At 68.3% G+C, this 115,343-nt stretch carries 90 protein-coding genes, 1 other RNA gene and 7 pseudogenes (2 of these 98 running past the window's edge); 42 read left to right on the forward strand and 56 right to left on the reverse strand.

The annotated features are described in order from the left end of the window. Positions 1-2,095, forward strand: the 3' portion of a protein-coding gene (locus tag ACQ86G_RS16855; protein WP_431052006.1) for an Orn/Lys/Arg decarboxylase N-terminal domain-containing protein. The gene continues 185 nt to the left of window position 1, outside the view; 2,095 of the gene's 2,280 nt are visible here — the last part of the coding sequence; its start codon lies beyond the left edge, outside the window; the stop codon is at positions 2,093-2,095. Between the two features lie 164 nt (positions 2,096-2,259). On the opposite strand, the gene fabI is transcribed toward ACQ86G_RS16855, so the two are convergent. Next, entirely contained in the window at positions 2,260-3,042 is a 783-nt protein-coding gene (fabI, locus tag ACQ86G_RS16860) for an enoyl-ACP reductase FabI (protein WP_431256416.1), read from the reverse strand. Between the two features lie 221 nt (positions 3,043-3,263). Between fabI and rimP the strand changes: the two genes are divergently transcribed. The 6 genes from rimP (at position 3,264) to typA (ending at position 11,848) form a co-directional block, all read left to right on the forward strand. Further along, on the forward strand, positions 3,264-3,956 hold the full coding sequence (rimP, locus tag ACQ86G_RS16865; protein ID WP_431256417.1) for a ribosome maturation factor RimP: 693 nt from the start codon (positions 3,264-3,266) through the stop codon (positions 3,954-3,956). After that, complete coding sequence (nusA, locus tag ACQ86G_RS16870) at positions 3,953-5,431, forward strand: transcription termination factor NusA (protein ID WP_431256418.1); 1,479 nt, start codon at positions 3,953-3,955, stop codon at positions 5,429-5,431. Before rimP ends, nusA begins: the two co-directional genes overlap by 4 nt. An 80-nt stretch (positions 5,432-5,511) precedes the next feature. Continuing rightward, on the forward strand, positions 5,512-8,475 hold the full coding sequence (gene infB, locus ACQ86G_RS16875; RefSeq protein ID WP_431256419.1) for a translation initiation factor IF-2: 2,964 nt from the start codon (positions 5,512-5,514) through the stop codon (positions 8,473-8,475). Between the two features lie 75 nt (positions 8,476-8,550). Then, on the forward strand, positions 8,551-8,931 hold the full coding sequence (rbfA, locus tag ACQ86G_RS16880) for a 30S ribosome-binding factor RbfA (protein ID WP_331616714.1): 381 nt from the start codon (positions 8,551-8,553) through the stop codon (positions 8,929-8,931). Between the two features lie 105 nt (positions 8,932-9,036). Next, positions 9,037-9,939: a tRNA pseudouridine(55) synthase TruB gene (truB, locus tag ACQ86G_RS16885; protein WP_431261427.1), complete on the forward strand. Its 903-nt coding sequence runs from the start codon at positions 9,037-9,039 to the stop codon at positions 9,937-9,939. A gap of 85 nt (positions 9,940-10,024) precedes the next feature. Further along, positions 10,025-11,848: a translational GTPase TypA gene (gene typA / locus ACQ86G_RS16890; RefSeq protein ID WP_431052016.1), complete on the forward strand. Its 1,824-nt coding sequence runs from the start codon at positions 10,025-10,027 to the stop codon at positions 11,846-11,848. Positions 11,849-12,103: 255 nt separating this feature from the next. Here the strand turns inward: typA and xdp1 are convergent, their stop codons facing one another. From xdp1 to ACQ86G_RS16905, 3 genes are all read right to left on the reverse strand, one after another. Then, the gene (gene xdp1 / locus ACQ86G_RS16895) at positions 12,104-12,937 is read right to left on the reverse strand and encodes an exosortase-dependent surface protein XDP1 (protein WP_431256420.1); all 834 of its coding nucleotides are present in this window, start codon (positions 12,935-12,937) and stop codon (positions 12,104-12,106) included. A gap of 190 nt (positions 12,938-13,127) precedes the next feature. Beyond that, positions 13,128-15,950, reverse strand: a complete 2,823-nt coding sequence (prsT, locus tag ACQ86G_RS16900; RefSeq protein WP_431256421.1) for an XrtA/PEP-CTERM system TPR-repeat protein PrsT — start codon at positions 15,948-15,950, stop codon at positions 13,128-13,130. A 121-nt stretch (positions 15,951-16,071) separates the two neighbouring features. Beyond that, complete coding sequence (locus tag ACQ86G_RS16905; RefSeq protein ID WP_297528740.1) at positions 16,072-16,566, reverse strand: YajQ family cyclic di-GMP-binding protein; 495 nt, start codon at positions 16,564-16,566, stop codon at positions 16,072-16,074. A gap of 136 nt (positions 16,567-16,702) precedes the next feature. Here ACQ86G_RS16905 and murB point away from each other — a divergent pair. Next, positions 16,703-17,728: pseudogene (murB, locus tag ACQ86G_RS16910) on the forward strand (UDP-N-acetylmuramate dehydrogenase); the annotation flags it as partial. Here the strand turns inward: murB and ACQ86G_RS16915 are convergent. From ACQ86G_RS16915 to ACQ86G_RS16940, 6 genes and pseudogenes are all read right to left on the reverse strand, one after another. After that, positions 17,729-18,061, reverse strand: coding sequence for a hypothetical protein (locus ACQ86G_RS16915; protein ID WP_431256422.1), 333 nt, complete (start codon positions 18,059-18,061; stop codon positions 17,729-17,731). It abuts the pseudogene before it with no gap. A gap of 129 nt (positions 18,062-18,190) precedes the next feature. Next, complete coding sequence (locus ACQ86G_RS16920; RefSeq protein WP_431256423.1) at positions 18,191-19,030, reverse strand: hypothetical protein; 840 nt, start codon at positions 19,028-19,030, stop codon at positions 18,191-18,193. Next, a complete protein-coding gene (locus ACQ86G_RS16925; RefSeq protein WP_431256424.1) occupies positions 19,027-20,475 on the reverse strand; it encodes an AAA family ATPase in 1,449 nt (482 codons plus the stop codon). Before ACQ86G_RS16925 ends, ACQ86G_RS16920 begins: the two co-directional genes overlap by 4 nt. Before the next feature lie 24 nt (positions 20,476-20,499). Next, positions 20,500-21,144, reverse strand: a complete 645-nt coding sequence (locus tag ACQ86G_RS16930) for an ATP-binding response regulator (RefSeq protein WP_431261428.1) — start codon at positions 21,142-21,144, stop codon at positions 20,500-20,502. After that, positions 21,119-22,459, reverse strand: a pseudogene (locus ACQ86G_RS16935) (histidine kinase dimerization/phospho-acceptor domain-containing protein); the annotation flags it as partial. The pseudogene ACQ86G_RS16935 and the gene ACQ86G_RS16930, both read right to left, overlap by 26 nt. A 2-nt stretch (positions 22,460-22,461) precedes the next feature. Further along, positions 22,462-22,995 (reverse strand): hypothetical protein, encoded by a 534-nt coding sequence (locus ACQ86G_RS16940; protein WP_431256425.1) that lies wholly within the window; start codon positions 22,993-22,995, stop codon positions 22,462-22,464. A 294-nt stretch (positions 22,996-23,289) separates the two neighbouring features. Between ACQ86G_RS16940 and ACQ86G_RS16945 the strand changes: the two genes are divergently transcribed. Continuing rightward, a complete protein-coding gene (locus ACQ86G_RS16945) occupies positions 23,290-24,963 on the forward strand; it encodes a long-chain fatty acid--CoA ligase (protein WP_431256426.1) in 1,674 nt (557 codons plus the stop codon). Here ACQ86G_RS16945 and ACQ86G_RS16950 read toward each other — a convergent pair whose 3' ends face one another. The 3 genes from ACQ86G_RS16950 to ACQ86G_RS16960 are packed head-to-tail and all read right to left on the reverse strand — an operon-like array spanning position 24,964 to position 28,561. Continuing rightward, positions 24,964-25,812 carry a DUF924 family protein gene (locus ACQ86G_RS16950; protein ID WP_431256427.1) on the reverse strand — a complete coding sequence of 283 codons (849 nt, stop codon included), beginning with the start codon at positions 25,810-25,812 and terminating at the stop codon, positions 24,964-24,966. Further along, positions 25,809-27,947 (reverse strand): prolyl oligopeptidase family serine peptidase, encoded by a 2,139-nt coding sequence (locus tag ACQ86G_RS16955; protein WP_431256428.1) that lies wholly within the window; start codon positions 27,945-27,947, stop codon positions 25,809-25,811. The genes ACQ86G_RS16950 and ACQ86G_RS16955 overlap by 4 nt, the downstream gene beginning before the upstream one ends. A 53-nt stretch (positions 27,948-28,000) precedes the next feature. Continuing rightward, positions 28,001-28,561 (reverse strand): YaeQ family protein, encoded by a 561-nt coding sequence (locus tag ACQ86G_RS16960; RefSeq protein ID WP_431256429.1) that lies wholly within the window; start codon positions 28,559-28,561, stop codon positions 28,001-28,003. 198 nt (positions 28,562-28,759) lie between these two features. Here ACQ86G_RS16960 and ACQ86G_RS16965 point away from each other — a divergent pair, with 198 nt between their 5' ends. The 5 genes from ACQ86G_RS16965 (at position 28,760) to ACQ86G_RS16985 (ending at position 33,381) form a co-directional block, all read left to right on the forward strand. Continuing rightward, entirely contained in the window at positions 28,760-29,443 is a 684-nt protein-coding gene (locus ACQ86G_RS16965) for a hypothetical protein (RefSeq protein WP_431256430.1), read from the forward strand. A 19-nt stretch (positions 29,444-29,462) separates the two neighbouring features. Further along, positions 29,463-31,526, forward strand: coding sequence for a M3 family metallopeptidase (locus tag ACQ86G_RS16970; RefSeq protein WP_431256431.1), 2,064 nt, complete (start codon positions 29,463-29,465; stop codon positions 31,524-31,526). Between the two features lie 205 nt (positions 31,527-31,731). Then, positions 31,732-32,007, forward strand: a complete 276-nt coding sequence (locus tag ACQ86G_RS16975; RefSeq protein WP_431256432.1) for a hypothetical protein — start codon at positions 31,732-31,734, stop codon at positions 32,005-32,007. 169 nt (positions 32,008-32,176) lie between these two features. Further along, entirely contained in the window at positions 32,177-33,007 is an 831-nt protein-coding gene (locus ACQ86G_RS16980) for an SDR family oxidoreductase (RefSeq protein ID WP_431256433.1), read from the forward strand. A 56-nt stretch (positions 33,008-33,063) separates the two neighbouring features. Beyond that, a complete protein-coding gene (locus ACQ86G_RS16985; protein WP_431256434.1) occupies positions 33,064-33,381 on the forward strand; it encodes a hypothetical protein in 318 nt (105 codons plus the stop codon). A gap of 2 nt (positions 33,382-33,383) precedes the next feature. Here ACQ86G_RS16985 and rsgA read toward each other — a convergent pair whose 3' ends face one another. Together rsgA and ACQ86G_RS16995 are read right to left on the reverse strand one after the other, a co-directional pair. Then, positions 33,384-34,289, reverse strand: a complete 906-nt coding sequence (gene rsgA, locus ACQ86G_RS16990) for a ribosome small subunit-dependent GTPase A (RefSeq protein WP_431256435.1) — start codon at positions 34,287-34,289, stop codon at positions 33,384-33,386. After that, entirely contained in the window at positions 34,286-35,596 is a 1,311-nt protein-coding gene (locus ACQ86G_RS16995; protein ID WP_431261429.1) for a M48 family metallopeptidase, read from the reverse strand. The genes rsgA and ACQ86G_RS16995 overlap by 4 nt, the downstream gene beginning before the upstream one ends. Before the next feature lie 109 nt (positions 35,597-35,705). On the opposite strand from ACQ86G_RS16995, the gene orn reads away from it, so the two are divergent. The 3 genes from orn to ACQ86G_RS17010 all read left to right on the forward strand — a co-directional run bounded on the left by orn (position 35,706) and on the right by ACQ86G_RS17010 (position 40,805). Beyond that, positions 35,706-36,308: an oligoribonuclease gene (gene orn / locus ACQ86G_RS17000; protein ID WP_431256436.1), complete on the forward strand. Its 603-nt coding sequence runs from the start codon at positions 35,706-35,708 to the stop codon at positions 36,306-36,308. A gap of 83 nt (positions 36,309-36,391) precedes the next feature. Further along, complete coding sequence (locus ACQ86G_RS17005) at positions 36,392-38,458, forward strand: chorismate-binding protein (RefSeq protein WP_431256437.1); 2,067 nt, start codon at positions 36,392-36,394, stop codon at positions 38,456-38,458. Beyond that, entirely contained in the window at positions 38,400-40,805 is a 2,406-nt protein-coding gene (locus ACQ86G_RS17010) for a hypothetical protein (RefSeq protein ID WP_431256438.1), read from the forward strand. The genes ACQ86G_RS17005 and ACQ86G_RS17010 overlap by 59 nt, the downstream gene beginning before the upstream one ends. A 27-nt stretch (positions 40,806-40,832) precedes the next feature. Here ACQ86G_RS17010 and ACQ86G_RS17015 read toward each other — a convergent pair whose 3' ends face one another. Then, a complete protein-coding gene (locus tag ACQ86G_RS17015; RefSeq protein ID WP_431256439.1) occupies positions 40,833-42,371 on the reverse strand; it encodes an FAD-binding protein in 1,539 nt (512 codons plus the stop codon). 600 nt (positions 42,372-42,971) lie between these two features. Here ACQ86G_RS17015 and ACQ86G_RS17020 point away from each other — a divergent pair. The 7 genes from ACQ86G_RS17020 to ACQ86G_RS17050 all read left to right on the forward strand — a co-directional run bounded on the left by ACQ86G_RS17020 (position 42,972) and on the right by ACQ86G_RS17050 (position 52,034). Further along, entirely contained in the window at positions 42,972-44,933 is a 1,962-nt protein-coding gene (locus tag ACQ86G_RS17020; protein ID WP_431256440.1) for a DEAD/DEAH box helicase, read from the forward strand. A gap of 34 nt (positions 44,934-44,967) precedes the next feature. Continuing rightward, positions 44,968-45,729 (forward strand): DUF1294 domain-containing protein, encoded by a 762-nt coding sequence (locus ACQ86G_RS17025; RefSeq protein WP_431256441.1) that lies wholly within the window; start codon positions 44,968-44,970, stop codon positions 45,727-45,729. Further along, positions 45,729-46,247 carry a GNAT family N-acetyltransferase gene (locus ACQ86G_RS17030; protein WP_431052061.1) on the forward strand — a complete coding sequence of 173 codons (519 nt, stop codon included), beginning with the start codon at positions 45,729-45,731 and terminating at the stop codon, positions 46,245-46,247. Before ACQ86G_RS17025 ends, ACQ86G_RS17030 begins: the two co-directional genes overlap by 1 nt. A gap of 43 nt (positions 46,248-46,290) precedes the next feature. Then, positions 46,291-47,871 (forward strand): hypothetical protein, encoded by a 1,581-nt coding sequence (locus ACQ86G_RS17035; protein ID WP_431256442.1) that lies wholly within the window; start codon positions 46,291-46,293, stop codon positions 47,869-47,871. After that, positions 47,868-48,581 (forward strand): hypothetical protein, encoded by a 714-nt coding sequence (locus ACQ86G_RS17040; protein WP_431052065.1) that lies wholly within the window; start codon positions 47,868-47,870, stop codon positions 48,579-48,581. The genes ACQ86G_RS17035 and ACQ86G_RS17040 overlap by 4 nt, the downstream gene beginning before the upstream one ends. Beyond that, complete coding sequence (locus tag ACQ86G_RS17045) at positions 48,581-51,400, forward strand: ATP-binding protein (protein WP_431256443.1); 2,820 nt, start codon at positions 48,581-48,583, stop codon at positions 51,398-51,400. Before ACQ86G_RS17040 ends, ACQ86G_RS17045 begins: the two co-directional genes overlap by 1 nt. A 412-nt stretch (positions 51,401-51,812) precedes the next feature. Beyond that, the gene (locus ACQ86G_RS17050; protein ID WP_431256444.1) at positions 51,813-52,034 is read left to right on the forward strand and encodes a helix-turn-helix domain-containing protein; all 222 of its coding nucleotides are present in this window, start codon (positions 51,813-51,815) and stop codon (positions 52,032-52,034) included. A gap of 64 nt (positions 52,035-52,098) precedes the next feature. On the opposite strand, the gene ACQ86G_RS17055 is transcribed toward ACQ86G_RS17050, so the two are convergent. The 8 genes from ACQ86G_RS17055 to ACQ86G_RS17090 all read right to left on the reverse strand — a co-directional run bounded on the left by ACQ86G_RS17055 (position 52,099) and on the right by ACQ86G_RS17090 (position 59,591). Next, positions 52,099-52,869 (reverse strand): ABC transporter ATP-binding protein, encoded by a 771-nt coding sequence (locus ACQ86G_RS17055; RefSeq protein WP_431256445.1) that lies wholly within the window; start codon positions 52,867-52,869, stop codon positions 52,099-52,101. Further along, the gene (locus tag ACQ86G_RS17060) at positions 52,869-54,005 is read right to left on the reverse strand and encodes a succinylglutamate desuccinylase (protein WP_431256446.1); all 1,137 of its coding nucleotides are present in this window, start codon (positions 54,003-54,005) and stop codon (positions 52,869-52,871) included. Before ACQ86G_RS17060 ends, ACQ86G_RS17055 begins: the two co-directional genes overlap by 1 nt. A gap of 82 nt (positions 54,006-54,087) precedes the next feature. After that, complete coding sequence (locus ACQ86G_RS17065; RefSeq protein WP_431256447.1) at positions 54,088-54,774, reverse strand: ABC transporter permease; 687 nt, start codon at positions 54,772-54,774, stop codon at positions 54,088-54,090. Positions 54,775-54,786: 12 nt separating this feature from the next. Further along, on the reverse strand, positions 54,787-55,479 hold the full coding sequence (locus ACQ86G_RS17070) for an ABC transporter permease (RefSeq protein WP_431256448.1): 693 nt from the start codon (positions 55,477-55,479) through the stop codon (positions 54,787-54,789). A gap of 66 nt (positions 55,480-55,545) precedes the next feature. Next, complete coding sequence (locus tag ACQ86G_RS17075) at positions 55,546-56,262, reverse strand: transporter substrate-binding domain-containing protein (RefSeq protein WP_431256449.1); 717 nt, start codon at positions 56,260-56,262, stop codon at positions 55,546-55,548. Next, entirely contained in the window at positions 56,263-57,498 is a 1,236-nt protein-coding gene (locus ACQ86G_RS17080) for an alpha/beta fold hydrolase (RefSeq protein ID WP_431256450.1), read from the reverse strand. Continuing rightward, positions 57,495-58,292, reverse strand: coding sequence for a sulfurtransferase (locus ACQ86G_RS17085; RefSeq protein ID WP_431256451.1), 798 nt, complete (start codon positions 58,290-58,292; stop codon positions 57,495-57,497). Before ACQ86G_RS17085 ends, ACQ86G_RS17080 begins: the two co-directional genes overlap by 4 nt. 186 nt (positions 58,293-58,478) lie before the next feature. Beyond that, entirely contained in the window at positions 58,479-59,591 is a 1,113-nt protein-coding gene (locus ACQ86G_RS17090) for a peptidylprolyl isomerase (RefSeq protein WP_431256452.1), read from the reverse strand. 59 nt (positions 59,592-59,650) lie between these two features. On the opposite strand from ACQ86G_RS17090, the gene dnaE reads away from it, so the two are divergent. After that, positions 59,651-63,214, forward strand: a complete 3,564-nt coding sequence (gene dnaE / locus ACQ86G_RS17095; RefSeq protein WP_431256453.1) for a DNA polymerase III subunit alpha — start codon at positions 59,651-59,653, stop codon at positions 63,212-63,214. 85 nt (positions 63,215-63,299) lie between these two features. After that, positions 63,300-64,598 (forward strand): patatin-like phospholipase family protein, encoded by a 1,299-nt coding sequence (locus ACQ86G_RS17100; protein WP_431256454.1) that lies wholly within the window; start codon positions 63,300-63,302, stop codon positions 64,596-64,598. A gap of 7 nt (positions 64,599-64,605) precedes the next feature. On the opposite strand, the gene ACQ86G_RS17105 is transcribed toward ACQ86G_RS17100, so the two are convergent. The 9 genes from ACQ86G_RS17105 to glf form a co-directional block, all read right to left on the reverse strand. Beyond that, positions 64,606-65,139, reverse strand: a complete 534-nt coding sequence (locus ACQ86G_RS17105) for a hypothetical protein (protein WP_431256455.1) — start codon at positions 65,137-65,139, stop codon at positions 64,606-64,608. A 35-nt stretch (positions 65,140-65,174) separates the two neighbouring features. Further along, positions 65,175-65,786, reverse strand: coding sequence for a hypothetical protein (locus tag ACQ86G_RS17110; protein ID WP_431256456.1), 612 nt, complete (start codon positions 65,784-65,786; stop codon positions 65,175-65,177). After that, positions 65,783-69,373: a patatin-like phospholipase family protein gene (locus ACQ86G_RS17115; protein WP_431256457.1), complete on the reverse strand. Its 3,591-nt coding sequence runs from the start codon at positions 69,371-69,373 to the stop codon at positions 65,783-65,785. The genes ACQ86G_RS17110 and ACQ86G_RS17115 overlap by 4 nt, the downstream gene beginning before the upstream one ends. Positions 69,374-69,393: 20 nt before the next feature. Continuing rightward, the gene (locus ACQ86G_RS17120; RefSeq protein WP_431256458.1) at positions 69,394-70,731 is read right to left on the reverse strand and encodes an ATP-binding protein; all 1,338 of its coding nucleotides are present in this window, start codon (positions 70,729-70,731) and stop codon (positions 69,394-69,396) included. Beyond that, complete coding sequence (locus ACQ86G_RS17125; protein ID WP_431256459.1) at positions 70,728-71,432, reverse strand: response regulator; 705 nt, start codon at positions 71,430-71,432, stop codon at positions 70,728-70,730. The genes ACQ86G_RS17120 and ACQ86G_RS17125 overlap by 4 nt, the downstream gene beginning before the upstream one ends. A 193-nt stretch (positions 71,433-71,625) precedes the next feature. Further along, positions 71,626-72,549, reverse strand: a complete 924-nt coding sequence (locus ACQ86G_RS17130) for an intradiol ring-cleavage dioxygenase (protein WP_431256460.1) — start codon at positions 72,547-72,549, stop codon at positions 71,626-71,628. A gap of 211 nt (positions 72,550-72,760) precedes the next feature. Then, positions 72,761-74,659, reverse strand: coding sequence for an ATP-binding cassette domain-containing protein (locus tag ACQ86G_RS17135; protein ID WP_431256461.1), 1,899 nt, complete (start codon positions 74,657-74,659; stop codon positions 72,761-72,763). Between the two features lie 9 nt (positions 74,660-74,668). Continuing rightward, positions 74,669-75,529, reverse strand: a complete 861-nt coding sequence (locus ACQ86G_RS17140; protein WP_431256462.1) for a DUF707 domain-containing protein — start codon at positions 75,527-75,529, stop codon at positions 74,669-74,671. After that, on the reverse strand, positions 75,526-76,632 hold the full coding sequence (gene glf / locus ACQ86G_RS17145) for a UDP-galactopyranose mutase (RefSeq protein WP_431256463.1): 1,107 nt from the start codon (positions 76,630-76,632) through the stop codon (positions 75,526-75,528). Before glf ends, ACQ86G_RS17140 begins: the two co-directional genes overlap by 4 nt. 197 nt (positions 76,633-76,829) lie before the next feature. Here glf and ACQ86G_RS17150 point away from each other — a divergent pair, with 197 nt between their 5' ends. Further along, positions 76,830-77,963 (forward strand): glycosyltransferase, encoded by a 1,134-nt coding sequence (locus ACQ86G_RS17150; protein ID WP_431256464.1) that lies wholly within the window; start codon positions 76,830-76,832, stop codon positions 77,961-77,963. An 84-nt stretch (positions 77,964-78,047) separates the two neighbouring features. Here the strand turns inward: ACQ86G_RS17150 and ACQ86G_RS17155 are convergent, their stop codons facing one another. From ACQ86G_RS17155 to gyrA, 11 genes and pseudogenes are all read right to left on the reverse strand, one after another. Next, entirely contained in the window at positions 78,048-79,166 is a 1,119-nt protein-coding gene (locus tag ACQ86G_RS17155) for a glycosyltransferase family 2 protein (protein WP_431256465.1), read from the reverse strand. A gap of 13 nt (positions 79,167-79,179) precedes the next feature. Further along, positions 79,180-79,893: a glycosyltransferase gene (locus ACQ86G_RS17160; protein ID WP_431261430.1), complete on the reverse strand. Its 714-nt coding sequence runs from the start codon at positions 79,891-79,893 to the stop codon at positions 79,180-79,182. 93 nt (positions 79,894-79,986) lie between these two features. Beyond that, positions 79,987-81,432 (reverse strand): lipopolysaccharide assembly protein LapB, encoded by a 1,446-nt coding sequence (gene lapB, locus ACQ86G_RS17165; protein ID WP_431256466.1) that lies wholly within the window; start codon positions 81,430-81,432, stop codon positions 79,987-79,989. Between the two features lie 181 nt (positions 81,433-81,613). Then, a pseudogene (locus tag ACQ86G_RS17170) lies at positions 81,614-81,930 on the reverse strand (integration host factor subunit beta). Positions 81,931-82,104: 174 nt separating this feature from the next. After that, positions 82,105-83,790: a 30S ribosomal protein S1 gene (rpsA, locus tag ACQ86G_RS17175; protein WP_431261431.1), complete on the reverse strand. Its 1,686-nt coding sequence runs from the start codon at positions 83,788-83,790 to the stop codon at positions 82,105-82,107. Positions 83,791-84,012: 222 nt separating this feature from the next. After that, positions 84,013-86,034, reverse strand: a complete 2,022-nt coding sequence (locus tag ACQ86G_RS17180) for a bifunctional 3-phosphoshikimate 1-carboxyvinyltransferase/cytidylate kinase (RefSeq protein WP_431261432.1) — start codon at positions 86,032-86,034, stop codon at positions 84,013-84,015. 177 nt (positions 86,035-86,211) lie between these two features. Continuing rightward, positions 86,212-87,021 (reverse strand): annotated as a pseudogene (locus ACQ86G_RS17185) (prephenate dehydrogenase); the annotation flags it as partial. Between the two features lie 33 nt (positions 87,022-87,054). Further along, a pseudogene (gene pheA / locus ACQ86G_RS17190) lies at positions 87,055-88,223 on the reverse strand (prephenate dehydratase). Further along, entirely contained in the window at positions 88,216-89,343 is a 1,128-nt protein-coding gene (gene serC, locus ACQ86G_RS17195; RefSeq protein WP_431256467.1) for a 3-phosphoserine/phosphohydroxythreonine transaminase, read from the reverse strand. Before serC ends, pheA begins: the two are co-directional and overlap by 8 nt. Positions 89,344-89,494: 151 nt before the next feature. Next, entirely contained in the window at positions 89,495-90,118 is a 624-nt protein-coding gene (locus ACQ86G_RS17200; RefSeq protein WP_431256468.1) for a DUF2059 domain-containing protein, read from the reverse strand. 5 nt (positions 90,119-90,123) lie between these two features. Then, entirely contained in the window at positions 90,124-92,811 is a 2,688-nt protein-coding gene (gene gyrA, locus ACQ86G_RS17205) for a DNA gyrase subunit A (RefSeq protein ID WP_431261433.1), read from the reverse strand. Positions 92,812-93,070: 259 nt separating this feature from the next. On the opposite strand from gyrA, the gene ompA reads away from it, so the two are divergent. The 4 genes and pseudogenes from ompA (at position 93,071) to ssrA (ending at position 95,764) form a co-directional block, all read left to right on the forward strand. Continuing rightward, on the forward strand, positions 93,071-93,721 hold the full coding sequence (ompA, locus tag ACQ86G_RS17210) for an outer membrane protein OmpA (protein ID WP_431256469.1): 651 nt from the start codon (positions 93,071-93,073) through the stop codon (positions 93,719-93,721). A 174-nt stretch (positions 93,722-93,895) separates the two neighbouring features. Further along, positions 93,896-94,597: a bifunctional 2-polyprenyl-6-hydroxyphenol methylase/3-demethylubiquinol 3-O-methyltransferase UbiG gene (gene ubiG, locus ACQ86G_RS17215; protein WP_431256470.1), complete on the forward strand. Its 702-nt coding sequence runs from the start codon at positions 93,896-93,898 to the stop codon at positions 94,595-94,597. Then, positions 94,594-95,303: pseudogene (gene gph / locus ACQ86G_RS17220) on the forward strand (phosphoglycolate phosphatase). Before ubiG ends, gph begins: the two are co-directional and overlap by 4 nt. Before the next feature lie 87 nt (positions 95,304-95,390). Further along, positions 95,391-95,764: a transfer-messenger RNA gene (gene ssrA / locus ACQ86G_RS17225) on the forward strand. Between the two features lie 565 nt (positions 95,765-96,329). On the opposite strand, the gene ACQ86G_RS17230 is transcribed toward ssrA, so the two are convergent. From ACQ86G_RS17230 to ACQ86G_RS17240, 3 genes are read right to left on the reverse strand one after another with little or no spacing between them, the layout of a single operon-like run. Beyond that, positions 96,330-96,998: a hypothetical protein gene (locus tag ACQ86G_RS17230; protein ID WP_431256471.1), complete on the reverse strand. Its 669-nt coding sequence runs from the start codon at positions 96,996-96,998 to the stop codon at positions 96,330-96,332. A gap of 23 nt (positions 96,999-97,021) precedes the next feature. Next, on the reverse strand, positions 97,022-97,627 hold the full coding sequence (locus ACQ86G_RS17235) for a hypothetical protein (protein WP_431256472.1): 606 nt from the start codon (positions 97,625-97,627) through the stop codon (positions 97,022-97,024). Then, positions 97,624-98,145: a hypothetical protein gene (locus ACQ86G_RS17240; RefSeq protein WP_431256473.1), complete on the reverse strand. Its 522-nt coding sequence runs from the start codon at positions 98,143-98,145 to the stop codon at positions 97,624-97,626. The genes ACQ86G_RS17235 and ACQ86G_RS17240 overlap by 4 nt, the downstream gene beginning before the upstream one ends. Positions 98,146-98,872: 727 nt before the next feature. Here ACQ86G_RS17240 and ACQ86G_RS17245 point away from each other — a divergent pair. Together ACQ86G_RS17245 and ACQ86G_RS17250 are read left to right on the forward strand one after the other, a co-directional pair. Beyond that, the gene (locus tag ACQ86G_RS17245; RefSeq protein ID WP_431261434.1) at positions 98,873-99,265 is read left to right on the forward strand and encodes a terminase large subunit domain-containing protein; all 393 of its coding nucleotides are present in this window, start codon (positions 98,873-98,875) and stop codon (positions 99,263-99,265) included. Continuing rightward, positions 99,266-99,454 (forward strand): annotated as a pseudogene (locus ACQ86G_RS17250) (phage portal protein); the annotation flags it as partial. Between the two features lie 196 nt (positions 99,455-99,650). On the opposite strand, the gene ACQ86G_RS17255 reads toward ACQ86G_RS17250, so the two are convergent. Then, positions 99,651-100,358 carry a DarT1-associated NADAR antitoxin family protein gene (locus ACQ86G_RS17255; RefSeq protein WP_431256474.1) on the reverse strand — a complete coding sequence of 236 codons (708 nt, stop codon included), beginning with the start codon at positions 100,356-100,358 and terminating at the stop codon, positions 99,651-99,653. Positions 100,359-100,360: 2 nt separating this feature from the next. After that, a complete protein-coding gene (locus tag ACQ86G_RS17260; protein ID WP_431256475.1) occupies positions 100,361-100,996 on the reverse strand; it encodes a DarT ssDNA thymidine ADP-ribosyltransferase family protein in 636 nt (211 codons plus the stop codon). Between the two features lie 485 nt (positions 100,997-101,481). On the opposite strand from ACQ86G_RS17260, the gene ACQ86G_RS17265 reads away from it, so the two are divergent. Then, complete coding sequence (locus ACQ86G_RS17265; protein WP_431256476.1) at positions 101,482-102,366, forward strand: PIG-L deacetylase family protein; 885 nt, start codon at positions 101,482-101,484, stop codon at positions 102,364-102,366. Positions 102,367-102,457: 91 nt separating this feature from the next. After that, the gene (locus ACQ86G_RS17270) at positions 102,458-102,868 is read left to right on the forward strand and encodes a hypothetical protein (RefSeq protein ID WP_431256477.1); all 411 of its coding nucleotides are present in this window, start codon (positions 102,458-102,460) and stop codon (positions 102,866-102,868) included. 9 nt (positions 102,869-102,877) lie between these two features. On the opposite strand, the gene ACQ86G_RS17275 is transcribed toward ACQ86G_RS17270, so the two are convergent. Further along, positions 102,878-105,406 carry an excinuclease ABC subunit A gene (locus ACQ86G_RS17275; protein WP_431261435.1) on the reverse strand — a complete coding sequence of 843 codons (2,529 nt, stop codon included), beginning with the start codon at positions 105,404-105,406 and terminating at the stop codon, positions 102,878-102,880. Between the two features lie 296 nt (positions 105,407-105,702). On the opposite strand from ACQ86G_RS17275, the gene ACQ86G_RS17280 reads away from it, so the two are divergent. From ACQ86G_RS17280 to ACQ86G_RS17290, 3 genes are all read left to right on the forward strand, one after another. Further along, positions 105,703-106,218 carry a pyridoxamine 5'-phosphate oxidase family protein gene (locus ACQ86G_RS17280; RefSeq protein WP_431256478.1) on the forward strand — a complete coding sequence of 172 codons (516 nt, stop codon included), beginning with the start codon at positions 105,703-105,705 and terminating at the stop codon, positions 106,216-106,218. An 80-nt stretch (positions 106,219-106,298) separates the two neighbouring features. Continuing rightward, positions 106,299-106,619 (forward strand): plasmid stabilization protein, encoded by a 321-nt coding sequence (locus ACQ86G_RS17285; protein WP_431256479.1) that lies wholly within the window; start codon positions 106,299-106,301, stop codon positions 106,617-106,619. Positions 106,620-106,765: 146 nt separating this feature from the next. Continuing rightward, positions 106,766-107,074: a hypothetical protein gene (locus ACQ86G_RS17290; RefSeq protein ID WP_431256480.1), complete on the forward strand. Its 309-nt coding sequence runs from the start codon at positions 106,766-106,768 to the stop codon at positions 107,072-107,074. 126 nt (positions 107,075-107,200) lie between these two features. Here the strand turns inward: ACQ86G_RS17290 and ACQ86G_RS17295 are convergent, their stop codons facing one another. Then, complete coding sequence (locus ACQ86G_RS17295) at positions 107,201-107,455, reverse strand: hypothetical protein (protein ID WP_431256481.1); 255 nt, start codon at positions 107,453-107,455, stop codon at positions 107,201-107,203. A gap of 198 nt (positions 107,456-107,653) precedes the next feature. Further along, positions 107,654-107,983, reverse strand: coding sequence for a DUF4148 domain-containing protein (locus ACQ86G_RS17300; protein WP_431256482.1), 330 nt, complete (start codon positions 107,981-107,983; stop codon positions 107,654-107,656). Between the two features lie 176 nt (positions 107,984-108,159). On the opposite strand from ACQ86G_RS17300, the gene ACQ86G_RS17305 reads away from it, so the two are divergent. Then, the gene (locus ACQ86G_RS17305) at positions 108,160-108,672 is read left to right on the forward strand and encodes a GNAT family N-acetyltransferase (protein ID WP_431256483.1); all 513 of its coding nucleotides are present in this window, start codon (positions 108,160-108,162) and stop codon (positions 108,670-108,672) included. Positions 108,673-108,753: 81 nt separating this feature from the next. Here ACQ86G_RS17305 and ACQ86G_RS17310 read toward each other — a convergent pair whose 3' ends face one another. Both ACQ86G_RS17310 and ACQ86G_RS17315 read right to left on the reverse strand, forming a co-directional pair. Next, positions 108,754-109,131, reverse strand: a complete 378-nt coding sequence (locus tag ACQ86G_RS17310) for a VOC family protein (RefSeq protein ID WP_431256484.1) — start codon at positions 109,129-109,131, stop codon at positions 108,754-108,756. Positions 109,132-109,166: 35 nt separating this feature from the next. Next, positions 109,167-109,970 (reverse strand): AraC family transcriptional regulator, encoded by an 804-nt coding sequence (locus tag ACQ86G_RS17315; RefSeq protein WP_431256485.1) that lies wholly within the window; start codon positions 109,968-109,970, stop codon positions 109,167-109,169. A gap of 101 nt (positions 109,971-110,071) precedes the next feature. On the opposite strand from ACQ86G_RS17315, the gene ACQ86G_RS17320 reads away from it, so the two are divergent. Next, a complete protein-coding gene (locus ACQ86G_RS17320; RefSeq protein WP_431256486.1) occupies positions 110,072-111,334 on the forward strand; it encodes an MFS transporter in 1,263 nt (420 codons plus the stop codon). Positions 111,335-111,396: 62 nt separating this feature from the next. Here ACQ86G_RS17320 and ACQ86G_RS17325 read toward each other — a convergent pair whose 3' ends face one another. Both ACQ86G_RS17325 and ACQ86G_RS17330 read right to left on the reverse strand, forming a co-directional pair. Beyond that, positions 111,397-112,392, reverse strand: coding sequence for a Bug family tripartite tricarboxylate transporter substrate binding protein (locus tag ACQ86G_RS17325; protein ID WP_431256487.1), 996 nt, complete (start codon positions 112,390-112,392; stop codon positions 111,397-111,399). 57 nt (positions 112,393-112,449) lie between these two features. Further along, positions 112,450-113,592: an L-talarate/galactarate dehydratase gene (locus ACQ86G_RS17330; protein WP_431256488.1), complete on the reverse strand. Its 1,143-nt coding sequence runs from the start codon at positions 113,590-113,592 to the stop codon at positions 112,450-112,452. Between the two features lie 230 nt (positions 113,593-113,822). On the opposite strand from ACQ86G_RS17330, the gene ACQ86G_RS17335 reads away from it, so the two are divergent. Together ACQ86G_RS17335 and ACQ86G_RS17340 are read left to right on the forward strand one after the other, a co-directional pair. Then, positions 113,823-114,833: a LacI family DNA-binding transcriptional regulator gene (locus ACQ86G_RS17335; RefSeq protein ID WP_431256489.1), complete on the forward strand. Its 1,011-nt coding sequence runs from the start codon at positions 113,823-113,825 to the stop codon at positions 114,831-114,833. A 218-nt stretch (positions 114,834-115,051) separates the two neighbouring features. Continuing rightward, positions 115,052-115,343 carry the 5' portion of a TonB-dependent receptor gene (locus ACQ86G_RS17340; protein WP_431256490.1) on the forward strand. 1,886 nt of this gene lie beyond the right edge of the window, so the window shows 292 of its 2,178 coding nt (coding positions 1-292); its start codon is at positions 115,052-115,054; the stop codon falls past the right edge of the window.

A 115,343-nucleotide genomic window follows, 5' to 3' on the forward strand; every position in this document is an offset into this window, starting at 1 on the left:
CATCCTGTCGATCGACGACGAGGAGTTCTCCGGCAACGGCGACGGCGCGGAGCTGGACCCGGCGGTCCTGAACCTGCGCAAGTTCATCCAGGAGATCCGCTTCAAGAACGCGGACATCCCCATCTACGTCTACGGCGAGACGCGCACCTCGCAGCATCTGCCCAATGACGTGCTGCGCGAGCTGCACGGCTTCATCCACATGTTCGAGGACACGCCCGAGTTCGTGGCGCGTCACATCATCCGCGAGTCGAGGAGCTACCTCGACGGCCTGGCGCCGCCGTTCTTCAAGGCGCTGATGGCCTATGCGCAGGACGGTTCCTACTCGTGGCACTGCCCGGGGCACTCCGGCGGCGTGGCCTTCCTGAAGAGCCCGGTGGGCCAGATGTTCCACCAGTTCTTCGGCGAGAACATGCTGCGCGCCGACGTCTGCAACGCGGTCGAGGAACTGGGCCAGCTGCTGGACCACACCGGCCCGGTCGCCGAGAGCGAGAAGAACGCCGCCCGCATCTTCAATGCGGACCACTGCTTCTTCGTCACCAACGGCACGTCGACGTCCAACAAGATGGTCTGGCACCACACGGTGGCGCCGGGCGACATCGTGGTCGTGGACCGCAACTGCCACAAGTCCATCCTGCACAGCATCATCATGACCGGCGCGGTGCCGGTCTTCATGACGCCCACGCGCAACCACTACGGCATCATCGGCCCGATCCCGGAGAGCGAGTTCTCGCCCGAGACCATCCGCAAGAAGATCGCCAAGAACCCGCTGCTCAAGGGCGTGGACGCGAAGAAGGCCAAGCCGCGGATCATGACGCTGACGCAGAGCACCTACGACGGCGTGCTCTACAACACCGAGACCATCAAGTCCAAGCTGGACGGCTGGATCGACACGCTGCACTTCGACGAGGCGTGGCTGCCGCACGCGGCCTTCCACAACTTCTACGGCTCGTACCACGCGATGGGCAAGCACCGTCCGCGTCCGAAGACCGCGATGGTCTACGCCACGCAGTCGACCCACAAGCTGCTGGCCGGCATCTCGCAGGCCTCGCAGGTGCTGGTGCAGGACTCGCAGAACGTCAAGCTGGACAAGCACCTGTTCAACGAGGCGTACCTGATGCACACCTCGACCAGCCCGCAGTACTCGATCATCGCCAGCTGCGACGTCGCGGCCGCGATGATGGAGCCCCCGGGCGGCACCGCTCTGGTGGAAGAGTCCATCAGCGAGGCGCTGGACTTCCGCCGCGCGATGCGCAAGGTCGAGAAGGACTACGGCAAGGACTGGTGGTTCAAGGTCTGGGGTCCGGACAAGCTCGCCACCGACGGCATCGGCAAGGCCGCCGACTGGATGTTGAAGGCCAACGAGAAGTGGCACGGCTTCGGCCCGATCGAGGCCGGCTTCAACATGCTGGATCCGATCAAGTCCACGGTCATCACGCCGGGGCTGGACATGAGCGGCAAGTTCGCCAAGACCGGCATCCCGGCCAGCATCGTCACCAAGTTCCTGGCCGAGCACGGCGTGGTGGTCGAGAAGACGGGTCTGTACTCGTTCTTCATCATGTTCACCATCGGCATCACCAAGGGCCGCTGGAACACGCTGCTGACCGCATTGCAGCAGTTCAAGGACGACTACGACCGCAACGCGCCGATCTGGCGCATCCTGCCGGACTTCGTCGCGGCCTTCCCGCGCTATGAGCGCATGGGCCTGCGCGACCTGAGCCAGAGCGTGCACGAGGCCTATGCCTCGGGCGACATCGCGCGCCTGACGACCGAGGTCTACCTGTCGGAGCTGGAGCCGGCGATGAAGCCGTCGGACGCGTATGCGCACATCGCGCATCGCAAGACGGAGCGCGTCGAGATCGACAAGCTGGAAGGCCGCGTCACGACCGCGCTGCTGACGCCGTATCCCCCGGGCATCCCGCTGCTGATCCCGGGCGAGCGCTTCAACAAGCGCATCGTCGACTACCTGAAGTTCACCAGAGACTTCAACGCCAAGTTCCCGGGCTTCGCCACCGACGTCCACGGCCTCGTGGCGGAGAAGGGCGACGACGGCATCACGCGCTACTACGTGGACTGCGTGATCGACACGAAGAAGTAACCAGCGCCCCACAAACGCCAACAGGCCCCGAGGGGCCTGTTGTCGCTCGTGATCCTCGGTTGGAGCCGGCGGAAGCCGGGCCGGGGTCGACGATTTGTGGAGCCTGCGAGACGTATGAGGAGACCCCGGCGCGGCTTTCGCCGGTGACCGGAGTCATCCGACGGTCACTCCGTCCCGGCCATCGCGCCGTGGCTGAAGCCGCCGTCGACGTAGACGATTTCCGAGCTGATGCCGCCTGCAAGATCAGACAGCAGGAAGGCGGCGGTGTTGCCGACGTCCTCGATCGTGACGTTGCGCTTGATGGCGGCGCTGTCCGCGAACTGCTTGAGCAGCTTGCCGAAGTCCTTGATGCCGGAGGCGGCCAGCGTCTTGATCGGGCCGGCGGAGATGCCGTTCACCCGGATGCCCTTGCTGCCCAGGCCATAAGCGAGGTAGCGCACGCTGGCTTCCAGCGACGCCTTGGCCAAGCCCATCGTGTTGTAGTTGGGAACGAAGCGGTCCGCCCCCAGATAGGACAGGGTCAGCAGCGCGGCACCGGCGCGCAGGCGCGGCTGTGCGGCCTTGGCCATGGCCGGGAAGCTGTAGGCGGAGATGTCGTGCGCGATGCGGAAGTTCTCGCGCGTCATGCCGTCCAGGAATTCGCCGGCGATCGCTTCGCGCGGCGCGAAGCCGATCGAATGCACGAAACCGTCGAATTCCGGCCAATGCTGACCGAGGTCCTCGAACAGGCGATCGATCTGGGCGTCGTCGCTCACGTCGCAATCGAACACCAGTTTGGAATCGAACTCGGCGGCGAATTCGGTGATGCGATCCTTGAAGCGCTCGCCCTGGTAGCTGAAGGCCAGTTCAGCGCCTTCGCGGTGGCAGGCCTTGGCGATGCCGTAGGCGATCGAGCGGTTGGACAGCACGCCCGTGATCAGCAGTCGCTTGCCAGCGAGAAATCCCATGTCTGCTCCTGGTATTCATAGATTCGAGGGAGGCCGGGATTCTCGCACGTCACGCTGTGACGGATGACGCAGCCTTGTCGGCACGCTGTTTGCATAGTACACTTCTAGCTTCGCTGAAAAAGTGAACGGTGGGCGGATTCATCCAGCCCATTTTTTTGGCTGTTCCTAAACTGTTCCCGAACTCTTCCCAAGCGCCTGTTACAGGGCCAATACTTTCGTCGATGAATTTGAGCTGGCAAGCCGTTGTTGAAAAAACCGTGACCGGACTCGGTTACGAGGTGGTGGGCTGCGAACGCAGCGCCGGGGGCTTGCTGCGCGTGTACATCGACAAGCCGCTGGTGAATGGCCAGGAACCGGAGACACCGGTCAACGTCGAGGATTGTGAGCGCGTCACGCGCCAGTTGCGCTATGTGATGGAAGTCGAGGAAGTCGACTACACGCGCCTGGAAGTGTCGACCCCCGGTCTCGACCGTCCGCTGAACAATGCTGGCGACTACGCCCGGTTCAACGGTCACGAAGTGGAAATCACATTGCGCGAGGCTTTCCAAGGTCGCAAGAAGTACCGGGGTGTCCTGGTTGCGGCCGAAGGCGTGGCGCAGGACGACTGGAACGCGCTGGCGCAGAACACCGCCTGGCGCGTGATCTTCATGGACGGCAAGACCGAGCAGGTGCTGGACTTCGCGCTGGACGAAGTGCGCTCGGCCAAGCTGGTGCCGGAGATCGTTTTCAAGGGTCGCGCGTCGAAATCGACGGGTGACGCTGCCGCGGATGCCGCGGCGAAAAAGAACACGGGCTTGGCGCCCGGATCGGAATCGGCTGACGGAGCGGCTGCGAAGCCCAAGGCGTCGAAGAAGAAGAGCAATGCCAAGTCCCGGCAGACGGATGACAAGGTTGACGGAGGTCTCGATCAATGAACCGCGAACTGTTGATGCTGGTGGACGCCATCTCGCGCGAGAAGAGCGTGGAGCGCGATGTGGTGTTCGGCGCCGTTGAGGCGGCACTGGCCTCGGCCACCAAGAAGTTGTATGGCGGCGAGGTCGATATCCGCGTGGCCATCGATCGCGACACCGGCGAATATGAGACCTTCCGCCGTTGGCACGTCGTGCCCAACGAGGCCGGCCTGCAGAATGCCGACTCTGAAATCCTGTTGTTCGAAGCGCAGGAACAGATCGCCGACATCGAGGTGGACGACCACATCGAGGAAGGCGTCGAGTCCGTGCCGATCGGCCGGATCGGTGCCCAGGCGGCCAAGCAGGTCATCCTGCAGAAGATCCGCGATGCCGAGCGCGAACAGCTGCTGAACGACTTCATGTCGCGCGGCGAGCGCATCTTCGTCGGCACGGTCAAGCGCCTGGACAAGGGCGACATCATTGCCGAGTCGGGCCGCGTCGAGGGCCGCCTCAAGCGCAACGAGATGATCCCGAAGGAGAACCTGCGCACCGGCGACCGCGTCCGCGCGGTGATCCTGGGCATCGACCCGACGCAGCGCGGTCCGCAGATCATGCTGTCGCGTTCCTCCGGCGAGTTCATGAAGGAACTCTTCGCGCAGGAAGTGCCGGAGATCGAGCAGGGCCTGCTCGAGATCAAGAACGCCGCCCGCGATGCCGGCAGCCGCGCCAAGATCGCCGTCGTCTCGTACGACAAGCGCGTCGACCCGATCGGCACCTGCGTCGGCGTGCGCGGTTCGCGCGTCAACGGCGTGACCAACGAGCTGGCCGGCGAGCGCGTGGACATCGTGCTGTGGTCGGAGGATCCGGCGCAGTTCGTCATCGGCGCGCTGGCGCCGGCGAACGTGCAGTCGATCGTCGTGGACGAGGAGCGTCACGCGATGGACGTCGTCGTCGACGAGGAGAACCTCGCGATCGCGATCGGCCGCGGTGGCCAGAACGTGCGCCTGGCCTCGGAGCTGACCGGCTGGAAGATCAACATCATGACCGCCGAGGAATCCGCCGCCAAGCAGGCCGAGGAATCCGACGGCGTGCGCAAGCTGTTCGTCGAGAAGCTGGACGTGGATGAGGAAGTCGCCGACATCCTGATCGCCGAAGGCTTCGCCTCGCTGGAAGAAGTCGCCTACGTCCCGATGCAGGAGATGCTCGAGATCGAGTCCTTCGACGAGGAGACCGTGAACGAGCTGCGCACCCGTGCCAAGGACGCCCTGCTGACGATGGAAATCGCCCGCGAGGAAAAGGTCGAGGAGGTCTCCCAGGACCTGCGCGACCTGGACGGCGTCACCCCCGAGCTGATCGCCAAGCTGGCGGCCGGCGACATCCATACCCGTGACGACCTGGCAGACCTGGCCGTTGACGAATTGGTCGAGATTTCGTCCCTGGACGAGGCAGCGGCACGCGCTTTGATCATGAAGGCGCGCGAGCACTGGTTCAACGCATAACGCCCGAGCAGACACGCTCTGAAGCGATTTCAAGCGAAACCAGACCGCTCCGCCCCACACAAGATTTAAGGATTTCAACAATGGCCGTGACCACCGTCGCCCAGCTGGCCGCAGAGCTCAACAGGCCTGCGACCACGTTGCTGGAGCAGCTCCAAGCTGCGGGCGTCAAGAAGGCGTCCGCCGAGGACACCTTGAACGAAAGCGACAAGGAACGTCTGCTGGATCACCTGCGCACCGCGCACGGGACCGCTGGCGGCGCCGAGCGCAAGAAGATCACGCTGACCCGCAAGTCCACCAGCGAGATCAAGCAGGCCGATGCCTCGGGCAAGGCTCGCACGATCCAGGTCGAGGTGCGCAAGAAGCGCGTCTTCGTCAAGCGCGAGGATGGTGTCGATGACGCCACCGCCGCCGCTGCCGAGGAAGCCGAACTGAAGCGCCGCGAGGAAGAGGCCCAGGCGCAAGCCGAGGCCCTGCGTCAGCAGGAAGAGGAACTCGCCCGCAAGGTGCGCGAGCGTGAGGACGCCGAGCGCGCCGCCCGCGAAGCGGAAGAGAAGCGTCGCGAGGAAGAGCGCGCCGCGCGTGAAGCGGCTGAAGCCGCCGCCGCCGAAGCCGCGGCCAAGGCCGCCGCCGAAGCGGAAGCGCGCAAGATCGCCGACGCCGCCAAGTCCAAGGCCGAGAAGGCTGCGGACAAGGCCGCCGAGAAGGCCGCGGCCGCTGCTGCGCCCGCGCCGGCCCCGGTGGTCGCCGCGCCTGCCCCAGCCCCGGCCCCGGTCGAACCCGCCAAGCCCGTGCTGCGCGTGGTGAAGGCCGCGGACGTCGCCGCCGACGAGAAGGCTCGCCAGGGCGAGCTGGAGCGTCGCCGCAAGGCGGCCGAGGCCGAGGCTGCCGCCATCCGCGCGATGATGAACGCGCCCAAGAAGGTGCTGGTCGCGAAGAAGGAAGAACCCAAGCCCGAGGCCACGCCGGCCGCCGGCATCAAGGGCACCATCCACAAGAAGCCGGGCGGCGCTCCGGGTGCCGCAGGCACCACGGCTGCCGCAGGCGCGAAGCCGGGCGACAAGAAGTCGGTCAAGTCCGAGAAGCTGTCCTCCAGCTGGGCTGACGACGCCAAGAAGCGTGGCGTCGCCGGCAAGCCGGGTGGCGGCCGTACCGACGGTCCGGCACGTCCTGGCGGCGGCACGAGCTGGCGCGCGCCGGGCCGTGGCGGTGCCGGTGGCCGCCGTGGCGGCCGCGACGATCGCAGCGCCTCGCCCTCGAATTTCCAGGCTCCGAACGAGCCGGTGGCCCAGGAAGTGCACGTTCCCGAAACCATCTCGGTCGCCGATCTGGCGCACAAGATGTCGGTGAAGGCCTCCGAGGTCATCAAGCAGCTGATGAAGCTGGGTCAGATGGTCACCATCAACCAGCAGCTGGACCAAGAAACGGCCATGATCCTGGTCGAGGAAATGGGCCACAAGGCGTTCGCCGCCAAGCTGGACGATCCGGACGCGTTCCTGGAAGAAGAGGGCGCCGCCGCCGAAGGCCAGCACGAGCTGCTGCCCCGCGCGCCGGTCGTCACCGTCATGGGTCACGTCGACCACGGCAAGACCTCGCTGCTGGACAGCATCCGCCGCGCCCGCGTGGCGGCGGGCGAAGCCGGCGGCATCACGCAGCACATCGGCGCTTATCACGTCGACACGCCGCGCGGCATGATCACCTTCCTCGACACCCCGGGTCACGAGGCCTTCACGGCCATGCGTGCCCGCGGCGCCCAGGCGACGGACATCGTCATCCTGGTCGTGGCCGCTGATGACGGCGTGATGCCGCAGACCAAGGAAGCGATCCACCACGCCAAGGCTGCGGGCGTGCCGATCGTGGTCGCGATGAACAAGATCGACAAGCCCGACGCCAACGCCGAGCGCGTGAAGAGCGAGCTGGTCGCCGAGCAGGTCGTGCCGGAAGAGTTCGGCGGTGAATCGCCGTTCGTCCCGGTGTCGGCCAAGACCGGCCAGGGCATCGACGATCTGCTGGAACAGGTGCTGCTGCAGGCCGAAGTGCTGGAACTCAAGGCCGCGAAGGATTCGATGGCCAAGGGTCTGGTCATCGAAGCCAAGCTGGACAAGGGCCGCGGCCCGGTCGCGACGGTGCTGGTGCAGTCCGGTACCCTCAAGCGCGGTGACGTGGTGCTGGCCGGATCGACCTACGGTCGTGTCCGCGCCATGCTGGACGAAGACGGCAAGAACGCCACCGAAGCCGGCCCGTCGATCCCGGTCGAGATCCAGGGTCTGACGGAAGTGCCGCGCGCCGGTGACGAGTTCATGGTGTTGAGCGACGAACGCCGCGCCCGTGAAATCGCGACCTTCCGCGCCGGCAAGTACCGTGACGTCAAGCTGGCCCGCCAGCAGGCCTCGAAGCTGGAGAACATGTTCGCGGAAATGACCGCCGGCGACGTGCAGACGCTGCCGCTGATCATCAAGGCCGACGTGCAAGGCTCGCAGGAAGCCCTGGCTTCCTCGCTGCTCAAGCTGTCGACCGAGGAGGTCAAGGTCCAGATCGTGCACGCCGCGGTGGGCGCGATCAGCGAGTCCGACATCAACCTGGCGATCGCCTCCAAGGCCGTCGTGATCGGCTTCAACGTGCGTGCCGATGCCGGCGCGCGCAAGGTGGCCGAGCACAACGACGTCGACCTGCGCTACTACAACATCATCTACGACGCCGTGGATGAGGTGAAGGCGGCAATGGCCGGCATGCTGGCTCCGGAGCAGCGCGAGGAGATCATCGGTACCGCCGAGATCCGCACCGTGTTCGTGGCGACCAAGATCGGCACCATCGCCGGTTCGATGATCACCAGCGGTCACGTGACGCGCAACGCGCGCTTCCGCCTGCTGCGCGACAACGTCGTGGTCTACACCGGCGAGATCGAGTCGCTCAAGCGCCTGAAGGACGACGTCAAGGAAGTCCGCGAAGGCTTCGAGTGCGGTATCAAGCTGAAGAACTACAGCGACATCAAGGAAGGCGACCAGCTGGAAGTCTTCGAAATCAAGGAAGTGGCGCGCACGCTGTAAACCAGCCTGCCGTCGCTCCACGCCCGGCGGGTCGTACCGCCGGGCTTTGTTGTTTGAGAGAGTGAGGAAAGAGCCATGCGTCACAAGCGATCTATCCCCAACCGCGGTCTGCGCGTGGCGGACCAGATCCAGCGCGACCTGGCCGAGCTGATCCGGGACCTCAAGGACCCGCGCGTCGGCATGGTGACGATCAATGCGGTGGAGGTCACGCCCGACTACGCGCATGCGAAGGTCTACTTCTCGCTGCTGGTCGGCGATCCGGAAGCGACCGGCGCGGCGCTGAACGAGGCGGCGGGATTCCTGCGCAACGGCCTGTTCAAGCGGCTGCAGATCCACACCGTGCCGAGCCTGCATTTCCATTTCGACCGCACGATCGAGCGCGCCGCCGAGATGAGCGCGCTGATCAACAAAGCGAACCTGTCCCGAGCCAAGGACGACGAGACCACCGAGGACTGAGGTCCTCCGAGCCAGAAAGACGGCGTCCCGAGAGGGCCGCCGCGTAGTGATGAGCGCAGTAGCCCCCGCCCCAAGATCGTGAAGCGCGCCGTGCACGGCGTGTTGATGCTGGACAAGCCCATCGGCCTGACCAGCAACGACGCATTGCAGAAGGTCAAGCGCCTGCTGCGCGCCGAGAAGGCCGGCCACACCGGCACGCTGGATCCGCTGGCGACCGGGCTGCTGCCGCTGACCTTCGGCGCGGCGACCAAGTTCAGCCAGGTCTCGCTGGAGGCTGACAAGGGCTACCGCGCGACGCTGCGCCTGGGCATCACGACCACGACCGGCGACGGTGAAGGCGAGATCGTCGAGCAGCGCGACGAGGTCGCGAAGTCGCTGGACCTGGAGGCGATCCGCGCGGCCTGCGAAGGCTTCCGCGGCGCGATCTCGCAGCTGCCGCCGATGTACTCGGCGCTGAAGCATCAGGGCCGCGCGCTGTACGAGCTCGCCCGCGAAGGCGTGACCGTCGAGCGCCAGCCGCGCAATGTGACGATTCATGCACTGGACATCGTCGAGTGGCACCCTTCGGAGCTGCTGCTGGTGATCGACGTGCGTTGCACCAAGGGCACCTACATCCGCACGCTGGGCGAGGACATCGGCGCCAAGCTCGGCTGCGGCGCGCACCTGGCCGGCCTGCGCCGGACGGCGAGCGGTCCGGTCTCGATCGAGCGGGCGGTGACGCTGGAGCAGATCGAGGCGCTGGACGAAGACGCCCGCCTGTCGCTGCTGACCGCGCCGGACAGCCTGCTGGGCGAATGGCCCGAGGTCGAGTTGAGCAACGACGAGGCCGGTCGCTTCCTGTCCGGCATGCGCCGGCGCGTGACGCTGACCGACATGCCGCAGGTGCGTGTCTACGGCCAGGCGCCGCGTGCCTTCCTGGGCAGCGCCCACGTGGCCGGCGGCGAGCTGATCGCCGACCGGCTGCTGAGCCCGACCGAAATCGCTTCCATGCTGATGCAGGCCGCCTGAGCCCGCATCGCCTAAAAGATCCGAGACATCCCGAGTTCCCCGACTTCCTCCGAATCCAGAGAAAGCCCCTAGCGAAAGCCGCCCCATGAGCAAGCAAATCCGCAACATCGCCATCATCGCCCACGTCGACCATGGCAAGACCACCATGGTGGACCAGCTCCTTCGCCAGAGCGGCACCTTCGCCGAGCACGAGAAGGTCGTCGACACCGTGATGGACAACAACGCCATCGAACGTGAGCGCGGCATCACCATCCTGGCCAAGAACTGCGCGGTCAGCTGGGAAGGCACGCACATCAACATCGTCGACACCCCGGGACACGCGGACTTCGGCGGTGAAGTCGAGCGCGCGCTGTCGATGGTCGACGGCGTGGTGCTGCTGATCGACGCGCAGGAAGGCCCGATGCCGCAGACGCGCTTCGTGACCAAGAAGGCGCTGGCGCTGGGCCTGAAGCCCATCGTCGTCGTCAACAAGGTCGACAAGCCGGGCGCCAAGCCGGATGCCGTCATCAACGCCGCGTTCGACCTGTTCGACAAGCTGGGCGCCACCGACGAGCAGCTGGACTTCCCCGTCGTGTACGCGTCGGGCATCAACGGCTGGTCGTCGCTGGAAGAAGGCGCGCCGGGCGAGAAGTGGGGCGAGGACATGTCCGCCCTGTTCAACACCGTGCTCAAGCACGTGCCGTCGCAGAAGGGCGATCCGGATGCGCCGCTGCAGCTGCAGATCTCCGCGCTGGACTTCTCGACCTTCGTCGGTCGCATCGGCGTCGGCCGCATCAGCCAGGGCACGCTGAAGCCCTCGCAGGACGTGCTGGTCATGGAAGGTCCGGACGGCAAGTCCGTCAAGGGCCGCATCAACCAGGTGCTGACCTTCCAGGGTCTGGACCGCGTGCAGGCCACGGAAGCCGGCCCCGGCGACATCGTGCTGATCAACGGCATCGAGGAGATCGGCATCGGCGTGACCGTCACCAGCCCGAGCAGCCCGGCCCCGCTGCCGATGCTCAAGGTCGACGAGCCGACGCTGACGATGAACTTCTGCGTCAACACCTCGCCGCTGGCCGGCCGCGAAGGCAAGTTCGTCACCAGCCGCCAGATCTGGGACCGCCTGCAGAAGGAACTGCAAGCCAACGTCGCGCTGCGCGTGAGCGAGACCGACGAGGACGGCATCTTCGAAGTGATGGGCCGCGGCGAACTGCACCTGACCATCCTGCTGGAAAACATGCGCCGTGAAGGCTACGAGCTGGCCGTGTCGAAGCCGCGCGTGGTGTTCCAGACCATCAACGGCGAGAAGTGCGAGCCGATCGAGCTGGTCACCGCCGACGTGGAAGAAACCCACCAGGGCGGCGTCATGCAAGCCCTGGGCGAGCGCAAGGGCGAGCTGGTGAACATGGAGCCGGACGGCCGCGGTCGCGTGCGCCTCGAGTACCGCATCCCGGCCCGCGGCCTGATCGGCTTCTCGAACGAGTTCCTGAACCTGACGCGCGGCTCGGGCCTGATCTCCAACATCTTCGACGGCTACGAGCCCCACAAGGGCGACATCGCCGGTCGCAAGAACGGCGTGCTGATCTCCATGGACGCCGGTGAAATCTTCACCTACGCCCTGGGCAAGCTGGACGACCGCGGCCGCATGTTCGTGAAGCCGAACGACCCGGTCTACGAAGGCATGATCGTCGGCATCCACAACCGCGACAACGACCTGATCGTCAACGCGACCCGCACCAAGCAGCTGACCAACTTCCGCGTCAGCGGCAAGGAAGACGCCATCAAGGTGACGCCGCCGATCGACCTGACGCTGGAATACGGCGTCGAGTTCATCGAGGACGACGAGCTGGTCGAGATCACGCCGAAGTCGGTGCGGCTGCGTAAGCGCCACCTGTCGGAAAACGAGCGCAAGCGCGCGCTGCGGAGCTGATCGGCGGGCGCCTGGGCTGCGAAGTCCGGGCGTCGGTCGCCGAGGCATGAGGCCCCAGCGGCAAGCGCTGAAACCTCACGCCTCGCCGCCCCCAACCAGCACCGTCCTTCCAAGGTTTTGCGACCGAGGACCTCGTGAAATGAATACGCCCGGTGCATCACTGCATCGGGCGTTTTCTTTTGGCCACGGAGGGCCAGGTTGTGCTTCGGCAAAAGAAAAGCGACCCGTAGGTCGCTTTCCGCGGAGCAGGGAGGCTCAGCTTTGGGATTGCTTGCGGCGACGCACGCCGATCAGGCCAAGCAGGGCGACGGAGGCCAGGGCCAGGGAGGCCGGCTCCGGCACGTTGCCGTTGTTGGTGCCGCCGCCGGAGGCCTTGTTGCCCGAGACGGAGAACAGCTTGACGAAATCGTAGCCCGCGTAGCTGCTGCCGATACCGCGCGTCAGGCCGGTGGTCGAGCCGTCGGCGCCCGTCGGGCTGCCGCCCAGCTGCGAGTTGTAGGCGGTGATGATCCACCAGCTCGAGGTCAGGCTGGTGTTCAGGTTGACCGAGGAGTTGGCGTTGTTGCCGACGTCCGCGTAGCTGTTGACCAGCGACCAGCCGTTGGCCGACTTCAGGTTCGCGGCGGTCTTGCCGGCGATCGTCGAGGCAACGTCCACACCAGTGGTGCTGCCGGTGTAGGCCAGCACGGTGATGTCGCTGTCGTACTGCCACCAGCCCAGCTTGACCTGGGTCAGGTTCACGGCGGAGTCGAACTTCAGCAGGATCAGGTCCTGGTAGCCGTAGTTGTCCAGCGCATGGTTGGGCGACTGCGCGTCACCGCTCGGCGCCGTGACGCCGAAACCGCTGCCGCCGTAGTACGCCAGCGTGCTCTGGGCGAAGCCGTTGGTGCTCGAATAGGCGCCGCCGGAGGTGTTGATCGCCGCCGAGTAGGCCGAGTAGCTGACGTTGGGCGCCGCATCGCCGGTCTCGCTGCAGTTGCTGACGCAGCTGCCCGCGGTCCAGGTGGAAAGCGCATGCGCGCTGAACGGCAGCAGCGACGCGAGCGCCACGGCAGCCATCCCGATCAGGCGTTGTTGAACTCTTTGCATGGTTTCCCCTCGGTGCCCCGACGTGATCGGAGTTGTCAGATTCGTTGGACCTTCAGTTAGCAAGGCCTGGGCCAAGGTCCTGAATGTCTTGCGGCACAAGCACTTGTCGTTGAATGTGTCCGCCTCTGGAACAGGACTGTAAGTTCTTCCGACAGGCGCTGGAACCCCTCACCAGAGGGGCTTTCGGCGCTCAGCGCAGCGTCTGGCTCAAGGCCTGCGCCTCCTTGTGACTTTCGAACGCCGTGCTGCGCAGCGCCGCGTCCAGCTCCTCCCGCGCCTCGGTCTTGCGCCCGGCCTTGGCCAGCGCGGCGGCGAGGTGATAGCGGATGTCCGGACTGTTGGGCTCGCGCAGGCGCGCGTCGCGCAGCAGCTGCAGCGCGCGGTCGCCGTTGCCGGCCAGGTGGTAGGCCCATCCGGCCGTGTCGATGACGGACGGGTTGCGCGGGTCCAGCGCCAGGGCCTTCTCGGCCACCGTCGCCGCAGCCGCCGCCTCGCCCTGGCGGATCATCGTGTTCGCGAGGTTGTTCAGCGCTTCGACGTCATTGGGCCGGAGCTTGAGCGCCGCGTCGTAACTGCGGCGGGCCGCGGGGAATGCCCCGGCGCGCGCCTGGGCGTCGCCGAGCGCCTTCCAGGCCGCGAGGTCGGCCGGATGCGTCTTCAGCCAGCGTTCCGCCAGATCCTGGGCTGCCTTGCCGGCAGCATCCTGCCGGCTCAGGGCGCGCATCAGGGCCAGCAGGCTGCCGCTGGTGGGCTGGACCTCATGGGCCTTGCGCAGCGCCTCCAGTGCCTGGGCGGGCTGCTTGCGGGCCTGGGCCACGTCCGCCAGCAGCGAGTAGCCCAGCGCCGCCTGGGGGCGGAGCTGGACGACCTGCTTCGCCTGCTTCTCGGCCAGCGCCAGGTTCCCTTGTTGCATCGCCACCGTCGAGGACAGCGCCAGTGCGCCGACATGCTGCGGCGCGGCCTGGAGCGCCTTGTCCAGGCTGTAGGCGGCGCCGACCAGGTCGCGTGCGTCCAGTTGGAGTCCGGCGATCTGCGCCAGCGGATCCGCGCCGAATCCGGAGCGCCGCGCCGCGTTGGTCAAGGTCGCCGTGGCGCCCTTGACGTCGCGGTTGGCGAGCTGCGCGCGGGCGTAGGTGATCAGCGTCTGCGGATCGTCGGGCGCCTTGCCGAGCAGCTTGCGGGCCGCTTCGAGCGCCGGTGCCGGCTGCTCCTGTTTCAGCAGCCAGGCGACCAGCGCCTGGTCGGCCCGCGTGTTGCGCGAGGTGCTCACGTCGGTGGCCTTGGACAGCCAGCGCTGCACCTCGGCCGTCTGGCCGCGGGCTTCGCTCAGCAGCGCCATCTCGTAGAGCGCGTCGGCGTTCTTCTCGTCGGCCTTCAGCAGCGCGGCGAGACGCGCCTGGGCCGCATCGAACTGGCGTTCGGTGATGTCGACCCGCGCCAGTCCGAGTTGCGCCTCGACCAGGCTGGGGTCGAGCTGGGCGGCCTTCTGGTAGGCCTCGCGCGCGCCGGCCGCATTGTTGGCCGCGCGGCGCGCCACGCCGAGCTGGATCCACGCGGTCGGGTTGTTGGGGTCCTGCTTGACCAGCTTGTCCGCGATGACGACGGCCTTGGCGGTCTGCCCGCCGCGCAGGTAGAGCGAGACCAGCGCCATGCCCGCATAGACCTGGCGCGGATCGCGCTGGAAGGCCTTCTCCAGCTCGCCGACGGCGTCGCCGGACTGGCCGCCGCGCAGCAGCGACAGGCCGAGCGCCGTGCGGAACTCCGGCGCGTCCCGGGACTTCAGCGCCTCCTGCATCAGCGTGGCGGCGCGCGCATGGCGGCCTTGCGCCATCTGCAGCGTGGCCATCATCACCAGCGCCTGGCCGTCGCCGGGGAAGGCCTTGAGGTAGGACTCCAGCACCTCGCCGGCGCGATCGAGGTTGGGCTCCGCCACATAGACCTGCGCCAGCAGCTTGGACAGCGGGCTGTTGGGGGTCTGGCGCTGCGCGTACTCGAGGTAGGGCTTGGCCTTCTCCATCTCGCCCAGGCCGTAGTGGGCCAGGCCGTTGAGCATCAACGCCTGGGGGCGGAAACGGATGAACTCGATCGGCACCGGGTCCAGCTCGGCGGTGACGGCCTTCAGCGCGGCCTTGGCCGCGGCGGCGTCATGGCGGCGCTCGGCGAGCACCGCGCTGAGATAGAGGGCGCGCGGCTCGCTGGGCGCGAGCTTCAAGGCGGACTGGACCTGTGCCAACGCGTCGGCATCGCGGTTCAGGTCGATGAGCAGGCCGCCGCGCGCCAGCTGCGCTTCGAGGTGGCGAGGATCGGCCGCGATCGCGCGCTCATATCCCTTGAGCGCGTCGTCGAGCTTGCCCTGGACGTGCGGCACGGTGGCGCGCTGGTAGAGCGCCTCGCCGTTGCCCGGCGCCAGGCGCAGCGCCTGCTCGGCCGCGGCGGTGGCCTGGTCGAACTGTCGTGCGCGCAGGCGCAGCGGCACCTCGGCCAGCCAGATGTCGGCGTTGTCGGGCGGAATGGCGCGCGCCAGGTCGATCTGGGCCTGCGCCCGCGACGGATCGCCGAGGTCCGAGGCCGCCGCCGCGCGCACCAGCAGCAGCGGCTTGCGGATGTTGTCGGGCAGGCCGTCGGGCACCAGCGCCGGTTGCTTGAACACCTCCGCCTGCTTGCCCTGCGCGACCAGGGCCTGCGCCAGCGGCACGGCCACTTCGGCGCGGTTGATGCCTTGCGACAGCGCCTCGTTGAATTCGATCTCGGCGGCGGCGGCCTCGCTGCGCATCAGCAGCGCCTTGCCCAGCAGCACGTGCACCGTGAGCATCCGGGCATCCTGCTGCAGCGCGTTCTTGAGCTGGATGACGGCGCCGTCGATGTCCTGGCGCTCGAAGCGCTTGAGCGCGTCCTCGTAGTAGCGCGCGGCCTTGACGCTGTCCGCCTGCGCGGTCGAGGCGCCCATCGCCAGCAGCGCCAGCAGTGCCGCAGCGGCGGGACGTCGCCAGCCGGTCCTGCGAAGAGTGCTCATCTCGTCCCCCGGGGATGTTGTTCTGTGGCGCGGCGGATGCCGTCGCGGCGCGCAGGCGGGCAGGGCGCCCGCGTGGCGGGGCGTGGACCGGCGTCGCAGGGACGCCCGTCCGCGCCGAGGATCACTTGCGGTAGTTGTCGAAGCTCAGCGGCAGGTCGGGCAGCGCCTTGCGCAGCGCGGCCTGCGCGCCTTGCAGGTCGTCCAGCGACTTGCCGGTGATGCGCACGATGTCGCCTTCGATCTGGGCCTGCACCTTGAGCTTGCTCTCCTTGATCGCGGCGACGACCTTCTTGGCCTCGGGCGCTTCCAGGCCGTTCTTGATCTTGTAGACCTGCTTGACGCGGTCGCCGCCGAGCTTCTCGATCTTGTCCTGCTTGTCGACGAAGCCGAGCACGACGCCCTGCTTGGTCAGCTTCGAATAGAGCACGGCCTCGATCTGCTCGAGCTGGAACTCGGCGTCGCCGGTGGCGTGGACTTCCTTTTCCTTGTCCTTCCACTCGATGGCGGCGCTGGTGCCCTTGAAGTCGAAGCGGGTGGCGATTTCCTTGGCGCTGGCGTCCACGCTGTTGCGGACCTTCACCATGTCGGGTTCGAGGACGGTGTCAAAGCTGGGCATGTGTACGGCTCTTTCAGAGGGGCGGGCGACGGCCGATTGTCGGGCGCCGGTCACCGGAGGGATCCTTGGGGATATGGGCGAGAATTCTAGCCATGCAGTCCCCCGCCATCCCCCCTCGACCGAGCGACGCGAGGGCGTCGTGATCGAGCACGACGTCAACCTCAAGCCGTACAACACCTTCGGCCTGCCTGCGACGGCGCGCCGGCTGGTGCGCATCCGCGAGGAACTGGACGTCCGCCGCGTCGTCGACCATCCGGAACTGGGCCGCGCGCCGAAGTTCGTCCTGGGCGGCGGGTCGAATCTCGTCCTGACGAAGGACGTCGATGCGGTCGTGCTGAAGATGGAGATCCAGGGCCTGAGCGTCGAGGAGCGCGACGACTGCTGGATCGTCGAGGCCGGCGCCGGCGTGCCGTGGCACGACGTGGTGGCGTTCTCGCTGGCGCAGGGCGTGCCGGGGCTGGAGAACATGGCGCTGATCCCCGGGACCGTCGGGGCCGCGCCGGTGCAGAACATCGGCGCGTACGGCATCGAGCTGAAGGACCGGCTGGAGAACGTGGACGTCGTCGACCTGACGACCGGCCGCCGCGTCACGCTGCCCGCGGAGGTCTGCCGCTTCGGCTATCGCGACAGCGTGTTCAAGCAGGGCGGGTACGGTGGCCTGGCGGGCAAGAGCGTGATCACCAAGGTGCGGCTGCGCTGCCCGAAGCCGTGGCAGCCGCAGCTGGGCTACCTGGACCTCGAGCGCAAGATGGCCGAGACCGGCATCGCCACGCCCGACGCGCGCCAGGTGTTCGAGTGGGTCTGCGAGATCCGCCGCGCCAAGCTGCCGGACCCGGCGCGGATCGGGAATGCGGGCAGCTTCTTCAAGAATCCGGTGGTCAGCGCGGAGCAGTGCCGCGACATCATCGCGCGCGATCCGCACATCGTGCATTACCCGATGGCCGATGGCAGCTTCAAGCTGGCCGCGGGCTGGTTGATCGATGCCTGCGGGTGGAAGGGCAAGAGCGTCGGTGGCGCGGCCGTCTACGAGAAGCAGGCGCTGGTGCTGGTGAACCGCGGCGAGGCCCGTGGCGCCGAGGTCGTCACGCTGGCGCGCGCGATCCAGGAAAGCGTTTATGGCCGCTTCGGCATCCGGTTGGAACCGGAGCCGGTGGTCGTCTGATCAGATCCAGTGGAAGCCTTTGGCCATGACGGCGACGAGGCTGAGCGCGACGGTGATGAGCGCGCCGAACAGCAACCGGAAATCGTGGGTGCGGATCGCCGTGATCTCGGCGCGCATTTCCTTTCGGAACTCGCGGAACTCGCTCTTCAACTCGCTGAACTCGTTCTTCAATCCATGCACGTTGGTCTCCAGGACCGCCACCCTGACGGCAAGGCTCCGATCGTGGGTTGATGCCGACGCGCGGTCAATGGCTTCGACAGGTGGGGATGGCTGATGTATCGACGTCATGCGAGGCTCTCCGGCAACGCCTGGCCCCATGAACTCATTCGACATGAGACTGCTCATTTGGCGGCGTCAGATAGGACGAAAGGAATGCGTCCACTGTCGGATGAATCGGCGCTGACCGCCAGTCGGAACGCCGCCCTCCGAAGAGGGGTTGAAGGGGGCTGACCTTTGGGGGGATCAGGGGAGCAAGCCCCAGGCGCGCAGGAAGTGCCGCGTCATGGCCGCGAACGGCTGGTCGCCGTCGGCGCGGCGGCGGATGCCGGCAAGGACCTTGGCCGCGTTCGGAGACGTCGGGTCCATCTCCTGGAACGCGAGCGCCAGGGTGCGCAGCAGGTCGTAGTGATTCCAACGCAGGCGCAACAGCTCCGTGCGGTTGAGGCCGAGCACTTCCTCTGCCGCTTTCGCGGCCGCCTTGGCTTTCGCCGAGCGTCCACGCGGGAGGAGCCAGACTTCGTGCGTCTCCTCGATCGCGTTCCAGGACAGCAGCTTCTCGGGATCGACGAGGTAGGGATCGGGCAGGTGCGGCTGCTCGCCGGCGAAGAAACGCTTCAGCGACGCGTCTGTCGCACTCGCGGGATCGAGGCAGAAGGTCGCCGCGAGCGCCGCCGCCTTCGCCGCGTCGGCCGGCGGCGCGGCAGGCATGCGCGGCGGCTTCAAGCGCGTGCCGGTGACCGGGAAGGCGTTGCCCTTGTAGACCTGGTTGCAGACCTGGCAGCTGAAGGTGTAGTTGTCGACGCAGTACGCGAGCCACCAGTACAGGTCCTTGGGACGGAAATGCTCGACGTCGCCATGCGCGACGACGGCCGTGTCGGCCTCGCAGTACGCGCATTTGCCGGCCGAGTCGAGCTTCAACGCGGTCTTGGCGGTCGACCAGATCTGGCGCGCCTTGGGCTTGAAGTCGACCGTGCCGCCGTCCTCGTAGAAGTAGCCCTCGAGCTTGAGCAGCCGCTGCTGCAGCTTCGCGCCGGTGAACGCGCCCAGGGTCGCGGCGTCCCGGCCGCGTCGCAGGCGGATCACTTCGAACGCTCCACCCGCTTCACCGCCGCCCTCAGCTTCTCCGGCGACAGCGCTGGAGTCGGCGCGGCCTTCGTTGTGGGCGTCTTCTTCGCGACCGGCGCTGTCGTCTTCCTGGACGCCGGCTTCGTGGGCGCAGGCTTCGCCACCGACTTCGCCGCCTGCTTCGCGATCGTCGCCTTGAGTTCCTTCAACAGCGCGGTCTGCTGCCGCGCGTAATCGGGGACGGCATCCCACTCGGGCGCAACGCGCAGGACCTCGGCACTGCGCTGCAGTTGAGCGCGTTCGCGCGAGGTCAGCGCCTTGCCTTGCGTCTTCGTCTTCGTGTGCAGCTTGCGCGCGGTGTTGCGCGCGGCCTCCACCGCGACCGAGTCCATCGACTCGAGCCCGAACATCGGACTCATCAGCAACTGGTGCAGCATCATGAGCCGCGGCTCGCCGACGAAGGGCACCAGCACCGGCCGCTGCTTCGGACCGTCGCGGCGGATGACGAAGAGCTCGCCTTCGCCGCTCTGCTGCGCGGTCAATGCGGAGTGCGTCGTCGCGATGAACTGGAAGTGCGGCAGCAACGCCGACAGGAAGTCCACCAGCTGCCGCCGCCAGACGGGATGCAGGTGCAGGTCGAGTTCGTCGATCAGCAGCACGCCGCGCGTGGCCAGCGGATCCTTCCGATCGGGGAAGGCTTCGGTGATGCGGAAGAGCAGGTCGCCGCACCAGGCCGCCATGTTCTGGTAGCCGTCGGACAGCTGGTTCAGCGGCACTTCGCCATCGACCGTCTTGAACATCAGCTGGCCTGATGCCTTGTCGATGCGCGAGAAGTTCATGCCGCGCATCAACTGGTTGAGCGCCGAGCGGATCGGCGCCAAGGCCGCGTCGCCGCGCCGGTAGTCGATGTCCATGGCCCAGCGCTGCAGCGACACCAGCGGCGCGTCCGGCGAGAACATCGACGCCAGCGCGCGCGCCCGCGACGACCGCGCCGAATCGTCCAGCGGGCCGCTGGCGCGCTTGCCGCTGTCGGGCGGGCGGCGCGAGACCCCGTAGCCCAGGACGAAGTAGTTGCGGTCGGCATGGCGGATCGCCGCATCCAACGCCTCCAGCGTCTGCGCGTTGCGTTCGAAGATCTCCCGCAGACCATCGCCGCGATGCAGCTCCAGCGCGATCTCGCGCGGCTCGCCCTTCGCGGTCACGAGCGTGCCGGCGATCCGGCATTGCCGCATGCCGTTGCGGATCCACGTGTCCGTGTCGCCGAGCAGCTCCGGCAAGGCCTCGCTGCCCGCCAGCAGCAGGCCGATCGCGCGCAGCACGGTGCTCTTGCCGCAGCCGTTCTCGCCGAGCAGCAGGGTCCAGCGCCGGTTCGTGCCGGCCGGCGCGTCCGGGCCGGCGCCGAAGTCGATCGCCAGCGACGACATCGAACGCACGTTGGTGAGTGCGATCCGGGACAGGTACATGGGTGGGGCTTTCCTCAGGCGGCCTCAGGCGGCCTCAGGCCGCGCGGGCGAGGGCGCCAGCGCCTGCAGGCAGACACGCAGCGTCTCCAGCTCGACCGGCTTGGCGAGGAAGGCGCTGATGCCGGCCGCATCGGCCTTCTGGCGCGACTCCTCGAACGCATCCGCCGAGAACGCGATGATCGGCAGCCGGCCGCGCGGCGCCGGCATCTCGCGCATCAGCCGCGTCGCCTCGAAGCCGTCCATCTGCGGCGTGTGCAGGTCCATCAGCACGAGGTCGAAGGGCTGCTGGCGCAACGCGTGCAGCGCCTGCAGACCGTTCTCGCACAGCGTCGGGACATGGCCGAGCCGCTCCAGCATCGCCTCGATGACGATGCGGTTGGTCGGGTTGTCCTCGCTCACCAGCACGCGCAGGCCGGTCACGGGTGCGGCGGCGGCAGCGGCCGCGTTCGCCGCGTGGGCACCGTGCGAGGCGTCCGCGATGTCCGACGGGCCGGGCAGGCCGGGCAGACCCGGCACCAGACGTCCCGGCGGCAGGTCCGCGCCCGCGCGCAGCGGCAGCGCGAGCGTGAAGCGCGCACCCTGGCCGACCGCGCTCTGCACGTGGATGTCGCCGCCCATCGCGCGCGCCAGCCGAGCGCGAGATCTCCAACCCCAGTCCCGCGCCGCCATGACGCCGCGAGGTGCTGGCGTCGCCCTGGCTGAAACGCTGGAACAGCCGCGCCTGCGTCTGCGCGTCGATGCCGGGACCGGTGTCGCTGACCTCGACCATCAGCAGGTCCTCGCCCAACGCACCGACGCCGCGCCGCATCTGGCAGCCGATGTGACCGCGGTCGCAGAACTTCAGCGCGTTGCTGAGCAGGTTCAGCAGGATCTGTCTGAGCCGCGTCGGATCGGCCTGCACCCACCCGGGCACGTCGTCGTCGACGCCGAAGTGCAGCGCCAGCCCCTTGGCCGCGGCCTGCGGTCGGCTCAGCGCCTCGAGTTCCTTCATCAGCGCGCCCGGCTGCAGCGGTTCCGGCGCGATCGACAGTCCGCCGGCCTCCATGCGCGTCACGTCCAGGATGTCGCCCAGCACCGCCAGCAGATGGCGCGCGCAGTCGTTGGCCGCCTTCAGCTGTTCCTGCTGCGCGGTCGTCAGCGGCGCCTCCCGGATCAGGCCCAGCATGCCGAGCAGCCCCTGCAGCGGCGTGCGCAGCTCATGGCTCATGTTGGCCAGGAAGACCGTCTTGGCGCGGTTGGCCGCGTCGGCCTCGCGCTGTGCGTCGATGAGCCGCGCGGCCAGCGCCTTCTGCTTGTCGCCGTAGCGCTCCAGGCCGCGGAACTGGCGATAGATGACGGCGGCGAACAGCAGGGCCATGGCCGACAGCGCCGCCGTCAGCCCCAGGCTGATGCGGCTCTGGTTGCGCACGATCTCGTTGCGCTGGGTCACGTCCTCCGCGACATGATGCGTCGAGGTCAGCGACAGGTCGCGGATCGGATCGGCCAGCGGGTCGAGCCGGTCGATGACCTCGGCGATCCGCTCCGGATGCTCGCGGATCAATGCGCCGTTGAGCGGCAGCGCATCGGCCCAGCGGACGAAGTCCTGCGTGCGCGCCAGCGTGCGCTGGTAGTCGGGATGGTGCGCCAGCACGAGGGCGGCGTGCTCGCTCTCCACCAGGTTCAGCCGGCTGACGAAGATCTCGTAGCGCTGCGCGACCTGGTCGGGATCGACGGCCACGCTCGGGCCGGCGGCCTGTTCGAGCGACAGGCGCAGCTTCAGGTACTCGGTCTCGAACTGGAACAGGCTCCAGACGAGGTAGTCGTCCTGGTAGCGGCGCGTCCCGTTGAGCGCCTCGTACTGGCGCGCCTGCAGCCAGGCGACGCACGCCAGCGCCAGCACCAGCAGCAGGCCCATCGCGGAGACGGCGATGCGCCAGCGGCGCTGTTTGGCGCTGACCTTCGTGTCGACCTTGGCGCTGTCGGCGCGGGCGGCGTCGCGCGTCATGGTCAACGCAGCTCCAGGTGGGTGAGCTGCCACGCCGAGCGCCCGTAGAAGATGCTGTTGCGGAGTTCGGGCGCGCGGTCGAACGGATAGATCAGGAACAACGGGCCCTTGTCGCGCACGGCCATCGGCTTGTCGTCGATCAGCCGCGCGACGATGACGTCGTAACGCGCGCTGTCGTCGACGGGGATGTGCACGCGGTAGTCGTTGAGCGCACGTGCCTCGATCGCGCGCCCCTGCGCGCCAGCGGCGGCAAGCACGTCGCGTAGCAGCGGGCCGGTGAACTTGCGCGGGCCCGGGTACCAGGGGGTCTGCGTGCTGAAGCTCACCTGCGGCAGCTTCTCGAGCATGGCCATGTCGAAGGCCGCACGACCATCGCGGTTGGCGTTGCGCAGCGCACCACCGACGGTCAGCACGACCGGGCCGGCCGGCTGGTCCAGCGGCTGCTCGGCGGGAACGGCCCCCGCCGTCGAGGCGGCGGTGAGGCCCAGGACACAGGTCAACAGCCCCAGCAGGGCGGAACGGCGCGCGATCGGCATGGACGGAACACGGCCCCGCCGCACATCGACGCAGCCGGATCGGGAGCGGATGCCGTACGGGGCATTGGTGAAAGCCCGCATGCTACGCGTGGGGGTGGAGCGGAGCATCTTCGGGCGCACCCCAATGCCAGGGACGAGTCTGGTTTACACCACACCGCATCGCACACGATCGGTAACAGGTCTTGTCGCTGGCGGGACAAGGGGCGCGGCGCGACCGACTGAAGATCGGTCCAAACCATAGACAGGAGACAGATCGATGACGCGCGTGGTCACCCCCGTCCCGAGAACGCCGATGTGCAGTACAGCCATTGGCCGGCCCGGCTGCCGCGGCGGCTGGCGATCCCGCGGACCTCGCTGTGGTTCAACCTCGAGGTCGCCGCGAGCCGGTATCCGGACAAGGCCGCGACGCAGTTCCTGGGCGCCACGCTCAGCTTCCGCGAGATGCGCCGCCAGGCCGAGGCGTTGGCCGGCTGGCTGCGCGCGCAGGGCGTGGGCAAGGGCGACCGCGTCGCGCTGTTCCTGCAGAACTGCCCGCAGTACCTGATCGCGTTCTATGCGATCAACCGTGCGGACGCGGTCGTGGTGCCGGTCAATCCGATGAACCGCGAGGACGAGTTCGGCCATTACCTGACCGACCCCGAGACCAAGGTCGTGATCTGCAGCGGTGAACTCGCCGGCATCGTCGCCCGCGCGTCGGAGAAGCTGCCCGCGTCGCAGCGCCCGCGCGCATTGCTGGTGACGCAGTATTGGCAGATGCTGCCGCCCGCCGGCCCCGATCCCGCTTGCGATGCGCCCGAAGCGATGCGTGCCTGGCTGACCGCCGTGCACGAGCTCCCGCATGGCGCGACCGACTGGCGCGAAGCGATCTCAGCTGGCCATGTGCCGGGCCCGCACACCGCGGGACCCGACGATCTGGCGATGCTGCCCTACACGTCCGGCACGACCGGACTGCCCAAGGGCTGCGTGCACACGAACGCGACGCTGATGTCCAACAGCTGCGGCGGCTGCCAGTGGGGCTACGCGAGCGCGGAGTCGGTGGGGCTGGCCGTGGTGCCCATGTTCCACATCACCGGGACGCTGTACGGCGTGCTGGGGCCGGTGTTCATCGGCATGACGCTGGTGATCATGCCGCGCTGGGACCGCGAGCTCTGCGGACGTCTCATCTCGCGGTACCAGGTCACGCACTGGACCTGCATCCCGACGATGATCATCGACCTGTTCGCAAGCCCGAACTACAAGTCCTTCGACCTGCGCAGCCTGCGCTACCTGAGCGGCGGCGGCGCGGCGATGCCCAAGGCGGTGGCGGAGCGCTTGCAGGGCGAGTTCGGCCTGACCTTCGCCGAGGGCTACGGCCTGACCGAGACCGCCGCGCCCAGCCACGGCAATCCGCCCGAGCGCGCGAAGCTGCAGTGCCTGGGCATCCCGATCTTCGGCGTCGATTCACGCGTCGTCGATCCGACGACGCTGGAGGAAATGCCGGTCGGCGAGGTGGGCGAGATCATCACCCACGGCCCGATGGTGTTCCAGGGCTACTGGCGGCAGCCGGAGGCGACCGACGCGGCCTTCGTCGAGCTCGACGGCAAGCGCTTCTTCCGCACCGGGGACCTCGGGCGCATGGACGAGGAGGGCTACTTCTTCATCACCGACCGGCTCAAGCGGATGATCAACGCCAGCGGCTACAAGGTCTGGCCGTCGGAGGTGGAGATGCTGCTGTACCGCCATCCCGCCGTGCAGGAAGCCTGCATCATCGCGGCCAAGGACGCGTACCGCGGCGAGACGGTGAAGGCGGTCGTCGTGCTGCGCGCCGAGGCCAGGGGCCAGACCACCGACAAGGACATCATCGACTGGGCCCATGAACACATGGCGGCCTACAAGGCGCCGCGCATCGTCGAGTTCGTCGATGCGCTGCCCAAGTCGGGCTCGGGCAAGGTCATGTGGCGGTTGCTGCAGGAGAAGGAGTCGACGTAGTCAGAACCGCGAACCCGGCTGCTTCAGGAACGCCAATTCCTCCGGCGTGCTCTCGCGGCCGAGGATCTCGTTGCGATGCGGGAATCGTCCGAAGCGGACGATGACCTCACGGTGCTTGTGCGCGTAGTCGAGCGCATCCTTCAATCGCGGGTCTTCGGCAGCCAGCGCCTCGAAGGCCGCAACGCTGCGGTCCTGCATCGCGAGGTCCTCGGCGTGCTCCAGCGGCATCGCGACGAACCAGCGCTCCAGCACGCCGAGCTCCTGCGCGCGCGGCTGCAACGCCAAGGACGCCTCCAGCGCCAGCGCATCGCCCGCGAAGGACGTCGGCGTGTCGCGGTGGACATTGCGCGTGAACTGGTCCAGCACCAGGATCCGCGCCAGCGCGCCCCAGGCCGTCGAGTCCCAGTCGCGCAGCCCGCCTTGCAAGGCCTGGTCGATGACGGGCCCGAAGCGCTCGCGCAGCGCCGCGTCGAAGGCGGCGTCCTTCTTGAACCACTTCATCTGCACCTGGCCGTCCTGCTCGCTGCCGGGCAGGCCGAACCACTCGTTGAGCACGCGCTGCGCCGGCGCCGGCGTCAGCAGCCGCTGCCAGCGCGGATGCCGCAGCAGCCAGTGCCGCACGTAGCTGCAGCCTGGCACCAGCTGCAGCGGGAACTCCGCCAGCCAACGTGCGGCGGCCTCCACCAGCGCGGCGGCGAGGCCTTGCCCCGTCAACTGCGCCGGCACGCCGGTGTGGGTGATGATCAGCTGTTCACCGTGCCGCTCGTAGTCGAGGCGGCATTGCAGTCCGGGTTGCGGCTGCGCAAGGAAGCATCGGGCGTCAGGATGATGCTGGATGACGAAATTCAAGATGCGTCTCCACGAGAGGCCTCCCTGCCGAGCTGTCGCCACAAGTAGGCGAACTCGAGGGCTTGCAACAGCGCCCGCTGCTGGTTGTCCGCAGCGCCGCCGTGGCCGCCCTCGATGTTTTCGTAATAGAAGCAGGTCTGGCCCAACGCCAGCATGCGAGCCGCCATTTTCCTCGCATGGCCGGGATGCACGCGGTCGTCGCGCGTCGAGGTGGCGAACAGCGCCCTCGGATACGTGACGCCGGGCTTGAGCTGCTGGTACGGGCTGTACGCGGCGATGTGCGCCCAGTCGTCGGGCTCGTCCGGATCGCCGTACTCGGCCATCCAGGACGCCCCCGCCAGCAGCAGGTGATAACGCTTCATGTCGAGCAGCGGCACCTGGCACACGACCGCGCCGAAGAGCTCCGGCCGCTGCACCATGCAGGCGCCGACCAGCAGCCCGCCGTTGCTGCCGCCCATGATCCCAAGCCGTCCGGGCCGCGTCAGGCCGTGGGCGATCAGGTCCTCGGCCACGGCGATGAAATCGTCGAAGCTGCGCTGCTTGTGCTCGAGCGTCGCCGCCTGGTGCCAGCGCGGGCCGTACTCGCCGCCGCCGCGGATGTTGGCGACGACCAGCTGCCCGCCGCGTGCCAGCCACGCGCGACCGTTGCCGCCGGAGTACCAGGGCTGCAGCGAGACCTCGAAGCCGCCGTAGCCGTAGAGCAGCGTGGGCGTGTCCTTCTGCGCCTGCGCGTTGCGGCCGCGTCTGCCGATGACGAAGTAGGGCACCGTCTCGCCATCGGCGCTGGTGGCGAAGCGCTGCTCGACCGCCATGCCGTGGGCATCGAACTGCGCACCGCGCTGCTTGAGCGTCTCGCGCGTGTCGACGCCGGCCTGCGCCAGGCACACGACGTCCGGCGTCAGAAAATCGCAGTAATGCAGCAGGTAGCGGTCGCCGAGCGTGTCCTCGAGCAGCTCCGGGTCATGCAGGCTCTGCACGCTCAGCGTGCCGGGGAAGGGCGCCTTGACCTGGCGCAGCGTCGGCGGCCGGTGCGACAGGTCCCACTCTTCGAGCCGGCTCGCGACGTGCTCGCTGACGTTGATCAGCAGATGGTGGCGCGTCAGCGTGTAGTCCTCGAGCGAGCGTCCCGCCGTCGGCGAGAACATCACCCGGATGTGCTTGTCATGGCGCTCGTTCTTCCAGAACGAGGCTTCCTCCATCAGCAGCAGCGAACCCGATGGATAGGTCGGTCCGTGCGGGATCGCCCAGTCGGTGCGCGGACGCAGCAGCATCCACGGACCTTCCAGGTGGACGCTCATGTCGCTGGGCAGGTCGATGGGGACGAAGGCGCCGTCCTTCCAGAGGAAGCGCGATTCGTTGTAGAAGTCCAGCGCGCGGCTGAACACGACGCGCTCGAAGCCCGGCGTGCGGTCGACCGACGCGGAGACGGAGACGTCGGCCTTCTCGCCCTCGAAGATCACCGGCGCCGCCTCCAGCGGCGTGCCGCGCGCCCAGCGCCGGACCTGCCGCGGGTAGCCCGACTCGGTCAGCGAGTCCGGCCCGAAGTCGCTGCCGACCAGCAGCGTGTCGGCGTCCAGCCATTCGACATCGCTCTTGGCCTCGGGCACGAAGAGGCCGCCATCGGCCGGGGCGATGAAGCGCAGCGTCTCCAGGTCGAATTCGCGCAGCTCGTGCGCATCGGCACCGCCGTCGGACAGCGACACCAGGCAGCGGCGGTATTCGGGGGCCAACGCCGTGGCACCGTGGAAGACCCAGCTGCGGCCCTCGTCGCGGCCCAGCGCATCCAGGTCCAGCACCAGGCGCCACGGAGGCTCCGCCAGCTGGTATTCCTCCAGCGTGCAGCGCCGCCACAGGCCGCGCGGATGGGCCTCGTCCTGCCAGAGGTTGTAGAACCAGTCGCCGCGCCGCGCGACATGGGGGATGCGGTCGCGGGCATTGAGGATCTGCAGCAGTTCCTCGCGCACCGGCTCGAACTCGGGCTCGGCCTTCAGCGCGGCGAGGGTGCCCTCGTTGCGCTCGCGCACCCACTGCAAGGCGCGTTCACCCTCGTCACCCTCGAGCGCTTCGAGCCACAGGAACGGGTCGTCCTGGGCGGCGGTCGAGTCGGTGGTCGCGGACGGCACGGATTGAGGCACTGCGGTCTCCTGATTCAAGGGCGGGCAAACCCGCCCCTACCTTACCTCAGTCGTCAGGCCTCGCGATCCTTCAGCAGCTGCGGCGTGATCTCCACCGCGCCCTTCTCGGTGCTGACGTACGCTGTCCCGTCCTGGATGCTGACCTGCCACTGCATGCCGCGCTCGGCCAGCGCGGCCAGGGCCTGGGCCTGTTCCGCCGGGATCTGCCACACCGCCAGCTTGGGCGTGCGCTGCAGCTTGTTCTGGATGCCGGCCCACCACACCGGCGTGCTGGACGCGTAGCCGATGACGGTGACGCGGTCGGCTCTGCCGTGGGCCTGGCGCAACCGGCGTTCGTCGGGCTGGCCCAGTTCGATCCAGTGCACGACCTGGCCGGTCAGGTCGAGCTGCCACAGCGGCGGCTCATCCACGTCGGACAGGCCCTTGCTGAATTCCAGCTTGCCATGCAGATCGTCGGACGGCACGTTCAGCGCGTAGGCGAGGATGCGCAGCATCATCCGCTCGTCGGTCTCCGACGGATGGCGGGCGACGGTCAGGGAGTGCTCGCCGTAGACATGGCGGTCCATGTCGGAGAGCTGCAGCTGGGCTTTGTGGATGGTGGCCTTGAGCGCCATGGTGGGTTGCCGCCTGGGGGCGGTCGTGTTCGGGGTGGACGGCCTGCCGTGCGGGCTGCACGCGGGCCGGAAACGATCTGAAGCGGCGCATTATCCGGGTCGTGGCATCATGCCGACCCGCAGAGCGGACCGGTCGCGAGCCGGACGGTCCGTACCGACGAGACAGCGCCCACCCGGCGCAATGACTTGAGAGACGACATGAACACTCTTCGCACCTCCCTCGCCGTCGCGGCACTGCTGGCCTGCGGTCTGGCCTCCGCCCAGACGAGCGGCCAGACGGGCGCCCCCGCCAAGCCCGCCGCCAAGCCGGCCACGTCGACGCCCGCCGCCGCGGCCCCCGCCACCAAGGGCGGCAAGGGCAAGCTGATGACGCGCGACGAACTGCGCACCTGCATGACCGCCAACCAGAAGAACGAGGAGACCGCCGCCGAGCTCGACAAGCAGAAGGCCGTGGTCCTGAAGGAGCGGGATGAGCTGAAGGCCTCCAAGGCGGAGTCCGACAAGTTCGAGTCCGACATGCAGGCGCAGGGCACGGCCCTGAAGGCCGAGATCGACGGCGTCAAGGCCTTCGGTGCCGAGATCGAAGCCGGCGCGTCCAAGATGGAGAAGGCCGACCTGAAGGCCAAGCAGGAGGAGTACCAGACGCGCGCCAACGCCCTGCAGCCGAAGATCGACGCCTACAACAAGGCGCGCAACGACCGCGTCGAAGTCAACAAGGCCTTCAACGCCCGCGTGGATGCGCACCAGAAGATCGCCGACGATTTCAACGAGGCCGTCGAGGACCTGAACGACAAGCGCAACGACTGGAAGTTCAAGTGCGCCAGCCGCTCGTACGACGAGGCCGACGAGATCGCGATCAAGAAGGAACAGAACAAGAAGTGATGAGGAAGGGGCAGACCCGATGAGCACGACCCTGCTGTCCAACCCGCTGCTGTCCGCCTGGACCGGCCCGTACGGGCTGCCCCCGTTCGACGCGATCCGCGCCGAACACGTCGAACCCGCCTTCGAGGCCGCGCTCGCCGCGCACCGCGCCGAGCTCGACGCGATCGCGGCGAATCCGGCCGCGCCGGACTTCGACAACACGCTGGCCGCGCTCGATCGCGCGGGCCGCGCGCTGGTCGCGCTGGAACACCTGTTCTCGACGCTCAGCGCCTCCGCCAGCTCGCCCGAGCTGCAGGCCGTGCAACGTCGCATGGCCGGGCCGCTGGCGGCGCATACCAACGCGATCTACCTGAACGCCGCGCTGTTCGAGCGCGTCGAGCGGCTGCATGAGCGGCGCGCGTCGTTGGGCCTGCCGCCCGAGTCGCTGCGACTGCTCGAGCGCGTGCACCTGGATTTCGTGCGCGCCGGCGCCCGCCTGCAGGGCGACGCCCGCGCGCGCTACGCCGCCAACATGGAGCGTCAGGCCGAGCTCAACACCCGCTTTGCGCAGAACGTGCTCGCGGACGAAAGCGGCTACCAGCTCGTGCTGCGCGGTGAAGCCGAGCTGGCCGGCCTGCCGGACTTCGTCCGCGCCGCCGCGCGCCAGGCTGCGCTGGACCGGGGACAGGCGGAGGAGGGCGTGCACGTCGTGACGCTGTCGCGCTCGCTGATCGTGCCCTTCCTGACCTTCAGCGAACGACGCGACCTGCGCGAGCAGGCGTGGCGGGCCTGGGTCGGCCGCGGCGAGATCGCCGGCGAGACCGACAACCGCGACCTGGTGCGCGAGCTCCTCGCATTGCGCCATGAGCAGGCCGCGCTGCACGGCCATCGCAGCTTCGCCGACTACGCGCTCGCCGACACGATGGCCGGCCGGCAGTCGGCCGTGCAGGGCCTGCTGGACCGGGTCTGGGAGCCCGCCAAGGCGGCCGCGGCGCGTGAGCGCGCGATGCTCGACGAGGTGCGCGCCCAGCTCGGCCACGACCTGACGATCGAGGCCTGGGACTGGCGCTGGTATGCGGAGAAGGTCCGCCAGCAGCGCTTCCAGCTCGACGAGGCGGAGGTCAAGCCCTACTTCCCGCTGGACGCGATGGTGCAGGCGATGTTCGACTGCGCCTCGCGGCTCTACGGCCTGCGCTTCGTCGCGCAGCCGCAGGTCGCCGGCTACTACCCCGACGTGAAGGTCTACGAGGTGCAGCGGCCCGACGGCTCGCTGCGCGGGATCTTCGTCCAGGACAACTTCGCGCGTCCGACCAAGCGCAGCGGCGCCTGGATGAACGCGCTGCGCTGGCAGGCCCGCAACGGCATCGACGCGCTGCCGATCATCCTGAACAACAACAACTTCGCCAAGGGCGCGCCGGGCGAACCGACGCTGCTGTCCTTCGACGACGTGCGCACCCTGTTCCACGAATTCGGCCACGGGCTGCACGGCCTGCTCTCGGACGTCGAGTTCGAGCGTCTGTCCGGCACGCAGGTGCTGCGCGACTTCGTCGAGCTGCCCTCGCAGCTGATGGAGCACTGGATGGCCGAGCCCGAGGTGCTCAAGCGGCATGCGCGGCACTACAAGACCGGCGAGCCGCTGCCCGACACGCTGCTGGACCGCCTGAAGGCGGCCGCGACCTTCAACCAGGGCTACGAGACGGTGCGCTACTGCGCGTCGGCGCTGGTGGACCTGGCGCTGCACGCGCAGGAGCAAGCCGACGTGCCGGATCCGGTCGCGTTCGAACGCGAGGCGCTGGAGCGGCTGGGACTGCCCCCGGCGATCGGCCTGAACCACCGGCTGACCCACTTCCAGCATCTGTTCTCGGGCAGCTATTACGCGTCCGGCTACTACGTCTACCTGTGGGCGGAAGTGCTGGACTGCGACGCCTTCGAGGCCTTCGTCGAGGCGGGTGATCCGTTCGATGCGGCGACCGCGCAATCGGTGCTGGCCAACATCCTGTCGGTCGGCAACAGCCGCGAGCCGGGCGCGACCTATCGGGCCTTCCGCGGTCGCGATGCGAGCGTGGCCCCCATGCTCAAGGGGCGCGGGCTCATTCCCGCCTGATCCGTCTCCGCATCCGTCGGAGGAGGGGCCCCGCAAGGGGCCCCTAGTTCTTGGGGTAAACCCTTTTGAAGGGGGCATTCATCGCCTCCAGCCGCAGTTCATCGCCGGCAGGCACGGGTTGGTCGCAGCCTGCTTCCGCTGGGGGTTAACCCTTGGAATCATTCGTCCCGTGCCGCAAGAACAACCCGCGGCCCCGGAGAACGAGATGAACACCATTCGCTGCTACGACCGATTCACGAACGTCAAGCGCGTCGCCGCGCTGATCGGCGTCGCGACCGGCATCGTCGCCGGCCTGCTGCTGGCGCTGCCCAGCCGCGCCGAAGAGCCGCAGCGACTGCCCACGGTGGTCATCAACGGCAAGTCCGCCCAGACCCTGGCCGCGCTGCGCGCCGCCGGCGACGTGCAGACCTTGCCGACGGTGGTCGTCACGTCCCGCCGCGCGGACCGCACGCTCGATGGCGAACAGGTGGCGGCGCGATGAGCGAACACGACGCGCTGTCCGGCATCCGTCTCTCCTGGCCGGCGCCGCTTCACGCGGCGATGCCAGGGGTGGCGCGGGGGGTGACGGAGGGAGGGGATGCGGGCGCGGAGCGCGCCGCCGCTTCAGCCTCGCGTCAGCCGGTTTCCCCGGTGCTCCCTATGATGGGGGGATGGACTCTGCCCACGCCGCCCTCGATTCCGTCGCTGCCGACGTGACTGCCTTGCCCGAGGTCGTCCCGCTCGCCGCGGCGACGCCCTCCAAGCTCCGCTTCGCCGCCGTGACCGGTGCCGGTTCGGGCATCGGCCGCGCCGCCGCGCAGGCGTTGATGCAGGCCGGCTGGCAGGTCGCGCTGCTCGGCCGACGCGACGAGATGCTGCGCGAGACCGCCGCGTTCGCGCCGGAACGCGCGCTCGTGCTGCCCACGGACGTCGCCGACGAGGCGCAGGTCGCCGCCGCCTTCGACGCGATCGAGCGCCGCTGGGGCCGGCTCGACTTCCTGTTCAACAACGCCGGGCGCGGCGCGCCCGCGTCGGACATCGACGAGCTCAGCATCGAGACCTGGCGCGCCGTCGTCGACATCAACCTGACCGGCAGTTTCCTGTGCGCCCGAGCGGCCTTCGGACTGATGAAGCGGCAGTCGCCGCGCGGCGGGCGCATCGTCAACAACGGCTCGATCTCGGCGCACGCGCCGCGGCCGGGGTCGATCGCCTACACGGCGACCAAACACGCCATCACCGGGCTGACGAAGACGCTGGCGCTGGACGGGCGCAAGCACGACATCGCCGCCGGCCAGCTCGACATCGGCAATGCCGAGACCGACCTGACCGAGCGCTTCGTGCACGGCGTGCCGCAGGCGCACGGCGGCACGATGGTCGAGCCGCGGATGGACGTCGCCCATGCCGCCAGCGCGCTGCTCTACATGGCGGAATTGCCGCTGTCGGCCAACGTGCCGTTCCTGACGGTCATGGCCACCAAGATGCCCTACATTGGACGAGGCTGAACCCCGGGGGGATGGCTGCACTTGAAACCGCGAGATCGCCCCGATCTGAAGGACCGATGAACGTTCTCTCCACGCTTATTTCGATCGCTGCCCGTCTCGTGCTGGCGGCGGCTTCCATCGTGCTGTTCCTGGTCGTGCTGGCCGCCGGGCTGGTGATCTTCGGCGTCGTGCTGCTGTGGAGCCTGATCCGCGGCCGCAAGCCGACGCTGCACACGGCCACGTTCCGCCGCGCGGCGGAGTTCCGCTCGCAGGCGTTCCGGCCGGGCGCGATGCACGGCATGAACGGCAGCCGGGCGCCGCGAGGTGAAGTGATCGACGCCGAAGTCCGCGAAGTCCGCGAAGTCCCCAACGCGGACCCACGCCTGGAACGCTGAGGTCAGTACTTCGGCGGGGCGCTGAGCTCGTCCCAGAGCTCGTCATAGATGCGGTAGCGCGACGGGCTGATCTTGCCCGCCTCGACCGCGGCCAGCACCGCGCAGCCCGGCTCGTGCCGGTGGCTGCAGTTGTGGAAGCGGCACTCGCCCAGATACGGCTGGAAATCGGCCATGTAGCTCGCCAGGTCCGGCGCGGCGATCTGCCGCAGGCCGAATTCCTGGAAGCCCGGCGAGTCGATCAACGCGTTCTGGCGCTCTGCATCCATCCAGTACCACTGCGTCGTGGTCGTCGTGTGGCGCCCTGAGTTCAGCGCCACCGAGATCTCGCCCACCTGCGCCTTCGCGTCCGGCACCAGCAGGTTGATCAGGGTGCTCTTGCCGGTGCCGCTGGGCCCCAGCACCAGCGTCGCCTGGCCGTGCAGCATCGGCCGCAGCACGTCGCTGGCCTCGTCGGGACGGCCCTTGAAGCTGAGCTCCAGCACGTTCTGTCCCATCGCCTTGTACGGCGCGAGGCGCTCGCGCGCCGCGTCCGCGCCGGGCAGGTCGGTCTTGTTCAGCACGATGTCGGCGGTGATGCCCGCGCTGCGCGCCGCGATCAGCGCGCGCGTCAGCTGCGACTCGGAGAACTGCGGATCCACCGCCACCAGGATCAGCAGCCGGTCCAGGTTGGCGGCGAAGCTCTTGGTCTTCCACTCGTCCTGGCGGAACAGCAGGTTGCGGCGCGGCTCGACCTTCTCGATCACGCCCTCGTGATCGCTGCTGCGCAACCAGCGCACGCGGTCGCCGACGACGCAATCGCTCTTCTTGCCGCGGGTCAGGCAGTGGATGCGCTGGCCCTCGCTGTCCTCGATGACGTAGTGGCGGCCATGTCCGCGCACCACCAGCCCGGTCTGGATGTCCTTGCTCATGCCGCGTGCCCTGCGGGAGAGGGCCGTGCCGAGGGCCTCGCGAGCGACGCGATCGCCGCCAGCCGTTCGCTGGCCGGCGGATGCGAGTAGTAGAAGCGCGCGAACACCGGGTCCGGCGTCAGCGTGCCGGCGTTGTCCTCATGCAGCTTCAGCAGCGCGCTGGACAGGTCGTCGCCGCTGGCCTGCGCGCAGGCGTAGGCGTCGGCCTCGAACTCGTGCCTGCGCGACCACAGCGAGGTCAGCGGCGTCAGGAAGAAGGTGAACGGCGGCAGCGCCAGCATGATCAGCAGCAGGGCCAGCGCGTCGTTGGGCGCCTCCAGGCTGGGGCGCACCCCCAGGCCGAGGTAGAAGCCCGCCTGCGCGCTCAGCCAGCCCAGCAGCGCGAAGCCGGCCAGGCTCAGCGCGAACATCAGCACCATGCGTTGCAGCACATGGCGGCGCTTGAAGTGGCCCAGTTCGTGCGCAAGCACGGCCTCGACCTCGGGCGGGTTCAGGCGTTCCAGCAACGTGTCGAAGAAGACCACGCGCTTGGCGGCGCCCAGGCCGGTGAAGTAGGCGTTGCCGTGCGCCGAGCGCCGGCTGCCGTCCATCACGAACAGGCCCTTGGCCGCGAAGCCGCAGCGCTGCATCAGCGTCTGGACGCGCTCGCGCAGCACGGCGTCCTCCAGCGGCTGGAACTTGTTGAACAGCGGGGCGATGACGGTGGGATAGATCACCAGCATCAGCAGGGTGAAGCCCATCCACGCGCCCCAGGCCCACAGCCACCAGAGACCGCCGGCCTGGGCCATCAGCCACAGGATCAGCGCCGCGATCGGCAGGCCCAGCAGCGCACCGACCGCCAGTCCCTTCGCGCCGTCGACGAGGAACAGCTTCAGCGTCGTGCGGTTGAAGCCGAAGCGCTCCTCGAGCCGGAAGATGTTGTAGATCGACCAGGGCAGGTCCAGCGCGCCGGACAGCACCGAGAACGCGGTCAGCAGCCCGAGCTGGTAGCCCATGTCGCCGAGCGCCGGGCGCCACGACAGGGCCCACTGGTTGAGCAGGTCCAGCCCGCCCAGCAGCGTCCATCCGATCAGCAGCGCGGTGTCCCAGGCCAGGTGCAGCGTGCCGAAGCGGCCGCGGGCGACGGTGTAGTCCGCCGCCTTCTGGTGCGCCGACAGCGGCACCGTCCCGACGAACGCGGCCGGCACCGCGCCGCGATGCCGCGCCACATGCCGCATCTGGCGCGAGGACAGCCACAGCTTGACCAGGAAGGACAGCATCACGGCGGCGACGAAGGCCGCGGTCAGCACCAGCGGGGAGTGGCTCAGCGCCGAAGGCGCCGGAGCGGCGGCGAGCGCCGCGGGAGAGATCTGCATGGACGCAAGTGTAGAGGGGCCCGACTCGGCGACAATCGCGCCCAACCTGAAGGACAACCCCATGACCACCGACACCACTGCCGCCTCCGCCGCTGGCGCCGGCGCCAATCCCGTGCTGCCGCTGAACGACCAGAACCTGATCTGGATCGACCTCGAGATGACCGGCCTGTATCCGGACAAGGACCGCATCATCGAGATCGCCGTCGTCGTCACCGACGCCCAGCTGACGGTGCGCGTCGAAGGCCCGGTCTTCGCCGTCCACCAGTCCGACGCGATGCTCGACGGCATGGACGCCTGGAACAAGGGCACGCACGGCAAGAGCGGCCTGATCGACCGCGTCAAGGCGTCGACCGTCAGCGAAGCCGACGCCGAGCAGCAGGTCATCGATTTCCTGAAGGCCTACATCCCCGCGGGCAAGTCGCCGATGTGCGGCAACTCGATCTGCCAGGACCGCCGCTTCCTGGCCAACTACATGCCCAAGCTGGAAGACTTCTTCCACTACCGCAACCTGGACGTGTCGACGCTCAAGGAACTGGCGCGCCGCTGGAAGCCCGCCGCGATGGAAGGCTTCAAGAAGGCCCAGAAGCACACCGCGATGGCCGACATCCACGAGTCCATCGACGAGCTGCTCCATTACCGCGAGCACTTCCTGAAGCTGGATTGAATCGGGCATCCGGTTCGCCGCCCCGATTGCCGTCCCCCTCCCGCAGTTGACGAGGAGCGCGCCACCGCGCGACTGAGACACCGATGGACACGCCGCGCCGCCCGCAGGACCTGTGGGCGGCCTTCGACTTTCCGCGCCATCCGCTGGCGCGCGAGGACGGTGAACGCCTGCGTGGCGCCTTCTTCGCGCCGCCGGCGGAGCGCCTGATCGCGCGCGATCCCGATCGCCTGCGCGCCGTGCTGCGCCTGGCGCATGCCGCGGCCCGCTCGGGGGCGTGGGTGCTGGGCGGCCTGCGCTACGAGGCGGCGGCCGCGCTCGATCCCGTGCTGCGCACGCGGCCGGCGGGCGAGGCGCCGCTGGCGGAATTCCACGTCTGGCACGAGACGCCCGAGGCGTGGCCGGAGGACCTCGCCGCGCAGGGCGCCGGTCGTGCGCATCCGATGACGGCGTGGTCGGACACCCAGGAAGAGGACGACGAGCAGGCGCAGGTCGAGCGCATCCGCGCGTACATCCGCGACGGCGACTGCTACCAGGTCAACCTCACGACCCGCCTGAGCGCCGGGGCGCTCGACGGCTTCGACGAGGTGGCCCATTTCTTCGCGATGCATGCGTCGCAGCCGGGCGGGTTCTCGATGTTCCTGCGGACCGGGCGCGGACGCGAGGGCCGGGAGGGGCGTGAGGGCCGTGACGATGGGGACGTCGGCCCCGGCGACCTCGGCGACGGCGGTGCCGTGGCCAGCGTCTCGCCGGAACTCTTCTTCGACTGGCGCCCGCTGCCCGAGACGCCGCAGGCCAGCCACACCTGGCTGCTGTCGGCGCAGCCGATGAAGGGCACGGCGCCGCGCGGTCGCGATCGCGCCGGCGACGAGGCCGCGCAGGCCTACCTGCGCACCAGCGCCAAGGAGCGCGCCGAGAACCTCATGATCGTCGACCTGCTGCGCAACGACCTGTCGCGCGTGGCGGTAGCGGGCTCGGTGCGCGTGCCGCGGCTGTTCGAGCTGCACGCGCTGCCGACCGTCTGGCAGATGACCTCGACGATCAGCGCGGTCACGCGCGCCGGGCTTGCGCTGGACGAGGTCATGACGGCGCTGTTCCCCTGCGGGTCCATCACGGGCGCGCCGAAGAAGCGGGCGATGGAGATCATCGGCGAACTCGAACCCGGCCCGCGCGGCTGGTATTGCGGCGCACTCGGCCTGCTGCAGCCGGGCGGGGCGGTGACCTTCAACGTGCCGATCCGCACCGTCGAGCAGACGGTGCGTGCGCTGCGCTGCGGCGTGGGCAGCGGCATCACGCTGGACTCGCAGCCGCGCGACGAGATCGACGAGTGGCGCGCCAAGGCCCGTTTCCTGACGCGCGCGCAGGCGCCGATCGAGGCCCTGGAAACGATGCGGCTCGAGGGCGGCGAATTCGCCCGCGTCGGCCGTCACCTGGTGCGCATGCAGCGCACGGCGCGGCACTTCGGGCTGTCGTGGTCGGCGGATGCGGCGAAGGCCTGCCTCGTCGACATCGCGCGGCGCCATCCGCGCGGGGCGTGGCGCGTCCGACTGACGCTCATGCGCGACGGCACGTTCAATCACACGGTGCAGGCCTTGCCGGCACCGGCGACGCCTGCCATGCCGGCCACGGCGGCGACCACGGTGGCGACCACGGTGGCGACGGCGGCGTCGACCGACGCGGCATCGCCGGACATGTCCGGGCCGCTGACGGTGGCGCTGGCGCGGACCCCGATCGACACGCGCGGTCCGGCGGCGGAATTCATCCAGCACAAGACGACGCGTCGCGAGGTGTACCAGGCCTTCCTGGACGCCAAGCCGGCCGATTGCTTCGACGTGCTGCTGTTCAACCGGGACGGCGAGCTCACCGAGGGCTGCCTGACCAACCTCGCGCTGCAGCGGGTGCCGGACGGGCCGTGGCTGACGCCGCGCGCCGCGGCCGGCCTGCTGCCCGGCACGCTGCGCGAGGAACTGCTGGAACAGGGCCGGCTGCGCGAGGCGCGGCTGACCCTGGACGATCTGAGGCGGGCGCATGCGCTCGCCATCTTCAACGGTGTCCGCGGCTGGCGTGAAGTGCGGCTGCGGCACGAGGACTCCCATGACGACGACTTCCCAACGACGCCGCCCGGCGGCGCGCAAGACCCGAGCGGCCGATGAAGCGGCCGTGCCGGCCGCGGCCGATGCCGTGGTGATCGAAGCCGCGGCCAAACCCGCGGCTGAACCCGCGGCTGACCCCACGGTCGACACCGCGGTCGCCATCGCGCCCGATGCCACTCCCGCTCCCGGCGCGGTGGCAGATGCTGCGCCTATGCCAACGGAGGTGGCACCGAAGCCTGCGCGCAAGCGGACCGCCCGCGCGAAGGCGCCGGCAGTCGAGACGGTCGAGGTGACAGACGACGTCGGCGCGCATGAAGCGCCGATCGTTGCCGTGGTGCCCGCGACCGAAGCGGTGGCCGATGTCGATGCGCCGACGCCGGCGCTGAAGCGGCCGGCGCGCAAGCGCGGTGCCGCATCCAAGGCCGTGGCGGCCGAAGCGACCGTCGTCGCCGAAGAGGCCCCCGTCGTCGGCGCTGAGATCGCGGCGCCTGCGGCGGAGGTCGTGACGGTCGGTGACGACGCCGTCGCCGAGTCCGCGCCGGCCCGCAAGGGGCGGCGCAAGCCCCAGCCCGAGCCGGTCGCGGAGGAGGCGCCGGCCGAGCCGCCGCGCTTCACCCTCGGTGCGCGCGAGGACGATGGCGTGTTCGGCGACTACGAATTGCGCGACGGCGAGACCGGCGGCACGTTCCACCTTCGCCTGCTGGGCCGCAACACCTGGCGCTGCGATTGCGCGGGCTATCGGGAGCAGGGCGCCTGCGAACACGGCGACCAGCTGCTGTCGCTGTTCGATGATGGTCAGCAGGCGGCGCTGGACGCCGGCTGGCCGGCGCGCGAGGCGGAAGTCTGGCTGGTGCCGGGCGACGAGCGCGAACTGCAGTGGGTGTGCGGTCGCGAGGTGCCGCGGCACTTGCGCGAGCAGGCGGGCCTGGACGATCAATCGCGCCGCCGTGCCGAGGGCGGCCACGCCTGGCTGCAGCAGGTGCTGAGCGACGCCCGCGCGCTGGGCGTGGTGCTGCGCGTCGACGCACCGGTGTGGCCGCAACTGGCCTGCGGACGCGATGCGCAGGCGCGCGTGCAACGCCTGGAGGCGCTGATGTCGGACGGGGCCGCGATGCGCGCGTTGCTGCGCGACGAACTCCCCATCCACGCCTGGGAGGCCGCGCTGTTTGCCGTCTGTGCCGGTCGCGCGTTGGTCTCCGACGATCTCGGCCTGGGTCAGCGGGGCGCGGCGATCGCCGCGATCCAGCTGTGGGCCACGCTTTTCGGCGTGAAGCCCGCCGTCGTCATCGCGCCGGAGTCCGCGCACGCCGCCTGGCAGCGCGACCTGAAGCGCTGGCTGGGCGACGACGCCAAGTCGGTGACGGTGGCGGCCACGCCGCCCGCGAAGCCCCAGGCCGCGCTGCTGGTCGTCGACGGCATCGAATGGATGGACGCGGATCGTCTGGCCGCACTGCGTGCGCTGCCGGCCGCCCAGTTGCTGCTGATCGCGCACCAGGAGCCGCTCGCGGACGCGCGCCTGGGCGAATGGGTCGACTGGCTCGACGACATGCGCCGGGGCCCGTTGTCCGACCTGCGGGTGCTGCCGGACGACGCCGGCAAGAAGGTCAAGCGCGACGCGCTGGAGCCCGTGCTGCTGTCGCGCCGCAAGCGCGAGCTGGAGGATCGCCTGCCCGCCGCGCTGCTGACGCCGGTGTGGCTGGATGGCGCGGGATCGACCGGTGCCAGCCTGCCCGCCGCGCCGCTGAAGCAGCTCCGCCACCTGGTCGAGCGCTGGACCGCGCTGCGTTTCCTGTCGAGCGCCGAGCAGCAGCAGTTGCTGGAAGCGCTCACGCTGCTGCCACCGGCCTCGCGCCAGGCGCTGGCTGCGAAGGCGGAGGCGGTGCTCGCCTTGCGTCGCGAATGGATCCAGGTCGCGGCCGTTCCGGCCGCCGCGCGCCTGCTGATCTGCGCTCGTTCGGAGACGCTGCTCGACAGCCTGTCGATGTCGCCCCAGTTGCGCCGCCTGCCGCCGCAGCGGCTGCGTGCCGGCGACACGACCGAGGCGCGCGACGCGGCGCTCTCGGCCTGGCGCGGCGCCGAAGCCGGCGTGCTGCTGGTCAGCGACGACGCGCTCGGCAGTCTGGAGGAGGGCGCGCTCGCCGGCGACCGCGTCGCGATCGTCCATGCGGATCTGCCGTGGCAGCCCGCCGTGCTGTCGCACCGGGTCGAGTCGACCTGCGGTGAGGACGCCTGCGGCGTGCCGTCGGCCCTGCTGCTGATCGAGGACTCCCTGGATGCCGCGGTGCTGCGTGCGCAGCGCGACGGTCTGGCCTTCCCCGACTGGCTGGATGCCGCGCCCGCCTGGCTGGACGGTCATCAGCTCGACGCGCTGATGAGCGTCCTGCCCAGGTTGCTGGAAGGCCTCTGACGCCGACGCGGAGACCCGTCTCCGCGTCTACACCAGCGGGGTCCCGTTGGGGCTCCTGAACACGTTGTCCGGATCGACGCTGGCCTTGAGGCGCTTCAGGCGGTCCACGTTGGAACCGAAGTACGCGGTCGGCGAGGGCTTGTTCTCCAGGCTCGGGTAGTTCACGTAAGTGCCACCGGTGCTCCAGGGCCTCATGGTGTCACGCAGACCGGTGGCCCAGAGGGCATCGGCGTTCAAGGTGGCTTCCGGGGTGCCCACGGGATTCTCGGTGAGGTACTGCGCACTGAAACGCGCCGCACGGTGCGGGAAGGCCGTCGCGTCCGGCGCGACGCGCGCGATGGCCCCGCCCATCAGGTCGAGCAGGACCATCCCGGGCCGCCCGGCGCGCGAGCGGGCCAGCAACGCGTCGCCGAGTGCCTGGATGCCGGCACTCGGCAAGGCATGGAGGAAGTAGTCGGAACTCGCCGTCATGGACACGCGCGGCAGCATGCCGCCGACAACCTGTGTCGGCAGGTGGCAGGCGGTGTTGCTCAGTCCGGCGCAGCCGGACAGCAGCAGCGAGGCCGCGGTCGTGTTGTCGATGAACTGCGACTGGGGCGTGCTGCCCGTCGCCGCGAGCAGGGCGTTCCACTGCGGTCGCAGCGTGTCGGCGTCCTGCATCGCAACGGCGAGGACCGTGACTTGCAATCCGCCCGCGCGATCGCTGGCGATGGCCAGTTGCGACCAGCCCCAGTCGGGCAGCGTGTCCGGCCAGGCCTGCCACGCCGCCAGCACCGCCGCCAGATCCGTCGTCTTGAAGGCAGCAGCGGCGGCGCTGACGGCGCTCATCGGTTGCGTCACGAAGCGCAGCTCGGTCACGATGCCGAACTGTCCGCCGCCGCCGCCCCGCAGTCCCCAGAACAGGTCCTGGTTCTGCGTGTCGTCGCAGACGCGCGTCTGCCCGTCGGCGGTGATCACGCTGGCACGGACCAGCGCGTCGCAGGTCAAGCCGAGCTGGCGGTCGAAGAAGCCGATGCCGCCGCCCAACGTGATGCCGGTGATGCCCACCGTGATGCAGCTGCCGGAGGCCAGGATCCGCCCCGCATCGAAGGCGGTCCGGTAGACGTCGGCCAGCTTGGCGCCGGCACCGGCGACGAGGATGTCGCCCTCCATGCGGACGCCGTCCATCAGGCCGGTGTCGATCAGCAGCCCGTCCGTCGTCGAGGCGCCGATATAACTGTGGGCGCCGCTGCGCAGGGCGAATGTCATCTTCCTGGCCTTGACGAAGGCCAACGAGGCACCGACATCCGCCGCCCCTTCGCAGCGGGCGAGGGCGCGTGGGAACAGGCCGTCAAACCGTGCGTTGGCAGGCAGGCGCAGGGCGGGGAAATCGGCGTCGCCGAACTTCAGCAGGCGACCGCTCATCTGCGCCGCCAGCGTGGCGAGGTCCTGGTCCGTGACCTCGGGGCCTGGCGAGGGAGCGGGGGATACCGGCGTGCCGGCTTCGCCGCCGCCGCCGCCACATCCCGCCAGCCAGCCACCGCTCAGCGCGCTCGCGCTGCCGACGAGGAATCGTCGTCGATCCATGCCTGTCTCCCTGTGGAATGTCGTTGGATCGAAAAATCCAATCTGATACCAGTTTAGGTCCAAAGTAGGACCGATTTCAGTCCCCCCATTGAGGCGAATCGGCAGCGGCGGTGATCGCCAAGTGACGACTGCAGTGGCCCTCCAGGTGAGGGGCAACGATGTGCTAGGTGAAAACCCCGAACGCTGTTATAGTCGTGGGCTTCACCGCTTCTGGCGGTGCTTCGTACGTCTCCTCTGACCTCTTGCAGACCGCTGCGCCGGGCATCCGACTGGACTCCCACGCAGGCTCCGGCTCTCCGCCGAAGCTGTTTCCCGCCACGGGGAGCGCGCACTGCATGCCCTCGGGTTCGGTCGGCGGCGATGCCGTCGCTTTGACTGTTCCCCGGCGCCTCACCAGGCCCTTCATGCCGACCACGGCGGTTGCTCTGCAATCGCGCCGCGCATGTGTCTTTCTTTCCTGGTGATCGACGCGAGCTTTCTCCCAGCGACATCACGGTTCAGCCGCGATCACATCGATCTTGCGCGGCGACCAGGCGCTCCGGCGCGGACTCCGTTTCGACGGCGTCAGCCCGGCTGCGTCCCATTGGATTGCAAAGACACATGAGTTTCGACCACGACAAGAACGCCGCCGACACCCTGGACACGAACGAGGCGCTGGACAGCGGCCTCGAGCAGGGGATCGAAGCCGGCGAACTCGGCGCCGACGCCGAGACGACCGGCACGCCGTTCTCGGCCCTGGGCCTGCACGACGCGCTGCTGCGCGCCGTCAAGGACTCCGGCTACGAGAACACCACCGAAGTGCAGGCGCAGGCGATCCCGCCGGCGCTCGACGGCAAGGACCTGATGGTCTCGTCGCGCACCGGTTCGGGCAAGACCGCCTCGTTCATCCTGCCGGCCCTGCAGCAGGTGCTGAACGCCCGCGCCGAACGCGCCGCCACCAACAACAAGACCCGCACCGTCGGCCCGCGCGTGCTGGTGCTGGCCCCCACCCGCGAACTGGCGATGCAGGTCGCCAAGTCCGCCATGACCTACGGCCGCCACATCCAGGGCCTGCGCGTCGCCACCGTGCTGGGCGGCATGCCCTACGCGCAGCAGCTGCGCGCGCTGAGCGGCCCGCTGGACGTCCTGATCGCCACCCCGGGCCGCCTGCTGGACCACATCAACAGCGGCCGCTGCAAGCTGGACAACGTGACGATGTTCGTCCTGGACGAAGCCGACCGCATGCTGGACATGGGCTTCATCGACGACATCAACTTCGTCGCCGAGCAGATCCCGGCCGAGCGCCAGACGCTGATGTACAGCGCGACCTTCGCCGGCAACACCGGCCGCCTGGCCTCGCAGCTGATGAAGGACCCGCAGCGCATCGACGTCTCGGGCCACACCGAGACGCACGCCAACATCGAGCAGCGCCTGCACTGGGCCGACAACGGCCAGCACAAGCGCAAGCTGCTCGAGCACATCCTGGGCCTGCGCGACGTCGACCAGGCCGTGGTGTTCACCAGCACCCAGCAGGACACCGAGTGGCTGGCCGAACAGCTGGAGGCCATCGGCCACCGCGTCGCCGCGCTGCACGGCGGCATGCCGCAGGGCAAGCGCACCCGCACGCTGATGGCGCTGCGCCGTCGCGACCTGCGCGTGCTGGTCGCCACCGACGTGGCCGCCCGCGGCATCGACGTGCCGACGATCTCGCACGTCATCAACTTCGGCCTGCCGATGAAGGCCGAGGACTACGTCCACCGCATCGGCCGCACTGGCCGTGCCGGCCGCTCCGGCCTGGCGGTGACGCTGGCCGAGCGCGGCGACATCTCGATGATCAAGCGCATCCAGCAGTTCACGACGCAGGCGATCCCCGTGTCGCGCATCGAAGGCCTGGAGCCGCGCAACGAAGAGCCGAAGATCTACCCGTCGCGCCCCGGTTTCGGCGGCGATCGCGGCGGTGACCGCGGCGGCTACGGCGGCAATCGCGGCGGCGGCTACGGTGGCAACCGTGGCGGCTTCGGCGGCAACCGTCCGCAAGGCGGCGGCTACCGCGGCAACGACAACCGCTTCGACAACAACGCCCGCTTCGAGCGTCCGGAAGGCCAGGGCCGTCCCCCGTTCGGCGAGCGTCGTGAAGGCGGTCAGGGCGGCTTCGGCGGCGGCCAGGGCGGCCAGCGCTTCGAGCACCGCAACGAGCGTCCGCAAGGCGATCGTCCGTTCGGCGACCGCCCGCAAGGCGACCGTCCGCGCTTCGGTGACCGTCCGCAAGGCGGCTTCGGCGGCGCACCGCGCAGCTACGGCGATCGTCCGCAGCGCGACTTCAACGCGCCGCGCGACGGTGGCCATGGCGGCAACGGCGGTGGTTTCGACCAGCGTCGTCCGGATCCGCGTTTCGACCGTTCGGCCGAGAACAACGACCGCTACGCACCGCGCGCCGAGCGTCCCGCCTTCAACAAGGGCGACGACAACCGCTTCGAAGGCCGTCCGGCGAAGCCGGCATTCGGCAAGGGTCCGCGTCCGCAAGGCGACGACCGCGGCGACCGCGGCGGTTTCGTGCCGCGCAAGGGCCCGCGCAAGTTCTGAGCCTCGCGGCTCGGTGGCTGAGGGACGCTGAGGGATGCGCGTCGAGGGTCGGATCGTGCAGTGGGACGACGCGAAGGGCTACGGCTTCATCGCGCCGTCCGACGGCGGGCCGAAACGCTTCGCCCACATCAGCGCCTTCGGCCCGCGCGCCCGCCGACCTTTCGTCGGCGAGCGCGTCGACTACGAGGCCGGCACTGATGCGCAGGGCAAGGCCCGCGCGCTGAAGGTCCGCAGCCTCGAACCCAAGCCGGCGCCCGCCGGCCCCGCGCCCCGACGCGGTCCGTCCGGTGCTGCCGGCACGGACCGCGACGGTGCGCGTGCCAAGCCCGCGCCGTCTGCGAAGTCCGCGCGCGGCGCTTCGCCTTCCTCCTCCTCCCCCAAGACCTCCGCCGACACCGGTGCCTCGTTGTGGCTGGTGCCGGGTTTTGCCTCGCTGGTGCTGTTGACGCATCTCGCGTGGCCCTTGCCGCGCGGCTTGTGGGGCGTCTACGTCGCGATGAGTTTTGCGACTTTCATCGTCTACGCGCTCGACAAGCGCGCGGCGCGGCTGGGCCACTGGCGCGTCAAGGAATCGACGCTGCATGGGCTCGCGCTGCTGTGCGGCTGGCCCGGCGCGTTGCTGGCACAGCACTTGCTGCGGCACAAGAGCGCCAAGCCGACCTTCCGGCGGGTGTTCTGGTTGAGCGTCGCGCTCAACATCCTGGCCTTCGTCTGTCTTTTTACGCCGCTGCTGACGCCGTTCGTCTCGGGAGTCTCCGACCACTGGAACGCGCGATCGGCCGGCTCATCCGTCTGATGCTGCAGTTGAAAGTGATTGGCACCGAGGACGTCCCGCACGTGCTCGCGTTGCAGGCCCAGTGCTACGGGCCCGAGTTCCTGGAAAGCGCCGAGGCCTTCGTGGCCAAGCTGGACGCGGCGCGTCATCTCCACTGTTCCTACCTGGCCGTCGAGGCCGGCGAGCCGCTGGCCTATGTCGTCAGCCTGCCCGTCGACGACGGGCAGCTGCCGGCACTGGACGCGCCCTCGATCGCGCCGGCACGCGCACCGCGCACGCTGTACCTGCACGACCTCGCGGTCTCGCCGGCGGGTCGTGCGAAACGTCTGGGCCACAAGCTGGTGCAGCAGGTGGTGCATCGTGCCCAGGACATGGGCCTGACGCAGGTCGCGCTGGTGGCCGTGCAAGGCTCGCGGGCGTACTGGGAACGCCACGGTTTCTCCGATGCCGAGGCGCCTTTGAGCGACGCGCTGATCGAGAAACTCGCCAGCTTCGGCTCCGGGGCAACCCTGATGCGCAGGTCCCTGACACCCGTGTGACGGCGGGCCGGGAAGGGGTCTTCGAGGGGCGATAATCCCGTTCATGACAGTGACCCCGGGAGGCGTGGACGACGTGCTGCGCGACGATCTCCCCGAACCCTCTTTCGAAGACCATTTCCGCGAAGGTCAGCTCCCGCAGGACTCGCTCCTGTGGTGGCAGCTGGAACGCAACGAGGCCCTGCTGGGCGCGCAGCGCGCCCTGTTCCACGGCCCGGCCACCCTGGTGCGGCTGCGCGTGTGGGTGTTCATCGAGCTGATGAGCCTGCCGCATTCGCGGCTCTCGCGCGACGATCTCAACCGCCACTTCCACGTGCTGCGCGACGAGGCGCTGGAGCTCGTGCTCAAGCGCCTGCGCGACGCGCAGCTGCTGGCGTGGGACGCCTCCAACCAGCAGTACGGCGTGACGCCGCTCGCGCAGCAGCTGATGGCGATGGTCTCGCCGCTGACGCAGGGGCAGGTCGCGGACGAGGACGGCGATCTCGCCGGCCTGCTGGCCAACGTGGCCGGCGCGCAGCAGCTCGGCACGCTGGAGCCCGCACAGCTGCAGCATCTGCTGGCGCAGCTCTCGCGGCTGTACAACGAGTTCGCCGACGCGATCGCGTCCGGCTCCGAATTCCACCTGCGCCGCGCGCGCATGCGCTTCGAGCGCGCGCTCAAGCTGGTCGAACGCGCCAGCGAGGCGCTGTCCGCGATCATCCGCCAGGCGGAGGACGACGGGAACGCGCGGCTGGAGCGGCTCGCGCGCGAGCTCGGCCTGGCGCAGGCGCGGCTGCTCGCGATGGCGAGCCAGTTCAACCGCGCGCTGCAGCAGGCCGACCGCCAGCGCGTCACGCTGGGCTCCACCGGCATCACGACGACCGACGTGCGGCGCTGGCTGCAGGAAGTCCCGTTCCTGGAGAACCTCGCGCTGGGCGCCTTGTCGCGGCCGGTGCATCCGGTCTTCGTCGCCCAGCACGAGCTGCTGGACGGCTGCGAGGCCGAGTTCGAACGCGACCGCCCGGTCCCGCCGACGCCCGAGCCGCTGCCCAGCGGCCTGGCCGCGCCGGAGGGCGAGCTCGCCGTGATGAGCCTGCCGCCCGAGATGAACCAGCTGCAGGCGCTGCTGGGGCGGTGGACCGGCGACAGCGTGCAGACGAATGACCTGCGCCCGGCGGTGCTGGGCGGCAGCTACGCGCGTGCGGCCTACCGCGCGCAGCTGCTGCCGCTGCTCGGCGACGTGCAGGCGCAGCATCTGGCCGGCGCGACCGGCGACATGGCGCGCCAGCCGTGGCGCGTGCGCTGGTCCGCGCAGCAGGGCGATATCGACGACGAGTACGTCCGCTGGATGAGCCAGGGCGTGCTGCATTCGACCGAGGTCGAGCCGCCCGTCGAGCCCGAACCCGAACCCAAGTGGCGGCCGCCCGAGCCGCCCGCGCCCAAGCGCGGTCGTCGCAAGGCCGCCGCTGCCACCGCTGAGGCATCCGCCGATGCGCCTGCGCAAGCCCTGACCCCCGACGCCGCGGCAGATGCCGCCGTGGCGACTCCTGATATCCCCGCATCGATCGCCGACGCGACGCCGTCCCCGGACGCGCCGAACGCCGCGGACATCGATGCCGACACGCCTCCCCAGGCTTCCCAGGCATGAGCACTCAACTCGACGACGCCGCCCAACTGGCGGCTCAACTGCTGGCGCGCCGCTGGCTGCCGCGCAACCAGCCGCTGGTGCGCCGCGCGCTGATCGACCAGGAGCTCTGGCGCGCCGTCAACGAACGCGTGGCCGCCGTCGGCCTGCGCGTCGTGGACAACGTCTACGCCGACCACATCACGCTGGCGATGCTGCGTCCGGCCGAGGTCGCCGTCTTCGGCGAGACCGGCCTGGCCTCCAACAACAACCTCGACCTGCCGCGCGACGGCGTCGCGCTGCTGGTGGTCGTGTGGTCCTTGATCGTGCTGCCCAAGCGCCAGCGCCAGCTCGCGCGCGCCGAGGAAGCCGCCGAAGGGCAGGGCGAGATGTTCTCCAAGGACAAGCCGCTGCCCAGCGCCGCGAGCAGCGCGCCCACGCTGTCCTACCGCAGCCTGCTGGCCGACTTCGGCAACCAGCTGGGCAAGAAGATGCGGCTGGACTCCAACCTCAAGCTGCTCGAGCGCCAGGGCTTCATCACCCGCAAGGGCGAGGACATCTGCGAAGGTCCGCTGCTGGACCTGCTGCTCGACTACGACACGCTGGCCCCGCGCATCCTGGACGGGGCGCTGGCCGACGTGCTGGCGCGCAGCACCGACGGCGAAGCCGGCCCGATGCTCACCGCCATCCTGGCCGCCCGCCATAACGAAGAATCCGATCTGAGCGACGCCTGATGTTTCACCTGCAATCCCTGGAACTGCTGCACTGGGACTACTGCCGCCGCGTCTCGATGCCGCTGGACGGCAACATCATCACCATCGCCGGGCCCAACGGCTCGGGCAAGACGACGCTGCTCGACGCGATGCGCACGCTGCTGGGCCTGGAGTGCTCCGGCGGCCGGACCTACAAGACCTACGCCCGGCACGCCAACGCCGAGCACGCGTGGCTGCGCGCGCTGGTGGACAACCGCCCGCGCAACCGCCAGAACAGCAGCCGGCCGTTCGCGAGCTCGCTGCTGTATTCGGACCAGGTGACGCTGGCCTGCCGCATCTCGCGCCAGGGCGGCGACTGGGTGCGCCGCTACACGCTGGTCGACGGCGTGCAGGAGATCGAGGAGCTCGACACCAAGACCGACAAGGACTGGCTGGGCATCGAGGCCTGGAAGAAGCGCCTGGAGGCCGCCGGCCTGACGCGCGCGATCGGTCGCGTGCTCGCGCTGGAGCAGGGCCAGACGGACCGCCTCTGCGAGCTGTCGTCCAAGGAACTGCTGCGCCTGGTGTTCGAGGTCTTCGGCGACCAGGAAGTGCTGGATCGCTACGAGCTGGCGCGCAATCACCAGCAGCAGTTGCTGAAGGAAGTCGACCAGTCGACGCATGAGCTGTCGCACGCGCAGGCGCAGCTGTCGGACCTGGCCAACCGCGTCAACAGCTACCAGCAGTACCAGCTGCGGCTGAAGGAGCGCGAGCGGCTCGCGACCGAGGTCGTGCCGGTGCTGCAGTGGAGCGAGCAGCGCCAGCGCACCGCGCAGCAGCTGCGCGAGCTGCATCGCCAGCGGCTCTTCGCCCGCTCCGACGAGCGCGGCATCAGCGACAAGCGCGCGCATCTGCTGGCGCTGTTCAAGGCGCAGGAAGCGGCCAAGGACAAGCTGGCCGACCTGGAGACGCAGCGCAAGGAAGCGCGCCAGGCCTTCGAGGCCGCGCGCGACGGCGAACGCCCGATGGAACAGCTCGCCAAGCGCGAGGAGGACCTGAAGGCGCTGGCCGCCGTCGAGACCGACGGCGCCGCGCTGACCGCGAAGCTGGAGGAGCTCGGCACGCGCCAGCACCAGCTGCGCGAGAGCTTCACGCGCCAGAACGACCAGCAGCGCAAGGCGCAGGCGGCGATGGACGAACTGACCGGTCAGCGGCTGCCGCCGCCGCCGGTCGAGGTCACGCGCTTCCGCAAGGCGCTGGACGAGGCCGGCATCGCTCACCACGTGCTGGCCGACGCGATCGACATCGCCGACGACCAGTGGCGCGCCGCCGCCGAAGGTTTCCTGCGGCCGTCGCGCTGGGTGGTGGTCCTCGCGCATTCGAGCGACGAAGGCCAGGCCTACCGCCTCGCCTCGCGCGAGCGCTACCGGCACTACGTCGTTGCCGACGGCGAGTTCGCGCCGACGGTGTGCCCGAAGGACAGCCTGATGTCGGTGCTCAAGTTCAACGCGAAGGCGCCGGGCTGGTTGCTGCGTCAGCTGGCGTCGATCCGGTGCGTCGCCGACACCGACAAGGGCGCGCAGTCCGGCGGCGAATGGATCACGCCGGAGGCCTACTACCGCGACGGCCGCGGCGGCCGCAGCCTGTGGGTCGAGCCGCGCGAGTACCAGTTCGGCGACTCCGCGCTGGACACGCGCCGGGCCTCGCTGGACAAGGAACTGACGCGATACGACCTGGAGCTGTCCAAGCTCGCCAAGGAGCAGCTCGAGATCGAGCGCCAGCTCAAGGACGCGCAGCGCGCGGCCCAGGGCCACAAGGCGGCGCAGGAACTCGTGGAGCGCTCCGAGGAATTCGCCGAGGCGCGCGCCCGCCTGCCGGGCCTGCGGCAGTCGCGGATCGAGGCGGCGACGCGCATGGGCGCGCTCGACCAGGAGCATGACCGCACGGTGGCCGCGTCGACGCGCACCGAGCGCGACTACGAAGGCGCGCAGGCCAGCCTGAAGGCGAGCGAGGACAACGTCTCGCGCTCCGAGCGCGACTGGGCGACGCGGCGCGCCGACCTGATCGCGACGGCGAAGGCCTCGCACGAGGCCCGGGCGAAGTTCCCTGCGATCTGGCTGCACCCGATGCGGCTGAACGCGCTGCGCGACGAATTCGAGAACGCCAAGCAGGCGGAGATCGCCTCGCGCCACGTGCAGCAGGAGCTGGACACCGGCGTGTGGGAGACCGACGTCGCCGTGCAGGAACGGCATGCGCGCATGCAGATGGCGGTGCTGGAGCAGACCACGCAGCTGGACGACCGCCGCGCGAGCAACGAGATGGCGCGCATCGCCGCGTTCAACGCGCGTGAGCGCTACATCGACGTGTTGCGCGCGACCGTCCGGCGCTACAAGAAGAACGTGCAGGAGCTGGGTGAGCTGGCCGGCGTGCATGCGCAGGCCGAGCTGCCGCACCTGGACAACGACGACACGGTGCTGGCGCAGGCGGGCCTGCACGTGAAGTTCAACTTCGACGGCAAGGGCGAAGTCGGCATGAACGACGGCGAGGCCTCGGGCGGGCAGCAGGTGCTCAAGAGCCTGATCCTGCTGGTGGGGCTGATGAAGGACGACGACGCGCCCGGCGGCTTCGTCTTCATCGACGAGCCCTTCGCGCATCTGGACGTGCGCAACATCCAGCTGGTCGGCCACTTCCTGAAGAGCACGCGGGCGCAGTACCTGCTGACGACGCCGATCACGCACAACGTCGAGGTCTTCGAGCCGTCCGAGATCACGCTGGTCACCAGCAAGAAGCCCCGCGGCGAGCGCTGGGCGCCGCCGATCGCGGTGCTGGCGCGCCGGCCGGAGAAGTCGGTCTACGACTGATCCTCGACGGCCCTCGGCCACGCTGGACCCCGGAAAGCCGCGCTCATGCGCGGCTTTTCTCATTGCGCAACGTGAGGCTGTGACACCCCCATCGGAGGGGCGCCTTCAGGGCGAGGCGCGATCGGGCAAGGACTGGCACTCAGGGCCCGTGTGATCGCGATGCGAGGGGTGGCGGATGACGAGCGCCGTTTATCTGATCGAAGGCTTTCAACGCTGGATGCGCAAGCAGGCGTTGGACAGACAGCGACTTGTGTCGCGCTGTGGCTGAAATGGAACGCGGGCTCATCGATGCAAACCTCGGTAGAGAAAAAGGAAGTCCGCCATCGTTGAGCGTGTCCTTGCGACAGGCCGCCTGTGGCACGCCGAGGGGTTGATCAGCGATGAACGTCGTCGGTCCTGCGAGATCGTCTGCATGCCAGCGCCCATGCCGCTGGAGCCGGAGGAAGTGCGCGCCATCCGCGAGCGGGACCAGTTGGAGCTGGCGGTCTTTGCGGACCTGATCAACACGACGCCGAAGCAACTGCGTCGCTGGGAGCAGGGCTTCGGTCGCCCGCAGGGGCCCGCCTTGCGCCTGCTGCATCTGGTGCGAGAACGAGGCGTCCACGCCATCTTCCTGCCGGCGGAGCTTCAATGAGTCCGTCGGAATGAACAAAAGCCCGGGCATGCCCGGGCTTTCTCGCCGAATGAGAGTGTGAGGCCTACTTCAACCCGCCGCTCAGGAACGCCTTCAGGCGCTCGCTCTGCGGCTTGGCCAGCACCTCGCGCGGGTTGCCTTGCTCTTCCACGCGGCCCTGGTGCAGGAACATCGTGTGCGACGACACCTCGCGCGCGAAGCCCATCTCGTGGGTCACGACGATCATCGTGCGGCCTTCCGCCGCCAGGTCGCGCATCACCTTCAGCACCTCGCCGACCAGCTCCGGATCCAGCGCGGACGTCGGTTCGTCGAAGAGCATCACCTCCGGTTCCACCGCCAGCGCGCGCGCGATCGCCACGCGCTGCTGCTCGCCGCCTGACAGCTGCGCCGGATAGACGTCCTTGCGGTGCGACACGCCGACGCGCGCCAGCAGCGCCTCGGCCTTCTCGATGGCCTGCGCGCGGGGCTGCTTCAGCACGTGGATGGGCGCCTCGATGACGTTTTCCAGCACCGTGCGGTGACCCCACAGGTTGAAGTTCTGGAACACCATCGCCAGCCGCGCGCGCCAGCGCTGCAGTTGCGCCGCGTCGGCGGACTTCAGGCTGCCGTCGCGGTCGCGGACAAGCTTGAGCTCCTCGGTGCCCAGTTTCAGCGTGCCCTCGAAGGGCTGTTCCAGCAGGTTCAGGCAGCGCAGGAAGGTGCTCTTGCCCGAGCCGCTCGATCCGATCAGCGTGATCACGTCGCCCGGCTTCGCGGCCAGGGACACGCCCTTGAGCACTTCGCGCTCGCCGTAGCGTTTGTGGAGGTTGTCGACAACAAGACTGGCCGCGGACATCAACGGGCTCCCAGGAGTTTTCCGGTGCGGGTCGCTTCGCGCCCCGCGACTTTCGCGACCCGTGCGCCGGCGGTGACCAGGCGCAGCGTGTCGCGTGCAAACAGCAGCCCGTCGGTGGGGCTCTTCAGGTCGGTCACCGATCCGCTGATCGGATCGATCACCTGGGCGATCACGTCGCCTTCGCGCACCGTCTCGCCGACCTCGCGCAGGAAGGTCAGCACGCCGCCCACCGGCGAGGGGACCGGGATCGATCCCGCCAGCGGGCGCGCATCGCCGACCGGCGCGGGCACCGGCGGCGTCGCGCCATCCGGGGCGTCGGACGCGATCACGCCGCGGTGGATCAGGAAGTCCACGATCGCCTGCGCATCCTTGGCCGCCAGGTCGTGGTGCACGTCCTGCTGGCCGCGCAGTTCGACCGTCACCGACAGGCAGGCCTGCGGGATCGGGAAGCGGTCGCCGAAGTGCTTCGCCCATTTCCACCAGACCTGCGAGCAGGCCTCGTCGAAGGGGTTGTCGCCGGAGTCCGTCGCCAGCAGCGTCACGCCGGCGCCGAGGTAGGCCGCCAGCGGCTCGCATTGCGGCCAGCACGGCGTCTCGGTGTAGAGGTGCATCATGGCCTGGGCGTCGCAGTGCAGGTCCAGCACCACGTCCGCGTCGCAGGCCATCAGCATCAGCGTCTTGCGCAGCGCCTTGAGCTCGGTGTCGGCGGGCGACGCCTGCACCTCGGTCTTCAGCGCGGCGCGCAGCACCGCGACGTTGCGCGCGGGATCGTCACCCAGTTGGGACTCGGCGTGACGCGCGGCCGCCTCGATGTGCTCCGGATAGTGGCGGTTGAAGTTCTCGCCCGACAGACCTTCGAAACGGCCCAGGTGCGATTGCAGCCACCACTGCGAGAGACCGATCGGATTGGCCATCGGCACGAGGATCACCTCGCCGCGCAGGCGGCCCGCTGCCTCCAGCGCGTCGAAGTGGCGGCGCAGGTGCCAGGCGGTGAGCATGCCCGGCAGCTCGTCGGCGTGCAGCGAGGCCTGGATGTAGACCTTCTGGCCCTGGCCGGGTTGGCCGTAGTGCAGCGAGACCAGCTCGCGCTGCGTGCCCGGGGTGGGGCTCGGGAGCGGATGTTGTCGGAGTTGCATGGGAGTGGGTTCCGTTCGGCGCGGTCTCGGGACGAGCTCGAGCGCCGGATCAATGGCGGGTGGGGGCGGCATCACCGTGGCATCACCGCGGCATCAGCGGCTTGAGCCAGCGCTTCTCCGCCTGGTGGAAGAGACCGACCAGCACCAGCGTCATCGTGAAGTAGAAGATCGCGGCGGTGATGAAGGCCTCGAACGGGATGTAGTAGGTGGCGTTGACGTCGCGCGCGACGCCGGTGACGTCCATGATCGTCACCAGGCTGGCCAGCGCGGTGCCGTGCAGCATGAAGATGACTTCGTTGCTGTAGGCCGGCAGCGCGCGGCGCAGCGCGTGCGGCACGACGATGCGGCGCAGCATCACCCAGCGGCTCATGCCCAGCGCCTTCGCGGCCTCGACCTCGCCGTGCGGCAGCGAGCGGATCGAGCCGGCGACGATCTCCGTCGTGTACGCGGCGGTGTTCAGCACGAAGGTCAGGCAGGCGCAGAACCACGCCGAACTGAACAGCGGCCACAGCGCGCTCTGCTGCATCCAGTCGAACTGGCCCAGCCCGTAGTAGATGAGGAAGAGCTGCACCAGCATCGGCGTGCCGCGGAACACGTAGGTGTAGGCCCAGACCGTGCGCGACAGCCACTTGACCGGCAGCGTGCGCAGCACGCCGAGCGGGATGGCCAGGGCCAGTCCGATGAGCAGCGAGATCGACAGCAGCTCGAAGGTGATGAGCGCGCCCTCGAAGTAGCGCGGTAGATTCTCGACGATGGCGTCCAGGTTCATGGGGGATCGTGATTACAGCGAGTGGCGACGCACACCGATGGACAGGCGCTTCTGCAACTGGTCGAAGACCAGTTCGGACACGGACGTGAAGAGCAGGTAGATCAGCGCCACGGCGAGGTAGAACACGAAGGGCTCGCGCGTGCCGGCGGCGGCCTGCGAGCCGCGCATCATGAGGTCGTGCAGCCCGATGACCGAGACGATGGCCGTGCTCTTGATCAGCACCAGCCAGTTGTTGGACAGCCCCGGCAGCGCGTGCCGGAACATCTGCGGGAGCGTGATGCGCCACGCGACCTGCGCGGGGCTCATGCCGAAGGCCAGGCCCGCCTCGCGCTGCCCCGGCGGCACGGCCAGGAAGGCGCCGCGGAAGGCCTCGGTCAGGTAGGCGCCGAAGATGAACGCGATCGTCACCACGCCGGCGACGAAGGGGTTGATGTCGACCGGATCCTCATGCCCCAGCGACAGCGCGATGGCGTTCACCGCGACCTGCCCGCCGAAGAAGATCAGCAGGACCAGCACCAGGTCGGGCACGCCGCGGATCAGCGTCGTGTAGACGGTGGCCAGGCCCTTGGCGACGCGGAACTTCGACAGCTTGGCCATCGCGCCGACCAGCCCCAGCGCCATGGCCAGCACCATCGAGCTGAGGGCCACGCCCAGGGTCAATACGGCGCCCTCGAGCAGGCTGGGCAGATAACCGTGCAGGAACATTCGACGGACCTCGTTCGTTCTGAAGGAAAGAGGCCCGGCGCTGCCGGGCCTCTGCGGATCACCCGATCACTTGCCCGTCTTGCCCGAGATGTCGTACTCGAAGTACTTGTCGTTGAGCTTCTTGAAGGTGCCGTTGGCCTTCACCGCGGCGATGGCGTCGTTGAACTTCTTGCCCAGCGTCTTCTCGTCGGCCTTGCGCATGCCGACGCCGCTGCCGACGCCGAAGTACTTGACGTCGTCGTAGCTCGGGCCCACGAACGCATAGCCCTTGCCGGCCGGCGTCTTCAGGAAGCCCATGTCGGCGGCCACCAGGTCCGCCAGCGTCAGGTCCACGCGGCCCGACTTCAGGTCCAGGAAGGCCTGGTCCTGCGTCGCGTAGCGGACGATCTCGCTCTGCTTGAAGGTCTCGGCGGCGAACTTCTCATGGATGGTCGCGCGCTGCACGCCGATCTTCTTGCCCTTCAGGCCGGCGGGCGAGAAGTCGAATTTCGCGTCGGCCTTCGCGGTGAAGCGGGCCGGGGTGTTGTAGTACGGGTTGGAGAAGGCGATGACCTTCTTGCGCTCGTCGGTGATCGACACCGACGCGATGATCGCGTCCACCTTGCGCGACTGCAGCGCGGGGATCAGGCCGTCGAAGTCCTGCTGCACCAGCGTGCACTCGGCCTTGATCTCGGCGCACAGCGCCAGGGCCAGGTCGATCTCGAAGCCCTTGAGCTTGCCGTCCGCGCCGACTTCGGAGAACGGGGGTAGGCGCCCTCGACGCCGATGCGGATCTTCTTCCATTCAGGGGCCTGGGCGTGCGCGGCGCCGGCGGTGGCCAGCAGGGCGCAGGCCGCCAGGGCGGCGCGGGCGATCAGTTGTCGTCGTTGCATGAAGGCTCCTTGTGATTGAGCAGGAAAACGCGGAAACGCGTGAAATGGACATCCGGTTCCGACCTCCGGGCGGCTCGAGCCCGCCTCGGAGGGAGATCGTCCGGACTGGGGGGATTGTTGCAATGCCGCACGTGCGGCGGCCATCAGGGTTAAGGAGAGTGCAAAAACGTGTGAACCGCCTGGACGGTGGACGCGGGGTCCTCCTCCTGGGGGACATGCCCCAGTCCGGGGAAGGTCTGCACGCTGCTGTGTGCGATGGCTTGGTGGAAGCGTTCGGCGGCGACGGGGGGATGACGCGGTCCTTGCCGCCCCACAGGATCAGCGTCGGGGCCTGGATGCGGGACAGCAGATCGGCATGCTCGCCGGGCGCGCGCTGGGCGAGCCGTTGCGCCAGGGCCTCGCGGTTGCCTTCTCGCAGCGTCAGTTCGAAATAGCGGTCCACGAGGGCCGCGGACACCTGGGACGGGTCGCCGTAGACCTCGCGCAGGCTGCGGTCCACCAGCGGCCGCGGCAGGAACACGCCGGCCAGCCAGTGCAGCAGGCGCGAGTCGGGCACGCGGAAGCCGTCGGGCACCGCCTCGCCGCGCACGTCGAGTCCGCCGGCGTCGACCAGCACCAGCGCCGCGACCTGTTGCGGATGCCGCGCGGCGTACAACCAGGCGAGTCCGCCGCCCATCGAGTTGCCGCCGAGGACCATGCGGTCGATCTGCAACTGTCGGAAGAACGACAACAGGAACGAGTCATAGGCATCGTCGCTGTAGTCGCCTAGAACCGACGGGCCGGTGAGTCCGAAGCCGGGCAGGTCGAGCGTGACCACGCGTCGCGTCGTGCTGAGCGACCTGGCCCACCCCTCCCAGGTGTGCAGGCTCGCGGCGGTGCCGTGCAGCAGCACGATGGGCGTCGTGTCGGACCGGGGGCCTTCGTCCCGGAAGTGGACGAGCTGGATCTGTCCGCCCGGGAGCTTCAGTTCGAGGAAGTCCGACGGCGGCGGGGCCCAGCGCGCGACCAGGCCTTCGAGCGGCCGTTCCGGCGCGCGGAAGGCCATCGCGAGCAGCGCCGTCGCGAGCACGGCGAACCCCAGCAGCTTCATCAGCCGGGCGCCGACGGTGGGACGCTCGGGCCTGCGCTCGGTGATGCGCTCGATCATTCGACGACGGAGTCGGGCGACGGAGCCAGTTCGGGATCGACGGCGCGGCGCTCGTCGAAGACGAAGCAGTCACCGTGGTAATGCGCGTTGCCGACTTCCTCGAAGTACTTGAGGATGCCGCCCTCGAGCTGGTAGACCTTCGCATCGAGACCGTGACGGGCGGCTTCCTGGTCGAGGTAGAGCGCGGCCTTCTCGCAGCGGATGCCGCCGGTGCAATAGCTGACGACGGTCTTGCCCGCCAGCTCGGTCCGGTGCGCCTGGAAGGCGTCGGGGAACTCGCTGAACTTCGTGAGGCGCCAGTCGATCGCGCCGTCGAAGGCGCCGACATCGACCTCGAAGCCGTTGCGCGTGTCGAGCGTGACCACCGGCCGGCCGTCGTCGTCGTGGCCCTGGTCGAGCCAGCGCTTCAGGGTCTCGGCGGGCAGCGCCGGCGCGCGAGGCGCCTGGTCCGGGCGGATCGTCGGATGGTTCATCCGGATGATCTCCGGCTTCACCTTCACCAGCAGCTTGCGGAACGGGACCTCGTCGCTCCAGCTTTCCTTAGGCGCGAGCGCAGCGAGGCGCGCGTCCCCGCGCAAGGCGTCCACCCAGGTCTTCACCGCGTCCGCCGGGCCGGCCAGGAACAGGTTGATGCCTTCCTCCGCGATCAGCACCGTGCCCTTCAGGCCCAGCGCCTGCGCACGCGCGTGCAACGTGTCCCGCAAGGCGTCCGGCGCGTCGATGGCGACGAACTGGTAGCAGGAGATGTTGAGGACAGGCTTGGCGTCGGAATCGGTCGGGACAGCAGTGTTCATGCCGTTGCGGCGGCTCGTGGCCGGGCAGGGTCGGGAGAACGGACGATTGTAGGCGGGGTGGGAAGGGGGACTGCGTGGGGCCAGGCGCGGGCACTCCACGATGCAGGAGGCCTCGCGTCCGATCCTCCCGCATCATTCCGGCCCCAGAGGCTCTCGCTGACCTTGCCGGCGCTTCGCGCCGGTTGTTCATCTGCGGGTCTCGGAGGACTTGGGTTCGTTGAGCTTCACGTCCGGCGCGGGCACGGGCTTGATCCGCACCGGCACGGCGGCACTGCACAGGTCCGTGTAGCCCGCACTGTGGACGAACCAGCCTCCACGGTTGCGTCGCGCGTTCAGCAGCTCGCTCCATGTCGGCGTGTCGGTGCGCAGCACCTGCAGCGCAGGACGCTGCTCGGCCGGCAGCGCCGAGGCGAGCGAGACACGCTCGATGCCGAGCCGCTGCTCCGGTTTGTCGTAGAAGCCCATCGCCGCGCCGCCGCGCGGCAGCGCGGACAGGAATTCCATGCCCTTGAGCACGCGGCCGACGACCGTGATGTTGAGGTCCAGTCCGCGCGGCGCGTGGCCGATCACGGCATACAGCTCCGCACCGGTGCTGGAGTCCTTCGCGTTGCCGCGTCCCGCGCCGACGGTGCCGTAGCAGTGAGCCAGCCAGGCCTCGCCCGTCTTCGGGTCCGCGGCGGCCGGAAAACCATCCACCTGGCCGGCGCGGGGCGCCCAGCCCTCGACATCCGGCAGCACCGTCATCGGTACGCCCTTCAGGGGGATCGAGAACTCCGCCGGAAGATGGGACTTCGCGCCGGCGGGGAAGGGCTTGCCCTTGCCCTTGAGACCGGTGTCCTCGTCGTCGGCATTGGGGTCGCCCCATTGGGTGACGAAATTGTCCTGGACGCGGACGATCGCCAGCCCGTCGTAGTAACCGCCGCGGGCCAGCGCGCGGATGTTGTCGACGTGCGCCGGCGCGAAACGCGGCGCCAGTTCGATGAAGACCTGACCCTGCGGCAGCACCATCACGAGCAGATTGTCCGGATCGACGTCGCGCCAGACGGCGGCCGGCGCGGTGGCGAGGATGTCGGCGCTGCTGCGGGGCGGCTGGGCGGGCTTCCTGGCGGCCGCCGGCGATGCGGTCGCGGGCTTGGCGGGCTTGGCGGCCTTGGTCGCCCTGGCCGCCTTCTCCGCGGGTTCGGCCGCGGGTTCGGCCACGGGTTCGGCCGCGTGGGACGGCAGCGGTGCGCACAGCGCCAGGGCGGTCATCAGGGAAAGGAGGGGCAGGGCCTTCATCGTCGTCTTGCTCATCGTCATCCGGGCGCTCCGCGAGAGTGTTCGATGGGGGGCGAGCATAGCCTTCTTACAATCGCCCGATGGCTTTCGTTCACCTCCGCTCCCACACCGAGTTCTCCGTCGTCGACGGCACCCTGCGCATCGACGACGCCGCCGCGGCGGCCGCCAAGGACGGCCAGGTCGCGCTGGGCCTGACCGACCTCGCCAACATGTTCGGCGGGGTGAAGTTCTACAACGCCTGCCGCAAGAAGGGCGTGAAGCCGATCCTGGGCGTGGAGGCCTGGCTGGAGCCCGAAGCGGTGGACCGCCCGCCGTCGCGCGTGCTGCTGCTGGTGCAGGACATCCAGGGTTACCTGAACCTGAGCGAGCTGCTGTCGCGCGCCTGGATCCAGAACGTGCAGCGCAACCAGGCGCTGCTGAAGCTGGAGTGGATGCAGGAGCTCAACGCCGGCTTGATCTGCCTGGGCGGCATGCAGTTCGGCCCGGTCGGCCAGGCGCTGATCGCCGGCGACGAGGCGCGCGCCTTGGATGTGGCGCAGCGGCTCGCCGCGATCTATCCGAGCCGCTTCTACATCGAGCTCCAACGCGCCGGCCTGCCGGGGCAGGAAGCGCTGCTGCGCCAGCTGGTGCCGCTGGCCGCGAAGGCGGGTCTGCCGGTGGTGGCGACGCACCCGATCCAGTTCCTGGAGGAAGACGACTTCGAGGCCCACGAGGCGCGCGTGTGCGTGGCCGACGGCGAGACGCTGGCCAATCCGAAGCGGGTCAAGCGTTTCCTGCCCAGCCAGCATTTCAAGAGCCAGGCCGAGATGGAGGCGCTGTTCGCCGACATCCCCAGCGCGATCGCCAACACGGTGGAGATCGCGAAGCGCTGCAGCCTGACGCTGGTGCTGGGCAAGCCGCAGCTGCCGAACTTCCCGACGCCGATCCAGGCCGACGGCACGCCGATGCCGATGGAGCAGTACTTCCGCATGCTCTCGCACGAGGGCCTGGAGGACCGGCTGCAGCTGCTGTACCCCGATCCCGCCAAGCGCGAGGCGGTGCGCCAGCGCTACGTGGACCGGCTGGAGTTCGAGCTCGAGACCATCATCAAGATGGGCTTCCCCGGCTACTTCCTCATCGTGGGTGACTTCATCCGCTGGGCGAAGAACAACGGCTGCCCGGTGGGCCCGGGCCGGGGCTCGGGCGCGGGCTCGCTGGTCGCCTACGTGCTGCTGATCACCGACCTGGACCCGCTGCAGTACAACCTGCTGTTCGAGCGCTTCCTGAACCCGGAACGGGTCTCGATGCCCGACTTCGACATCGACTTCTGCCAGGGCAACCGCGACCGCGTCATCGAGTACGTCAAGGACAAGTACGGCCGACCGGCGGTGAGCCAGATCGCGACCTTCGGCACGATGGCCGCCAAGGGCGCGCTGCGCGACATCGGGCGCGTGCTGGGCATGGGCTTCGGGCACGTGGACTCGATCGCCAAGCTGGTGCCCGCGCCTCCCGGCAAGACGGTGACGCTGGCCAAGCTGCCGCCGGGCTTCGACCCGGACAAGGCCAAGATGGTCTACGCGCGTCACGAGTCGCCCGAGATCGAGGAACGCGAGGCGCAGGACGAGGAAGTCGCCGGCCTGCTGGAGATGGCGGCGCGCGTGGAGGGCACGGTCCGTTCGATCGGCATGCACGCCGGCGGCGTGCTGATCGCGCCAGGCAAGATCACCGACTTCTGCCCGCAGTACCAGCAGCCGGGCTCGACCTCGGCGGTGAGCCAGTACGACAAGGACGACGTCGAGGCCATCGGCCTGGTCAAGTTCGACTTCCTGGGCCTGGCGACGCTGACCATCCTGGAGCTGGCCAAGGACTTCATCGTCGGCCGGTATCCGGAGCAGAAGGACTTCGCCTTCGAGACCATCCCGCTGGACGACAAGCGGACCTACAAGCTGTTCTCCGACGGCCTGACGGAGTCGGTGTTCCAGTTCGAATCGAGCGGCATGCAGCGCATGCTGAAGGACGCCAAGCCGTCCCGCCTGGAAGACCTGATCGCGCTGAACGCGCTGTACCGGCCGGGCCCGATGGACCTGATCCCGAGCTTCGTCGCGCGCAAGCACGGCAAGGAGGTCGTCGAGTACCCGCATCCGCTGGTGGAGCCGGTGCTGTCCGAGACCTACGGGATCATGGTCTACCAGGAGCAGGTGATGCAGACCGCCCAGGTGCTGGGCGGCTACTCGCTCGGCGGCGCGGACATGCTGCGCCGCGCGATGGGCAAGAAGAAGGCCGAAGAGATGGCCATGCACCGCGACCTGTTCCGCAAGGGCGCGGCCGAGAAGGGCATCGATCAGAACAAGGCCGACGAGGTCTTCGACCTGATGGAGAAGTTCGCGGGCTACGGCTTCAACAAGTCGCATGCGGCCGCGTACTCGCTGCTGGCGTATCACACCGGCTGGCTGAAGGTACATTTCACGGCGGAGTTCTTCGCCGCGAACATGACCATCGAATCGGACGACACCGACAAGCTCAAGGTGTTGATGAACGACGCCAAGCTGTTCGGCATCGAGTTCGAGGCGCCCAACATCAACCTGGGTGTCGGCCGTTTCGAGCCGATGGCCGCGGACGAGGGCACGTCGAAGTCGGTGGCCAAGGAGGGCAAGGCCGGCACCACGCCGCGCTCGCGCAAGATCAACTACAGCCTGGGCGCGATCAAGGGCACGGGCGCGGGCGCGATCGAGGCGATTGTGCGCGCGCGCACCGAGGGCGGGCCGTTCACGAGCTTCTTCGATTTCTGCGCGCGCGTCGACCGCAAGGCGGTCAACAAGCGCGTCGTGGAAGCGCTGATCAAGGCCGGTGCGTTCGACGCGCTGCATGCGAGCCGTGCGCGGCTGCTGGCCAGCGTCGCGCTGGGCTACACCTACGCGGACAACCTGGCGCAGAACGTCAACCAGGGCGGCCTGTTCGACTTCGACGGCGGGCACGGCTCGTCGACGGCGGAGCCGGACTTCGTCGAGGTGCCGGACTGGGGCATCAAGGAGCGGCTGAGCCTGGAGAAGACGGCGATCGGCTTCTACCTGTCGGGCCATCTGTTCGACCAGGCGGAGACGGAGCTGCGCCGGATGGTCAAGCGCCGGATCGTGGACCTGCAGGACAGCCGCGAGCCGACGACGGTGGCCGGCATCGTGTCGGACATGCGCGTGATCAACGGCTCGCGCGGCCGGGTGGCGATCTTCAAGATCGACGACAAGACCCATGCGATCGAGGCGGTGGCCAACGAGGAGATGCTCAACGCCAACAAGGAGCTGCTGGCGGAGGACGAGCTGGTCATCGCGGTGGGCAAGGTGCAGAACGACCGCTTCTCGGGCGGACTGCGGATGAACGTGCAGCAGGTGTTCAGCCTGGCGGCGGCGCGGGCGCGCTTCGGGCGCTACCTGCGCACGGCGCCCAACCTGCCGGCGTCGGCGGTGCTGGAGCTGGTCAAGAGCTGGCCGGCCAAGCGTGTGGAGACGGAGCAGGGCGTGCTCAGCCAAGGGCTGGAGCTGCGCATCCCGATCAAGCGCAACGGCGCGATCGCGGAACTGGGCCTGGGCGGCGCGGGCAAGTTCTGGCCCAGCGACGAGGCGCTGGAGCAGCTCAAGCCGGCGGAGATCGTGTACGACTCCGGCGGTTGACGCGTTGCCGGCAAACGCCACCATCCCCCATTTGACGGGTGCTCGGGGGACACCACATCGGGGGTGTCAGGCGTAAGCTGGCTCCATGCAGGATGCCAAGCCCCGGACCGGCCTGATCCTTACCGGAGGAGGCGCACGCGCGGCCTACCAGGTCGGCGTGCTGGCCGCCATCGCCCAGCTGCGCCGCGACGCCTGCACCACCGGCGACAACCCCTTCCAGGTCATTTCCGGCACCTCCGCCGGTGCCATCAACGCCGCCACGCTCGCCTGCCAGGCCGACGACTTCTGCTCCGCCGTCGACGGCCTGATGTACATCTGGCAGAACATCCACGTCAACCAGGTCTACGCCGCCGACTCCTTCGGCGTCATCCGCTCCGGCGCGAAGTGGCTCAGCATGCTGTCGCTCGGCTGGGCGCTGAACCGCTGGCGCCGCACCCGCCCGCGCAGCCTGCTCAACAACACCCCGCTGCGCGGCCTGCTGAGCCAGTGGATCGACTTCGACCGCCTCGACGAGATGCTCGCCAAGGGCTACATCGACGCGCTCGCGGTGACCGGCTCCAGCTACACCTCGGGCCACCACGTCACCTTCTATCAGACCCATCAGCAGCGCGATCCCTGGGTGCGCACGCAGCGCATCGCCACGCGCATCCCGAAGCTCTCGATCGAGCATCTCGTCGCCTCGTCGGCGATCCCGTTCATCTTCCCGGCCGAGCCGCTGGAGCTCGGCGGTCAGGTCGAGTGGTTCGGTGATGGGTCGATGCGCCAGACCGCGCCGATCTCGCCGGCGGTGCACCTCGGCGCGGAGAAGGTGCTCGTCATCGGTGCGGGCCGCATGCACGAGGCCGGCGGGGAGGGGCAGCACGGGCCGGCGCCGACCGGTCATCCCAGCCTCGCGCAGATCGCCGGGCACGCGCTGTCCAACATCTTCCTGGACGCGCTGGCCGTCGACATCGAGCGCCTCAAGCGCATCAACAGCACGCTGGCGCTGTTGCCGGAGGAGGCGCTGCGCAACACGCCGCTCAAGCCGATCGAGGCGCTGGTGATCGCGCCGAGCCGGCCGCTCGACAGCCTCGCCGCCGAGCACCAGGGGGCGCTGCCGCCGCCGATCCGCGCGCTGCTGCGCAGCGTCGGCGTGTCGGGCGAGGGCGCGACCGCCAGCGGGTCCGCGCTCGTCAGCTACCTGCTGTTCGAGCCCGAATACACCAACGAGCTGATCACGCTGGGCATGTCGGACACGCTCGCCCGCCGCGTCGAGATCCAGAAGTTCTTCGACTGGCCGGCGCAGGCGCCGCAGGTCGATCCCGCCGCGATGCGCAAGCGCGCCGGCGGCTTCGCGCTGCAGGTGCCGCCGAATCCCCCGGGGCCGCCGCGGTTGGTGGCGTAAGCGGCCTTCAGCGCGCGTCGGCGCCTCTCCCGGACTTCATGGCGGAACACTGGGTCCAGCCATAGGCCAGCGCCGTTGGCATCGGGTCTGGAATCTCAAGCGTGAACGGACCTCCCAGCGTCACGCCCTGATTGCCGAGGATCTGCTGCCGATAGACCACGTTCATCGTCGCGCGCGCGGGGAAGCGGCACGTCCATGTCCTGCTCGTTGCCGGACCGATGGTGGGCGGGAGTAGCTTCTTCTCGATCTCGATCAGCAGCAACTCTCCAGGCGCCAGCGCCGTGTCGCCGGCGAGCTGGACCGGCCAGCTTGAGTCTGGCGACGTCGGATCGCCCGGCCAGGACGGATTCAGTCGAACATCGCTGATGACCACCGGTGTGTGATCGCGATTCAGGATGCCGAGCACCAGGCGCTGATAGGACGTCGATGCATCGTTCGGTTGTGCACCGGGGAGTTGCTCCTCGTCGATGGTCGCGTACCACCTGGCGCTCAGGCGCGGCATCGGCGCGCACGCGACCAGATCGAGGCAGAGGGCGAGCATGATCGCGAGGCGTCGAGGCCCGCAGTGTCCGGCCCTCACCGCGCGTTCCCTTCGCCGCTGCGCACGCCGCCGCGGGACGTCTGCCTGAGCGTCTGGTTGACGCGCGCGACCTGTCCGTTGGCCCCGTCGAGCGCCGCCGCCGTGTCGGCAGCCTTCTGTGCGGCCGTGGATGAATGACTTGCGGACGTGGCAGCCGATTCCGCCGCCGAGGCCGCCCTCTCCGCCGTCAGTTTGCTGTCCGCGATCGCCTGGGTCAGATGACCGAGCTGCGGGCCTTCGAGCTTCACCGTCACCGTGCCGTCCTTCGTCTTGAGCAGGACCACCCCTTGAAGCACCTCCGACGCCGCCCGGGCCGCGCCGGATGCCTCGGAGGCCGCTGTCCCCACCTGGAGCGAGAAGTTTCCCGCCGAGGTGGAGGCATTGCGGATCTGGTTCACGAATTCGGCCAGCGCGACGTTGGCCTGATCGACCTGCGCCGGCGGATCGCCTGCGCCGGTCGGACTCACCGGCGGCGGTGTTCCGGCGCCCGTCGTCGGCGGAGCCGGCGGTCCGATCGAGCTGACGCCCGTTACGGTGACCACGCTCACCAACGTCCCGGCTGCCAGGATCTGCGCGTTGTCGTTCAGCCCGCCGATGAACTTGCTCAAGGCCGAGGCCCGCTCCGCATCGGACTGGCCGCCTTCGGCTGCGGGGTCCTGCGGCGCTGGGGGGTCACCGCGATCGATCCGACCGCCGCTGCGAGGCCGTTGAAACCGAGCGGGCCGCGTGGCGGAGGCCCGTTGTCCGGCGCCTGTGGTCCCTGCTTCGGCCCATACGCCGCCAGCACCGTGTGCAGCCCCAGCATGCGATAGCTCTCGAACTGGGACTCGTCGAAGAACTGATCCGACGTCGGCTGCTGAGGGAACCGGTTGGTGCCGCGTCGGCTTTCTTCGGCATAGCGCCGGACATCCAGTGGCAGCCACGGTCCCAACGGATCGTCGTGCACCAACGCGGGCTTGATCAGCAGCAGGGTGCCGTCCTTGGCGTTCGGGTCCGCGTGGGTGTACAGGATTCGAGCGCGGGCTACGGCGGCACCTGAACGCTTGCGTTCAAGAGGTCCCGGCATGTTCGTCGTGAACTCGATGCCGATCCCCATGTCGACACGGATGCGGCGCACCGTGGAAAGCAGGTCATCGTATTGATAGTCGGGATCCGCGCCGGCGTCGACGACGACGATGTGCCGCACCCGACGTCTCACCATTTCGTAGAGCCCCGTGTTGTCGAAGTGTCCGCCGTCCGACAGGTTGACGAACGCGGTGTCGGAGGAGGTGCTGCCCATGGCCTCGCCGACCAGCGTCTTCAATCCGAGGCCTGGCTCCGCACGCTCCTGGGGCCAGCCCGAGGACTTCGCGCGCGTCGGATTGGGCGACCACAGGCCCAGGCGCACGTTGAACAGCGTCATCACCAGCGCCAGCGGGATGGAGCTGTGATAGCCCATGTTGGGGGACGCCGCCGCGCCCGAGACGGTCATGGCGCAGCCGAGGCTGATGCCGTCGATGTGCTCGGTCCTCAGATACGTTTTGGAAGAGATGTAGCCCGTGGTCCTGCTGCCGGAGAACAGTGGCGAGATGGTGAAGGGTGCCGCCTTGCGGTCCTGCCACTCCAGGCGGCTGCCCGAAGCCTTCACGAGATTCAGGGCCACGTTGACGATGTGCATGAGGCGGGGCCGCGTGTCCTCGGCGGCGCCGGTTTCAGGCCAAGTCTCGTGGATCGGCAGATTGTCCTGGGGATCGAATCCGGTGAACCAGTGCGGGCGGCGATCCTCGTCACGTCGACTCGCCGCCAGGTAGGCCCGGACAAGCCGGTTACCGTACAGGCTGTGGAGCGAGAAGGCATTCACGCCGATGCGCCACGAAGTCACCAGCGCCAGGCCGGCGGCGACGAGTATCGCCAGGCACAAGGGCCCCGGATTGTCCAGTTCCAGCAGCGAGGCCACGTAGTAGTGGGCGGCCCGGTCCGTCCACGCGACGCAGGGCTTGTCGTCATGGCCGCACTCAAGCGGACGGCAGGTCGTGCCCAGCGTGAATCGCGTCTCCGGATCCTGGGCCTTCAAGCCCTTGCAGATCATGCGCGCGAAGGCCGGCGCGTTCAGATCGACGTCGATGCGCGATTCCTGCGCTTTCAGGTAGGGCTCATGCAGACGCATCATCGCGGTGACCGAGTAGGACAGGCCGGCCAGGAGTAGGACGATGAACGCGATCGACAGCAAGTCGGCCATCCGCATGCCGGTCTTGCCCGCGAAGGTCTCGGCCTTCTGGCGCCAGGCAGGGCCCTGCTTGCTGATGAAACCGATCGCCGCCAGCAGGAGGCCGAGGAAACCGGTGCCGGCGCCGAACGCGGCCGCCTGTTCGCCCGATTGGAGCTTCGCCATCGACAGCATCTGGCCCGGCAGATAGAACACCAGCCCGACGCCCAGGATCCAGACGGCGGATGGCAGCATCCAACGCGCGGCGGCCCGCGCCCACCATTCCCGCTCGTCTTCCAGTCCCGCGGGGCGACGCCAGCCGGCGTAGACGGTCACGCCCAGCCAGAACAGCGTCATCAGCAGGGGCACGGACCACAGCGCGAGCAGACGGAGATCCTGCGGCGGCGTGCCGAGTTCCGCCGGCAGCCACGGATGAATGCCCGGACGCGGCGAAAACGTCAGCAGCCAGCGGATCAGCCAGTACAAGCCCGCGCCGGTGGCGCCGCCGGCGACCGTCACGGCAATGAACGCCCAGATGTCCGCCGGCCGCTTGCCGGCTTCCCGCGCGCGTAGCTTCCGGAGTCCGAGTCCGCCCAGGAATGATGCGGCACCCTGGGTGAGGGCGCCCAGCAGGAAGCCGAGCAGCGTGACCTGCCATTCCGGAGAGATCGCGCTGCTGCTCAGCCATTCTTGAGCCGACGCTGGCAGCCACAGGAACCAGACGGATCGCATCGTCGGCGCTCGCGCTTCCCATCCGATGAGGCAGGTCAGCAGCAGCGCGGCGACGAATAAGGGCGCCACCATCTGCCACATGTCGTCCGGCTGATTTGGAGGCGGGCCCTCGATCCGCCCGGCCGGCGACGATCCGACGGCATGCGGGGTTCCGGACGCCGGATTGCTTCGGCCGCCGTCGCGCCGTCGTTTCTCCGGCGGTGCGGGGAGGTCGGAAGCCATGTACGCGATCGTCCACACGATCAGCAGCCAGGCCACGGCCGCCATCAACTTTCGCCAATCGTCCGGCGGCGGGGTCACCCGCAGGGCGGCGAGATAGACCCGCGGAAGGACGAGCACGACCAGCAGCGCGGGAATCCAGACCATCCAGTTGAGCGTGAGGTTGCGCGCGTAGATCGCCAGCAGGGTCAGGAAGTCGGCGGAGACCCCGCGCATCGGGCTGAGGTAGCTGCTGAACGCGCGCAGACGACGTACCGGACGCGGTTCTTCGACCTGGGCGTTGCCTACCTTGCCGAGCGAGGCCAGCACGTCGGCCCGCGCGTCGCGGTGGGCTGCGCCCTGCATCCGGATCGGTTCGCGGGTGCCACGTCCGGCGCTCAGGTAGTCGGCCAAGCTGACGCCAGCGGCACCGGCCTGCTGCAACAGGGCCTCGTTGCGGATCCACGCCGAGAGCAGACTCGCGAGATAACCGCCGCCGGAGACGGAAGAGAGGTAGTGGAAGTCCCCCATCACCTCCTTGGCGGACAGGCCCTGGACCACGCCGAGGCTGAACGTCGCACTGCGGATGCCGCCGCCCGACAGGCAGAGCGCCGCCGGCGCATCCTCGTCCTCCAGCCGATGGATCCAGGCGCGAAGCCATTTCAGGCGGGCGGCGATCAGCCGCTTGCGGAGATCCTCGTAGGCGGCCCAATCCTGTGGTCCGGCGAGGCGCGGATGCCGCCGGATCCAATCGTCGCGCAGCGCCTCGTGCTCCCAGGGCGGGGGGACCACGATCCGACGTGTCAGCGCGAGCAGCCTGTGCCGCAAGCCTGGCAGCAAGGCCATCGCTTCGGCGATCAGGACTTCGTCGTCCCGGGTCGGCAGTGACCTGGACCGAGTCGGCGTCGCGGTGTCATCGGCCCGGACCTGCCCGGATGCGCGAGGGTCGTGTCCTGTGTTCATGCGGCCTCCCATTGGCTTGCTGCCAATGTCCCGCGCCGCGACTATCGCGCCATCCGTAATCACGCCAGTCCATCCGCAGGCTTGAGGATGGATGAGGGGCGACGGCTGTCCCCTCAACGCGTTTTACGGGCCCGGGGTCACCCGGTCAGTCGCACCTCGGCCATCAGGCCGCCTTCGGGCCGGTTGCTCAGGACGAGCGATCCGCGCTGCCTCAGCGTCAGCTCCCGCGCGATGTAGAGCCCCAGGCCCGCGCCGCCCGTGTGCCGGTTGCGCGAGTCCTCCAGGCGGTAGAAGGGCTCGAAGACGGCCTCCAGCTTGTCGGCCGGAATGCCGGGGCCGGGATCGGTCACGCGCAGCCAGACGCCGTCTGAGTCGCGTCCGACGCGGACCTCGGCGCTGCCGCCGTAGCGGATCGCATTGCCGATCAGGTTGCCCAGCACGCGACGCAGCGCCATCGGCTGGCCCTTGGCGAGCACCGGCTCGCCATCCTCCACGTAGCCCACCGGCATCGACTGCTCGATCAGGTCATCCGTCAATGCCTGCGCCAAGGCACCGAGATCGACGTCGACCAGCGGCTCGGCCGCGCCGGGGCCGTCACCCCGGAACAGCTCCATCACCGCGTCCACCAGCGCATTCATCTCGCGGATGTCCTCGACGGAGCGCTGACGCTGGATCTCTTCGATGTCCAGCGTCTCCAGCCGCATGCGCAGGCGTGTCAGCGGCGTGCGCAGGTCGTGCGAGATCGCCGCCACCATCAGCCCACGTTCGTTGAACTGCCGTCGCAGTTGACGCGCCATGGCGTTGAAGACCTGCGCGCTCTCGCGGACCTCCAGCGTGCCGCGCTTCTCGTCGAGCAGCGGCAGCCGGTCCTGCTGGTTCAGCGACTGGCCGAGCGCCTGCGACGCGCGCACCAGGTCGCGCATCGGACGCGACAGCCAGCGCGAGGCGATCCAGGCCGCCAGGCCGGTGACGAGCAGGCGGATGCCGTAGTCGAGCGTGAGCTCCCACGCCGTCAGCGCGCGGAACGGTCCACGCCATTGAGGCTGAGGTCCTTGCGTCTGCATCCCCTGCGTCTGCATCCCCTGCGTCTGCGGCGGCGGAGGAAAACCGCGGAAGCCTTCGCGCGGTGGCATCGGGACGTCGCCCGGGAGGGGCGGCTCATCGCGCAGTTCAGGGTCGGCGCCCATGCCTGGCTGTCCCGGACCGGGGCCCTGCGGCTGGGGACCGCGCATGAGCCCCGGCATCGGCGGCAGCGAGGGTGCGCCGTGCATCCGCATGGCATAGAGATCCCCCCGCGTCCACGTCACGACGCCGATCGCCAGGGCCTGTGCGACCACCAGCGTGACCCAGAGCAGAAGAAAGATGCGCCGCGCGAGCGTGTCGCCGAAGGCGCGCTCGAACCCGCCGCGGATCGCGGCGCCCAGGCGCCTCACGCGATGCGAGCTGCCATCCCCCTTGCGGTCAGTGGCGCTCAAGCCTGCACCTGGGCGTCGAAGAGATAGCCTTCGCCGCGCATCGTGCGGATCAGCCGCGGCTCCTTGGGCGAGTCGCCGAGCTTCTGCCGCAGCCGCGAGATCGTCAGGTCCACGCTGCGATCGTTGACCTCGACGCCGGGCGCGCGCGTCAGCTCGATCAGCTGCTCGCGGCTCAGCACGCGTCCCGGACGCTCGACCAGCGCGCTCAGCATGCGGAACTCGGCGCTCGACAAGGGCACCACGACCTGCTGGGGCGACATCAGCTGGCGCAGCAGCCGGTCGAAGGTCCAGCCCTCGAAACGGAACTCGCGGCGCGTCTGCGTCTCCTGCTCGCCGCGGCGCGCGCGACGCCGGATCGCATGGATGCGGGCCACCAGCTCGCGGGGCTCGAAGGGCTTGGACAGGTAGTCGTCGGCGCCCATCTCGAGCCCGAGCACGCGGCTGATCGGGTCGCCATGCGCCGTCAGTATGATCACCGGCACCGACGGGTGATGCTGCTGGATCCACTGGCACAGCGCCAGCCCGTTCTCGTCGGGCAGCATCAGGTCCAGGACGACGACATCGAACACCTGCGTCGCCATCATCCGGCGCATCTCGCGACCGTCGCCGGCGGTGCTCACCGCCACGCTGAACTTCTGCAGATACTCGTCGAGCGAGCGGCGGATCTCCGCATCGTCGTCGACCACCAGACACCGCGTCATGCAACTCTCCACCGGCGGGCTCGGCGGCATGCCCAACCCCGTCACGGACGATACACCGGGGTCGGAACCGGAGGAGGGGTTGGCGCCGATCGCGCCGAAGGAGCCGTGAGCGCCGGGAGCGCCGTGAGTGCCGTAGGCGCCTTGGGCCCCGTCCTTGCGCGGGGAAGGGATGTAGCGGGGCATGGGATCCGCTTCAAGCGGCGATGCCCACCGTCAGCGTCGCGGCATAGCCGTTCGCGACGTCGCCGGTGAGCGTGGCCAGCTGCGTCGTGTAGCCGTCGCTGAAGACGTTGTCGGAGGCGAAGCTGATGCGATTGAAGTTCGTCAGGCTGCTGCTGTAGCCCGACGCGGTGCTGTAGACCGTCGTGCAGGCCGCCGTCGGGAAGGCGATCTGCGAGGTCTTGATCTTGTTCGCGTACGAGGTCGCAGCCCCGGCGTTGCGATAGACCTCGAAGTGCATGTGCGGCATGCGGCCGTCGTAGCAGCCGGGGAAGATCGTCGTGAAGGTGACCGTGCCGTCGCTGCCGGTGCTCTGCACGCCGCGCAGGTAGTTCTCGTTGACGACGCTGGCGCTGTAGAGCGAGTAGCGCCCCTCGCGGTCGCAGTGCCACAGGTAGATCGCGTAGCCGGACAGGTCGGCGCAGCTGCTGCTCGCGTTCACGAGCTTCAGCGTGAGGGTCAGCGGCACGCCGCCCGCGGCGCCGCTCGCGGTACCGATGCTGGCGCGGATGTCGCTGCGCACGATGCCGCTCAGCGCGAGCACGTTGGCGATGCCGCTGCCGTTGCCGTTGGAGCCGTCGCCGGGGTAGGGGCCGGCGGTCTCTTCCGGAATCACCGAGCAACTGCCGGCGGTGCCCGTGGAACTCGTCGATCCGGTCGATCCGGTCGATCCCGTGCCGGTCCCGGTCCCTGTTCCCGTCCCCGTCCCCGTGGTGCTCGTGCCGGCGTCGGCCCCGCCACCGCCGCAGCCCAGCAGCGTCAGGCCGCCCAGTCCGGCGATGCCGGCCAGCAGGCCCAGCGCACGGCGGCGCCGCTGCAGCACGGCAAGGTCGTGTGCGAGACCTTGATCGTGGTCATGGCCGGATTCTTCTGCGGCATCGTGGCGGTGTGGCTGCATGGCGGAACTCCTGAAAGGGATGCTCCGCATTGGATAGCGCCGCCTTGTCGGCGGCTTATCGTCTTTGTGTCAGCGCTGACAAGCAGCCCGCTCGCCATCGGAAGGCGGCCCGGGGTCCGCTCCCACGCTGGCGGGGCTTCACCGCAGGTCGCATCCCCCGGGCCGGCTTCCGATGGCTCGGACCGAGCTGGGTGACGGGGGGTGAGGGGGCTCAGTGCTGCACCTTCACCATGCTGGCGTAGACGCCGTCCTTGGCCACGAGTTCATCGTGGTTGCCGGATTCGACGACCCGGCCGTCGGCCATCACCTGGATGCAGTCGGCACGACGGATGGTCGACAGGCGGTGCGCGATCACGATCAGCGTCTTGCGGCCCTGCCATTGCTCCAGCGCCTGCTGCACGGCGCGCTCGCTCTCGGTGTCCAGCGCCGAGGTCGCCTCGTCGAAGATCCACACCGGCGCGTCCTTGTACAGCGCGCGTGCGATCGCCAGCCGCTGGCGCTGGCCGCCGGACAGCTTGCTGCCGTTGGCGCCCACCGTCGTGTCCAGGCCTTCGGGCAGCGATTGCGCGAAGTCCCAGAGCGCCGCGGCACGCAGCGACTGCTCCAGCTTCACCTCGTCGCGTTCCTGGCCGTAGGCGATGTTGTCCGCCACGGAGGCGTCGAACAGCACGATGTCCTGCGACACGACCGCGAACTGGCGCCGCAGGTTGGCCTTGGTCAACTCGTCGATGGCAACGCCGTCGAGCAGGATGCGGCCGCTGTCCGGACGTTCGAAGCCCAGCAGCAGGTTGACCACCGAGCTCTTGCCCGCACCCGAGCTGCCCACCAGCGCGGTCGTCCTGCCCGCCGGGATCTGCAGGTCCAGCGCGGCGAGCGCGTCGCGGTTCGCGCCCGGATAACGCAGCGTGACCTGCTGCAGGGCGATGTCGCCGCGCACGTCGGTGAGCTCGCGCGTGCCGGTGTCGGGCTCGGCCGGCGTGTCCAGCAGTCCGATGCAGCCGCGCGCGACGACCAGCGCATTCGTGATGGGTTGCATCACGTCGCTCAGGTGCCGCAGCCGCGAACTCATGAACAGCAGCGCCGCGACGAACGAGGCGAACTCGCCCACGCCGGTGCCGTTCACCCGCGACTGGTACAGCGCCAGGCTGACGATGATCGAGATGCCGACGCTGGCCATCAGCTGCGACAGCGGTTGCGCCATCGCGTTGGAGGCCGCCGTCTTGAGCATGCTGCGCTGCACCTCGCGGGCGCGCTCGGCGAAGCGGCGCGTCTCGTAGCCGGCCGCGTCGAAGCTGCGCACGACGCGCCAGGCGCGGGTGACGTCCTCGACGACCGACACCAGGCGCAGCTGCGCGTCGTAGGCCCAGGTGCCCATGCGCCGGACCCGCTTGTTGACCTTGCGCACGACGAAGGCCAGGCCGGGCACCGTGATCAGCGACAGCAGCGTCAGCTTCCAGTTCAGCGCGAACAGGTAGCCCATCAGCGCCAGCGCCGGCAGGCCGTCGCGCAGGATCGTCACCAGGGAGCCGGCGATCAGCGTCACGACATGCTGCGGATCGTTGACGACCTTGGTCACCGCCGTCGCCGGCTGCAGGCTGGTGTAGACCCGCGCGTCGGCGCGCAGCAGGACCTGCAGCAGCGCGGTGCGGATGTCCATCACCGTCCGCGAGATCGTCCAGTTCAGCATGTACTGGCCGCAGAAGGTGAACAGGCCGCGGATGGCGAACAGCCCGATCAGCACGATCGGCACCATCCAGATCGGGAAGCTGTAATCCAGGTTGATCGAAGCCATCGAGGGCGCGGCGGAGGAAGCGGCCGGCGCGACGGTCGCGGCCGAGGCCGGTGCTGTCGCGGCCGCAGCCGGGACGGCCGACGCCGCCGGCGCGGTACCGGGCAGTCCGATCACCGATGTCGTGGCCGGCTTGGCGTTGAAGCCCTCGCCGAGCGCGTAGCCCAGCAGTTTCGGGATCAGCGGCTCGGTCGTCGCGACCAGCACGAAGGCCAGCACCGACAGCAGCAGCCCCCAGCGGTGCGGCTTCATGAACCGCCACAGGCGGCTGGCGGTCTCTCGCAGGGGGGTGTCGTCCGAGGGCGTCGAAGGGGTCGTCATTGATCGGGATCAGGTCGGGGCGATGGGCTGCGTCACGCGACCCTTGCGGAGCGCCCGCTTGTAGCGATGCGCCGCCTTCAGGCGGTTGATCGCCATGCGCCAGCGGTCGCCCAGCGACGGCGGCTGGCGGGCGATCACACTGTACACGCGGAACTTGCCCGACCAGCGGTGCTTGACCAGGTCGAACTCGGCCAGCAGGCGCGCCTCGTCCTGACGCGGATCGAGCTCGGGATGATTGCGGTACAGGTCGCCGCCCAGCGGTCGCGTGTGACGCACCGGGGTGGCGTCGATGATCGCGATCGAATCCGTGCGCCCCTTGCCGGCCATGGTCGGCCAGATCCAGTCCAGTCCCCAGCCGCTGCGGCTCATCGAGAAGGTCTTGAGGCAGGCCCGCAGCGTGGCGCGATCGAACAGCGGGGCCATCACCTCGACGAAGTCGACGTGGCGCATCACGCACTCCGGATGCTCCAGCACGATCGGCCACGAGTGGTACGAGTCCCGCGTCAGCGCCGGCTGGGCCAGCGACAGGCTGAAGCCGCGGAACAGCGCGAACATCCGGTTCACCGTGTCGGTCGTCGCGGCCAGGTCATCGTCCGGGAACCAGAAGGCGTCGTAGCGGTCGATCAGCGACGGATGTTCGGCCAGCAGTTCCGCGATGCAGGACCATTTCGGTCCCGGCCGGTGCTCGTAGTAGTCAGCGTCGGCCTGGTGCATGCCCGGCTGCTTGCCGAAGTAGCTGACGAACAGGTCGAAGTCGCGATCGCGCTGCGCGATCCAGCCCGCGTGCAGCGACGCGTCCCCCGCGCGCAGGATGACGAGGTTGCGGGTGCCCCGTCGTGCACCCGTCGTGTCCGGGACCACGCCGCTCATGCCACCGCGCTCCCGTCCAGCAGGTCCTGCGCGGTCTTCAGCGCGGCGGCCACGATCTGGTCCATGTTGTAGTAGCGGTACTGGGCCAGGCGGCCGACGAAGGTCACGCCCTCGGCCTGCTCGCCCATCTCGGCGTACTTCTTGAAGAGCGCCTCGTTCTCGGGCCGCGGCACCGGGTAGTAGGGATCGCCTTCGGCCTGCGGGTACTCGCGCACGATGGACGTGCCCGCATGCGTCTCGCCGGTCAGGTGCTTGAACTCGGTGATGCGGGTGTACGCGTGGTCGTTCGGGTAGTTGACCGTGCCGACCGTCTGGATCTGCGCCGTGGTCGGCAGGTGCTCGTGGTCGAAGCGCAGGCTGCGGTAGGGCAGGGCGCCGTGCACGTGGTCGAAGTAGGCGTCGATCGGACCGGTGTAGATGATGTGCGCGCCGGGGAAGTCGCCGCGCACGTCCTGGAAGTCCACGCCGGTGCGGACCGTGATGCCGGGATGGTCGAGCAGGCGCTGGAACATCGCCGTGTAGCCGTCCGCCGGCATGAACTGGAAGGTGTCGCCGAAGTAGCGGTCGTCGTCGTTGCTGCGCGTGGGGATGCGCGCGGCCACGCCGGCCGACAGCTGCGACAGGTCGAGTCCCCACTGCTTCAGGGTGTAGCCGCGGAAGAACTTGTCGCACAGGTCGCGGCCGACGCTGTTCAGCACCACGTCCTCGCTGGTCTGGATCGGATCGCGGGGCTCGCGCACCGTCTCGAGGTAGCCCTGCACCTCGTCCTCGGTCAGCGACAGGCCGTAGAGCGTGTTGATCGTCGTGCGGTTGATGGGGATGGGCACCAGCTGCTCGCCGACCTGGGCCAGCACGCGATGCTCGTAGAAGCGCCAGGTGGTGAAGCGCGACAGGAACTCGAAGACCTTCTTCGCGTTCGTGTGGAAGATGTGCGGCCCGTACGGATGGATCAGCACGCCGTGGGCGTCGCGTTCGTCGTAGGCATTGCCGCCGATGTGGGGGCGTTTGTCGATCAGGTGCACCGTCTTGCCGGCGTCCGCCAGCACGCGTGCGCAGACGGAGCCGGCGAAGCCGGCGCCGACGATCAGGTAGTCAGTCTTCATGGTGGGAAGCCCTCCGGGGCCTTCTCCTGTTCAGGGTTCGCGGTTGCTCGCGATTGTGATCGCGGACGCCTGCCCGATCCCCCGGATCAACCCAAATTTACCGTGGCTTCTCGACCGGGCGGGCAGGTCCCCCCGCTGCGGACCTCGCCCGGCCGTACCGCGCCGGTAACCGGACGTGCCCCGCATACACTGCCGCGATGTCTGAGATTCTCCCGAGCATTCCGCCGGCGCCCGGGCGCCGGCGCGTGCTGCATTTCGTCACCGGCGGCTTCTCCGGCGCCACCCAGGTGGCGGTCGATCTGTGCCTGGCGCAGTTGAAGAGCGAGCGCATCGAACCGGTCCTCGTCCTGCGCCGCAAGATGCGCACCGAGAACCCCACCAAGCTGGCCCGCATCCAGGCGCTGCGCGAGCAGGGCCTGCCGGTCCATGTCGTGCCCGGCTGGGCGCATCTGGCGACGATCTGGGCGCTGCGCCGCCTGTGCGAGCAGGTGCGCCCCGACGTGGTGATGGCGCACGGGTTCCCCGAACACCTGCTGGGCCGTCGCGCCGGACGCCTGGCCGGCGTGCCGGTGCTGGTGCAGGTGGAGCACAACTCGCGCGAGCGGTACACGCGCTGCAAGCGCGCGCAGGCGCGTCGGTTGAGCGCGGTCAGCGCGCGGCTGGTCGGCGTGTCGGAGGGCGTGCGCAGGCGCCTGGTCGACCTGGGCATGCCCGAGGAGAAGACGACGGCGATCCCGAACGGGATCCGGCTGGATCGCTTCTCCGCCGCCGACGAGCATCCGGCCGCGGGGCGGGAGCCGGGCATCGTGATGTCGGCGCGCTTCGCGCGGCAGAAGGATCCCCAGACCTTGATCCGTGCGCTGGCGCTGCTGCGCGAGCGCGGGCTGCGGCCGGTGCTGCACCTGGCCGGCGGCGGCAAGGAGGCCTACCGGCGCGCCACCGAGCGGCTGACCCGCCAGCTGAGCCTGGACGGGCAGGTGCGTTTCCTCGGCCATCACGGCGACATCCCGGGCCTGCTGATGAGTCAGCAGATCTTCGTGCTGTCCACGCATTGGGAAGGGATGCCCCTGGCGCTGCTGGAGGCGATGGCGGCCGGTTGCGCCTGCGTGGCGTCGCTGGTGCCCGGCGTCGAGGGCGTGATCGAGGACGGCCGCACAGGCCTGATGGTGCCGGAGGCCGACCCGGCGGCGCTGGCGCAGGCCCTGGAACGGCTGCTGCGCGACCCGGCGCTGGTGGGGCGGCTGGGCGCCGCGGCGCGCGCCCGCGCGATCGAGGAGCACGGCGTCGACCTCATGATGCGGCGCTACGAAGACATGCTGATGGCGCTGTGACGCCCCGGGCGGCGCGGCCGCCGATCGCTGCCGATCGCTGACAACCGAGGGCGGATGCCCACGGACCTGCCGGTCCGTCGACGCTCAGGCCGCGGCGGCGCGGTGCTGGTCCTCGGCGCGGCGCAGCCAGTAGCGCAGGCGCATCGCGCGGACGTACCAGCCCCGGCGCTTGTAGGCGCGATCGAGCTCGCGCAGCGGGATCGGCGACGCTTCCTCGAAGGCCTGCCTGAACATCGCCACCATGCCGGCGCAGCCGTCGGGCAGCGCCTTGTCGACCATGCGCGAGGCGCCGATGAAGTTGCGCGCCGCGAAGTGGGCCCAGGCGAAACGCGCGGCGTCGTCCAGCGGCGCGCCCGCGGCCGCGTCGCGCAGGTTCGCGAGCGCATGGGCCAGGTGTTCCGCCTTGGTCGTGTTGGGCGTGCTCAGGATCGAACCGGCCCGTTGGCGATAGGCCACCCAGACTTCCGGCTCGTACCACGCGCTCTCGGCGAGCAGCGCCAGCAGGGGCGTGGTCGCCATGTCCTCGAAATACCGGCCGACGGGGAAGCGCACCTGCTCGCCCCAGACGCTGCGTCGCGCGATCTTGGACCAGCTGTGCATCTGGCCCGCCTCGAACAGCCCTTGCATCAGCCGCGACGGATCGCGCATCAGCTGGCGTTCCGGACCCGCGAAGGTGCGCCGGTGCAGTTCGCCGCGCAGCCGGTGCTTGAGCTTCATGCGCTCGCGCAGCATGAAGAAATCGCACAGCACCAGCGCCGGGGCATGGTCCTGGACCACCTGGCGCAATCTCGGGATCGCGCCCGGCATCAGGTAGTCGTCGGAATCCAGGAACCAGACGTACTCGCCACGCGCGGCCTGCAGCATCGTGTTGCGCGCGCCGGAGAGTCCCTGGTTCTGCGCGTGGAACAAGCCTTGCACCGTCACCGGACCGTCGGCCTGCGCGGCGACCAGCGTGCGCACGAGCTCGCCGGATCCGTCGGTGGAGCAGTCGTCCACCATCAGCACTTCGACGCCGGCATCGGCCTGCGCGAGGACCGAGTCCAGGCATTCGCGCAGGTAGTCCTTGACGTTGTGCACGGGGATGAGCACGGACAGCCAGGGCGTCGTCGCGAGCGGGGACGCCGACGCGACCTGGGTGGACCCGCCGGGCCGGGTCGGGGAGGCAACCGTGGAGGAAGCCGGGGACGACAGGGGGCCGCTCATGGCGCGGGACTCCTCACTCGTGCCAGTGATCGGCGATCCACGGTGCCGGCTTCGGACGGCGCCAGTTGCCGTTGCTGCGGCCGGCCAGCGCGTCGGGCGGATTCATGACGCCGTGGAAGATCAGGATACGCGCGCCGTCGGGGATGAAGGGCGCCTGGAAATAGTTCATCGGCCAGCGCGGGATGCTGTGGTACTTGAAGCTCGCGCACCAGCGGTCGTCCCAGTACTTCAGCAGACCCTTGCGCTGCATCTCGTCGGAGAGGTAGGCCTGCTCGTTGCGGAACTGCTGACGGATCGCGTCGAACTCGCGCCTGAACTTGACCAGCACCTCGGGGTGGGTGCCCAGCGTGAACCGGTAGACCGAGGAGTTGCCCGTGATGCGCCAGGGCCGCTTCCAGTCGTGGATGATGAGGAATTCGCCGGGCTCTTCGAAGAAGGGCGTGATGTCGTCGACGATCACGACGTCGAGGTCGAGGAACAGGGCCGTGCCGCGCAGGCCGTACTTCTGCACCAGGTCGTCGCTGAAGGTGGTCAGCTTGGTCCAGCCGCGCTCCGGGCTGCCGGGCGGCAGGTCCAGCGGCGGGATCGGGAGGCATTCGACCTCGGCCCGCACGCCCTCGCCGCGATCGGTCAGGCAGACGAAGCGGAAGTCGCCGCGCAGGTGCCGGCGCACCATCGCGTAGAGGCGGTTGACGTACTCGGGGCCGTACTTCGTGCCCCACTTCATGCAGAGGATGACGCGGTCGCCGGACGTCGGCGCGGGCGTCGGCGCGGTGCTGGACGCCGGGGCCGGAGCGGAGCTCATCGGGGTGTTCATCGGTCAGAGCTCTTCGACGTGGCGGGGAGGGTAGCTGTCCCAGCTGAGGCAGCCCGGGCATTGCCAGAAATAGTGTTGCGACTCGAAGCCGCAGGCGGCGCAGCGGTAGCGCTGCAGCGGCCGCACGGCGCGTTGCAGCGCGGTGCCGACCAGTTGGGCCTCGTCCTCGTTGAGCGGCTGCTGACGCGCCTGGCTCTGCTGCAGCAGCTGTGTGGCGGCCGACAGGGCCGGCTCGACGCGCAGGTGGTCGGTCAGGCGGCGGCGCTGGGCGTCGGGCGCGGGCTCCAGCAGCGCGATGGCCTGCAGCAGCGCCATGCTCGGATGCCGGCGGTATTGGGCCTCGATCAGCGCCAGCGCCTGCGCCGCCGTGCCGGTGGCCTGCGCGGCCTGCGCGTAGTCGCGCGCGACGAGGTTGAAGGCGTCGGGATTGGCCCTCAGCAATTCGCCGTAAAGGCCCATCGCGCCGGACTGGTCGCCCTGGCGCGCCAGCATCTGGCCGAGCAGCACATAGGCCCGCGCCGACTGCGGCGCGCGCTCGCGGGCCTGGTCCAGCCAGCGACGCGCCTGCGTTTCATCCTGGCGGGCCTGGGCTTCGAGCGCCAGCTCGCACCAGTAGTTCGCGATGCGGCTCGCGAAGCTGCCGGTGCCGGTCGCCTCGAGCTGCTCGGAGACCTCGGCCGCCTTCGCCCATTCGCGCGAGCGCTCGTACAGCGACAGCAGCGCCAGCGCGGCGTCGTGGTCGAAGGCCGTGCCCTTGAGCGCCTCGTAGGCGGACTCGGCGCGGTCGAACAGGCCGGCCTTGAAGAAGTCCTGCGCCAGCGCGTACTGCGCGCGGTCGCGCTCGGACTTCGGCAGGTCGCCGCGCGACAGCAGGTGCTGATGCACGCGCACGGCGCGTTCGTACTCGCCGCGGCGGCGGAACAGGTTGCCCAGCGCGAAGTGCAGCTCGGAGGTGTCGGGATCGGCCTGCACCGCCTCGATGAAAGCGTCGATCGCCTTGTCCTGCTGCTCGTTGAGCAGCAGGTTCAAGCCCTTGAAGTAGGCGCGCGGCGCGTCGCGCTGTTCGCGCTTCCATTGGCGCGCGTCCAGCTTGGAGGCCAGCCAGCCCAGTCCGAAGACCAGGGGCACGCCGATCAGCAGCCAGCTGAGATCAAATTCCATCGGGGATCTTGGGGTCGTTGGCGGTCGCGGTCGCCGAGGGGGCGGCAGGTCGTCCGCCGGAGGGAGCGATCGCGCGGCGGCGCGCTTGTGGCGCCACCAGGCCGGGACCATCGCCAGCACGCCGAAGGCGCAGCCCACCCCGAAGGTCAGCAGCACCACGATCACCAGCGGAGAGCGCCACGACTGGCCGAAGAACCAGTGCACGACGACCTCCTGGCTGTTGTTCAGCGCGAAGGCGAAGAGACAGAAGAACAGGAATGCTCGGAAGAGCCAGACCAGGATTCGCATGGGGGGCGATTCTAGGCGCGTGCGGAGTACGCCATGACGGACGGCAGGGCGAGTTAACCCCTGAATACATTCGGCAACCGACGGACCCGATCCCTTGACGGCGCGAACTGAGCGGGCGAAAAAAAGCGCCGCGGATCGCGACGCCTTCAGTCTTGAGGTGCTGTGACCGGAGAGGTCGGGTTCAGGCGGCGGCCTGCTGGTCCTCGTCCGTGACGGGCAGCTGCGCGTCCACGGCTTCGCGCAGGGCCTTGCCCGGCTTGAAGTGGGGCACCAGCTTCTCGGGGATCAGCACCTGCTCGCCGCTGCGCGGATTGCGGCCCATGCGCGGGGGCGACGGTTGATCGAGAAGCTCCCGAAACCGCGGATCTCGATGCGGTGGCCGCGGGCCAGCGCGTCGGACATCGCGTCCAGGATGGTCTTGACCGCGAACTCGGTGTCTCGTTGCGTGAGCTGGCCGAAGCGCTCGGACAAGTGGGCCACCAGGTCGGATCGGGTCATGGTCGTCGGCATCTGAAGAAAAACAGGCTCGCTGCGGAGCGAGCCTGTCGAAGCGCTTGTGCGTCGAATTGGCGTCTGGGAAGGCAGGCTAACTCAGCCCGCCTCCCGCCAGAACAAGGGATTCTCTTGAGGCCGGGTGTGACGCTCACGCGCCACGCCCGGCGGTCAGGACAATCAGCCGTTGTTCTGGTTGTCCAGCTTGGCGCGCAGCAGGGCGCCCAGGCTGGTCGTGCCGGCGTTCTCACGCTCGTTCGACTGCGACAGACGCTGCATGGCTTGCTGTTCGTCGGCGTTGTCCTTGGCCTTGATCGACAGCTGGATGCTGCGCGACTTGCGGTCGACGTTGACGATCACGGCGGAGACTTCGTCGCCTTCCTTCAGCACGTTGCGGGCATCTTCCACGCGGTCGCGGCCGATTTCCGAAGCACGCAGGTAGCCGGTGACTTCCTCGCCCAGGTCGATCTCGGCGCCACGGGCGTCGACGGTCTTGACCTTGCCGGTCACGATCATGCCGCGGTCGTTGACCGAGACGAAGGTCGTGAACGGATCGCCGTCCAGCTGCTTGATGCCCAGCGAGATGCGCTCGCGCTCGACGTCCACGGCCAGCACGATGGCGTCGACTTCCTGGCCCTTCTTGTAGTTGCGGACGGCGGTTTCACCCGGCTCGTTCCACGACAGGTCGGACAGGTGCACCAGGCCGTCGATGCCCTGGGCCAGGCCCACGAACACGCCGAAATCGGTGATCGACTTGATCGGGCCCTTGACGCGGTCGCCGCGCTTGACGTTCTCGGCGAACTCTTCCCACGGGTTGGCGCGGCACTGCTTCATGCCCAGCGAGATGCGACGCTTGTCTTCGTCGATCTCCAGGACCATGACTTCCACTTCGTCGCCCAGCGAGACGACCTTGGAAGGCGCCACGTTCTTGTTGGTCCAGTCCATTTCGGAGACGTGCACCAGGCCTTCGATGCCGGGTTCGATCTCGACGAACGCGCCGTAGTCGGCGATGTTCGTGACCTTGCCGAACAGGCGGGTGTTGGCCGGGTAGCGGCGCGACACGCCGAACCACGGGTCGTCGCCCAGCTGCTTCAGACCCAGCGAGACGCGGTTCTTCTCGGCGTCGAACTTCAGGACCTTGGCGGTCAGTTCCTGACCGACCGTCACCACTTCGCTCGGGTGACGGACACGGCGCCAGGCCATGTCGGTGATGTGCAGCAGGCCGTCGATGCCGCCCAGGTCCACGAACGCACCGTATTCGGTGATGTTCTTGACCACGCCGTTGACGATGGCGCCTTCGGTCAGCGTTTCCAGCAGCTTGGCGCGCTCTTCGCCCATCGAAGCCTCGACCACCGCGCGACGCGACAGCACAACGTTGTTGCGCTTGCGGTCCAGCTTGATGACCTTGAACTCCATGGTCTTGCCCTCGAACGGGCTCATGTCCTTCACCGGGCGGGTGTCGAGCAGCGAACCGGGCAGGAAGGCGCGGATGCCGTTGACCAGGACGGTCAGGCCGCCCTTGACCTTGCCGGAGACGGTGCCGGTCACGAAATCGCCCGATTCCAGGGCGGTTTCCAGCGACAGCCACGAGGCCAGGCGCTTGGCCTTGTCGCGCGACAGGATGGTGTCGCCGTAGCCGTTTTCGATGGCGTCGATGGCCACCGAGATGAAATCGCCGACTTGGACTTCGACTTCGCCCTGGTCGTTCTTGAACTCGTCGACGGGCACGTAGGCTTCGGACTTCAGGCCGGCGTTGACGACCACGAAGTTGTGCTCGATGCGGACGACTTCAGCCGAGATGACCTCGCCGGCGCGCATGTTCGACTTCTGCAGCGATTCCTCGAACAGGGCGGCGAAAGATTCCATTTGGGACATGTGAGATTTCCTTGCCAGGCACAGAGCGTCCGGCGGCTTGAGCACTGGAGAGTGACTCAGGCAGCCTGATCCGAGAGGTGCGAGGGCATGTGTTGCAAGCGGACTTGCGGGTTAGGTTGTAGAACGCACCACCCCCAGTGGACTGACGTCCGGAGGGAGGGGTGATGCTCCTGTCTTGCGGTTGACCCGGGGATTGACCCGGACCCGTGAGGGTCAGACCTTGAACGGACGCCGTTCGCTCCACCAGCTCAGCACCAGATCACGGGATTCCCCGATGGTCTGCTGCGAGTTGTCCAGCTCGATCGCGTCCGCGGCGGCCTGAAGCGGCGACGCGCTGCGACCTTTGTCGCGAGCGTCCCGCGCTTCCAGATCAGCGCGCAAGCCCTCGATATTAGCCGGAATTCCCTTGGAAATCAATTGCTTGTGGCGCCGCTCCGCCCGTGTGGCGGCGCTGGCGGTGAGGAAGACCTTGAGCGGTGCGGCGGGGAAGATCGCGGTGCCCATGTCGCGCCCGTCGGCGACCAGGCCGGGCAGGCGGCGGAAGTCCAGCTGCAGCTGATGCAGCGCTCGGCGCACCGCGGGATGGGCGCCGACCTGCGAGGCCATGAGGCCGGTCGCCTCCTGGCGCAGGTCGCCGGAGACGTCCTCGTCGTCGAGCAGCACGCGGCCGGATTCGAACTTCAGGTCCAGCGTGGGCACCACGGCGGCGACGGCATCGCCGTCGTCCAGGGAGAGGCCCTTGCGCGAGGCGGCCAGTCCGGTCACCCGGTACAACGCGCCGGAGTCCAGCACGTCGTAGCCCAGCGCCTGGGCGACCTCGTCCGTCAGCGTGCCCTTGCCGGAGGCGGTGGGGCCGTCGATGGTGATGACGGGGATGTCGGCCACGTCCGCGCGGACGACGCCGAACAGCGTCTCGAAGTAGTCCGGGAAGGTCTTCGCGACGCATTGCGGATCGAGGATGCGCACCGGCACCGCCGGCCCCTGGCGATCGTCCTGCAGGCCGTTGAAGGCGGCCAGCGAGAAGCACATCGCCACGCGATGGTCGTCGTAGGTGTGGATGGCCGCCGGCTTCCAGGCCTTCAGCGGATGGACGCGCAGCCAGTCGGGGCCTTCCTCGACCTGCGCGCCGAGCTTGCCCAGTTCCGCGGCCATCGCGGCGATGCGGTCGGTCTCCTTGACACGCCACGAGGCGATGTTGCGCAGCGTCGTCGGGCCGTCGGCGTAGAGCGCCATCACGGCCAGCGTCATCGCGGCGTCGGGGATGTGGTTGCAGTCGAGGTCCAGCGCCTTCAACGGCCAGGCGCCGCGGCGGACCTCGAGCCAGTTCGGACCGATCTCGACGCGCGCGCCCATCGTCTGGGCCGCCTCGACGAAGCGGACGTCGCCCTGCACGGAGGTCGAGCCCACGCCTTCGATGCGCACCGGCGCCTCGGTGGCCGCGATCGCGCCCAGTGCGACGAAGTAGGACGCCGACGACGCGTCGCCCTCGACGTGCACCTCGCCCGGCGAGCGGTAGCGGCTGCCGGCGGGGATCACGAAGCGCTGCCAGTCGTCGTCGCGACGGACGTCCACGCCGAAGCGTGCCAGCAGTTCCAGCGTGATGTGGACATAGGGCTTGGAGATCAGCTCGCCGGCGACTTCGATGACGACGTCGTTCGCGCTCACCAGCGGCAGCGCCAGCAGCAGGGCGGTGAGGAACTGGCTGGACACGTCGCCGCGCACGCGCACCGGGGCGTCGAGGGTCAGCGAAGCCGGACCGTTCAACCGCAGCGGCGGATAACCTTCCTGGCCGAGGCAGTCGATCGGGCAGCCCAGCGCGCGCAGCGCGTCGACCAGGTCGCCGATCGGGCGCTCATGCATGCGGGGCACGCCGGAGAGTTCGAAGCTGCCGCCCTGCGTCGCGGCCAGCAGGGCGAGTGCGGCCGTCAGCGGTCGCATGGCCGTGCCGGCGTTGCCGAGGAAGAGCTTGGCCTCCTTCGTCCGGAGCGCGCCGCCGATGCCGGTCACCGACAGCACGCCGTCGGTGCCGGTCTCGAGCCGGCAGCCGAGCTCGCGCAACGCGGCGAGCATGACCTTGGTGTCGTCCGAATCCAGCAGGTCGTGCACGCGCGTGACGCCGTCGGACAGCCCGGCGAGCAGCAGCACGCGGTTGGAGATGCTCTTGGAGCCGGGCAGCGATACGGTGCCGGCGGCGCCGCGCAGCGGGGGCAGGTCCAGGAAGGGGATCTTGTACATGGCGCGCTCCGGGCACGCGCGAGGTGCCGGCGGGGAAGAAGTAGGTCGGGAAGGGTGAAGGTCGGGAACGGCGACGGTCGGGGAAGGGCTGCCTGGACTGCTACTTGGACTTCGACGACGGCGCGGGGCGCCGAGCTGCCACTGCGCGCGGCCCTCGGACGCCTGGCGGATCATCGCCTCCAGCGCATGGGCGTCGCCCTCGCGGATCGCGTGCTCCATCTGGTCCAGCACTTCGCGGAAACGCAGCGATTGCGTCAGCAGGTCCTGCTTGTTGGCGATCAGGATGTCGCGCCAAATGGTGGGATCGCTGGCGGCGATGCGGGTGAAATCGCGGAAGCCGGGCCCGGCCAGGCTCAGGAAGTCGCGGCCCGACGGCTGCTTCTGCACCGAGCTGAAGTAGGCGTAGGCCAGCAGGTGCGGCAGGTGGCTGACGGCGGCGAAGGCCTCGTCGTGGTGATGCGGCGCCATCTTCAGCACCTGGCAGCCCAGCGCCGACCAGAGGTCGGTCGCCTTCTGCACCATCTCCGGCTTGGTCTGCTCCAGCGGCGTCAGGATGACCTGGCGTCCCTGGTACAGCGCCGCGTCGGCGTGCTGCACGCCGGCGCTCTCCTTGCCGGCGATCGGGTGCGCGGGCACGAAGCTCGAGAACTGCTTGCCCAGCGCGCGCTTGGCCGCGTCGACGACGTCGCTCTTGGTCGAGCCCACGTCCATCAGCAGCACGTCGGCCCGCACCAGGTGGCGGATGGCCTTGAGCGTCGACTCGGTGGCGGCGACCGGCACGGCCACCAGCACGATGTCCGAGCCGGACACGGCCAGCAGCGCCGATTCCGCGGCGATGTCGATCACGCCCATGCGACGGGCGGTCTCGGTCGTCGACGGGCTCTTGCTGTAGCCCACCACCCGGCGCACGAGGCCGGCTTTCTTCATGGCCAGCGCAAACGATCCGCCCATCAGGCCGCAACCGATCACGCCGAGTTGGTTGTACATCGCGAGAAACCTCTTTCGCTCAGGACGTCAGCGTCAGGACTTCAGCGGGTAGGCGCCGATGACCTTGTAGAACGCGCACAGCTCTCTCAGCTCCGCCAGCGCGGCCGCGACGTGCGGCTGCGACGGGTGGCCGTCCAGGTCGATGTAGAAGTAGTACTCCCACTGACCGGTGCGTGCCGGGCGCGATTCCAGGCGTGTCATCGACACGCCATGCCTCTTCAAAGGAACCAGCAGATCATGCATCGCGCCGGGGCGGTTCGCCACGGAGACGATGAGGCTGGTGCAGTCCCGCCCCGTGGCCGGGGGGTAGCCATGGTCTGCGGCAGGCAGATCACGGCGAAACGGGTCCGGTTGTACGCTTCGTCCTGCACCGCGTGCGCGGTGATGTGCAGGCCGAAGAGCGTCGCCGCGCGTTCGCTGGCGATGGCCGCGTAGGCCGGGTTCTGTGCGGCCAGCCGGGCGCCTTCGGCGTTGCTGGAGACGGCGCGGCGCTCGGCATTGGGCAGGTGCTTGGACAGCCAGTTCTGGCACTGCGCCAGTGCCTGCGGGTGGGCCAGCACGGCCTCGACGCCCTCGAGCGTGTTCTCCTTGCGCAGCAGGTTGTGGCGGATCAGCAGGCTGACCTCGCCGACGACATGCGTGGGCGTGTGCAGGAACAGGTCGAGCGAGCGCGTCACCACGCCCTCGGTCATGTTCTCGACGCCGACCACGCCGTACTGCGCGCTGCCGGAGGCGGTCGCGTGGAAGACCTCGTCGAAGCTGTTGCAGTAGATCAGGTCGGCGGCGCCGCCGAAGTACTCGATCGCGGCCTGCTCGCAGAAGGTGCCGAACGGGCCCAGCACGGCGACGCGTTGCGGCGATTCGAGCGCCAGGCAGGCGGACATGATCTCGCGCCAGATCGCGGCGACGTGGTCGCCCTTCAGCGGACCGGGGTTGGCGCCCTTGATCTTGGCGATGACCTGCGCGACGCGGTCGGGACGGAAGAAGGGCGTCCCGTCGCGGCGCTTGATCTCGCCGACCTGCTCGGCGACGTGGGCGCGCTGGTTCAGCAGCGTCAGCAGCTGCGAGTCGAGCGCGTCGATCTGGTTGCGCAGCGCGAGCAGTTCGGGGTCGGCGACCGGCGCGGGTGGCACCGGGGTGCCGGCCGGCTGGCCCGGATCGAGCGGCTCGATCGGCGTGGAAGGGGTCGGCGTGTCAGCCATGTCGGGTCTCGAAGTCTTGGAGGTGGCTCACCAGGGCTTGTACGCCCTCCAGCGGCATCGCGTTGTAGATCGATGCCCGCATGCCGCCCACCGACTTGTGGCCTTTGAGTTGCAGCAGTCCGCGTTCCCTGGCGCCGGCCAGGAAGGCGTCGTTCAGACGCTCGTCGCGGAGGAAAAAGGGGACGTTCATCCGCGAGCGGCAATGCGCCGCCACGCGGTTTTCATAGAGCGAGGAGCTGTCCAGTGCCTGGTAGAGCAGGGCGGCCTTGTCGATGTTGCGCTGCTCGATCGCGGCGAGGCCGGTCTTGCCGGCGTACTCGAAACGCTTGAGCCACTGGAAGACCAGGCCGGCGACGTAGATGCCGAAGGTCGGCGGCGTGTTGTACATCGACTGCGCCTCGGCCACGATCTTGTAGTCGAAGGCGGAGGGGCAGATCGGGAGCGCATGGCCCAGCAGGTCCTCGCGGACGATGACCAGCGTCAGGCCGGCCGGACCGATGTTCTTCTGCGCGCCGGCGAAGGCGATGCCGACCCTGGACCAGTCGACCGCGCGCGAGGCGACGTGCGACGAGAAGTCGATCGCCAGCGGCGCACCGATGCCCAGCGCCTTCAGGTCGGGCAGGGCCTGGAACTCGACACCGTCGATGGTTTCGTTGGTGCAGACGTGGACGTAGGCGGCGTCCTTGCGGAGCTGCCAGGTCGACGGATCGGGGATGTCGAGGTAACGGCCGCCGGCGCCGTCCTGCTCGGCGGCGTTCGCGGCGATCCGGACGTCGGCGTAGCGCTTCGCTTCGCCGGCACTCTTGCTGGACCAGGAGCCGGTGACGACGACGTCCACGGCGCCGCCGCGCGACAGGTTCAGCGGGAGGATGGCGTTCTCGCCCAGGCCGCCGCCCTGCATGAACAGGATGCGGAAGTTCGCCGGCACCTGCAGCAGGTCGCGCAGGTCGGCCTCGGCGGCTTCATAGATCGAGATGAATTCGCGTCCGCGGTGGCTCATCTCCATGACGCTCATGCCGGAGCCGTGCCAGTCGAGCATCTCTTCGGCCACCAGGCTCAGGACCTCCTGCGGGAGGGCGGCGGGACCGGCGGAGAAGTTGAACGGGCGGACAGCTTGCATGAGGGTGCGGAGGCGGGTCGCGAATGGTGGAAAGTGATGAAGGCGCCCGGAAGGCACGGTCACCACGCGATGGCGTCGCGGTGAGCGCGTGCTGCGGCGCGTCCGGACGGCGCGTCGAGGATGCAGGACCCTCGCCGCGCCGCCGCGGGGCTTACTTCTTCGGGGTCGGCGTGGTCGCCGGCTTGTTGGTGTTGAGCTTCGGTGCCGAAGCGGAGCCCGATGGCGCGGGGCCGGCTTCCAGGCCGAGCTGCTTCGCGACGTTCTGCTGCAGCGCGGTGAACTTGTCGTCGAGCTGCTTGCCGTTGTCGTCGATCAGCTTCTTCGTGTAGAGGCTCTGCAACTCCTGCGACGACTCGGCGAACTTCTTGCTCACCGGCGACTGCAGCCAGGCCAGCAGCTGCTTGAGCTCGTCTTCGGTGAACTTCTCGTCCAGCGCGACGCCCATCGTCGACGGCGCCAGCTTGATGCCCTTGTCGACCAGCGGCTTGGCGTTGTCTTCCAGGAACTTGCGCAGGTCGGCGTCGATCTGCTTGGCGGTGGCTTCGCGCTTGGCTTCGGGCACGTTGCGCAGCGCCGGCGCTGCCTTGGCGGCGAGCTCGTTGACCGGGCGGCTCAGCACGCCCATGGTCAGCGCCTCGATCGCGGGACGCTGGATTTCCAGGATCTTCGCGATGACATCCTTCTTGGACTGCGGGCTGTCAGCCTTCTGCGCGAAGACGACGGGGCTCGCCAGCAGCGAGGCGGCGATGGCGCCGGCTTGGATGGACTTCAGCAACAAGGTCATTCCTTCACGTCGGGGGTGGAGTCACCGGTGGCGCCCGTGGCGTCGCCGGCATCGGAACCGTCGGCGCCGGTGGCGTCCGCATCGGTCGATTCTGTCGATTCATTCGCGTCGTTCTCGACGATGCGCTGCAGGCCCGAGAGCTTCGCGCCCTCGTCCAGCGAGATCAGCGTCACGCCTTGCGTGGCGCGACCCAGTTCGCGGATCTCGGCAACCCGCGTGCGCACCAGCACGCCGGTGTCCGTGATCAGCATGATCTCGTCCTCGGGGCGGACCAGCGTCGCGGCCACGACCTTGCCGTTGCGCTCGCTCTGCTGGATGGCGATCATGCCCTTCGTGCCGCGGCCGTGACGCGTGTATTCCGCGATGTTGGTGCGCTTGCCGTACCCGTTCTCGGTGGCGGTCAGCACGCTCTGGGTCTCGTCCTCGGCCACCAGCATCGCGATCAGGCGCTGGTCGGGCTCGAGCATCATGCCGCGCACGCCGCGGGCCTGGCGGCCCATGGGGCGGACGTCGTCCTCGTCGAAGCGCACCGCCTTGCCGCCGTCGGAGAACAGCATCACGTCATGCTGGCCGTCGGTCAGCGCGGCGCCGATCAGGTAGTCGCCCTCGTCCAGGTCGACGGAGATGATGCCGGCCTTGCGCGGGTTGCTGAAGTCCTTCAGCGAGGTCTTCTTGACCGTGCCCAGCGCGGTGGCGAAGAAGATGAAGTGGTCTTCGGGGAAGGTGCGGAACTCGCCGGTCAGCGGCAGGATGACGTTGATCTTCTCTTCCGGCTGCAGCGGGAACATGTTGACGATCGGCTTGCCGCGCGCGTTGCGCGAGCCTTGCGGCACTTCCCAGACCTTGAGCCAGTACACGCGGCCGCGGTTGCTGAAGCACAGCATCCAGTCGTGCGTGTTGGCGATGAAGAGCTGGTCGATCCAGTCGTCGTCCTTCGTGGCGGTGGCCTGCTTGCCGCGGCCGCCGCGGCGCTGCGCGCGGTACTCGCTGAGCGCCTGGCTCTTGATGTAGCCGGTGTGCGAGAGCGTCACCACCATGTCGGTCGGCGTGATCAGGTCCTCGGTGCCAAGTTCCTGGGCGTTGTGCTCGATCACGCTGCGGCGGGCGCCCAGCTTGGTCTGGCCGAATTCCTGGCGGACCGAGGTCAGCTCGTCGCCGATGATGGTCGTCACGCGGGCGGGCGTGGCCAGGATGTCGAGCAGGTCGGCGATCTGGGCCATCACGTCGCGGTACTCGCCGACGATCTTGTCCTGCTCCAGCCCGGTCAGGCGTTGCAGGCGCATCTGCAGGATCTCGCCGGCCTGGTCGTCCGACAGCTTGTACAGGCCGTCGTCCTGCATGCCGTACTGCGCGGGCAGGCCTTCCGGCCGGTAGGCGTTGCGGCCGCCGGCGGCTTCGGTCTCGGCGCGCGACAGCATCTCGCGCACCAGCGACGAGTCCCAGGCGCGGGCCATCAGCTCGGCCTTGGCGACCGGCGGGCTGGGGCTGCGCTTGATGATCTCGATGAAGTCGTCGATGTTGGCCAGCGCGACGGCCAGGCCTTCCAGCACGTGGCCGCGTTCGCGGGCCTTGCGCAGCTCGAAGACGGTGCGGCGGGTGACGACCTCGCGGCGGTGCTCCAGGAAGACCGTGATCAGGTCCTTCAGGTTGCACAGCTTGGGCTGACCGTCGATCAGCGCCACCATGTTCATGCCGAAGCTGTCCTGCAGCTGCGTCTGCTTGTACAGGTTGTTCAGGACGACTTCCGGGACCTCGCCGCGCTTGAGCTCGATCACCACGCGCATCCCGTCCTTGTCGGACTCGTCCTGGATGTGGCTGATGCCCTCGATCTTCTTTTCCTGGACCAGCTCGGCGATGCGCTCGAGCAGGGTCTTCTTGTTCACCTGGTAGGGGATCTCGTCGACGATGATCGCCTGGCGCTGGCCGCGGTCGATGTCCTCGAAATGGACCTTCGCGCGCATCACGACCTTGCCGCGGCCGGTGCGGTAGCCTTCGCGCACGCCGCTCAGGCCGTAGATGATCCCGGAGGTCGGGAAGTCCGGCGCCGGGATGATCTCCATCAGCTCGTCGATCGAGCAGTCCGGATTCTTCAGCGCATGCAGGCAGGCGTCGACCGACTCGTTCAGGTTGTGCGGCGGGATATTCGTCGCCATGCCGACCGCGATACCGGACGAGCCGTTGATCAGCAGATTCGGCAGACGGGCCGGCAATACCAGCGGTTCTTTCTCGCTGCCATCGTAGTTCGGACCGTAATCGACGGTTTCCTTGTCGATATCGGCCAGCATTTCATGGGCGATTTTCGACAGCCGGATTTCGGTGTATCGCATGGCGGCGGCGTTGTCGCCGTCGATCGATCCGAAATTGCCCTGGCCGTCCACCAGCATGTGGCGCAGCGAGAAGTCCTGCGCCAGCCGCACGATGGTGTCGTACACGGCGCTGTCGCCGTGCGGGTGGTATTTACCGATGACGTCGCCGACGATACGGGCCGACTTCTTGTACGGCCGGTTCCAGTCGTTGTTCAGCTCGTGCATCGCGAAGAGCACGCGCCGATGCACCGGCTTCAGGCCGTCGCGGGCGTCGGGCAGGGCGCGGCCGACGATCACGCTCATCGCGTAATCGAGGTAGGAGCGGCGCATCTCCTCCTCGAGGCTGATCGGCAGGGTTTCCTTGGCGAACTGGGTCATGCGCATGGGGCGCGCAGGGAAGTGCGCGGCCTCTGGAGAGATCGGAAGACGATGATTCTAATTGCGCGCGCTTGTCGTGCTTGCGCAACAGGTTCATGAATGAAAGCGGCGGCTGCCGTGAGAATGGAGGCGTCCTGTTGCCCTATGGCACAATCGGTTCGTCCCTAGGAGAAACCCTTGGTCAGGGAGACTCCTGTGGTTTTAGTTCCGACATTGGACGTTTCGCAGGGCAACTGCGGCTTTCCTTGAGAGGAGAATCATGAAGAAATTGAACCGCGTGGCAGCGCTCTTCGCTGTCGCCGCCGTCGCCACCTCGGGTGCTATGGCCCAAACCGTGGATAACTGGCGCGCTACGGATGGCACCGTTTGGAAGAACGGTACGAACGAGCTGTGCTGGCGCGATGCTTTCTGGACGCCGGCCACGGCTGCCAAGGATTGCGACGGCGCGCTGAAGCCGGTGGTTGCTCAGGCTCCGGCCGCGGCGCCCGCTCCGGCTCCGGCCGCCGCACCGTCGGCTCCGGCCGTCGTGCCGGTGCCGGTGGCACCGACCAGCGAAAAGGTCACCTACGCCGCTGATGCCTTCTTCGACTTCGACAAGTCGACCCTGAAGCCGGAAGCCAAGGCCAAGCTGGATGACCTGGTCTCCAAGACCGGTGGCATCAACCTGGAAGTGATCATTGCCGTCGGCCACACCGACGGCATCGGCACGGACGCCTACAACCAGAAGCTGTCGGTTCAGCGCGCTGAATCGGTCAAGCAGTACCTGGTGTCGAAGGGTCTGGAAAAGAACCGCGTCTACACCGAAGGCAAGGGCAAGAAGCAGCCCATCGCCGACAACAAGACCGCGGAAGGCCGCGCCAAGAACCGCCGCGTCGAAATCGAAGTGGTCGGTACCCGCGCCGTCAAGTAAGCGACGATGCAACGGCGACTTCGGTCGCCGTTCGATGAACCCCGCCAGCTGTCAAGCTCGCGGGGTTTTTTCATGGGCATGTCATGAGCGTGCGGGGCCTGGAAGGGTGCATGGCATCGGCAATCTCTGGCGATGTCGGGCATGAGGCGGTGGCGCTCGGCTACCATTGCGCCCATGGCGAATGTCGACGCAAAAGAGCTCGAGAAATTCAGCGAGCTGGCTCACCGCTGGTGGGATACCGAAAGTGAATTCAAGCCCTTGCACCAGATCAATCCGTTGAGATTGAACTGGATCGACGGGCATTGCGGTCTGCAAGGCAAGACGGCGCTGGACGTCGGCTGCGGCGGCGGCATCCTGACCGATGCGATGGCGCGCAAGGGCGCGAACGTGCTGGGCATCGACCTGGCGACGAAGTCGCTCCGCGTGGCCGAGCTGCACGCGATGGAGGCGGGCACGGAAAACGTCGCCTACCAGGAGATCGCAGTCGAGGATCTGGCAGCACAGCGCCCCGCGTCCTTCGATGTGGTGACCTGCATGGAGATGCTGGAGCATGTCCCGGATCCCGCCTCCGTGGTGAACGCGCTGGGGCAGCTGGTGAAGCCGGGCGGATGGGTCTTCCTGTCGACCTTGAACCGCAACGCCAAGTCCTTCCTCTTCGCGATCGTGGGCGCCGAGTACGTCCTGCGCATGCTGCCTGCCGGCACGCATGAATATGCCCGATTCATCCGTCCGTCGGAGCTGGCGCAGATGTGCCGCGATGCCGGGTTGGAAGTGCAGGGCGCCAAGGGTCTGACGTTCAATCCGATCACGCAGCGATATGCGCTGAATGCGGACACCGACGTGAACTACCTGCTGGCCTGCCGCCGTCCCGCATGAGCACGGTGACCCTGAACTCGCCGCCGGCCAAAGCGCCGGTGCGCACGGCGATCCGGACGGTGCTGTTCGATCTGGACGGCACGTTGGTCGACAGCGCGCCTGATCTGGCGGGCGCGACGAACGAGATGCTGGTCGCGCGTGGCCTGCCTGAAGTTCCGTTCGAACGTTTGAGGCCGATGGTCGGCACGGGCGCGCGCGGAATGATGGGAGTGGCGTTCGGCGTGTCCCCGATGGAGATGTCGTTCCCCGCGCTGCGCGACGAATTTTTGATCGGTATGAGCAGCGGCTGCTGCGCGCGACCTTCCCGTTCGACGGTGTCGGGGCGATGCTGGCGTCGCTGGTGGCCGATGGCCTGAGCTGGGGCATCGTGACCAACAAGTCCGAGCGCTTCGCGTTGCCGCTGACGCGCGGCCTGGGCTGGGATGCGCAAGCGGCAGCTGTCGTCGGTGGCGACACGACACCGCACAGCAAACCGCATCCGGCGCCGTTGCTGGAAGCGGCTCGACGCGCCGGCGTGTTGCCGCACGAGTGCATCTACGTCGGCGACGACGCACGCGACATCGTTGCGGGCCGAGCGGCGGGCATGCCGACGGTGGCGGTGCGCTGGGGCTACCTCGGCGATGGCGAACCCATCGAGGCCTGGGGTGCGGACGTGGTGGTGGACACGCCGTCGCAGCTGATCGAGTGGCTGCGGGCGTTGCGCTGAATCACACGCCTGTCGAACTTCAGAAAGAGTCTGGAGATCGGGCTCTTGAAGTCTGTGTGACAGGCATAATGTGAGACTTCTCTCTCTGGGGCCGACCTGGTTTCGACGTGGGTACGGAGTTGGAGTAGGGCATGCCGAGGGCCAGGCACCTCGTAAATCCATCTGGAACAAACCAACTGCGAACGATCAAACGTACGCTCTCGCGGCTTAAACCCCGCGGACCTCTCACCGGTTGGCCGATGGGCCGGGTGACGGGACGCAAGTCCTGACACAGAGAGGTTATACACATTGGCTGGCTGTCATTCGTGCACCTTGGGTGACGGCGAGATTTAGGGTGCTGGCCTGGCCGGTAGCGTGCTCCTGCGCGACCGGACGGGTGAGAACCAAATCAGAGAGCTAAGCATGTAGAACTGCCCGATGAAGGCTTGCGGACGCGGGTTCAATTCCCGCCGGCTCCACCATCTCAGACCCCCAGCGCCTATGAAAGACATGGGCGCTGGGAGCGTCAAACCCTCCGAAATTGGCGCTGATTGGCGTCGGAATCGCACCAGAATCGCGCCGGAATTTGCCTCTATGGAGGCCCCGGTCTTGGGCCGCGATGCTCCCAGGTGCCAAAGCACTTGACGCCGCACCGGGCAAATGTGGTGGGTCGGATCCCGAGACTTGAGTGGCGGCGCTCAGCGTTGGGGCCACCCCTCCGACATCAGCTGAAGCGTCGTCTTCAGCATCTCCGCAGCAAACATCCGCTCTTCGTCCAACCGACGGGACAGCGCGCCACGCGCGATCGTGGAAGCCAGATATCGCTCCACGCCATGCGTTTGAGCTTCCGCTTCTTGCCACGTACGTAGGCCTGTTTGAGGGTTGGCTGCATGGCCGGTTACAGCAGGTGCGATGCCGGGCAGGAGATATCAGCGGTACGTTATCGAACGCGCGACATGTGCTGCCGCGTGCCAACACGGGCGCGAAACGCCGGAAAAGTAGCTTGCCCTTTTCCAATCGGGCTTCTGGTGCGATGCGCTCCTAGCGCTATCGAAGCGCAACGTTGAGTTCGCCGAACAAGCGGTTGGCCTCACGCAGGGGGCCATCGAGGGTTTCAGCTGAGGCACTCAGCTCGACTAGCGCGTCAAGCGTTTGACCGGCAAGTTCCGCGAATGCTATCGCTGCCTGCAGCGATCTACCCTTTGCAGCTATATCAGTCTCACTGCCGTCTGCCCGCAAGACGAAGGTCGCGGCGAACAGTTGTACCACTGAGCCAAGCGTGGCTGCCAGACTGGTCCACATCGCTTTGCCTGATTCATCCATCTGCAGCAGGACCACCGTGCCCGGCGCAGCAAAGAGGGTGATGAGTCCCGAGAGAAACTTGGTGGTCGTAAGGAGTGAGAGTTGTCGATCAATCTCAACAATACGTGCCTTTGCTGCGTTGACCATTGATGGCAAAGCGGCAGCCACAACTCGCGCTTTTGCGCGCGCAACTACTTGCGTCTGTTCAGCGACGACTTCCAATTTCATCGGATCACGGGAATCAGCGTCGTCAGCCACGCCCTCGTCACCCATCATGACACCGACTCGCATTGCCTCTTGGAACTCAGGGCCGTGCGCCAAGAGTTGAAGGGTGGCCTTCTCGTCGTGCTTCCTCAAGAACTGTGCGACCTCGGCGATAGACGGGTGGCGTGGAGCCTTGTTGTCAACGCCCATGATGCGTCTCCAAATCAAGCTACTCAAGACCGGCCAGTGAATTTCAAGGAAAGAATGCGGAAGACGCGCACCCATTGATCCTTCTTGACAAGGCGTGCGAAGCCCGACGCGCCCTCATAGCCATACCCGCCGTCCTTGTCGTACACCACCACCTTGAGATCAGGGCTACTCAACTTGTCGGCTAGGTCTCCCAGGCTCGACGCGTGTGGAAGGATACTTGCTAGTCGTTGAGCCATGGCTTGGGAATCGTGTCGGCCAATGACACCGAAGGGGAGCGAGTTGTCTTCGATGTATGAAGCTGTGTCACAACCGATGAGAATGAGTTCGACGTTCTTCGACGCCGCTAGTTGGCTGAGTTCTGAAATCTCGATTTGAAAGACGGGCTGGCCGCCCAAGTCTTCGACAACTACTTTTCCTTCGCTGATGTGGGAGAGTAGAAGCAATGACTTACCGGTGCTGGCGTCGAGGGCCCTCTCCAGGCGTTGCTCCCAATTTTCCGGGGTCGAGGAGCTGATTCTTTTGCGAGCTGCAGAAAGCTCCGGGCTTGCATCGATGGCGTCTTCGGTCGCCGAGTTAAAAATCATGCTTTCGAAAAGCAGTTCGGATGATCCAATCGACTTGGATTTCAAGCGTTGGTGAATGGCCAGTCCCCGCCCAGGAGGGCGTCCCCAAAGCCCCTCTTTGATGAACTCGATGATGGCAGGGGTGGTGAAGCGAGTTTCAGAACTGAAAATTTTCCAGAGCCAATCGGCTGGTAGTTGTGAACCACACTGACCTCGCTGACCGACATGAGGTTCAGACCAGACGCAGGGCGGCCATCGTGGGCCAGAGCCGATGCGTCCAAATAGACCACGACGGACTTCATTGCGGCTCGAATCACTTCAATCTCTTGGGCAGTTGGGCTTCGCTGCGTCTCAGGGAACAGGATGTTGTAAAGGAGCATGTCCAAAGAGAACATTTGCCCTTTGTCGAGAAGAAGTTTTGTTGGGTGGATATGTCGCAAGCTTCTGTTCTCGACGGTCGGCGCCAGATAGTTGCTTTGGATATATGGACGGCCCTCGTAATCGACGACGTAGAGCTTCAGGTTGCTGATATCCCTTGTGTCTGTGCCGAGTAGGTAGTGCGTCTCTTCAACGATCTGCTCCATGCCTACGATGCTTGGTCGTACGCATACAGTCGAAGCGAGAGCGCTCGCGGTGAGGCTTGCGAGAACGGCTGCGAGCAGCCATGAGCGAGCTGTGTTGACGAAGGCACTCCTCGTCGCCCTTCGAAGCTGCAGGAGCAGATCTAGGAAGTTCATCTTGCAGTCCTCCGAGAAATAGCGTTGCACACAAAGGCGCACCGCCAAGATGCGGGGTCAAGTGTGTTTCTCGGACTCTGCCCACGCATCACCATACTTGGGGATGCAGGTCGACTATCGTGCTGCTAGCGTATCGCTCTCGCATGTCGGCCGAGGGGAGCGTGAAATGCCAGGTGTTCGATCGAAGCCGTGCTCTGCGCAAATGCCTGCCCTGTTTTCTGGCGCAGGGGTGACGCCATCGGGGTGGAGTTCGTCGCGCAGAAAAGGGATTGCAGGTGCCGTGTTGACCGCTCTCCTGATAGTGGGCCTTCAGGCTTGCGCAAAAAAGGAAGGGGCGGAAGTGACGACCTTAGACGCCGCGTCTGCCCCCGCTGCGGAAGCCTCATCAGTCGTAGTCGCGGAGAAGGTGCCTACCGAGCCGACGTACGAGCAACCGAAAGGCCGCACCATCGCCAATGCAGACGACTGACGACTCCTGCAAGGAAAGGACGATCTCCATCGACTGCCCTTCGACCTTAGCCGCGACCGGCTGGGGATTTACGGTTCCACCGGCGAGGCCAAGGTCTGGCGCATCATCGACGCCGCCAACAGCGGCTGCGATCTGTTCGACATCGATGAGTTGCGTCTCGTGTACACGCGTGAGGAGTTCGAAAACCTGCTGATGTGCGGGTTCATCGACGACACCTACTCGGTGTTCCCGCTGTCGGAGCTGCAGCGCTGCATGGTCGATAGCTGGGAGGCCTGGGACGCCGTCAAACCGTTCTCGCTGCGGCCCTTTGGGCGCCGGTCCGTCTGGGTCGGCTACGACCCTTCCCACACGGGCGACACGGCAGGTTGCATCATGGTCGCGCCGTCCGCCACACCTAGCGGCAAGTTCCGTGTGCTGGACCGCCATCAATTCAACGGCATGGACTTCGAGGCGCAGGCCGACTTCATCCGTAAAGTCGACGAGCGGTTCCCACCATAGCTCCTGGGGATAGTTCCCGGCAATACAGGTGGCTTCGGCGCCGTACTGCCTGCGGCGAAGGTGTTTGCTCGCAACGAGATCGAGCCGCTTCAGGCGCGCTTCAGCGCATTGAATACCTGGATAGGTGACAAGATCGTCCGCTTCGATCGCTACGTGATCGAACAAGGTGGGGTGGGCAGTGACGCGTGATGCGGAGTGTGCACAGCCCGGTCGCAGTGTGGTCCTTTGCTGCGTCTCCCTTTGCGCTACGGGGTATAGCTCGCACAGCCGCCAGGACTTGGTTGCAGCTTGCATCAGCGGTTCGAAGGCTGGGACCCCGACATGCCCTGAAGCCAAGAGCCGGAAATTTGAGGGCTCGGAGCGTTACGGTAGAGGGCGGGACTGATCAGTCCAGGTTCTCTGCAAGTAGCGGAGAGTTGTCCTCTTGGATCCAGCCCGACTGTCGTCGAAGCAGATCAAGAAATGCATCCCGATCGCGAAGGTCCGCGGTAAACTTGCCTCGTAGTCGAAGCGCAACAAATAGTGCTGCCGCTCGAGCCTGACAGTTCAACGACTTCTCCGGGTTGAAAGCGATGTCAGTAAAGGCTCGGAATTGGAGCACTGCATCGGCTTGCTCTGGGTTCTTTGCAAGCGCATTGATGTAGAGCCAATCGTAGAAAGCCGTGCGAGGGCTAAGAGGCCAATCGACTCCGAAGAACTGGAACTTCGTGAGGTGGCCGCTGGTCTTTAGCCGCACATCTTTCTTTGCGTCGTAGGAAGAAGCCCTAAGGATGTCAGTGAACGGCCCACGGTCCTGCTCAAACACCTTGCTCGCCTGATAGGCAGATTCGACGGTGATCTCCTGCGAGTACTTCCGGGTGGTGAACCGAAGGTTGAATGCGCTGAGCGCGACCCCAAGCTCTTGCTCCGACTTGGTGGAAATCTCCAACGGTTTGGATTCTCCAAGCTGACGCTCTACCGCCTCGTGAAGTGAGATGATGGACTTGCGCGCCTGCGTTTGTGACATGCCAGCATGCCACTGGAACGACACTGAATGCGAGCGGACGAAAACTGGACCACTTGCGCACGCGATGAAGACGGGGCGAACGGCCATTGTCAGTTCTCACGTTTCCAGTGGGGGTAGTCCCGCCGTGGGAAGTAGAAATTTGGAGTGTGCTGGAAGCGGATTGTGGGATGTGGCGTGACCTGCGACATGAGTTGCGCGTCCTTGAATCCTACGCCCCTGAAGTACTTCGGTTCGATTAAATCCAGCGAGATTACTTCGGCCTGCGGGTGGGTTGGGTAGTTATCTGGGAGGTTGAGCGACGCACGAGTCTTGGATCCAAAGTCGCAGTACATGGCGTCGAGCCGCGCAGGCAACTTGCGCAGTCGTTGAGGTATGGCCGTCACATCGTTGTGCGCAGCGTTTTGCTGGCAGAAGAGACAGCTCTTTTCCCAGAGCACCTCCGGATTGATTCCGATCACCACCCAGTCGACAGTAGGGTTCTTCACTCGTAGTTGGTAAAACATCTTGTAGTTGGGAAACCCGATGCTCATTGAGATGCCGTCGGTGCCGTCAATGCGATGCTCGTCGTTGTGCAGGAAATCGATCCCAACCTGCCTGCAGGTCTCGCGAGGTACCAGCCCGTACTTGAGGATTGACGGCAGGTTGGCAAGGCGGGTGAAGTGCACCAGATCCTCAATCTTCCGCTGGGCAACGATTGCCTGGATCATCTGTTCAGTAGTGGCCATTTTGGCTCTCCTCTTCCCTGTTCTAGGATGATCCCATAGCAGTCGTTTGAACAGTGGGCTCGGCGTGCGACCTCGCTCCGAGACGGAGCAAGTTGCAACAACGCTGCAACTGAGCGGCAACCAGTTGGTACCCGACTGGCTTAGTGTTGTAAACGCGTCACCGCCGAGCGGTTTCGGCCCAGCGTTGCATCGCGGAACCACCCATTGCACATGGCCGGTCACGCGTTCCGCGGCGGCCGCCAATTTCCCGCCGCCTTTCATCCAGTCCGACCTGATAGCCAGCGACTTCGACGATGCTCAGGCGGCGAGCAGGAGCGGCGCCCACGAGAACACTGCGGCGGCCTTGAGTAGCGCACGCCAATCAGCACCCTGACACAAACCGTTTCACAACCCTGGCAGGCCCTTTGCCAAGGTTCCTCCGTCAGCCCTTGGCGACCGCGCATCGGTCGCCGGGGATACCGAAACCAGGAAGGAACCGCCACGCCATGGACGCACAGATGCTTCGCCGCCCGTTCCGCAACGTGAACGAGGGCATGTCCGCGGGTCTCGCCACCGGCGAACCGCCGCTGCGATCACCGTCCGACCGCCGCCTCGACGGCGACGGCACGCCCGAATGGGCCTGGCGCCAATGGCAGCCGCTGTGGGGCGCGCCGCTGACCTCCCTGGACGAACTGGTGCCGGAAGGCCGTCGCGCCGTCGTCGTCGCGCCGCATCCCGATGACGAGGTGCTCGGCTGCGGCGGCCTGCTGTCGCTGCTGGTGACGAGGCATCGGGCCGGACTGCCACCCGACCGCGCGCTCGCGCCGCCCGTGGAGCTGGTGGCCGTCACCGACGGCGAGGCCAGCCATCCCGGATCCGAGCGATGGACGCCGGCGCGGCTGGCCGTGCAGCGCCGCCATGAGCGGGCCTCCGGTCTCCGGCGTCTGGGCCTGCACGTGCCCGTGCATTCGCTCTGCGTCCCCGATGGCCACGTCGCCGAGCACGAGGACGATCTGGTGCTCGAGCTGTGCCGGCGCCTGCGGCCGGACGACGTCGTCCTCACCTCCTGGCGCTTCGACGGCCATCCCGACCATGAGGCGACCGGCCGTGCCTGCGCGCGCGCCGCGTTGCTGACGGGCGCCTCGCTGGTGGAGCTGCCGATCTGGGCGTGGCACTGGGCGCGCCCCGGCGAAGCCGCCGTGCCGTGGCACCTGATGCGGCGCCTGCCGCTCAGCGCGCGGGCGCTGCAGGACAAGCGCACCGCGCTGGCGGCCCATCGCAGCCAGTTGCTCCCCGACGACGATCATCCGCCCGCGCTGTCCGCCGAGTCGGTGAACCGCCTGCTGCGGCCGTTCGAATTCGTGCTGCTGCCCGACCTCACCCACCAGTGAAGACACCGCCGCGCATTGACGCGGCGCAGCATGACAGGGCCAAGGACGGGGGCGTAGCATCGGGACTCCTCGGACTCATGCCTCTCCCGTCATGTCCGTCTGGCAATTCGATCTGGCCTTCGCGCACGGCGGCGCCGCGGCGTCGTGGCTGCCGTCCTCGCGCGCGGACGTCATGCACTACCTCGCGAGCCGTGTCGGCCCGAGCACACCGATGCTCGAAGGCTGGCGCTATTTCGGCAATGAGGCCGGCAACTGCATCGACATGGTCTCGGACCCCGATGGCCGCTATGAACTGCACGCGCGGCTGGATGCCTGCGCCGGCGAGACCGACCAGTTCATCGAGGTCGTCTGCGACGTCGCCCACGCGCTCGGTTGCGAGTTCTTCAGCGAGGAGCTGTCGGTCCTGGTGCGCCCCAGTTCGCGAGCGTTGAAGGAAGCGTTGCAGCGTTCAAGTGCGTGGCAGTTCGCCCTCGATCCCGAGGGCTTTCAGCCCAGCCGCTGATCTCGCCGATCAGCGGCGCTCCGCGCCGTCCAGGGCCGCTTTCAGATGCGGCGCCGTGCGCGATCCCGTGTGGATGGCGACCTCGTCCGGCGAACCCTCCGCCACCAGTCGACCACCGGCGCCACCCGCACCGGGACCGAGGTCGATGACCCAGTCCGCGGCGGCGACGACGCGCATCTCGTGCTCGACGACCACCACCGTGTGGCCGGCCTCGACCAGGTCGCGCAACTGCACCATCAGCTTGTCGACATCGGACGGATGCAGGCCGGTCGTCGGCTCGTCCAGCACGTAGAGCGTGCGGCCGCGCTGCGTGCGCTGCAGCTCGGTGACGAGCTTGATGCGCTGCGCCTCGCCGCCGGACAGTTCGGTCGCCGGCTGGCCGAGCCGCAGGTAGCCCAGGCCGATGCCCTTCAGCAGGCCGAGCGGTCGCGCGAGCGCGGGCTCCTGCTCGAAGAAGTCGGACGCGGCATCGACCGTCATGCCGAGCACGTCCGCGATGCTGCGCTCCCGGTACCGGACCTTCAGCGTCGCCTCGTTGTAGCGCGCGCCATGGCAGGCGGGGCAGGGCGCGAACACGCTGGGCATGAACAGCAGCTCCACGCTGACGAAGCCCTCGCCCTCGCAGGTCTCGCAGCGGCCCTTGGCGACGTTGAAGGAGAAGCGACCCGCGTCGAACTTGCGGGCACGCGCGGCCGGCGTCGCGGCGAAGAGCTTGCGGACGTGGTCGAACAGGCCCGTGTAGGTCGCCAGGTTGGAGCGCGGCGTGCGGCCGATCGGTTTCTGGTCGACCTGCACCAGGCGCCGGATCGTCTCGGCGCCGCTGGCGATCCGCCCGCCGGTCGTGGCCTGGACGTCGGCGCCGGCCTCGGCGTCCTCGTCGTCTTCGGTGGCGACGGGCTCATGGCCCAGATGCGCGCCGACCAGGTCCACCAGCGCGCGGCTCACCAGCGACGACTTGCCGGAACCGGACACGCCCGTGACCGCGGTGAACACGCCGAGCGGGAACGCGGCGTCCACGTCGACGAGGTTGTTCTGCGTGATGCCCTCGAGCCGCAGCCAGTCCTTGGGTATGCGGCGCGCGGGGCGGTCCGGCGCACCGCCCGCACCGGCAGTCGTGGCGGGGAAGAGGTAGGCGGCGGTTCGCGATTCCTCGACGCCGCGCAGACCCTCCGGCGGACCGCTGTAGAGCACGCGTCCGCCGAGTTCGCCGGCGGCGGGGCCGACGTCGACGATCCAGTCGGCGGCGCGCATCAGCGTGAGATCGTGCTCGACGACATAGATCGAGTTGCCCGCCGCCTTCAAGGCGCGCAACGAGGCGAGCAGCGATTCCCCGTCCGCCGGATGCAATCCCGCGGAAGGTTCGTCGAGCACATAGACCACGCCGAAAAGATTCGAGCAGATCTGCGTCGCCAGCCGCAGCCGCTGGAGCTCGCCTGGCGACACCGACGGCGTGGCGCGTTCCAGCGACAGGTGGCCGAGTCCCAGCGTCAGCAGCGGACGCAGGCGCATCAGCACGTCGTCGACCAGCCGCCGGGCCGCGAGGCGCTTCTCCTCGCTGAGTCCGTCGGTGGCGGCGTCCCCGAGGTGGTCCGCCAGCTGCGCCAGCGGGAACTGCGACAACGCCCCGATGTCGAGCCCGCCGAAGGTCACCGACAGCGCCTCGCGCTTGAGCCGCTTGCCGTCGCAGACCGGGCAGGGGCCGCCGATCAGGTAGCGCGACACACGGCGCTTCATCAGCGCGCTCTGCGTGGTCGCGAAGGTGTGCATCACGTAGCGTTTCGCGCTGCTGAACGTGCCCTGGTAGCTCGGCTCCATCTTGCGGCGCAGCGCGTCCTTGGTCTCCGCGGGCGTGAAACCCGCGTACACCGGCACCGTGGGCTGCTCGTCGGTGAACAGGATCCAGTCGCGCGTCTTGCGCGGCAGCTCGCGCCAGGGCTTGTCCACGTCGATCCCCAGCGTGACCAGGATGTCGCGCAGGTTCTGGCCGTGCCAGGCCGGTGGCCAGGCGGCGACGGCGCGGTCGCGGATGGTGAGCGTGTCGTCGGGGACCATCGAGGCCTCGGTGACCTCGTACACACGGCCCAGTCCGTGGCAATGCGGGCAGGCGCCCTGCGAGGTGTTGGGCGAGAAGTCCTCGGCGTACAGCATCGGCTGCTTCGCCGGATAACGCCCGGCGCGCGAGTACAGCATCCGCAGCAGTGACGACAGCCCGGTCACGCTGCCCACGGACGAACGCGCGCTCGGCGTGCCGCGCTGCTGCTGCAGCGCGACGGCGGGCGGCAGGCCGTCGATCGAATCGACCGCCGGCACGCCGACCTGGTCGATGAGCCGGCGCGCGTAGGGCGCGACCGATTCGAAGTAGCGTCGCTGCGCCTCCGCGTAGATCGTGCCGAAGGCGAGCGAGGACTTGCCGGAGCCCGACACACCGCTGAACACGACGAGTGCGTCGCGCGGCACGTCGACATCGACGTTCTTGAGGTTGTGCTCGCGCGCGCCGCGGACCTGGACGAAGGCCGCGCGTCCGGCGCCGGTGCCGATGGCCTCGGACGAGGCCGACGTCGCCGACGTCGCCGACGTCGAGGAGGACGTCGAGGCGGGCGACGAGGAAGACTGCGGACGGGCGGTGGGGCGTTTGGCCAAGACGGAACCTCGAATGGTCGGCGCGGTGCGAAGGAACGGGGCGAAGTATCGGTCGGCACCGGTACGCGCTGTTCGACAGCAAGCTGGATGCCCAGCGGACGGGCGACGCAGGACGCTGGTCTGTCGGTCCCTCACCTTGTCGGCATCGGGAGCGGCACTTGCTGAGCAGATGGCATCAACCGAAGGAGTCCACCATGACCGACAAGCCCCTCTCCGACACCGAGCGCCGCGAGAAGCTCTGGGACCTGATCAAGGACGTCAAGGTCGGCCTGTTCACGACCCACCATGCGAACGGCCACCTGCACTCACGTCCGATGACGCTGCAGAACAAGGACCTCGACGAGGGGGAGTCGCTGTGGTTCTTCATGTCCCGCAGCGGCGAACCGTACAGCGACATCGTGTCGTCGTCGCAGGTGAACGTCGGTTTCGCCGATCGGAGCGAGGACACCTATGTGTCGGTCTCCGGCACCGCGGAACTCAACGAGGACCGCGCCAAGCGCCAGGAGCTCTGGAACAAGGCCGCGGAAGCCTGGTTCACGAAGGGCGTCGACGATCCCGACCTCGCGGTGGTGCGCGTGCGCATCAGCCACGCCAGCTACTGGGACGTGAAGGCGTCGAAGTTGACGCAGCTCTACGCGATGGCGAAGGCTGCCGTGACGGGCAAGCCGCCCACCGGCCTGGCCGAGACCGGCGAAGTGCGGATGAAGTGAGCCGGCGGCGGGGTCGGCGGATCCCTTCCGGAGTCCGTCGACGCCGTCGATCGCAGATCGAGCAGCTACCGGAGTACGCGATGCCCAGAGGTGACAAGTCATCCTACACGGACAAGCAGAAGCGACAAGCCGAGCACATCGAGAGCGGCTACGGGGACCGCGGCGTTCCCAAGGCGGAGGCGGAAAGGCGCGCTTGGGCCACGGTCAACAAGGAGACCGGCGGGGGCAAGAAGTCTGGCTCGGGACGCGGTCAGCCGGAGAACCACGAGCCCTCCCGCAAGGGCGGGCATCTGGGCGGCAAGGCCGCGGCCAGCCGCACGGCGGCGGAGCGCTCGGCCTCCGCGAAGAAGGCCGCTGCGACGCGCAAGCGCAATGCGGCGGCGCGCGCTGGTCATCATTGAGCGCACCGTGCCGCTCATCTCCAGGAGCGGCGCGTAGGACGCCCTCGCGGGTATCGCTAAACGACACCCACGCGGTTGTCAGGCTGATCCCAGCCGTGAAGTGAAGATACTGACCTCTGGTTCAGCACACTTCGCAGGGTTCGGTCATGTTTCTTCTCTTTCTGTTGGCGCTGGTCGTCCTGGGTGTCTATACGGGCTGGAACAGCGCGGAGAAAGAAACGCCGCAATGGCCGAAGCTGCTCTGGGCGCTGGCTGGCATGCTGGTCTTGGTCGGGGTGGCCGTGGCCATGGCGACATTCCTCCATGGGCAGGAGTGGGCAGGATTGCTGTTCGCTATCGTCATGTTCCTTCCCTGGCTGGTCCTGGGTGCTGGTGTCGGTGCCGTGTCCTTGGTTGTCGAACTCGTGGTTCGACACCATCGCCGGCGTGCGGGCCGGGCGGTCGACTCTGAATGAGACGATGGGCCTGAAAGCCGGCTTGAAATGCAGGACGCCCGGCGTGTGCCGGGCGTCCTGCATGGGAGCGAGCCGTAGGGCGTCAGTCCGTGGATCGCTCCATCGAAGCAGCGTGACCCGAGGCGTTCACTCCGCCGAGGCGACTTGCGTGTCGACGACGTCGGCGCTGCGGCGGCCTGTGATGTAGACGGTGGGCAGTTGCTCGCGCTTCACGGTGATGACCACCGGATCCAGCGTGACGATGGCGGCACGCATCTCGCGTTGGCCTTGTGCATGAGCGATGCCCAGTCCGAGCGCCAGTGCCGCGATCGCACCGAAGGTGACAGCCTTGACGGTGGTGCTGGTGGCGGAAGTGATGGCGAGGCGGTGGGCGGTGTTCATGTCGATCTCCTGAAGGCGTTGGCTGTGTCGATGGAGTCAGTGTCGTCATCGGGGCGCCGCCTTTCGAGTGCTCAGCGACGAACCTTCAGCGCGGCGGCGTGAACGGCACGAACGACGGATGAACCGTCGAGCCCACAAGGCAGAACGCCGACAGGACCGAGGTCCTGTCGGCGCTTGTGGCCGTGGAGGCGACGGCGCTCAGCGGGCGGAGACGCCTTCAGTCGTCGAGCCCTTGGCATCCTTCGCCGCGAAGCGCTGAACCAGTGCCGCGTACGTCGGCGAGGTCTTCAGCTCGGCGTAGCGCGCTTCGGCCTTGGCGCGTTGGCCGGCGTTCAGGGTGAAGTCTTCGGTGCGGTCGACCGCAGCCAGGCCGGACTCGCGATAGATCTCCAGGTCGGCCAGCACTTCGGCGCGGATCTTCTGGCTTTGCGTGATCGGGTCGAGGTGGCTGTAGCTCTGCGCGAACGCCGGCACGGCGGCGGCGGACAGGGCGATCAGGGCGGTGGCGATCAGGGTCTTGGCGGTCATGATGAGTTCCTTTGGGAGCGCGTTCGATCGGGTGTCTGAGAGTCTTGGGCGGCTTCGTCTGCCGATGACTGAAGGTTAGGCGCGGGCCTCGTCTGGATAAACGGCCCGCGCCGCAATGCCTCGTTGTGACGGCCGCAATAATCCTGGCGATCCTTGACCCTCGGAGCTCCCGATCCATGCAGACTGCGCGCCTCACCCTGTCTCAGCTCGTCGACGCCGACATCGATGAACTGGCAACACTCCTCTGGGATGAGCGCGTCTACGAACACATCGGCGGCCTGCCGTCTGAGGCGGACGAGGTCGCGCTCGGGCTGCGGCGGGCGCTGATCGGACCGCCCGTCGATCGGGCGTCGGAGCGCTGGCTCAATTACGCCGTGAGGCTGCGCGAGAACCATCAGCTGATCGGACGGCTGGAAGCGACGGTTCACGACGGGGTTGCGGAGGTCGCTTTCCTGCTGGGGCCGTCGTCCTGGGGGCACGGTTACGCCGCGGAGGGGCTGGCCTGGCTGCATGACGAGGTGTCGCGTCTGAGCCCCGGTGCGCAGTGCTGGGCCACGACGCTGCCTGCCAATGTACGGAGCAGCCGGCTGCTGACCGCGTGCGGCTACGAGCGGATCGACCCGGCCGCGGCGCCCGACCTGATGACCTACGACGAAGGCGATTGGGTTTTCCGGCGCGCCCGCGGCTGATCGAAGTCCGGAGGCCTGGAACGCAAGACGCCCGGCATGAGCCGGGCGTCTTGCTGGAAGCGGACCGGAGTCGAAGCGACCTCAGGCCGCGCCCTTGAAGACGGCCTCGATGCGGTGCCCGTCGGGATCGATGAGGAAGGCGGCGTAGTAGGTGGCGCCGTAGTCCGGTCGCAGGCCCGGGGCGCCGTTGTCCGTGCCCGCGATCGCCAGCGCGTCCGCATGGAAGGCGTCGACCGCCGCGCGGCTGGGCGCCGCGAAGGCCAGATGGAAGCCCGGCCCCGGCGCGACGACCGGCGCACGCAGCTTCAGGCAGAACAGGTCCTTGTCGTCCTCGAGACCGTAGCCGATGGCCTCGTCGTCCTCGAAGACGCGGCGGAACCCCAAGGCCCCCATCGCGGCGTCGTAGAACCGGCCGCTGACCTCCAGCGATGTCGCCGGGAACGAGATGTGATGAAGCATGATGATCCTTTGTGGAGGGCGCGAGTCTAGAGGCATCAGCCTGCAGTGCCTTCGATCGTGTCCCCGCCTCTGAACCCCGACGGCGGGACGCCGAAATGCCGTCTGAACATCGCCGCGAACGCGCTCTGGCTCGAGTACCCGCAGTCGAAGGCGATGTCGACCACCCGCGCGCCTTCCGCGATGCGCCGCAAGGCAAAGAGCAGCCGGGCCTGCTCGCGCCATTGCGCGAAGCTCATGCCGGTCTCCTTCTGGAAGAGGCGGTGGATCGTCTTCGCCGCGACGCCGAGCCGTTCCGCCCAGACCTGTGCCGTCGCCGCGTCCGACGGTTTCTCCGCCAGCGCTTCGCAGATCGCCTTCAGCCTTGAGTCCTCGGGCATCGGCAGATGCAGCGGCAAGCTCGTCGCGCGCCGGAGCTCGTGGATCAACAGCCCCATCAGCGTGCCGTCCCGCCCGCGTTCCGCGTAGTCGACGGGCACCCGCACCGCCTCCACCATCAGCTCGCGCAGCAGCGGCGACACGTTGAGCACGCAGGTGCGATCGGGCAGGTCGCCCAGGCGCTCCGCGTCGATGTAGGCCGTGCGCATCCGCACCGCGCCGGACATCCGCACGCTGTGCCGCACGCCCGCCACGAGCCACAGCGCCCGGTTCGGCGGCACCACCCAGAAGCCCGCGGCCGAGTCGACCAGCATCACGCCGTCGATCGCGTACAGCAGTTGCGCCCGGGGATGGCTGTGCCAGCCGGTGACCGCGCCGGACGGATAGTCCACCTCCATCGCGACCGTCGGCCGGGCCGTGTCGTGGAAGTCCTCGAACTTCCGGTGTGCGCTGTTCGCCGTCATGTCCCAAAGTCTACAAGTCGTGTCGCATTGGAGCGAGACGGACGGACTCGGAGTCCCTAGGCTCCAAGGTCCCCGAACCTCCGACCGCACGGCTGTACCGCATGACCACCGATTCCGCGTCCCTCGCACGTCCCGACGCGGTGCTGCCCGCCGCCGCCCCGGCGGCGACCGGCGCACCCGCCACGCCCCATGCCCACGGCTTCCTGCTGCCGATCGTCGGCGCCGCCGCCTTCGCGCACCTGCTCAACGACCTGATCCAGGCCGTCCTGCCGTCCATCTATCCGATGCTGAAGGCCAACTACGCGCTGAGCTTCGGCCAGATCGGCTGGATCGCGCTGGTCTACCAGATCACCGCCTCGCTGCTGCAGCCCTGGGTCGGCCTCTACACCGACAAGCATCCCAAGCCCTACCTGCTGCCCATGGGCATGGTCGCCACGCTGATCGGCGTCGGGCTGCTGGCGTTCTCCACCTCGTACGAGATGCTGCTGGTCGCCGCGGGTGTCGTCGGCATCGGCTCGGCGACCTTCCATCCGGAGGCCTCGCGCGTCGCGCGCATGGCCTCGGGCGGCCGCTTCGGCACCGCGCAGTCCTGCTTCCAGGTCGGCGGCAATGCGGGCTCGGCGGTCGGGCCGCTGCTCACCGCCGCGATCGTCATCCCGCACGGCCAGTCGGCCATCGCGTGGTTCATGCTGGTCGCGGCGCTCGCGATCTTCGTGCTGTCGCGCATCACCGGCTGGACGCTGCGCCACGGTCAGGCGAAGGTCAACAGCCTGGCCCGCGGTGCGGTCGGCGGCCTCGGCCGTCGCGAGGTGATCCGCGCCATCGTCGTCATCGCGATCCTGATGTTCGCGAAGTTCGTCTACATCGCGTCCTTCACGAACTACTTCACCTTCTACCTGATCCAGCGCTTCGGCCTCAGCGTCCAGCAGAGCCAGGTCTACCTGTTCATCTTCCTGGCCGCCATCGCGGCAGGCACCTTCGCCGGCGGACCGGTGGGCGACCGCATCGGCCGCAAGGCGGTGATCTGGGTGTCCTTCCTCGGCGTGGCGCCGTTCGCGCTCGCGCTGCCGCATGTCGGCCTGACGCTCACCGCCGTGCTCGCGGTCGCGATCGGGCTGGTGATGTCGTCGGCGTTCGCGGCGCTGGTCGTCTATGCGCAGGAAGCCGTGCCGGGCCGCGTGGGCATGGTGTCGGGCGTGATGTTCGGACTGATGTTCGGCATCGGCGGCATCGGTGCCGCCGGCCTCGGCCATCTGGCCGACGTGCACGGCATCGTGTGGGTCTACACGCTGACGTCGTTCCTGCCGCTGCTCGGCCTGGCCACCGCCTTCCTGCCCGACACGCGCAAGCCGCGCGCGGCCTGAACGCCGGAAGGCGCAGCACACAGGACGGACCGGCGCCAGGCGCGCGGTCCGTCCTGCCAGCATCAATCGGTGCTGATCTTTCCCTGCTCGATCACCTGCTTCCAGCGCGCGAACTCGGCGGCCTGGAACGCGGTGAACTGCTCCGGCGTGTTGCCCACGATCTCGAAGCCGAGTTCCAGCAGCTTGGGCTTCACCGCCGGATCGTTGAGGCTGTCGACGACGGCGTTGCGCACCTTGGTCTTGATGTCCGCCGGCAGTCCCCTGGGCGCGGCCACGGCCTGCCAGGAGTAGACCGTCACGCCCTTGTGGCCGAGCTCCTCCATCGTGGGCACATCCGGCAGCAGCGGCGAGCGCTTCGAGCTCGTGATCGCCAGCGCGCGCATCTTGCCGGCCTTGATGTGGGGCAGGGCGGTGTTGATGTTCATGAAGGTCGCGTCGACCTGTCCGCCCAGCAGGTCGGTGATCGCCGGCGCGCCGCCCTTGTAGGGCACGTGGGTGGCGGTGGTGGCGGTCTCCTGCCAGAACAGCGCCGCGGTGAGGTGGTCCGACGTGCCGGGCCCTGCCGAGGCGAAGGTCATCTGCCCGGGGTTGGCCTTCATGAAGGCGATCACGTCGGCCAGCGTCTTGAAGCGCGACCCCGACGGCACCGCCAGGACGTTGGGCGCCTGCACGGCGACGGTGATGTAGTCGAAGTCCTTGAGCGGGTCGTAGCCTGCGGTCTTCGTCAGGTGCGGGCCGATGACGAACGGGCCGAGCGAGGACACGAACAGCGTGTAGCCGTCCGGTGCCGCGCGCTTGGCCGCCGCCGCGCCGATCATGCCGCCGGCGCCGGCCTTGTTGTCGACGACGAAGGTGCCGCCCAGTTTCTCCTGCAGCTTCACGCCGAGCGTGCGCGCGACCATGTCCGTGGAGCCGCCGGGCGGGAAGGGCACGAGCAGCGTGACGGGCCGCGCCGGCCAGGTCTGCGCGAGGGCCGCGGTCATCGGCAGCGCGCCCAGCAGCGCGAGCGCGACGCCCGCTTTCAAGCCGCGGGTCAGGGTGCGAAGGGATCGGATCATCGTTGTCTCCTGGTGTCGTTGTATGAGCGATGGATCGGGGTCGTGCGGGGGGATGGATCAGGGTCGCTTGCCGACCTCCGCCTTTTCGCGCGTCCACAAGCGCGCCTGCTCGCTGAGGCTGAGTCCCAGTCCGGGCCGATCCGGCACGAGCATCCGGCCGCCGGCGATCTCCAGGCGCTCGTTGAACAGCGGCTCGAGCCAGTCGAAGTGCTCGACCCAGGGCTCCGTGGGATAGGTCGCCGCGAGGTGCACATGCAGCTCCATCGCGAAGTGCGGCGCGATCATCAGACCCGCCTGTTCCGCCTGCGCGGCGATCTTCAGATACGGCGTGATGCCGCCGACGCGCGGCGCGTCCGGCATCAGGTAGTCCGCGGCGCGATGACGGATCAGGTCGCCGTGCTCCATCGCGCTGGTCAGCATCTCGCCGGTGGCGATCGGCGTGTCGAAGGCGGCGGCGAGCGCCGCATGCCCCTCGTGGTCGTAGGCGTCGAGCGGCTCCTCGATCCACACGAGCCGCAGCGGCTCGAAGGTCCGGCACATCCGCTGCGCGGTCGGCCGGTCCCATTGCTGGTTGGCGTCGACCATCAGCGCGACGTGGTCGCCGAGGTGCCGCCGCACCGCGTCGACGCGCTTCAGGTCGAGCGCGCCGTCCGGCTGCCCGACCTTGAGCTTGATGCCGCCGATGCCGCGCTCGATCGATGCCGACGCGTTGACCAGCAACTGCTCCAGCGGCGTGTGCAGGAAGCCGCCCGAGGTGTTGTAGCAGGCGACCGAGTCGCGGTACGCGCCCAGCAGCTTGGCCAGCGGCAGGCGCGCGCGACGCGCCTTCAGGTCGTAGAGCGCAACGTCGAAGGCCCCGATCGCCTGCGTCGACAGCCCGCTGCGCCCGACCGACGCGCCGGCCCAGCAGAGCTTGTTCCAGAGCTTGGCGATGTCGCTCGGATCCTCGCCGATCAGCGCGGGCGCGATCTCCTTCGCGTGGGCGAACTGGCCCGGGCCTCCGGCCCGCTTCGAATAGCTGAAGCCCAGTCCCTCATGGCCGTCCCGCGTGACCACCTCGACGAAGAGCAGGGCGATCTCGGTCATCGGCTTCTGCCGTCCGGTCAGCACCTTCGCGTCGCTGATCGGCGTGGCCAGCGGGAGGTAACACGACGAGAGCCGGAGCCACTCGATGCGGTCGTTGGAGCTGCTGTCTTGCATGACTGTTAACGTTAACATTCAGGTTCATGAAAAGGCGCTGAAAGAGTAGGCAATCAATGCCCATGGCTGTTCAGCGCCGCGATGATGGATGGTAACGGTAACATCGTCAGACTTGCAAGATTCCATCTGCAAAGCCGGGACAATCGCCGCGACCCGTTGTCGGGCACCTCCTTTTCTCCATCCTTTTCCTCCACCCCTTCCGGTCACTCTTTTCCGACCCGCCCTCATCGATGCCGCCCGTCCGCCCCGGCGCTGGAGCCGTGACCCTGCATGACGTCGCCGCCGCGGCGGGCGTGTCGCTGATGACCGCGTCCCGCGCGCTGCGCACGCCGGAGGTGGTGTCCGCCGCCACGCGCGAGAAGGTGATGCAGGCGGTCGCCCAGACCGGCTACATCCCCAACCTGCTGGCGGGCGGCCTGAAGTCGCGGCGCAGCATGACGGTGGCGGCGCTGGTGCCGGTGATCTCGGTGCCGCAGTTCCTGCCGACGATCCAGGTCTTGACCGAGCAGCTCGACCGCGCCGGGTACCAGGTCTTGCTCGGCCAGACCGGCTACGACCACGCCCGCGAGGAAGCGCTGCTGAACACGATGATCGGCCGGCGCGTCGACGGCATCTTGGTGGCAGGGTTGCTGCAGCACGGCGACACGGCGCGCCGTCTGGCGCGGCTGGGCGTGCCGGTGGTGGAGACCTGGGACATGACCGAGCGGCCGCTCGACACGGTGGTCGGGTTCTCGCATGTGCAGGTGGGGGCCGCGGTGGCGGGGCACTTCATGGCGCGGGGATGGACCCGCGTGGGGCTGGCCACCGGCGGCGACCAGCGCGCCGGTCAGCGGCGTGCCGGTTTCCTGTCGGTGATCGGCAAGGACGTGCCCACCGCCGTCACCGAGGTGCCGGCGGGCGTGCCACACGGGCGCCGGGCGCTGTCGGCATTGCTGGACCAGGCGCCGGACCTGCGCGCGGTGTTCTGCAGCTCCGACGGCATGGCCGAGGGCGTGCTGACCGAAGCCCGGTCGCGCGGCCTGCGCGTGCCGGAGGACCTCGCGGTGATCGGCTTCGGCGGCGCGGAGTTCTCGGCCTCGCTGCATCCGTCCCTGTCGACGGTCCACATCGACGGCGCCGAGATCGGCCGCCGCGCAGCCGACGTGCTGATCGCGCGCGGCCGGGGCGAGGCCTCCGGGCCGGCCATCGTCGATGTCGGCTTCCAGCTGGTCCTGCGGGGCTCGACGGGCGACGCGGCATAGCGGCCCGACGACCCGACGACCCGGTCGCCCCAGCGACGCAGGGGCGCCCGACGCCGCCTTTCCCACGCGACCCCTTGATCCTCGACGGCCATCGCGATGCTTGACCGAAGGGGTGGTACCGCTGCCATCCCTTCCATCAATCGCACGCACATTCACAGGTCTTGCATGTGGCGACTTTATGATGAGAAGAGTTCTCATTTGCAATAATACGCCTCCACATGTCCGTCCGCTCTGACTCGTCCCTCCTGCTGACGCCGCTGTCGTCGGCCCTGAAATCGCTGCTGAGCGCCAGCCTGGCCGTCGGCGCGGCCAGCGTGATGGCCCAGGCCGCCGATGCGCCGGCCGCCGCGAACACCGCCCTGGGCAAGGTCACCGTGCAGGGCAAGGCCGAACGCCAGAAGGCCGGCCTGGGCTCGCGCGGCGGTGTCGGCATCCTGGGCTCGCAGGACGCGATGGACATCCCGTTCAGCACGCTGAACTACACCGAGCAGTTGATGCGCGACCAGCAGT

This window comes from Roseateles chitinivorans (genome assembly GCF_050632145.1).
In the GTDB taxonomy this organism is placed as follows: domain Bacteria; phylum Pseudomonadota; class Gammaproteobacteria; order Burkholderiales; family Burkholderiaceae_C; genus Roseateles; species Roseateles chitinivorans_B.

Bases quoted from the DNA above. Each gene is read 5' to 3' on its own strand.
- ACQ86G_RS17035 (WP_431256442.1), top strand. From the start codon at position 46,291: ATGACAGTGACCCCGGGAGGCGTGGACGACGTGCTGCGCGACGATCTC.
- ACQ86G_RS17085 (WP_431256451.1), bottom strand. From the start codon at position 58,292: ATGAACACTGCTGTCCCGACCGATTCCGACGCCAAGCCTGTCCTCAAC.
- ACQ86G_RS16905 (WP_297528740.1), bottom strand. From the start codon at position 16,566: ATGCCCAGCTTTGACACCGTCCTCGAACCCGACATGGTGAAGGTCCGC.
- ACQ86G_RS17335 (WP_431256489.1), top strand. From the start codon at position 113,823: ATGCCGCCCGTCCGCCCCGGCGCTGGAGCCGTGACCCTGCATGACGTC.
- ACQ86G_RS17030 (WP_431052061.1), top strand. From the start codon at position 45,729: ATGCTGCAGTTGAAAGTGATTGGCACCGAGGACGTCCCGCACGTGCTC.
- ACQ86G_RS16975 (WP_431256432.1), top strand. From the start codon at position 31,732: ATGAACACCATTCGCTGCTACGACCGATTCACGAACGTCAAGCGCGTC.
- truB (WP_431261427.1), top strand. From the start codon at position 9,037: ATGCTGGACAAGCCCATCGGCCTGACCAGCAACGACGCATTGCAGAAG.
- ACQ86G_RS17005 (WP_431256437.1), top strand. From the start codon at position 36,392: ATGGACACGCCGCGCCGCCCGCAGGACCTGTGGGCGGCCTTCGACTTT.
- ACQ86G_RS17105 (WP_431256455.1), bottom strand. From the start codon at position 65,139: ATGCTCGCCCTCTGCCTCGATCTGGTCGCGTGCGCGCCGATGCCGCGC.
- ompA (WP_431256469.1), top strand. From the start codon at position 93,071: ATGAAGAAATTGAACCGCGTGGCAGCGCTCTTCGCTGTCGCCGCCGTC.
- ACQ86G_RS17150 (WP_431256464.1), top strand. From the start codon at position 76,830: ATGTCTGAGATTCTCCCGAGCATTCCGCCGGCGCCCGGGCGCCGGCGC.
- lapB (WP_431256466.1), bottom strand. From the start codon at position 81,432: ATGCGAATCCTGGTCTGGCTCTTCCGAGCATTCCTGTTCTTCTGTCTC.
- ACQ86G_RS17010 (WP_431256438.1), top strand. From the start codon at position 38,400: ATGACGACGACTTCCCAACGACGCCGCCCGGCGGCGCGCAAGACCCGA.
- ACQ86G_RS17285 (WP_431256479.1), top strand. From the start codon at position 106,299: ATGCCCAGAGGTGACAAGTCATCCTACACGGACAAGCAGAAGCGACAA.
- ACQ86G_RS16985 (WP_431256434.1), top strand. From the start codon at position 33,064: ATGAACGTTCTCTCCACGCTTATTTCGATCGCTGCCCGTCTCGTGCTG.
- ACQ86G_RS17295 (WP_431256481.1), bottom strand. From the start codon at position 107,455: ATGAACACCGCCCACCGCCTCGCCATCACTTCCGCCACCAGCACCACC.
- ACQ86G_RS17140 (WP_431256462.1), bottom strand. From the start codon at position 75,529: ATGAGCGGCGTGGTCCCGGACACGACGGGTGCACGACGGGGCACCCGC.
- ACQ86G_RS17315 (WP_431256485.1), bottom strand. From the start codon at position 109,970: ATGACGGCGAACAGCGCACACCGGAAGTTCGAGGACTTCCACGACACG.
- ACQ86G_RS16970 (WP_431256431.1), top strand. From the start codon at position 29,463: ATGAGCACGACCCTGCTGTCCAACCCGCTGCTGTCCGCCTGGACCGGC.
- ACQ86G_RS17080 (WP_431256450.1), bottom strand. From the start codon at position 57,498: ATGATCGAGCGCATCACCGAGCGCAGGCCCGAGCGTCCCACCGTCGGC.
- ACQ86G_RS17240 (WP_431256473.1), bottom strand. From the start codon at position 98,145: ATGGAGCAGATCGTTGAAGAGACGCACTACCTACTCGGCACAGACACA.
- ACQ86G_RS16940 (WP_431256425.1), bottom strand. From the start codon at position 22,995: ATGCCGATCGCGCGCCGTTCCGCCCTGCTGGGGCTGTTGACCTGTGTC.
- ACQ86G_RS17265 (WP_431256476.1), top strand. From the start codon at position 101,482: ATGGACGCACAGATGCTTCGCCGCCCGTTCCGCAACGTGAACGAGGGC.
- ACQ86G_RS17040 (WP_431052065.1), top strand. From the start codon at position 47,868: ATGAGCACTCAACTCGACGACGCCGCCCAACTGGCGGCTCAACTGCTG.
- orn (WP_431256436.1), top strand. From the start codon at position 35,706: ATGACCACCGACACCACTGCCGCCTCCGCCGCTGGCGCCGGCGCCAAT.
- ACQ86G_RS17260 (WP_431256475.1), bottom strand. From the start codon at position 100,996: ATGGCCACTACTGAACAGATGATCCAGGCAATCGTTGCCCAGCGGAAG.
- serC (WP_431256467.1), bottom strand. From the start codon at position 89,343: ATGCAAGCTGTCCGCCCGTTCAACTTCTCCGCCGGTCCCGCCGCCCTC.
- ACQ86G_RS17160 (WP_431261430.1), bottom strand. From the start codon at position 79,893: ATGAAGTGGGGCACGAAGTACGGCCCCGAGTACGTCAACCGCCTCTAC.
- ACQ86G_RS17280 (WP_431256478.1), top strand. From the start codon at position 105,703: ATGACCGACAAGCCCCTCTCCGACACCGAGCGCCGCGAGAAGCTCTGG.
- ACQ86G_RS17045 (WP_431256443.1), top strand. From the start codon at position 48,581: ATGTTTCACCTGCAATCCCTGGAACTGCTGCACTGGGACTACTGCCGC.
- ACQ86G_RS17100 (WP_431256454.1), top strand. From the start codon at position 63,300: ATGCAGGATGCCAAGCCCCGGACCGGCCTGATCCTTACCGGAGGAGGC.
- ACQ86G_RS17325 (WP_431256487.1), bottom strand. From the start codon at position 112,392: ATGATCCGATCCCTTCGCACCCTGACCCGCGGCTTGAAAGCGGGCGTC.
- gyrA (WP_431261433.1), bottom strand. From the start codon at position 92,811: ATGACCCAGTTCGCCAAGGAAACCCTGCCGATCAGCCTCGAGGAGGAG.
- ACQ86G_RS17125 (WP_431256459.1), bottom strand. From the start codon at position 71,432: ATGACGCGGTGTCTGGTGGTCGACGACGATGCGGAGATCCGCCGCTCG.
- ACQ86G_RS17255 (WP_431256474.1), bottom strand. From the start codon at position 100,358: ATGGCCGTTCGCCCCGTCTTCATCGCGTGCGCAAGTGGTCCAGTTTTC.
- ACQ86G_RS17065 (WP_431256447.1), bottom strand. From the start codon at position 54,774: ATGAACCTGGACGCCATCGTCGAGAATCTACCGCGCTACTTCGAGGGC.
- fabI (WP_431256416.1), bottom strand. From the start codon at position 3,042: ATGGGATTTCTCGCTGGCAAGCGACTGCTGATCACGGGCGTGCTGTCC.
- ACQ86G_RS17310 (WP_431256484.1), bottom strand. From the start codon at position 109,131: ATGCTTCATCACATCTCGTTCCCGGCGACATCGCTGGAGGTCAGCGGC.
- nusA (WP_431256418.1), top strand. From the start codon at position 3,953: ATGAACCGCGAACTGTTGATGCTGGTGGACGCCATCTCGCGCGAGAAG.
- ACQ86G_RS16965 (WP_431256430.1), top strand. From the start codon at position 28,760: ATGAACACTCTTCGCACCTCCCTCGCCGTCGCGGCACTGCTGGCCTGC.
- ACQ86G_RS16980 (WP_431256433.1), top strand. From the start codon at position 32,177: ATGGACTCTGCCCACGCCGCCCTCGATTCCGTCGCTGCCGACGTGACT.
- ACQ86G_RS16930 (WP_431261428.1), bottom strand. From the start codon at position 21,144: ATGGCGGCGCGGGACTGGGGTTGGAGATCTCGCGCTCGGCTGGCGCGC.
- ACQ86G_RS17290 (WP_431256480.1), top strand. From the start codon at position 106,766: ATGTTTCTTCTCTTTCTGTTGGCGCTGGTCGTCCTGGGTGTCTATACG.
- ACQ86G_RS17330 (WP_431256488.1), bottom strand. From the start codon at position 113,592: ATGCAAGACAGCAGCTCCAACGACCGCATCGAGTGGCTCCGGCTCTCG.
- ACQ86G_RS16960 (WP_431256429.1), bottom strand. From the start codon at position 28,561: ATGGCGCTCAAGGCCACCATCCACAAAGCCCAGCTGCAGCTCTCCGAC.
- ACQ86G_RS17050 (WP_431256444.1), top strand. From the start codon at position 51,813: ATGCCAGCGCCCATGCCGCTGGAGCCGGAGGAAGTGCGCGCCATCCGC.
- ubiG (WP_431256470.1), top strand. From the start codon at position 93,896: ATGGCGAATGTCGACGCAAAAGAGCTCGAGAAATTCAGCGAGCTGGCT.
- ACQ86G_RS17300 (WP_431256482.1), bottom strand. From the start codon at position 107,983: ATGACCGCCAAGACCCTGATCGCCACCGCCCTGATCGCCCTGTCCGCC.
- ACQ86G_RS17320 (WP_431256486.1), top strand. From the start codon at position 110,072: ATGACCACCGATTCCGCGTCCCTCGCACGTCCCGACGCGGTGCTGCCC.
- ACQ86G_RS17230 (WP_431256471.1), bottom strand. From the start codon at position 96,998: ATGGGCGTTGACAACAAGGCTCCACGCCACCCGTCTATCGCCGAGGTC.
- ACQ86G_RS16925 (WP_431256424.1), bottom strand. From the start codon at position 20,475: ATGTACCTGTCCCGGATCGCACTCACCAACGTGCGTTCGATGTCGTCG.
- rpsA (WP_431261431.1), bottom strand. From the start codon at position 83,790: ATGGAATCTTTCGCCGCCCTGTTCGAGGAATCGCTGCAGAAGTCGAAC.
- ACQ86G_RS17155 (WP_431256465.1), bottom strand. From the start codon at position 79,166: ATGAGCGGCCCCCTGTCGTCCCCGGCTTCCTCCACGGTTGCCTCCCCG.
- ACQ86G_RS17135 (WP_431256461.1), bottom strand. From the start codon at position 74,659: ATGACGACCCCTTCGACGCCCTCGGACGACACCCCCCTGCGAGAGACC.
- ACQ86G_RS17070 (WP_431256448.1), bottom strand. From the start codon at position 55,479: ATGTTCCTGCACGGTTATCTGCCCAGCCTGCTCGAGGGCGCCGTATTG.
- ACQ86G_RS17305 (WP_431256483.1), top strand. From the start codon at position 108,160: ATGCAGACTGCGCGCCTCACCCTGTCTCAGCTCGTCGACGCCGACATC.
- rsgA (WP_431256435.1), bottom strand. From the start codon at position 34,289: ATGAGCAAGGACATCCAGACCGGGCTGGTGGTGCGCGGACATGGCCGC.
- ACQ86G_RS17025 (WP_431256441.1), top strand. From the start codon at position 44,968: ATGCGCGTCGAGGGTCGGATCGTGCAGTGGGACGACGCGAAGGGCTAC.
- ACQ86G_RS17060 (WP_431256446.1), bottom strand. From the start codon at position 54,005: ATGCAACTCCGACAACATCCGCTCCCGAGCCCCACCCCGGGCACGCAG.
- xdp1 (WP_431256420.1), bottom strand. From the start codon at position 12,937: ATGCAAAGAGTTCAACAACGCCTGATCGGGATGGCTGCCGTGGCGCTC.
- ACQ86G_RS17055 (WP_431256445.1), bottom strand. From the start codon at position 52,869: ATGTCCGCGGCCAGTCTTGTTGTCGACAACCTCCACAAACGCTACGGC.
- rbfA (WP_331616714.1), top strand. From the start codon at position 8,551: ATGCGTCACAAGCGATCTATCCCCAACCGCGGTCTGCGCGTGGCGGAC.
- rimP (WP_431256417.1), top strand. From the start codon at position 3,264: ATGAATTTGAGCTGGCAAGCCGTTGTTGAAAAAACCGTGACCGGACTC.
- ACQ86G_RS17020 (WP_431256440.1), top strand. From the start codon at position 42,972: ATGAGTTTCGACCACGACAAGAACGCCGCCGACACCCTGGACACGAAC.
- ACQ86G_RS17090 (WP_431256452.1), bottom strand. From the start codon at position 59,591: ATGACGATGAGCAAGACGACGATGAAGGCCCTGCCCCTCCTTTCCCTG.
- dnaE (WP_431256453.1), top strand. From the start codon at position 59,651: ATGGCTTTCGTTCACCTCCGCTCCCACACCGAGTTCTCCGTCGTCGAC.
- glf (WP_431256463.1), bottom strand. From the start codon at position 76,632: ATGAAGACTGACTACCTGATCGTCGGCGCCGGCTTCGCCGGCTCCGTC.
- ACQ86G_RS17270 (WP_431256477.1), top strand. From the start codon at position 102,458: ATGTCCGTCTGGCAATTCGATCTGGCCTTCGCGCACGGCGGCGCCGCG.
- ACQ86G_RS17015 (WP_431256439.1), bottom strand. From the start codon at position 42,371: ATGGATCGACGACGATTCCTCGTCGGCAGCGCGAGCGCGCTGAGCGGT.
- ACQ86G_RS17180 (WP_431261432.1), bottom strand. From the start codon at position 86,034: ATGTACAAGATCCCCTTCCTGGACCTGCCCCCGCTGCGCGGCGCCGCC.
- ACQ86G_RS16915 (WP_431256422.1), bottom strand. From the start codon at position 18,061: ATGTCGAATGAGTTCATGGGGCCAGGCGTTGCCGGAGAGCCTCGCATG.
- ACQ86G_RS17075 (WP_431256449.1), bottom strand. From the start codon at position 56,262: ATGGAAGAAGATCCGCATCGGCGTCGAGGGCGCCTACCCCCGTTCTCC.
- typA (WP_431052016.1), top strand. From the start codon at position 10,025: ATGAGCAAGCAAATCCGCAACATCGCCATCATCGCCCACGTCGACCAT.
- ACQ86G_RS17130 (WP_431256460.1), bottom strand. From the start codon at position 72,549: ATGCAGCCACACCGCCACGATGCCGCAGAAGAATCCGGCCATGACCAC.
- infB (WP_431256419.1), top strand. From the start codon at position 5,512: ATGGCCGTGACCACCGTCGCCCAGCTGGCCGCAGAGCTCAACAGGCCT.
- prsT (WP_431256421.1), bottom strand. From the start codon at position 15,950: ATGAGCACTCTTCGCAGGACCGGCTGGCGACGTCCCGCCGCTGCGGCA.